Annotated in this window: 95 protein-coding genes, 2 tRNA genes and 1 pseudogene (2 of these 98 running past the window's edge); 64 read left to right on the top strand and 34 right to left on the bottom strand. The window is 43.7% G+C overall.

Annotated features, from left to right (window positions below; all coding sequences use genetic code 11):
• Window positions 1–677, top strand: partial view of an LptF/LptG family permease gene (locus N7E81_RS10545; protein WP_263049556.1) — the 3' portion only. It extends 400 nt beyond the left edge of the window; the window shows 677 of its 1,077 coding nt (coding positions 401–1,077); its start codon lies off the left edge, out of view; its stop codon occupies window positions 675–677.
• A gap of 12 nt (window positions 678–689) precedes the next feature.
• On the top strand, window positions 690–1,613 hold the full coding sequence (locus tag N7E81_RS10550) for a DMT family transporter (protein ID WP_263049557.1): 924 nt from the start codon (window positions 690–692) through the stop codon (window positions 1,611–1,613).
• A gap of 173 nt (window positions 1,614–1,786) precedes the next feature.
• Here the strand turns inward: N7E81_RS10550 and N7E81_RS10555 are convergent, their stop codons facing one another.
• From N7E81_RS10555 to N7E81_RS10570, 4 genes are read right to left on the bottom strand one after another with little or no spacing between them, the layout of a single operon-like run.
• Complete coding sequence (locus N7E81_RS10555; protein WP_263049558.1) at window positions 1,787–3,685, bottom strand: CocE/NonD family hydrolase; 1,899 nt, start codon at window positions 3,683–3,685, stop codon at window positions 1,787–1,789.
• Between the two features lie 5 nt (window positions 3,686–3,690).
• A complete protein-coding gene (gene crcB / locus N7E81_RS10560) occupies window positions 3,691–4,065 on the bottom strand; it encodes a fluoride efflux transporter CrcB (protein WP_263049559.1) in 375 nt (124 codons plus the stop codon).
• Complete coding sequence (locus N7E81_RS10565) at window positions 4,062–4,499, bottom strand: hypothetical protein (protein WP_263049560.1); 438 nt, start codon at window positions 4,497–4,499, stop codon at window positions 4,062–4,064. Before N7E81_RS10565 ends, crcB begins: the two co-directional genes overlap by 4 nt.
• Complete coding sequence (locus tag N7E81_RS10570) at window positions 4,500–5,090, bottom strand: acyl carrier protein phosphodiesterase (protein ID WP_263049561.1); 591 nt, start codon at window positions 5,088–5,090, stop codon at window positions 4,500–4,502.
• A 65-nt stretch (window positions 5,091–5,155) separates the two neighbouring features.
• On the opposite strand from N7E81_RS10570, the gene N7E81_RS10575 reads away from it, so the two are divergent.
• Window positions 5,156–5,551, top strand: a complete 396-nt coding sequence (locus tag N7E81_RS10575; protein ID WP_263049562.1) for a TerB family tellurite resistance protein — start codon at window positions 5,156–5,158, stop codon at window positions 5,549–5,551.
• Here N7E81_RS10575 and N7E81_RS10580 read toward each other — a convergent pair.
• Together N7E81_RS10580 and N7E81_RS10585 are read right to left on the bottom strand one after the other, a co-directional pair.
• Entirely contained in the window at window positions 5,516–7,621 is a 2,106-nt protein-coding gene (locus tag N7E81_RS10580; protein ID WP_263049563.1) for a ComEC/Rec2 family competence protein, read from the bottom strand. The genes N7E81_RS10575 and N7E81_RS10580 overlap by 36 nt on opposite strands.
• 67 nt (window positions 7,622–7,688) lie before the next feature.
• Window positions 7,689–8,630, bottom strand: coding sequence for a PhoH family protein (locus N7E81_RS10585; RefSeq protein WP_263049564.1), 942 nt, complete (start codon window positions 8,628–8,630; stop codon window positions 7,689–7,691).
• A gap of 70 nt (window positions 8,631–8,700) precedes the next feature.
• Here N7E81_RS10585 and N7E81_RS10590 point away from each other — a divergent pair, with 70 nt between their 5' ends.
• From N7E81_RS10590 to N7E81_RS10630, 9 genes are all read left to right on the top strand, one after another.
• Window positions 8,701–9,489: an SAM hydrolase/SAM-dependent halogenase family protein gene (locus tag N7E81_RS10590; RefSeq protein ID WP_263049565.1), complete on the top strand. Its 789-nt coding sequence runs from the start codon at window positions 8,701–8,703 to the stop codon at window positions 9,487–9,489.
• On the top strand, window positions 9,486–9,782 hold the full coding sequence (locus N7E81_RS10595) for a putative quinol monooxygenase (RefSeq protein WP_263049566.1): 297 nt from the start codon (window positions 9,486–9,488) through the stop codon (window positions 9,780–9,782). The genes N7E81_RS10590 and N7E81_RS10595 overlap by 4 nt, the downstream gene beginning before the upstream one ends.
• 108 nt (window positions 9,783–9,890) lie before the next feature.
• Window positions 9,891–9,972, top strand: a tRNA-Leu gene (locus N7E81_RS10600).
• Window positions 9,973–10,192: 220 nt separating this feature from the next.
• Window positions 10,193–11,047, top strand: a complete 855-nt coding sequence (locus tag N7E81_RS10605) for an AraC family transcriptional regulator (protein ID WP_263049567.1) — start codon at window positions 10,193–10,195, stop codon at window positions 11,045–11,047.
• Window positions 11,048–11,230: 183 nt separating this feature from the next.
• Entirely contained in the window at window positions 11,231–12,235 is a 1,005-nt protein-coding gene (locus tag N7E81_RS10610; protein ID WP_263049568.1) for an L-rhamnose/proton symporter RhaT, read from the top strand.
• A gap of 13 nt (window positions 12,236–12,248) precedes the next feature.
• The gene (locus N7E81_RS10615; RefSeq protein ID WP_263049569.1) at window positions 12,249–13,418 is read left to right on the top strand and encodes a mandelate racemase/muconate lactonizing enzyme family protein; all 1,170 of its coding nucleotides are present in this window, start codon (window positions 12,249–12,251) and stop codon (window positions 13,416–13,418) included.
• Window positions 13,390–14,835, top strand: a complete 1,446-nt coding sequence (locus N7E81_RS10620; protein ID WP_263049570.1) for an aldehyde dehydrogenase family protein — start codon at window positions 13,390–13,392, stop codon at window positions 14,833–14,835. Before N7E81_RS10615 ends, N7E81_RS10620 begins: the two co-directional genes overlap by 29 nt.
• A 4-nt stretch (window positions 14,836–14,839) precedes the next feature.
• Complete coding sequence (locus N7E81_RS10625) at window positions 14,840–15,784, top strand: 2-dehydro-3-deoxygalactonokinase (protein WP_263049571.1); 945 nt, start codon at window positions 14,840–14,842, stop codon at window positions 15,782–15,784.
• Window positions 15,777–16,427 carry a bifunctional 4-hydroxy-2-oxoglutarate aldolase/2-dehydro-3-deoxy-phosphogluconate aldolase gene (locus tag N7E81_RS10630; RefSeq protein ID WP_263049572.1) on the top strand — a complete coding sequence of 217 codons (651 nt, stop codon included), beginning with the start codon at window positions 15,777–15,779 and terminating at the stop codon, window positions 16,425–16,427. The genes N7E81_RS10625 and N7E81_RS10630 overlap by 8 nt, the downstream gene beginning before the upstream one ends.
• A 257-nt stretch (window positions 16,428–16,684) precedes the next feature.
• On the opposite strand, the gene N7E81_RS10635 is transcribed toward N7E81_RS10630, so the two are convergent.
• Window positions 16,685–18,163 (bottom strand): Na+/H+ antiporter NhaC family protein, encoded by a 1,479-nt coding sequence (locus tag N7E81_RS10635; protein WP_263049573.1) that lies wholly within the window; start codon window positions 18,161–18,163, stop codon window positions 16,685–16,687.
• Between the two features lies 1 nt (window position 18,164).
• Entirely contained in the window at window positions 18,165–18,668 is a 504-nt protein-coding gene (locus N7E81_RS10640) for a TlpA family protein disulfide reductase (RefSeq protein ID WP_263049574.1), read from the bottom strand.
• Between the two features lie 96 nt (window positions 18,669–18,764).
• Here N7E81_RS10640 and N7E81_RS10645 point away from each other — a divergent pair, with 96 nt between their 5' ends.
• The 4 genes from N7E81_RS10645 to N7E81_RS10655 all read left to right on the top strand — a co-directional run bounded on the left by N7E81_RS10645 (window position 18,765) and on the right by N7E81_RS10655 (window position 21,699).
• Window positions 18,765–19,343 carry a YceI family protein gene (locus N7E81_RS10645; RefSeq protein ID WP_263049575.1) on the top strand — a complete coding sequence of 193 codons (579 nt, stop codon included), beginning with the start codon at window positions 18,765–18,767 and terminating at the stop codon, window positions 19,341–19,343.
• 189 nt (window positions 19,344–19,532) lie between these two features.
• Entirely contained in the window at window positions 19,533–21,032 is a 1,500-nt protein-coding gene (locus tag N7E81_RS10650) for a sodium-dependent transporter (RefSeq protein ID WP_263049576.1), read from the top strand.
• A complete protein-coding gene (locus N7E81_RS19535; protein ID WP_456100563.1) occupies window positions 21,029–21,145 on the top strand; it encodes a MetS family NSS transporter small subunit in 117 nt (38 codons plus the stop codon). Before N7E81_RS10650 ends, N7E81_RS19535 begins: the two co-directional genes overlap by 4 nt.
• Window positions 21,146–21,228: 83 nt before the next feature.
• Window positions 21,229–21,699 (top strand): nucleoside triphosphate pyrophosphohydrolase family protein, encoded by a 471-nt coding sequence (locus tag N7E81_RS10655; RefSeq protein WP_263049577.1) that lies wholly within the window; start codon window positions 21,229–21,231, stop codon window positions 21,697–21,699.
• An 8-nt stretch (window positions 21,700–21,707) separates the two neighbouring features.
• Here N7E81_RS10655 and N7E81_RS10660 read toward each other — a convergent pair whose 3' ends face one another.
• The gene (locus tag N7E81_RS10660) at window positions 21,708–22,844 is read right to left on the bottom strand and encodes a glycosyltransferase family 4 protein (protein WP_263049578.1); all 1,137 of its coding nucleotides are present in this window, start codon (window positions 22,842–22,844) and stop codon (window positions 21,708–21,710) included.
• Between the two features lie 156 nt (window positions 22,845–23,000).
• Here N7E81_RS10660 and N7E81_RS10665 point away from each other — a divergent pair, with 156 nt between their 5' ends.
• The 3 genes from N7E81_RS10665 to N7E81_RS10675 all read left to right on the top strand — a co-directional run bounded on the left by N7E81_RS10665 (window position 23,001) and on the right by N7E81_RS10675 (window position 25,979).
• Window positions 23,001–24,119 carry a phospholipase D-like domain-containing protein gene (locus tag N7E81_RS10665; protein ID WP_263049579.1) on the top strand — a complete coding sequence of 373 codons (1,119 nt, stop codon included), beginning with the start codon at window positions 23,001–23,003 and terminating at the stop codon, window positions 24,117–24,119.
• A gap of 94 nt (window positions 24,120–24,213) precedes the next feature.
• Window positions 24,214–25,167, top strand: coding sequence for a CDP-alcohol phosphatidyltransferase family protein (locus N7E81_RS10670; protein ID WP_263049580.1), 954 nt, complete (start codon window positions 24,214–24,216; stop codon window positions 25,165–25,167).
• A gap of 77 nt (window positions 25,168–25,244) precedes the next feature.
• Window positions 25,245–25,979 carry a phosphocholine cytidylyltransferase family protein gene (locus N7E81_RS10675; protein WP_263049581.1) on the top strand — a complete coding sequence of 245 codons (735 nt, stop codon included), beginning with the start codon at window positions 25,245–25,247 and terminating at the stop codon, window positions 25,977–25,979.
• A 1-nt stretch (window position 25,980) separates the two neighbouring features.
• Here N7E81_RS10675 and dinB read toward each other — a convergent pair whose 3' ends face one another.
• The gene (gene dinB, locus N7E81_RS10680) at window positions 25,981–27,024 is read right to left on the bottom strand and encodes a DNA polymerase IV (protein ID WP_407692715.1); all 1,044 of its coding nucleotides are present in this window, start codon (window positions 27,022–27,024) and stop codon (window positions 25,981–25,983) included.
• A gap of 293 nt (window positions 27,025–27,317) precedes the next feature.
• Between dinB and N7E81_RS10685 the strand changes: the two genes are divergently transcribed.
• From N7E81_RS10685 to bshB1, 6 genes are all read left to right on the top strand, one after another.
• Window positions 27,318–29,051, top strand: coding sequence for an LptF/LptG family permease (locus N7E81_RS10685; RefSeq protein WP_263049583.1), 1,734 nt, complete (start codon window positions 27,318–27,320; stop codon window positions 29,049–29,051).
• A gap of 78 nt (window positions 29,052–29,129) precedes the next feature.
• A complete protein-coding gene (gene rpsO / locus N7E81_RS10690; RefSeq protein WP_263049584.1) occupies window positions 29,130–29,405 on the top strand; it encodes a 30S ribosomal protein S15 in 276 nt (91 codons plus the stop codon).
• A gap of 119 nt (window positions 29,406–29,524) precedes the next feature.
• Window positions 29,525–31,672, top strand: coding sequence for a polyribonucleotide nucleotidyltransferase (pnp, locus tag N7E81_RS10695; RefSeq protein ID WP_263049585.1), 2,148 nt, complete (start codon window positions 29,525–29,527; stop codon window positions 31,670–31,672).
• 261 nt (window positions 31,673–31,933) lie between these two features.
• Complete coding sequence (gene trxB / locus N7E81_RS10700; RefSeq protein WP_263049586.1) at window positions 31,934–32,884, top strand: thioredoxin-disulfide reductase; 951 nt, start codon at window positions 31,934–31,936, stop codon at window positions 32,882–32,884.
• Between the two features lie 6 nt (window positions 32,885–32,890).
• On the top strand, window positions 32,891–33,919 hold the full coding sequence (locus N7E81_RS10705) for a M23 family metallopeptidase (RefSeq protein ID WP_317624036.1): 1,029 nt from the start codon (window positions 32,891–32,893) through the stop codon (window positions 33,917–33,919).
• Window positions 33,920–33,927: 8 nt separating this feature from the next.
• Entirely contained in the window at window positions 33,928–34,644 is a 717-nt protein-coding gene (gene bshB1, locus N7E81_RS10710; protein ID WP_263049587.1) for a bacillithiol biosynthesis deacetylase BshB1, read from the top strand.
• A 395-nt stretch (window positions 34,645–35,039) separates the two neighbouring features.
• On the opposite strand, the pseudogene N7E81_RS10715 reads toward bshB1, so the two are convergent.
• Window positions 35,040–35,909: pseudogene (locus tag N7E81_RS10715) on the bottom strand (site-2 protease family protein); the annotation flags it as partial.
• Window positions 35,902–36,519 (bottom strand): HAD family hydrolase, encoded by a 618-nt coding sequence (locus tag N7E81_RS10720; protein WP_263049588.1) that lies wholly within the window; start codon window positions 36,517–36,519, stop codon window positions 35,902–35,904. The gene N7E81_RS10720 and the pseudogene N7E81_RS10715, both read right to left, overlap by 8 nt.
• A gap of 79 nt (window positions 36,520–36,598) precedes the next feature.
• Between N7E81_RS10720 and N7E81_RS10725 the strand changes: the two genes are divergently transcribed.
• Window positions 36,599–36,672, top strand: a tRNA-Ile gene (locus N7E81_RS10725).
• Between the two features lie 62 nt (window positions 36,673–36,734).
• Here N7E81_RS10725 and N7E81_RS10730 read toward each other — a convergent pair.
• A complete protein-coding gene (locus tag N7E81_RS10730; protein WP_263049589.1) occupies window positions 36,735–37,184 on the bottom strand; it encodes a hypothetical protein in 450 nt (149 codons plus the stop codon).
• A gap of 61 nt (window positions 37,185–37,245) precedes the next feature.
• Complete coding sequence (locus N7E81_RS10735) at window positions 37,246–38,931, bottom strand: tetratricopeptide repeat protein (protein ID WP_263049590.1); 1,686 nt, start codon at window positions 38,929–38,931, stop codon at window positions 37,246–37,248.
• A gap of 215 nt (window positions 38,932–39,146) precedes the next feature.
• On the opposite strand from N7E81_RS10735, the gene N7E81_RS10740 reads away from it, so the two are divergent.
• The 20 genes from N7E81_RS10740 (at window position 39,147) to N7E81_RS10835 (ending at window position 71,810) form a co-directional block, all read left to right on the top strand.
• On the top strand, window positions 39,147–42,278 hold the full coding sequence (locus tag N7E81_RS10740) for a SusC/RagA family TonB-linked outer membrane protein (RefSeq protein WP_263049591.1): 3,132 nt from the start codon (window positions 39,147–39,149) through the stop codon (window positions 42,276–42,278).
• Between the two features lie 17 nt (window positions 42,279–42,295).
• Window positions 42,296–44,023, top strand: a complete 1,728-nt coding sequence (locus N7E81_RS10745) for a RagB/SusD family nutrient uptake outer membrane protein (RefSeq protein WP_263049592.1) — start codon at window positions 42,296–42,298, stop codon at window positions 44,021–44,023.
• 19 nt (window positions 44,024–44,042) lie between these two features.
• Window positions 44,043–45,575, top strand: a complete 1,533-nt coding sequence (locus N7E81_RS10750; RefSeq protein ID WP_263049593.1) for a hypothetical protein — start codon at window positions 44,043–44,045, stop codon at window positions 45,573–45,575.
• 175 nt (window positions 45,576–45,750) lie between these two features.
• Window positions 45,751–47,967 carry a T9SS type A sorting domain-containing protein gene (locus N7E81_RS10755; RefSeq protein ID WP_263049594.1) on the top strand — a complete coding sequence of 739 codons (2,217 nt, stop codon included), beginning with the start codon at window positions 45,751–45,753 and terminating at the stop codon, window positions 47,965–47,967.
• Between the two features lies 1 nt (window position 47,968).
• A complete protein-coding gene (locus N7E81_RS10760) occupies window positions 47,969–50,503 on the top strand; it encodes a sugar-binding domain-containing protein (protein ID WP_263049595.1) in 2,535 nt (844 codons plus the stop codon).
• Window positions 50,496–51,683, top strand: coding sequence for a glycoside hydrolase family 117 protein (locus N7E81_RS10765; RefSeq protein ID WP_263049596.1), 1,188 nt, complete (start codon window positions 50,496–50,498; stop codon window positions 51,681–51,683). Before N7E81_RS10760 ends, N7E81_RS10765 begins: the two co-directional genes overlap by 8 nt.
• A 28-nt stretch (window positions 51,684–51,711) precedes the next feature.
• Window positions 51,712–52,731, top strand: coding sequence for a zinc-dependent alcohol dehydrogenase (locus N7E81_RS10770; protein WP_263049597.1), 1,020 nt, complete (start codon window positions 51,712–51,714; stop codon window positions 52,729–52,731).
• A 24-nt stretch (window positions 52,732–52,755) separates the two neighbouring features.
• Complete coding sequence (locus N7E81_RS10775) at window positions 52,756–53,520, top strand: SDR family NAD(P)-dependent oxidoreductase (protein WP_263053074.1); 765 nt, start codon at window positions 52,756–52,758, stop codon at window positions 53,518–53,520.
• Between the two features lie 79 nt (window positions 53,521–53,599).
• On the top strand, window positions 53,600–55,039 hold the full coding sequence (aldA, locus tag N7E81_RS10780) for an aldehyde dehydrogenase (RefSeq protein WP_263049598.1): 1,440 nt from the start codon (window positions 53,600–53,602) through the stop codon (window positions 55,037–55,039).
• A gap of 85 nt (window positions 55,040–55,124) precedes the next feature.
• The gene (locus N7E81_RS10785) at window positions 55,125–56,213 is read left to right on the top strand and encodes a mandelate racemase/muconate lactonizing enzyme family protein (protein WP_263049599.1); all 1,089 of its coding nucleotides are present in this window, start codon (window positions 55,125–55,127) and stop codon (window positions 56,211–56,213) included.
• An 11-nt stretch (window positions 56,214–56,224) separates the two neighbouring features.
• Window positions 56,225–58,411, top strand: a complete 2,187-nt coding sequence (locus tag N7E81_RS10790) for a glycoside hydrolase family 3 C-terminal domain-containing protein (RefSeq protein WP_263049600.1) — start codon at window positions 56,225–56,227, stop codon at window positions 58,409–58,411.
• 52 nt (window positions 58,412–58,463) lie between these two features.
• On the top strand, window positions 58,464–59,495 hold the full coding sequence (locus N7E81_RS10795) for an aldose epimerase family protein (RefSeq protein WP_263049601.1): 1,032 nt from the start codon (window positions 58,464–58,466) through the stop codon (window positions 59,493–59,495).
• Between the two features lie 164 nt (window positions 59,496–59,659).
• Window positions 59,660–60,661 (top strand): L-rhamnose/proton symporter RhaT, encoded by a 1,002-nt coding sequence (locus N7E81_RS10800; protein WP_263049602.1) that lies wholly within the window; start codon window positions 59,660–59,662, stop codon window positions 60,659–60,661.
• 47 nt (window positions 60,662–60,708) lie between these two features.
• A complete protein-coding gene (locus N7E81_RS10805) occupies window positions 60,709–61,935 on the top strand; it encodes a glycoside hydrolase family 117 protein (RefSeq protein WP_263049603.1) in 1,227 nt (408 codons plus the stop codon).
• Window positions 61,936–62,195: 260 nt separating this feature from the next.
• Window positions 62,196–64,388, top strand: a complete 2,193-nt coding sequence (locus N7E81_RS10810; RefSeq protein ID WP_263049604.1) for a CRTAC1 family protein — start codon at window positions 62,196–62,198, stop codon at window positions 64,386–64,388.
• 10 nt (window positions 64,389–64,398) lie between these two features.
• Complete coding sequence (locus N7E81_RS10815; protein WP_263049605.1) at window positions 64,399–65,244, top strand: LamG domain-containing protein; 846 nt, start codon at window positions 64,399–64,401, stop codon at window positions 65,242–65,244.
• Window positions 65,241–66,629 (top strand): sulfatase, encoded by a 1,389-nt coding sequence (locus tag N7E81_RS10820; RefSeq protein ID WP_263049606.1) that lies wholly within the window; start codon window positions 65,241–65,243, stop codon window positions 66,627–66,629. The genes N7E81_RS10815 and N7E81_RS10820 overlap by 4 nt, the downstream gene beginning before the upstream one ends.
• A 3-nt stretch (window positions 66,630–66,632) precedes the next feature.
• A complete protein-coding gene (locus N7E81_RS10825) occupies window positions 66,633–68,852 on the top strand; it encodes a T9SS type A sorting domain-containing protein (RefSeq protein ID WP_263049607.1) in 2,220 nt (739 codons plus the stop codon).
• A gap of 36 nt (window positions 68,853–68,888) precedes the next feature.
• Window positions 68,889–70,964 carry a hypothetical protein gene (locus N7E81_RS10830; protein ID WP_263049608.1) on the top strand — a complete coding sequence of 692 codons (2,076 nt, stop codon included), beginning with the start codon at window positions 68,889–68,891 and terminating at the stop codon, window positions 70,962–70,964.
• Window positions 70,965–71,042: 78 nt separating this feature from the next.
• On the top strand, window positions 71,043–71,810 hold the full coding sequence (locus N7E81_RS10835) for a c-type cytochrome (protein WP_263049609.1): 768 nt from the start codon (window positions 71,043–71,045) through the stop codon (window positions 71,808–71,810).
• Window positions 71,811–71,847: 37 nt separating this feature from the next.
• On the opposite strand, the gene N7E81_RS10840 is transcribed toward N7E81_RS10835, so the two are convergent.
• Together N7E81_RS10840 and N7E81_RS10845 are read right to left on the bottom strand one after the other, a co-directional pair.
• On the bottom strand, window positions 71,848–73,236 hold the full coding sequence (locus N7E81_RS10840; protein WP_263049610.1) for a T9SS type A sorting domain-containing protein: 1,389 nt from the start codon (window positions 73,234–73,236) through the stop codon (window positions 71,848–71,850).
• Between the two features lie 148 nt (window positions 73,237–73,384).
• Entirely contained in the window at window positions 73,385–74,407 is a 1,023-nt protein-coding gene (locus N7E81_RS10845; protein ID WP_263049611.1) for a LacI family DNA-binding transcriptional regulator, read from the bottom strand.
• 152 nt (window positions 74,408–74,559) lie between these two features.
• Between N7E81_RS10845 and N7E81_RS10850 the strand changes: the two genes are divergently transcribed.
• Genes N7E81_RS10850 through N7E81_RS10870 form a run of 5 tightly spaced genes read left to right on the top strand, consistent with a single transcriptional unit; the run spans window position 74,560 to window position 82,859 of the window.
• Window positions 74,560–76,200: a sodium:solute symporter family protein gene (locus N7E81_RS10850; protein ID WP_263049612.1), complete on the top strand. Its 1,641-nt coding sequence runs from the start codon at window positions 74,560–74,562 to the stop codon at window positions 76,198–76,200.
• A 3-nt stretch (window positions 76,201–76,203) separates the two neighbouring features.
• Window positions 76,204–78,480, top strand: a complete 2,277-nt coding sequence (locus N7E81_RS10855; RefSeq protein ID WP_263049613.1) for an FAD-dependent oxidoreductase — start codon at window positions 76,204–76,206, stop codon at window positions 78,478–78,480.
• On the top strand, window positions 78,477–80,222 hold the full coding sequence (locus tag N7E81_RS10860) for a glycoside hydrolase family 2 protein (RefSeq protein WP_263049614.1): 1,746 nt from the start codon (window positions 78,477–78,479) through the stop codon (window positions 80,220–80,222). Before N7E81_RS10855 ends, N7E81_RS10860 begins: the two co-directional genes overlap by 4 nt.
• Window positions 80,209–81,558: a family 16 glycosylhydrolase gene (locus tag N7E81_RS10865; protein WP_263049615.1), complete on the top strand. Its 1,350-nt coding sequence runs from the start codon at window positions 80,209–80,211 to the stop codon at window positions 81,556–81,558. Before N7E81_RS10860 ends, N7E81_RS10865 begins: the two co-directional genes overlap by 14 nt.
• 8 nt (window positions 81,559–81,566) lie before the next feature.
• Entirely contained in the window at window positions 81,567–82,859 is a 1,293-nt protein-coding gene (locus N7E81_RS10870) for a glycoside hydrolase family 117 protein (RefSeq protein WP_263049616.1), read from the top strand.
• Between the two features lie 60 nt (window positions 82,860–82,919).
• Here N7E81_RS10870 and N7E81_RS10875 read toward each other — a convergent pair whose 3' ends face one another.
• Together N7E81_RS10875 and N7E81_RS10880 are read right to left on the bottom strand one after the other, a co-directional pair.
• A complete protein-coding gene (locus N7E81_RS10875; RefSeq protein WP_263049617.1) occupies window positions 82,920–83,726 on the bottom strand; it encodes an alpha/beta hydrolase in 807 nt (268 codons plus the stop codon).
• Window positions 83,726–84,841, bottom strand: a complete 1,116-nt coding sequence (locus N7E81_RS10880) for a Zn-dependent alcohol dehydrogenase (protein ID WP_263049618.1) — start codon at window positions 84,839–84,841, stop codon at window positions 83,726–83,728. Before N7E81_RS10880 ends, N7E81_RS10875 begins: the two co-directional genes overlap by 1 nt.
• 149 nt (window positions 84,842–84,990) lie before the next feature.
• Here N7E81_RS10880 and N7E81_RS10885 point away from each other — a divergent pair, with 149 nt between their 5' ends.
• The 5 genes from N7E81_RS10885 (at window position 84,991) to N7E81_RS10905 (ending at window position 89,595) form a co-directional block, all read left to right on the top strand.
• Window positions 84,991–85,833: an AraC family transcriptional regulator gene (locus N7E81_RS10885; RefSeq protein ID WP_263049619.1), complete on the top strand. Its 843-nt coding sequence runs from the start codon at window positions 84,991–84,993 to the stop codon at window positions 85,831–85,833.
• A gap of 68 nt (window positions 85,834–85,901) precedes the next feature.
• On the top strand, window positions 85,902–86,603 hold the full coding sequence (locus N7E81_RS10890) for a hypothetical protein (protein WP_263049620.1): 702 nt from the start codon (window positions 85,902–85,904) through the stop codon (window positions 86,601–86,603).
• Window positions 86,604–86,770: 167 nt separating this feature from the next.
• A complete protein-coding gene (locus N7E81_RS10895) occupies window positions 86,771–87,928 on the top strand; it encodes a cytochrome P450 (RefSeq protein ID WP_263049621.1) in 1,158 nt (385 codons plus the stop codon).
• Between the two features lie 47 nt (window positions 87,929–87,975).
• Complete coding sequence (locus N7E81_RS10900; protein ID WP_263049622.1) at window positions 87,976–88,284, top strand: 2Fe-2S iron-sulfur cluster-binding protein; 309 nt, start codon at window positions 87,976–87,978, stop codon at window positions 88,282–88,284.
• 66 nt (window positions 88,285–88,350) lie between these two features.
• A complete protein-coding gene (locus N7E81_RS10905; RefSeq protein ID WP_263049623.1) occupies window positions 88,351–89,595 on the top strand; it encodes an NAD(P)/FAD-dependent oxidoreductase in 1,245 nt (414 codons plus the stop codon).
• Window positions 89,596–89,640: 45 nt separating this feature from the next.
• Here N7E81_RS10905 and N7E81_RS10910 read toward each other — a convergent pair whose 3' ends face one another.
• Window positions 89,641–91,254, bottom strand: a complete 1,614-nt coding sequence (locus tag N7E81_RS10910) for a tetratricopeptide repeat protein (RefSeq protein WP_263049624.1) — start codon at window positions 91,252–91,254, stop codon at window positions 89,641–89,643.
• A gap of 190 nt (window positions 91,255–91,444) precedes the next feature.
• Here N7E81_RS10910 and N7E81_RS10915 point away from each other — a divergent pair, with 190 nt between their 5' ends.
• From N7E81_RS10915 to N7E81_RS10930, 4 genes are read left to right on the top strand one after another with little or no spacing between them, the layout of a single operon-like run.
• Window positions 91,445–94,681: a DUF1553 domain-containing protein gene (locus tag N7E81_RS10915; protein WP_263049625.1), complete on the top strand. Its 3,237-nt coding sequence runs from the start codon at window positions 91,445–91,447 to the stop codon at window positions 94,679–94,681.
• Between the two features lie 4 nt (window positions 94,682–94,685).
• Window positions 94,686–96,173, top strand: coding sequence for a DUF1501 domain-containing protein (locus N7E81_RS10920; RefSeq protein WP_263049626.1), 1,488 nt, complete (start codon window positions 94,686–94,688; stop codon window positions 96,171–96,173).
• A 51-nt stretch (window positions 96,174–96,224) separates the two neighbouring features.
• Window positions 96,225–97,328 carry a twin-arginine translocation signal domain-containing protein gene (locus N7E81_RS10925; protein WP_263049627.1) on the top strand — a complete coding sequence of 368 codons (1,104 nt, stop codon included), beginning with the start codon at window positions 96,225–96,227 and terminating at the stop codon, window positions 97,326–97,328.
• A complete protein-coding gene (locus tag N7E81_RS10930) occupies window positions 97,325–98,656 on the top strand; it encodes a c-type cytochrome domain-containing protein (protein ID WP_263049628.1) in 1,332 nt (443 codons plus the stop codon). Before N7E81_RS10925 ends, N7E81_RS10930 begins: the two co-directional genes overlap by 4 nt.
• 84 nt (window positions 98,657–98,740) lie before the next feature.
• Here the strand turns inward: N7E81_RS10930 and N7E81_RS10935 are convergent, their stop codons facing one another.
• A complete protein-coding gene (locus N7E81_RS10935) occupies window positions 98,741–100,441 on the bottom strand; it encodes an arylsulfatase (RefSeq protein WP_263049629.1) in 1,701 nt (566 codons plus the stop codon).
• A 724-nt stretch (window positions 100,442–101,165) separates the two neighbouring features.
• Here N7E81_RS10935 and N7E81_RS10940 point away from each other — a divergent pair.
• Window positions 101,166–101,486, top strand: a complete 321-nt coding sequence (locus N7E81_RS10940) for a hypothetical protein (RefSeq protein ID WP_263049630.1) — start codon at window positions 101,166–101,168, stop codon at window positions 101,484–101,486.
• Window positions 101,487–101,669, top strand: coding sequence for a hypothetical protein (locus tag N7E81_RS10945; protein WP_263049631.1), 183 nt, complete (start codon window positions 101,487–101,489; stop codon window positions 101,667–101,669).
• Between the two features lie 215 nt (window positions 101,670–101,884).
• Here N7E81_RS10945 and N7E81_RS10950 read toward each other — a convergent pair whose 3' ends face one another.
• Window positions 101,885–102,307, bottom strand: a complete 423-nt coding sequence (locus N7E81_RS10950) for a hypothetical protein (protein ID WP_263049632.1) — start codon at window positions 102,305–102,307, stop codon at window positions 101,885–101,887.
• A gap of 73 nt (window positions 102,308–102,380) precedes the next feature.
• The gene (locus N7E81_RS10955; RefSeq protein ID WP_263049633.1) at window positions 102,381–104,372 is read right to left on the bottom strand and encodes a hypothetical protein; all 1,992 of its coding nucleotides are present in this window, start codon (window positions 104,370–104,372) and stop codon (window positions 102,381–102,383) included.
• Between the two features lie 276 nt (window positions 104,373–104,648).
• Between N7E81_RS10955 and N7E81_RS10960 the strand changes: the two genes are divergently transcribed.
• Window positions 104,649–105,668: an IS110 family RNA-guided transposase gene (locus N7E81_RS10960; RefSeq protein WP_263049634.1), complete on the top strand. Its 1,020-nt coding sequence runs from the start codon at window positions 104,649–104,651 to the stop codon at window positions 105,666–105,668.
• A 194-nt stretch (window positions 105,669–105,862) separates the two neighbouring features.
• Here N7E81_RS10960 and N7E81_RS10965 read toward each other — a convergent pair whose 3' ends face one another.
• The 12 genes from N7E81_RS10965 to N7E81_RS11015 form a co-directional block, all read right to left on the bottom strand.
• Window positions 105,863–106,549, bottom strand: a complete 687-nt coding sequence (locus N7E81_RS10965) for an energy transducer TonB (RefSeq protein WP_263049635.1) — start codon at window positions 106,547–106,549, stop codon at window positions 105,863–105,865.
• A 210-nt stretch (window positions 106,550–106,759) separates the two neighbouring features.
• Complete coding sequence (locus N7E81_RS10970; RefSeq protein WP_263049636.1) at window positions 106,760–107,347, bottom strand: hypothetical protein; 588 nt, start codon at window positions 107,345–107,347, stop codon at window positions 106,760–106,762.
• A 323-nt stretch (window positions 107,348–107,670) separates the two neighbouring features.
• Window positions 107,671–109,134 carry a family 16 glycosylhydrolase gene (locus N7E81_RS10975; RefSeq protein WP_263049637.1) on the bottom strand — a complete coding sequence of 488 codons (1,464 nt, stop codon included), beginning with the start codon at window positions 109,132–109,134 and terminating at the stop codon, window positions 107,671–107,673.
• Window positions 109,135–109,581: 447 nt separating this feature from the next.
• Window positions 109,582–109,905, bottom strand: a complete 324-nt coding sequence (locus tag N7E81_RS10980; protein WP_263049638.1) for a type II toxin-antitoxin system PemK/MazF family toxin — start codon at window positions 109,903–109,905, stop codon at window positions 109,582–109,584.
• Window positions 109,896–110,141 (bottom strand): AbrB/MazE/SpoVT family DNA-binding domain-containing protein, encoded by a 246-nt coding sequence (locus N7E81_RS10985; protein ID WP_263049639.1) that lies wholly within the window; start codon window positions 110,139–110,141, stop codon window positions 109,896–109,898. Before N7E81_RS10985 ends, N7E81_RS10980 begins: the two co-directional genes overlap by 10 nt.
• 75 nt (window positions 110,142–110,216) lie before the next feature.
• Entirely contained in the window at window positions 110,217–110,342 is a 126-nt protein-coding gene (locus N7E81_RS10990) for a hypothetical protein (RefSeq protein WP_263049640.1), read from the bottom strand.
• A 157-nt stretch (window positions 110,343–110,499) separates the two neighbouring features.
• Window positions 110,500–111,027, bottom strand: a complete 528-nt coding sequence (locus tag N7E81_RS10995; protein ID WP_263049641.1) for a hypothetical protein — start codon at window positions 111,025–111,027, stop codon at window positions 110,500–110,502.
• A 249-nt stretch (window positions 111,028–111,276) separates the two neighbouring features.
• Window positions 111,277–111,792, bottom strand: a complete 516-nt coding sequence (locus N7E81_RS11000; RefSeq protein ID WP_263049642.1) for a hypothetical protein — start codon at window positions 111,790–111,792, stop codon at window positions 111,277–111,279.
• Window positions 111,793–111,998: 206 nt separating this feature from the next.
• The gene (locus N7E81_RS11005) at window positions 111,999–112,685 is read right to left on the bottom strand and encodes a hypothetical protein (protein WP_263049643.1); all 687 of its coding nucleotides are present in this window, start codon (window positions 112,683–112,685) and stop codon (window positions 111,999–112,001) included.
• A 258-nt stretch (window positions 112,686–112,943) separates the two neighbouring features.
• Window positions 112,944–113,231, bottom strand: a complete 288-nt coding sequence (locus N7E81_RS19505) for a type II toxin-antitoxin system RelE/ParE family toxin (protein ID WP_407692701.1) — start codon at window positions 113,229–113,231, stop codon at window positions 112,944–112,946.
• On the bottom strand, window positions 113,219–113,401 hold the full coding sequence (locus N7E81_RS11010; protein WP_263049644.1) for a hypothetical protein: 183 nt from the start codon (window positions 113,399–113,401) through the stop codon (window positions 113,219–113,221). The genes N7E81_RS19505 and N7E81_RS11010 overlap by 13 nt, the downstream gene beginning before the upstream one ends.
• Before the next feature lie 247 nt (window positions 113,402–113,648).
• Entirely contained in the window at window positions 113,649–114,419 is a 771-nt protein-coding gene (locus N7E81_RS11015; RefSeq protein WP_263049645.1) for a hypothetical protein, read from the bottom strand.
• Window positions 114,420–114,648: 229 nt separating this feature from the next.
• On the opposite strand from N7E81_RS11015, the gene N7E81_RS11020 reads away from it, so the two are divergent.
• A protein-coding gene (locus N7E81_RS11020; protein WP_263049646.1) for an IS110 family RNA-guided transposase crosses the window boundary here: on the top strand, window positions 114,649–115,343 show its 5' portion. 325 nt of this gene lie beyond the right edge of the window; 695 of the gene's 1,020 nt are visible here — the first part of the coding sequence; it begins with the start codon at window positions 114,649–114,651; its stop codon lies beyond the right edge, outside the window.

Raw genomic sequence — 115,343 nt, forward strand, 5'->3', positions numbered from 1 at the left:
TTGAATACTTAAAAAAGCCTTTCTATTTTAATGAGAGAGATATTCATCTCAAAATAGCTGATGATGATTATATCTACATACAACGCTACAACAATCGAACAGAGTCAGCTTATCGAGTGACACTGGAGAAGATTGTAGACAATGAATTGAAAGCTAAGCTTTTTGCTAAAAAAATGACTTGGGATGATTCGTTGAGCACTTGGCGTTTTCGGGATTGGGAGCTGAGAAACATCAATAAGTTTGGTGAAGTCATCACCAGGGGAGAAGATCTCGATTCGGCGGTTAATATTTCTCCTAGCGATTTTGATACCAAGTATCAGCTCAACGCTACTATGAACATGGGTGAACTGGAAGACTATATTGCGTTGTTGAAATCACGGGGATCGAGCGAAGTGGGGCTCTACGAGATCGAAAAATACATCAGATACATGTTGCCATTTACGGCGATCATACTCACCCTCATGGGGGTGTCTGTGTCGGCAGAAAAGTCCACAAGAGGAGGAGCAGGTTTCAAAATTGCCTTGGGATTTGTTATTGCATTTGTGTTCATCTTACTATTTGTACTGGTCAAAGCCATTGCCGAGGCAGGGTCTATGCACCCTATTTTGGCGATTTGGATTCCTAATATAGTTGGACTGATTGCTGCATTAGTGATGTACCGATTTGTGCCCAAATAAACTTCAAATTCTATGTCGGATAAATCACCCTCGATGCTCAATGCCTATCTTCAGTTGCACTTCATCGTGTTTATCTGGGGATTTACGGCCATACTTGGTAAGCTCATAGAGATACCTCCAGTTGAGATGGTTTTTTATCGTACTTTGATTGCTAGTGCGGGATTGTATCTTTTACTCAAATGGAAGAAGATACCATTCGAAGTGCCAAAAAAACAACTTTTAACGATTTTAGGTACGGGGGTGCTCATTGCTATACATTGGATATTGTTCTTCTTGGCGGCTCGGATTTCCAATGTCTCTGTATGCCTTTCTGGTATTGCTACCGTATCGTTGTGGACTAGTTTTATAGATCCAATTGTAAACAAAAGGAAACTAAAATTTTACGAACCCATAGTGGCGATTATATCTGTAATAGGAATCGTGGTTGTTTTTCAATCTACGCTTGACGAGGCTTTAGGGTTTACTATTGCCATTGTGTCAGCGATCTTGGCGGCTATTTTTACAGTGATCAATGGCAAGTTGGTAGCCAAACAAAATCATTATACCATCACTTTCTATGAGATGGTGGGGGCTTGTGCTACGATCATTCTTTTCTTTCCTATATATAGCTATTGGTTTACCGAAGACGGTTTGGCTTTGTCTTTGACCACTCACGATTTTCTTTATTTACTTCTTTTGGGTTTGGTCTGTACAGTCTATACTTATTCTATTGCAGTGAAATTGATGCAGCGCTTGACAGCCTTTGTGATTAACTTAACAGTGAACCTAGAGCCTGTATATGGGATCACAGTGGCTGTGTTTTTGTTTGGTAGCGAGGAGCAAATGGATGGTAATTTCTACTGGGGTACGATGATAATCGTTTTGTCCGTTGTCATGTATCCTTTTCTCCGAAAGTATTTTGAAGGAAAAAACATCCAACAAGATATTGTGCGTTAAGCACATCATTTGAAAGAGGTTTGAGAAGTGAAATTTCATTTATCGAAGAAAATAGCTAATTCATCGATGAGAAAATTTGATTCCTATGAAAAAAATGATAATTTAGGATCACAAAATTCCAAAAATCAGACTGACTAAATTCAGTTTATGAAACCATCCCACCCAGGATGGTTTTATTTTTCCTCCTTTTCCTGCAATATCCCCAATTCTATATAAGAAGGATTCAGTCCTGATCTACCAATGTAGTGCTGTGCTTTCACAAAATCTTCAGGCTCTGCTTCGAAGATGTTTTCGACATAGGTCTGAGGGTTGATATCTACGAGTGGGAACCAGCTGCTCTGTACTTGTACCATGATGCGATGGCCTTTTTTGAAAGTATGCAGCACGTCTAAAAGTGGCAGGTCGATAGTCTCAGATTTTTTGGGTTCAAATGGTTTGGGGTATTGGTAGCTTTCTCTGAATCGGCCTCTGATAGCCTCACTGCGTACCATTTGATGATACCTACCCATGTCACGCTTAGGCTGGTGGGGAAACGGAGGGTGCTGCATTGGGTATACATCTATGAGTTTGACGATCCAGTCGGCTGCTGTTTGGTTGGTTTTGGCAATGAGGTGTGCGAGTATCGGCCCAGCAATTGTGAGGTCTTCTTCCATCGGTTCAGATAGGTAGTATAGCACGTCAGGCCTATCTAGTAAAAAGCCTTGGTCGTCTGTCATATAAGTCTTAGGCATGCCAGTGTCTTCATAGTCTATAAAGGGGACAGGATTTGCAGGATCGCTTTCAAAAATATCCGTACCGTATTCGTTTTCTTTGGCTGGAGTTCGAGACAAACCTTTTTTGACTTTGAAATAGTACTTCACTTTTTCTATGTTTTTTGGCGGCCATTCCTCAAATTTCTTCCATTCGTTGGTGCCCGTTTGAAACATATAAGCTTCAGGTAGTTTCTCCTCTTCTTTACCTTTGAGGTGGTAAGCAAAGAAGGGGGTAATGATCTGGTCGTTGTAAAAATTTGAGGTTTTAGATCCGAAATGAACATTACCCAGATGGTCACCTGCTGTTCGACGCCACCCGCCATGACTCCAAGGCCCCATGACTATGGTATTGGAGATGTCGGGATTGTTTTGTTCTATGGTTTCATAGATTTTGAGTGGGCCGTAGAGGTCTTCTGCGTCGAACCAACCGCCTACAGTAAGCACTGCGCAGTGGATGTTTTTGAGGTGCGGTAGGAGGTTTCTGTCTTGCCAGAAGCTATCATAGTTAGGGTGAGCGACTATTTCATTCCAAAATGCTATACTGTCGCCTAAATAATATTCTTTAGCCAGAGACAAGGGAGTCATTTCTTTAAAAAAGGCATACCCGTCGTTAGTCCCATGTTGGAATCTAGGGTTTCTTATTTTGGTAGGGCCTTTTTTAGGCTGGCCAAAACTGGCGAAGAAATTGAAAGTGTGTGGCAAGAAGAATGCGCCATGGTGATGAAAGTCATCGAAAAACCAATCTGCGATAGGGGCTTGTGGAGATGCAGCTACCAAGGATGGGTGAGAATTGATCATACCTGCAGCTGTATAAAAGCCTGGGTATGAGATGCCCCATTGGCCTACTTTTCCATTGTGATTTTTTACGTTGGTCAATAGCCATTCTATTGTGTCAAAGGTGTCTGTGCTTTCGTTGATGCGTCGGTTTTGAGGTGTCATGTTTACGAAATGGCCTTCAGACATGTAGGCACCTCTTACATCTTGATAGATAAATATATACTTGTCGCGTGTCATGCGCATATTAGGTCCCAGATCAATTTTATAATTATCCTCTCCATATGGTTGGACAGAGTAAGGCGTGCGATACATGATGATGGGGTATTGTTCTCTCTGATCTTTTGGCGTGTAGATCGCAGTGAAGAGTTTGGTTCCATCTCGCATAGGGATATAGACTTCTTGCTTGGTATAATTTTGATATACAAAAGTGGAGTCTTCTGCTTTCGAAAATGGTACGTAAGCTTCTTTTTCAGAACTGCAACTGGCTGTGATGAAAAATAAAGTAGCCCAAATGGCGAAGTGTTTTTTAAATAAATGGATCATAATCATTAGGCTAAATATATTTTACCGAGATACCAGCCTAAGCCTGCTGCGGCTAAACCTAGTACTAAACTGAGTGATATGTACAGTATGGCGGATGAAAAATTGTTGGTTAGAATAAGGTTGATGTTTTCTACACTGAAAGTAGAGAAGGTGGTAAAACCACCACAAAACCCAGAGGTAATGAATACATAGTATGAGCGATCCATTTTACCAACGGAGTGAAAGAGAAACCCTAGTAAAAATGAGCCCACGATATTAACAAAGAGTGTGCCCAGAGGGGCAATGCCAGGTGTGATTTTGAGTAACCATTGTGAAAGTAAAAACCTCAATATACTGCCTATCATGCCTCCCATTCCTACAAAAAGCGCAAGTCGAATCATTTCTGTAGTCGTTTAAATTTCTTTTTCATGTAGTTGAGCATTTTATCATACTCGGTGTTTTCTTGTTTGCTGAGTGCCAACTGCTTGCCAGAAGTGAGCTTGATAGTGAGTTCTTCGTACAGTCCACCGTAAGTTTTTATAGAGGTGTGAAACCAGTGGTCGATCTCTTTTCCTCCGAAAGCATATCTGGAGAGTTTGAAGGGAAATTTCACCTCAAATTTTTCTTTAGATACTTTTACTGTTTTGATAGAGAAAAGAATTTTGACCAAGACGACAAACCCGATGGGGCCAGAGGTGTATACAAGTAGATACCACCAAGAGCGATCTGTGGCTGATTGGATTTGGGTAAGGCCGTAAATGAATGCGGCAAAGGCTATAGTGATAAAAAGCCCGACAGAAAACAGTGTGCCTATTTTGGGTTTGGAAACGATCATTTACTTTTTGATTTGAGCCGTAAAATTATGGATATGACTCAATATTTCTTTAAAAAACAGCTGAAATTCCCTTTCAAATCTTTCATAGTCGTCTGTGAGGTTTTTGACGGCTCTTTCCATACCAGAGGTAAAGGATGTGCGACGTGACATACCACTTAGGGCAAACTGGATTCCTTCTATAAATTGATAATTGTAGAGCCAATCTCCAGATTCCATGTATCCAAGGAGATAATTGCACTTGTCGGGTAGTAGGGTTTGATGTCTGTGGAGTAGCTGGTATTGCCTGTTGCAGAAATCTTTAAGGTTCTCATTTGAATAGTCAGACCAGTTTTTTGCTAAAAAATGGTCATAGTAGATGTCCATAATGACGCCAGCATAATGCCTGTAATCTACTGCCAGTCTTCTTTTTCCATCAAGGAAAATGGGGTGATTGTCTGCGTAATGGTCTATCTCACGATGAATCAAAATGCCCTGTTGTACACCTTCAGGGTAGTCGAGATATTTCTTGCCTTTTACGAAATCAGCAATGAAATTTCCAATGGTAATGGGTTCGTTTTCAAACGATAGAAATAAGTGAGATAGATAGTTCATCTAGGGAATAAGATAGGGCTTTTCTTCTGATTTCTTATATTTGTTAAAATCAAAACCAGCTAATCATGTCAAAGTCTCATCTTAATATTCTTGTTCAGCTTGCAAAGGTTGACGGTATGGTAGTTCAAGAAGAATTGGATCTGATCCAAGAAGTAGGAAAAGCCAATGGCATGACGGAAGAAGAAATTGCCTCTTGTTTTGAGGAAGAATTTCCCATTGGAGATTTGACCAATCTGACAGCCGACCAAAAGTATGATTTGATTTATTCGATAGTGCAGTTGATGAAAATCGATGGCAAACTTTACAATGAAGAGATCAAGTTTTGTGCAAAAATGTCTGCCAAGCTAGGGTATGAAGAAGATGTGCTTTTTGAGCTTATGCTCAAAATCTACGCAGATCCAGATTTGTGTGCCGATAAAGAAACTTTAAAACAGCATATCCAAGAATTTCTTATTCCCTGATAGGGAAATCATATGTGCCTGTTGGTTGAGGTCGATTACGTCCATGTCTAGCTGATTGGCTTCCTTTTTTATTCTGCTTGTATATTTATGGCTGTTGGTATTATCTAGTATCACCTGTTGGCAGTCCACGATTTGATCTAAAATACGCAGTGAGTCAATAGACTGATTTGAAACCACCACTATATCGGCTTTTAATCTGAGTTGAATTTCGTTTGGGTCAAATGGTTTTGTAAGGAAAAGTACTTTCGTATTGTTGAATGTCTGTAAGAGAGCAAAGTCGGTGAGGAGGGTGTTTATCTTTTTTATACTATTTGGAGGAGGAAGTAGATGGTGTATTCGGTATGGAGCAATGTGATAGTTGATTTTTTCTTGAGATAGAAGGCTATCTAATGTATACAATTGAGCATTAAAACGATTGATCTGATCCATGGTTCTGCTATGGTTGATTGCATAAAACACCATTTTATGATTGTTGGATTGAGAGATGACTTGGTGAGTTTGATCAATACTGAAACCAACAACCGCCAGACAGGTCAGCCATAGATAGGACGTCTTTTTGAAATGAAAAAGAGCAATGCATCCGGCCATGGCTATGTAGATAAAAAGGGTTTGACTTTCTGAAAGATGAATCCAATCTATCACGCTGCTGTCTGTTTGCTGTACCCAGCTCACAAAAATATTGAGATAATATACCAGCTGTTCTAAAAGCCATCCAATCCAGTTTGTCAGTGAGCCAAAGATCAACATGGTGATGCCAAGAATCATGACGCCATAAGCAGCTGGTATCACAAAGAGATTTGTCAATAAAAAGTAGGATGGAAACTGATGAAAGTAGTATAGACTAAGTGGGAACGTAGCAATTTGTGCAGCCACTGATACGCAGGTGAGCTGCCAGATTTTATTGCCGATCCAGGTGGGTATAGTTATGTGCTGGTAGCACCGGGGGTATAGGTAGACGATACCAGCTACGGCTAAAAAGGAAAGTTGAAACCCGATATCAAATAGAAAAGAAGGATCGTACAGGAGTAAGATGAAGGCAGAAAAGGCTAGCGAGTTGAAAATGTGACTTTTTCGATCTAGTATTTTAGCAAAAATGATAATAGAGAACATAGAAACTGCCCTGAGAATCGAAGGAGAAAAACCTGTCAATAAAGCGAAAGCCCAGAGAGCTATTATACTAATGGTAGGTACGATCAGTCGTTTAAAATCACCAGCGGGGATAGTTTTGAAAGCCCATGTGAGTATGAAATAAATGATTGAAACGTGTAGCCCAGAGACTGCCAGTACATGCATGGCTCCTGCAGCAGCATAGGCCGATTTGATCTCAGGGTCAAGCTGACCTTTGATGCCGAGTAAGAGCGCAGAGACAATGGCTTGTTCGTTTTTGCCATGTATTTGAGTGGTGATCAGTGTATTGAAGTAATCGCGAATGCGATAAATGGCACTCATTAATCCATTGGCCTGATGCTGTGCGAGTCGTTCGATTTGATCAGGTTCGGCAAACAGCTGTATGTAGATATCTTGCTCGGCCATGTATCGACTGTAATCAAATTCGTGTGGATTTTTTGCGGATGAGATAGCTGTAGGAGTACCTGTGATTCTTATTTTGTCGCCATAGTTTAAAGTAGAGGTGTGATAGGGTGCCTTTTTTTCGTAAAGCAACAGTAGCGCTTTGGTATGGATAGTAGTTGAATCTTGTAGGCCAGTACTTAGCGTTACTTGGTGAATGATGTGTTTTTCTTTTTCTATAGGAAATGAAGTGATGGTACCAATGCTTACTTGACAGTTAGTCCACGCTGTTTTGATCAGATGACTTTGGTACTCTAGATTAGACGATGTATATCGATAAGCGCCTAGCAGGCATACGGCCGCTAGAAGCAGATTGCCCCAAATGGCATGTGGCAATTTTTTGAAGATACTTTTGCCTAAAAGGGCAAAAAGAAAAATGCCAACTGCTCCAAGTAAACTGGCATGGAGTATTGCCTCGGAATGCGTGTGCCGTGCGATGAATATACCTAGCACGAAGGTTAGAATAATTCTTAAAAAAGGGTAGTTGGTCCAATGAGACATTCCTGTGATAAACTAGAAATGCTGCTGGGATAAATCTAATTAAATAGTATAAAAATTATGTTACTAATCAACTGTTTTCTTCCTTGTCGTAAGCTTCTATGATTGAGCGAACGAGCTTGTGACGGATTACATCTTTCCCATCTAGTTCGATAAAGCCAATGCCTTTGACGTCTTTTAGGATTTTTAGAGATTCAGCCAATCCCGATTTCTGTTTGGTAGGCAAATCTATTTGCGACATATCTCCTGTTACGATCACCTTAGAATGTGGCCCCATTCGAGTCAAAAACATTTTGATCTGCATAGGAGTGGTGTTTTGTGCCTCGTCGAGTAGAATAAAGGCTTCGTTGAGTGTTCGTCCTCTCATATAGGCCAGTGGGGCTATTTCGATAACGCCATTTTCCATATAATACCGAAGTTTTTCGCTAGGTACCATGTCGTGTAGCGCATCGTAGATGGGTCTTAGATAAGGGTCAATCTTCTCCTTGAGATCTCCAGGTAAAAAACCTAAATTTTCCCCTGCTTCTACGGCTGGGCGTGTAATGATTATTTTTTCGACATCGCGATCTTTGAGTGCTTTTACAGCCAAGGCTACAGAGATATAGGTCTTGCCTGTACCTGCTGGCCCGATGGCGAATACCAAATCTTTTTTAGCGACAGCTTCTACTAGCCTTTTCTGATTCTTGGATTTGGGACTTATTTTGTGGCCTCTGGTGCCGTAGACTAAGACGTCGCTTTCGTTGTTCAGAAATTTATCTTCTTCTTTATCGAGATAGGTTTTGACATGCTCACTGGTGATAGCACCAAACTTATGATAGTGATCTACCAGCGCATTTAGAATTTCATTGATTTTTATAATCTCAGGAGAGGTGCCTTGGATTCTAATTTCGTTGCCGCGTGAGATGACTTTCGACTTAGGGAAAGCCGAAGCAATTTCGTTGATATTCTGGTTTTCTACACCCAAAAATTCAATGAGTGGAATGTTCTCTAGGGTAATAATTTTTTCTACCAAATGAAGTATCTAATTTGCGGTCAAATTATATTTTTGCTAGACAAAATAAACAGATTTTTCAATAGCTTGTATGGCCATCGTTACATTTCTTTCTGATTTTGGACAATCCGATCATTACGTGGCTGCGGTGAAAGCAAGCATCTTGAAAGAAAACCCTAATATCAAGATTGTTGACCTTTCTCATCAGATTTCGGTGGGAGATATAGGGCATGCTGCCTATGTGTTGGGAGCCGTTTTTCGTGATTTCCCAGAAGGTACTGTGCATGTTTTTGCTGTATCCAATACGACGAAACGCATTGTTAAAAATGTGGCGGTCAAACTGGAGAATCATATATTTATAGGAGAGGACTCGGGATTGATCTCGCTGCTAAGTGAAGATCGCCCTGCAGCTGTAGTAGATATCAATGGGGTGAAGCCAGTACGATCGCCATTTATAGCTAAAACTTTATTTGGCCCCTTGGCAGGAAAAATAGCTAGTGGCAAGGATATTCAGGATTTTGGGAAGCGTTTAGATGACATCGAGCGTTTGATGCCTTCACGAGCTAAAGCAACCAAGAAACAAATCGCAGGCAATGTGATTCGAATAGATCATTATGGGAATTTGATTACCAATATTTTGAAAACGGACTTTGATGCCATATGGAAAATCAACGATCATTTCCCGTATGTGATTAATTTTAGACGGGAGAAAGTATTGCAATTGCATAATCATTATTCGGATGTGACTTCGGGCGAATGTTTTGTCTTATTCAACTCTATGGGACGATTACAAATTGGTATCAATCAAGGTAGGGGAGCAGAGTTGCTAGGATTGATGATAGGAGATCAGGTATTTATTGACTTTACTATAGACTCATGATCATACGCATCGTCAGGATGACATTTGAGGATCAATACGTAGATCGATTTCTAGAGATTTTTGACATGAGCAAAGAGAAAATTAGATCGTTTCCTGGGTGTCGGCATTTAGAGCTCTTGGTAGACGTTCAACATCCAAATATTTTTAGCACTTACAGTATGTGGGAAAATGAATCTGATTTGAATAAATATCGTGATTCTGAGCTTTTTGGGCAGGTATGGCCAGATACTAAGAAGCTTTTTGCTGCACCTGCTGTAGCAAATTCATACTATCAGAAAATAAAATTAGGCTGATTTCATTCGAGCTATTGACTTCTTGAAATTCTTTAGATATGTTTGCATCCCTTTTGAAAGAGAGGATACCAGAGTGCAACTTTTATAATACTAAAAGTGCCGTATAATGCCCAGGTGGCGGAACTGGTAGACGCGCTAGACTCAAACTCTAGTGGCTTCGGCCGTGCCGGTTCGATTCCGGCCCTGGGTACTAAAACCCCTGATAATCCATTGATTGTCAGGGGTTTTGTTTTTTAATGGTGGCAAGTTTGGTGGCAACAATTTTTGAAATATTTGTTTTTTGCTTTTAAATGGCTCAGAATTCATTCGAATAACACACCTTCGTGATCATTTTTTCATCAGATTGGATTCAGTTAAATCCTTTAAAGTCGTATTTATGATATTGTACAAATCGATTATTTTTGTGAGCTATGAAGTTGGTCCTAAAGGAAGAAGACAATTTTTTAAATGATAGATTAAACATCGTCAAGAAGGAAATCCCTTGTTTAGATTCTTCATGGCATTATCATTCACAGTATGAGCTGCTGTACATCTCAAAAAGCTCGGGTATTCGTTTTGTAGGAGATAGTGTGTCTCAGTTTTCTGCTGGAGATTTGGTGTTGGTAGGGCCATATTTGCCGCACTTGTGGCGAAACGATGCGACCTACTATCAAGACAAGACCAATAAGGTGAATACCATCATTTTTAAGTTTACTAAAAATTTCTTGGGAGAGGGCACCTTTGAGCAGCCAGAATTTTCCGACATCAATTCCATCTTGGAACAGTCCAAATTCGGTGTCTGTTTCGATGCCTCTATCAGCTCAGTGTTGCACGACGAGTTGATTAATATAGTTGATTTATCACCAGTAGAGAAGTCTATAAAATTGCTCAATATCCTGCATCGATTATCTATATCGGATAAGAAAATCGTATTGTCCTCTTCGGATATGCGTCAATATACGTCCGAAAACTCAGATCGTCTGGACTCGGTATTGAAGCATATATCCGATCACTATGCAAGCAATATTACACTCAACGATGTCGCAGATATTGCCTGTATGACGACCAATTCTTTTTGTAGGTTTTTTAAGAAAATGACTAATAAGTCGTTTACCCAATTTTTGAATGAAGTAAGAATAAGAAACGCTTCGCGTATTCTTGTGCAAGAGGATCAGGCCGTGACCGAAATTTGCTACATGGTAGGGTACAATTCAGTTACTAATTTTAATAAGCAGTTTAAGCAAATCATGGGGACTACCCCTCAGAATTACCGAAAAACACTATAAGTAAGCTTCAATAGAAGTATGATAAGCTTTAAAACAGCTGGCTTTGAGCTGGTTAACGAGTTTGTTGTGAATGGTGGAGGATAATTAAGGGAAGGTTTAGGGGTAAAATAGGGCAGACAACGGGTAAATTAAACCAACCTCTTTGCCTCCTGATTCAGTTTTTTTGTAAAAAAGAAAATTGAAATGGAATTTGTTTTACCCTTTATCCTCGTCTTGTTCGCCAGTTTCTTCCAAGGTACATTTGGCCTAGGTATGAAGCATATCGCTCCTCTGAAATGGGAGGCATGGTGGCTCCTTCACTCATTTGTCGCTATGATCTTCGTGCCCATGGTATGGGCGTCTATCGTAGTGCCAGACCTATTTGATGTCATAGCACAGACGGACAATGCTGCGCTTTCATCTGCCATGCTCTATGGTTTTTTGTGGGGTATTGGGGGTATCCTTTTTGGAGTCAGTGTAGAGTATACAGGTATTTCCATTACATACGGTATCGTGATGGGGCTAGCAGCCTCTATGGGTTGTGTCATTCCATTGATTCAGATCGATGGAGCCATGAATCAACCAGCTTTCCCTATTATACTTATTGGTGTTACACTCTTGTTAGTAGGTGTTGCCATTACAGCTATAGCAGGTGTACAGCGAGATAAAAAGCAAACAGATGTAGATCAAACAGGGAAGTCGATCAAAGTAGGTATCCTGATCGCAGTTGCTAGTGGAGTCTTGTCTGCATTTCTAAATGTAGGTTTTTCTAATGCAGCACCTGTAGCAGACATAGCAATTAACCAATTTGGAGCAGGCCCTCGGGATGCTAGTTTGGCGGCTTGGGTAGTTGTACTCATCGGAGCGTTTGCTATGAATGGCGGTTACGCTTTATTCTTATTGGTTAAAAATAATTCGTGGAGTTCTTACCGAGTATCCAATAGTGGCAAGGCTTATAAGTGGGCTATTCTTGCAGGTGTATTTTGGTTTGCCGCGCTTGGCGTATATGGACAAGGAGCTGCCCTTATGGGGAGTCTAGGTCCTGTGATCGGTTGGCCTATTCTTCTAGGGCTGGCACTAGTCATTAGTAATATATGGGCGTACAGAGGGGGAGAATGGCAGAATGCCCAAAAGCCATTCAAAATTTTATTAGCAGGACTAATAGTGTTGATCATTGCTATTTGTATTCTGGGATACGCCAATTATTAAGAAAGATAGTACCATGAAAATAGCTAAAATTGAACCATTCGTCATTTTTCATCAACTAGATACGCCGTTCTATTTTTCTCAATGGCAATACGATACACGTAAAATTTGCATCGTCAAGATTACCTTAGAAGATGGAACCTACGGCTGGGGGGAAGGGTATGGGCCTGCTAGTGTGATCAAGTCAGGGGTAGAGTTTTTCTCCTCATTTATCATAGGTATGTCGGCACTTGAACACGAAAATGTGTGGCAAGAGATGTATCTACGATCGATGGATTATGCCAGAAGTGGCATCTTGCAAGCGGCCATCAGTGCCATCGATATCGCATTGTGGGATATCAAAGGTAAGCTGCTGGATCAGCCAGTATCTGTTTTGCTAGGAGGCGTAAAAAACCCAAAAATAGAGCCCTATGCTACGGGATTGTATTTCGAGAGAGTAGCAGATTTAGAAAAAAAATTGGTAGACGAAGCTTTGCTATACAAGCGGCAGGGATTCAAAGCCACTAAAATGAAAGTGGGTTTGAGTATCGAGGAGGACTTGAGGTACATCAAAGCCATTCGAGAAGCGATAGGGCCAGAGATGAGGTTGATGATAGACGCGAACCATGCATATTCATACCAAGAGGCACTCAAACTTTCGCTTGCGGCAGAACAGTACGACATCAGCTGGTTCGAAGAGCCAGTGTCTCCTGAGGATTACGAAGGCTATCGAAAGCTCAGAGAAAAAACAAAAATCCCGATTGCAGGAGGGGAATGTGAATATCTTAAATTTGGTTTTAAGCGCTTGTTGGAAAATGAATGTGTGGATATCGTACAGCCTGATATATGCGCGGCTGGTGGACTGACAGAAGCCAAGCGTATCGCCACGCTGGCACAGGTATATAGCAAGGATGTGGTGCCGCACTCATGGGGCACATGGATTGCGATCAGTGCTGCGGCACATTTTGTGGCCAATTTGGACAAAAACCCTGGCAGGATGTATGGAGACCTACCAACAATGGAACTAGACCGCACAGAAAACGCACTCAGAGACGAAGTAACGAAACATGAATTGCTGATCGAAAAAGGAATTTTGCACGTGCCTAATACACCTGGTTTAGGCGTGGAAGTGTGTGATCAAGCATTAGAGAAATATTTATTTAAAGAAGAAATTAAAGATGAATCAGTCGTTGAAATTCGGGAATAAAAAACTTTACATAAACGGAGAATTGAGAGATGCTTCTAATGGAAAAACCTTTGAAGTAATCTGCCCTGCGGACGAAACAGCTATCGCCACCATCGCATGGGCGAGCAAAGAAGATACTGAATTGGCACTGAAAAGTGCAAAGCAAGGATTTGACTATTGGTCAAAACTGCCTTTGGCTGAGCGCCAGGAATGGATTGGCAAACTCAGAGATAAGTTATTAGAAAACAGTGATTTGCTTCGTGAAAGTATCATGTACGAAATGGGCAAAACTTGGGAAGGGTCTGAAGAGGATTTGACCAGTATTACCAATTCGCTACAGTACTATTCGGACGAGATGAATAATCGTCAGGATATTCCGATTGCAGACAAAGAAGGAACCCATGAGCACCGTATTGTGCAGCAGCCTTTGGGAGTGTCGGTTGCCTTTTTGGCATACAATTTCCCTCTGCTCAACTTAGGATTCAAATTAGGTCCAGCACTCGCAGCGGGATGTAGTGTGATCTTAAAACCTTCAGAATTTTCGCCAGTATCAGCCTATATCATAGGCGAAATTTGTGCGGAAATCGGTTTCCCGAAAGGGGTAATCACCGTGATATGTGGGGACCTGCCAAACGTAGGGATACCGCTTTGTGAAAGCAAAATACCTAGCCTGATCACCATGATCGGGTCTACAGAGACGGCACAAAAGCTGATCGAGCAGAGCAGTAAAACATCGATCAAGCGCTATAGCATGGAGTGCGGTGGCAATGCCCCTTTCATCGTGTTTGATGATGCGGACTTGGACTTGGCGATCACCCATGGTGCGGCCTTGAAAATGGGTAACTCAGGTCAAATCTGCGTGGCACCTAATCGCTTTTTCATTCACGAGTCGGTAATCGATGCTTTTACAGCTGGTGTGGCTGAGAAATTCGAAAACGCAAAAGTGGGATTTGGTAGAGAAAATAAGCCAGATATGGGGCCGCTGACCAACCAACGGTCTGTGGAGAAAGTATCACACATCGTGAAAGAAGCTCAGAATCAAGGGGGAAAACTAGTGACTGGCGGCAAGCCGAAAGAAGGTCCAGGTTATTACTTTGAACCCACAGCGATCCGCTTGGACAACCAAGAGGCAGCGATTTTGCAAGAAGAAATTTTCGGGCCAGTAGCCATCATTGTGCCTTTCAAAACCAAGGAAGAAGTGATCGAGTTGGCCAACAACACAGATGCAGGATTGGCGTCTTATGTGTATTCTAAAAAGGAAGAGAATTTGAACTATTTCATCGAACATTTGGCTTTTGGTGAAGTCCACCTCAATGGCTTGAAATTCGATATTTATTTGCCACACGGCGGAATCAAAAACAGTGGTATTGGTGTAGATTGCTCAAACTATGCACTTGATGATTACCTAATCAGAAAGCGAGTAACCAAAGCACTATAAACGCATGAGCGTATCAGAATACTTTATCAGCTGTGACTGGGGTACTTCCAATTTTAGACTTAGATTGGTAGAGAGCCAAACTTTAAAGGTTTGTTATGAACATCGTACGTCTGTAGGAGTGAAGTCGCTTCATGAGCAATATATAGCACAAGGAGGAGGAGACCAATTGCAGTTTTTTGCTGATTATCTAAGTAGGGAATTGACTCATTTTCCAGAAGGAAGTCGAGCATATCAAATCGTAGCATGTGGTATGGCATCGGCAAACATTGGACTCAAAAATTTAGCGTACGCTTCTTTGCCTATAACGGCTGACGGGCAGAGCCTTTTGGCAGAGTCCTTAACTTTGAATGGTTTACAGATATTGTTGGTGTCTGGTGTGAAAGCTCAAGACAGCATGATGCGGGGGGAGGAAATTCAAGCCGTTGGGTTAGCGGGTCATTTGCAGCATTATGAACAAGCTATCTTGCTGCTGCCTGGTACGCATAGCAAACATATTCACTACGCGGATGGAGCGTACCATGCGTTTAGTACCTATATGACTGGCGAATTATTTGACATCCTGACTAAGCAGAGTTTGCTGGCCAGTTCGGTAGCGGCCAGTGTATGGACTGCCGACCGTCAAGGAGCCTTTGAAGAAGGCGTGAAGTTGGGACTACAAGGTCAGATGAATAGTAGTTTGTTTAAGATCAGAGCCAAGGAAATACTTGATGGACAAGACAAAAAAGACAATTATTATCTACTTAGCGGCCTGCTGATTGGAGACGAATTGGCTTCGCTGCAAGGTACGAACCAGCAGGTGGTCATGGCTGCGGCTAGTCCTATATTCGACTTGTATCGTCTAGCTTTGAATACTTTTTTACCGTCGGGTCAATTGGTTTTGCTCGGAGAAAAAGTGCAGGAAGAAGCCTTATTGGCAGGACAAAGGAAAATATTGACATATCATGAATAGTAAGGATGAATTTTCGTGGGAAGCTTTCCACAAAGCACCTATTGTAGGGATTATACGTGGAATGGATATAGATTCGGTGAGAGGGATCGCGCAGGCGTATCTGGATGCTGGTCTATATACCTTGGAAGTGACTATGAATACTGCAGGGGCAAGTGAAATCATCGCAGCGATTCGTAGTGAGTTTCCTGCGCTCAATGTAGGTGCTGGTACAGTTTGCACCGTTTCAGATTTTAAAAAAGCCATCGATGCGGGTTCGCAGTTTATCGTGACGCCGATCATCGATGAAGAGGTGATCAAAAGTGCCGTTGCGCAGCAAATACCCATATTTCCAGGGGCGTATTCACCCACAGAGATATATAAGGCTTGGTCGTTGGGTGCTTCGGCAGTCAAGGTATTTCCAGCCACGCAATTGGGTGTCCAGTATATCAAGGATGTATCGGCTCCACTCAACGACATTAAGTTATTGCCTACGGGCGGTGTGTCTCAAGACAATATCAAATCATTTTTTGAGGCAGGCGCTGTAGGTGTGGGTATGGGCAGTTCTTTGCTTCACAAGGAACTGATCAAAGCCAAAGACTTCGAAGGGTTGGCAGCACATTTCTCAAGTATTAAAGCCGAGATACAGCTTTTTATTTCCAACTAAAGTCCAATTCTACAGCAACAGTTGAAAAGTCTCTATAGCTACTGTGGTGTTTTTTAAAACCACTCTTTGTTGCTTCTAACTCTGTAGTTTAAAATGTTTTCAGGTGTTTCGTGTCGGCTTCTACCAACTCAGTGACCAGCCAAATTTTTAATGACTTTAAACCTTGATTTTTTAGCTTCGGATTCTTTTGTAATTGACATTTCGTTTCTTAGTTACTTACATTAACGTGGAGTTGGGTGGTGATTTGATAGGGTGATTTATATCAAAAAACCTAAGATTAGATATAGTACAAAGGTCGCACCACCGGCAGTAAGGGCGTAGGGCAGTTGGGTGTTGACATGGTCTACATGGTCGCTGGCTGAAGCCATAGATGAGATGATAGTGGTGTCTGATATGGGCGAACAGTGATCGCCAAATACCCCACCGCCTATAGCGGCTGCTATGGCCAAATGAGGGTCGGTGCCCATCGACTGTGCCATGGGCACAGCGATAGAGATCATGATCGCAAAAGTGCCCCAAGAGGTACCTGTACTAAAGGCAATAAAGCAGCTCACCAAAAATACGATGGCAGGCACAAGGTTTGGCGAAAGCCAAGCCTTAGAAATTTCAGCTACGTACAAGCCCGTTTTCAGCTCTTTGCACAGACTTCCTAATGCAAACGCGAATACCATCAGAATGGCCAATGAGACCATGCCCGACATGCCTTTGAGAGAGAGATCTACCATTTCTTTGATGCCCAATAGTCCTTGCGCCTTGTATATGCCCATGGCTACCAAGATTGCCGTAGCGACGGAGGTAAGCACAGAGGTAGAACCCGAGCCCTGACCCATGGCGCGCAAGGCCAGGTTGAGGAAATCGCCTTGGTTAGTGTCTAGCTCACTCCATCCCGTATAGATCAGCATGAGGGGCATCATTACGATCATGGTCGTGATGGGCAAGATCATATTGATGCTGCGGTGTGCGATGTTTGCCTTGGCATCGAGCATAGACACTTCGTCTGAGATCATAGGAGTAGCGCCATCAGCGATCAGCTTGCCCTCTTCTTTGGCACGGCATTCGGCTTTTTTCATGGGGCCGTAGTCCTTACCTGTGAAGATTACATAGGCTACGAGACTCAAGGCGAGAAAGGGGTAGAAATTATAGGGCAAGGCACGCATCATTGTGGCAAATGGCTTGTCAAATCCTTGCATCACGAGTAGCCCCATGATGTAGGCGCCCCAGGCGTTGAACGGGAAGATGATGCAGGAAGGAGCCGAACTAGAATCTGCCAAGTAGGCGAGTTTTTCTCTAGGTATTTTGAGGTTGTCGAATATCGGACGATAGAGCGTGCCTACGGTGAGGATAGAGATGTTGGATTCTACAAAAATGATGATGCCCGTGAGTGAGGCAAAAATCTGTACCAGTCGGCGGTTGCTTTGGTGTTTGGTTTCTTGGTGTTCGAGCTTACTTTTGACTACTTCGATAAATCCTGCCACACCACCAGATCGTTGGATCAGAGCGATGAGTGCACCTATGAGCAGGGTGAAAATAATGGTGCGGGTGTTGCCAGCGTCTTCGAATACAGCTACGAAGGCATTGAGTGTAGCAAAGGAACCAGAGAGTGGATTGCCACCATTGATGATAACCCAGCCGATCCAAATGCCTAGGGTGAGGGATAGAAATACCTGCTTGGTGCGTAGAGCCAGGCCTATGGCTACCAGAGGAGGAACTAACGACCAAAATCCGTATTCGCTCATGTTATTGTACGTCTCTTAAACTGGTCAACATGTCCTCGCTGTCCCACTTCACTGCGCCAGTGATTTTGCGAATTTGTTCGCCCTTGGTGTTGTAGATCATAGTAGTGGGTAGCGATTGGATACCGAGGTCTTGGATTTTTCCATTGAGTTTAGCAAAAGTTAGGTTGAAACCTCTTTCTTTTTCAAAGGTTTTGATCTTGTCTATGTCTTGGTCTGAGACCAAAAAGAAAACGTAGTTTTCGTCCTTGAGTCTATCGGCTGCTACTTGTATGTCAGGCATTTCGGCGATGCATGGCTTGCACCAAGTCGCCCAGTAGTTGATAAATACACGCTTGCCTATTAGGTCAGCCAGTTGGTAATAAGTGCCATCTGTGGCTTGGAAAAAGTGCTCGGGTTGCGGGGCGGTTGTTTCTATGGCTTCAGTATTGATTTCTCCGTTGGATTTGGGTGAAGAGCAACCAAAAACAAGGAAGGATAGCAGGCAAACGTATAGAGTTGTTTTCATGTGGGAGTCGTATTTATCAAATTCCAAACATAGCATATTTTTCATAGGATATGTTTTTAAAAATGATTATATTCAGACAAACAACTCTACGTCAAAATGAAAAATACTTTAGCACTCCTGTTCTCTGTTTTTATAGTGAGTTCTGCACAGGCACAAACTCGCTGGAAAGCAGACCCTGCACACTCCTCTATACAGTTCGAAGTTTCACATTTAGCTATATCTACCGTGTCAGGTAAGTTTACGGAATTTAGTTGTGAGCTACAATCTAAAAAGCACTCATTCGAAGGTGCGAAAATCGATGCCAAAGTCGAAGTAGGGAGTGTGACCACCGACAACCTGACGAGAGACAAGCACCTGAAAGAAGATGATTTTTTCAATGCTTCCAAATATCCACAGATGACTTTTGTAAGTGAGTCGTTTAAAAAAATGGAGAATGATCAGTATGAAATATCAGGCACACTCACGATCCGAGATGTGAGTAAAAAAATAACATTTCCAGCTACCTATAGTGGTATGATCAATATGGGTAATCGGACGATTAGCGCATTCAAAGCCAATTTTAAGATCAATAGATTTGATTACAAATTGACGTGGGATGATACTTTGGATACAGGCAGCCTCGTAGTGGGTGAGGACGTAAATGTTCAGCTGAATTTAGAACTCGTAAAGATTTAACGAGTAAATTAATTATATAAATGGGAAGAGGTTTTCGAAAGGAGACCTCTTTTTTTGATGCGATTTAGATCCATCTGCCGCAGATATAACTATTCTTTTTTCCTGTCAATTTTTTCCATAATATTGACGGGCGTTACAAAAAACAACGGCATAGCGTCGGTTGGTCTGTAGCGCAACAACAACCAAAATATGAGTCAGACAGATACAGATCAGTTTAGTAGTCGATGGGGAATCATTTTAGCGTCGCTAGGAATGGCCATTGGTGCGGGCAACCTTTGGCGCTTCCCCAGATTAGCTGGGCAATACGGCGGCACCTTCATCCTCTTATGGATTTTATTTTTGTTTATCTGGTCGATACCACTGCTTTTGGCAGAATTCGCCATTGGCAAGAAATTTAAAAAAGGAGTGATAGGCTCTTACGCCCAGCTGGCAGGCAAAAAGTATACGTGGATGGGTTTTTTCATTACCATCTGTACTTTGGGGATTGCTTTTTATTACTCAATCGTGACTGCGTGGGCTTTGCGCTATTTTGGATTTTCACTTGCTAATTTATTTTCAAGTCAATCGCTCAGTGAAAAACTCGTAGAGAATCCAGAGTATCTCAATCAGTTTTGGACCTCCATTTCTAATGCCAACTGGATCACTGTAGGGTTATATATCATGAATATATTCCTTGGTGTATTTGTACTATCTAAAGGCATACAAAAAGGTCTGGAAAAAGCCAATCGTATATTGATTCCCAGCTTGTTCGTTCTATTGCTGATCATAGCTGCGCTGGCGCTCAATATGGATAATGGCATTCGAGGATTGGAGTACATGTTTTCTATCCATTGGGCGGATTTTTCTAATGCTAAAATCTGGATAGAGGCCTTGACCCAATCGGCCTGGTCTACAGGTGCAGGCTGGGGACTGATGATGACCATATCCTCATACTCTAGAAAAAATGAAGAGATCACCCTCAATACTTTTATTAGTGCTTTTGGAAACAATACCGCTTCGCTAGTAGCAGGCATGGCGATACTGCCCGCAGTATTTGCGCTGGCACCGTCTTACGAAGGGGCTGTGTCTTATCTGCAGTCTGGCAATCAGGCCTTGACATTCACGATTATACCCAAATTGTTTGCGACGTTCCAAGGTGGAGATATCTTGTCGTTGATCTTTTTTGCGGCGTTGTTTTTGGCTGCTTTTAGTTCGCTGTTACCCATGATAGAACTCTTTGCCAGAAACATGAATGACTTAGGGTTTACCCGAAAAAAAGCTATGACGCGAGTGGTCATTTTCTTTATCATTTTTGGATTTCCTTCTGCCTATTCTTTGGATTTTTTTTCCAATCAAGATTGGGTGTGGGGGGTAGGGTTGATCGTTACGGGGTTGTTTATCCTGTTTGCGGTAGTGAAAGCTGGCGCTAAAAAATTTAAAGAAGAGCTGATGGATGAAAATTCAGATTTTAAAGTCTCTACACGTTATTTTGTGATTTGTATGAGTGGCAATATGGTCTTGGCTATATTTCTAATCTACTGGTGGCTATCGCAAGGTTATAGTGCTTATCCGTGGTTTGATGCGGATGGCCATTGGAATGTATTCGATGTATATAGTAATGCAACCACTTTGACGCAATGGGCCGCGGTGATGCTTGTTGGGATAGTGATGAATAAATTTTTGTACAACAAATTCGCAGCAAAAAAATGAGTGCTTCAGCAATTTTTGGAATGATCTTGATTTTAAGTATAGTGATCGGCGGGTTTGTATATTTCCTGTCTATGGCTATTCGCAATGAATCTAAGAAAAAAGAAGATTCGTAATTTTTAGTGTCCTACATCTTTGTGTTTTAAAGCCCGAATGAAGAATTTCGAGCTTCCAATTTTCAATTTCAAAAAACAAGTCCATGGAGAAGATCGATTCACTCAATCAGGTTGCCGAATTTCATAAAACATTCAAACACCCCATAGTGGATACACCAGCGATACCTGATGCTAAGCGTTGTGCCCTTCGGGTAGAGTTGATCTCTGAGGAATTGAAAGAGTTACAGGAAGCCATCGAAAACAACGACTTGGTGGAAGTAGCCGATGCCTTGTGTGATATTCAGTACGTACTGTCAGGGGCGGTACTAGAGTTTGGACTAGGTAGTAAGTTCGTGGAGCTATTCAACGAAGTGCAGCGCTCCAATATGAGCAAAGCCTGTAAAACCATGGCAGAAGCGGAAGCAACTGTGAAGCATTACAAAGAAAACAAAGGCACCGATAGCTACATCAAAGAAGCGGATGGATTGTATCTCGTATACCGCAAGGAAGATGACAAGACCTTGAAATCTGTGGATTACTCACCAGCAGACTTGAAGGGGATATTGGGGGAATAAAAGTTCATCTATTTCCTTTTCATCACCTCTTCATACACCTCATACACCTGATGGGTGATGTGTTCCCATTCGTAGGCTTTGGCCTCAGCGATACCCCAGTCCGACATTTCCTTTCGGATATCTTCGTGTAGATATAGCTTTTCTATTTTGTCGGTCAGGGCTTGTAGGTCTCTAGGTTTGGGGAAGTACTCGTCCCATGGCGATTTGATTACGTTGAGATATCCTTCATTACCAAACCCGGCCACTGGCGTGCCACAGGCCATGGCTTCTAATAGTACAATACCGAAACTCTCTCCATAGATGGCTGTCGCCAAAAGTACATCTGCCGTGCGAATCAAGTTGGCTTTGATCTCTTCGTCGATAAAACCCAAAAAGATCACATCGTCCAAGTTGTTGTCTTTCACAAAATCCAGAGCCTCTTGTTTTTGTTCGCCGTCTCCTGCGATCAACAAGCGGATGTCGGGGTATTTGGCCTTCAGTGTTCTAAAGGCTTTGAGTGTGTAAAATAGCCCTTTTCGTTCTTCGAATCTGCCTAAAAACAGTAGATTGAATTTACCATCCTTGTACTCAGCCAAGGGCTCGAATGAGGTGTTGAACTGCTCAGGGTTGATCCCATTGGGGATGATGGTGGGATCTTTGGATAGGAAAGATTTCACGTACTTGGATTGCGATTCAGATACCGAAATCATATGATCGGCCACTTTCCATACTAGGCTTGCCGCCAAAGGCATCAGAATAGGGCCTACGAATTTCTGCATCAAAAAAGTGTCTGCAGGGGTGTCGTGAAACGTGCCCACATGTTTGGCTTTGGAGTAGTACCGCACCTGATAGGTCATAAATGGTGTCCATCCATTGTGAAAATGGAGAAGATCAAATTGCTCCTCGGCTAAATACTTTTTTAGTTCTTCTACTTCTTCGCCTTTAGCGATGTTGATGTCGATCTCAGTACCACCCCATAGATTGGTGCTGCGGCCTTTGCCGATGAGTTTTACGTTTGGATCCGTGATGGATTCTGCATTTACGTTTGGGGCTATAATCTTAACCTCGTGCCCCATTTTTCTTAAATAAATAGCTAGGTTTTCGATATGGGCTTTTACACCACCTGGTCTGGACCAGTCGTACGGACATACTTGAGCTATCTTCATAGAAAGGGATACTTGATTAAAGACGCAAAAAAACAATATTTTGAAGAGTGTCAAGCATTACTTGTCATTTTTTAGCAATACTGGATGTGTAGCCTTCGGTAATTGCGCTTTTCAACTAATTTTGCTGTTTTCTTTTTCTAACCCATCAAAAATAAAATGACAGGACAGGTATTGGTAGACTCAGAGGCGTTTAAGATTCGCTTTGAGGCATTAGCCGCTAAGGCGCAAAAAAGTATATACATCCAAGCCATGTCTTTTGAAGGAGATACCGTGGGTGAGTGGCTCATAGATACCCTGGTGGCTTCTCCCGCAAAGGATATTCAGTTGTGCCTCGATTCTTATTCTAAGTTTGTGATCAATGACCGTTTTATCTATAGTCTGGGCTATTTCAAAGATGAAGCATTTCGGGAGGAGGTGAAAAACACAGCGGCTATCATCGCCAAGGCAAGGGCGCACGGTATCCAGGTGAAATACACCAATCCATTAGGCTTTTTGTTTTTGAAATACCCACACCGCAACCATAAAAAAATGGTAGTGATCGACGAAGAGGTTTCCTTTATTGGTGGGCTCAACTTCTGCGAGCACAATTTTGAATGGCACGACATGATGGTGGAGATGCATAGTGTGGACATGGTGAAGTCGCTGTCCAACGACTTTCACCGCTCAGTTGCTGAAGACGATCAATCCACGGTAGACGAATTAGGAGATACCAAAATGTACTACCTCGATGGCTACAGAAGCAAAGAGATTTATAAAGAAGTCTTTCGTCATATCGACGAAGCGAAGACGTCCATTCAGATTTTTTCTCCCTATGTTTCAGATCCGCTACTCAGCTACGCAAGAAATCATAAGCAAGATGGTGTGCAGTTGGATATTGTGTCGCCAGGGATCAATAACAAGAATATATTCAAAGCCATTCTGACCAATGAATTGATGAAAGGGTATTTCAATTTCTATGAATATCAGGGTAGAATGTCGCACCTTAAAGCCATTTTGATCGATGGTAAGCAGCTGATTTGTGGAAGTAGCAATTTTGACTTTATCAGCTATTATTTTGAAGAAGAAGTAGTGATGATTACAACTAATCAGGAAATAGTACAAGATTTTATCAGCAAAATATCAAAGCCAGACCTTGCAAACAGTATTTTGAAAAAAAGTTTGGGGGATAAACGGAGCATCGTTGTCCCACTATTGTTCGCTGGCATCAGTAGGCTTTGTCATCTAGTGGCGACAGTTATCAATTTGAAATATATCTTTCAAAAGTCATCACACTAGGACGAAAGCTTGAAGTGCAATATTTAGTTTAAATTTGCAGCCGCATAAGAGCTAGCGTTCGATTGACCAAAATTGAAACAATAATACGCATCGCATGTTACGTAGCATAAGAAATCACTTCCATAATCATAATGAAGAAGTAAAGGCCACCATCAAATTGATGGATATCGAAGAAAGATTTGATATGGCATTTAGCCGGTTCTTTGGATTGTATTTTGCTAAAATGGGCAAATTCTTTAATATGACGCCTACTCAGGTATCCATTATTAGTTTAATTATTGGTGTGGCTGGCGGTTATATGCTCTTTTATCAAGACAGTTGGGTGATTACGGTTTGGGCCTCAGTGCTCATTACACTCGCAGGTGTACTGGATAGCGCAGATGGTCAGTTGGCAAGAATGACTGGTCAATCTACGGAATTGGGGAGGTTTATAGATGGTTTTATTGATAGTGCGATATTTATCGCTTGTTACTTGTCTGCTTGTGCATACTATGTGCAAGGGGAGATGGGATGGTCGATCTTTTTATTAGCGATTCCTGCGGGAATGGTATCGCATATCTTTGCTTCTCAGGTGTATGATTTTTATAAGAGCGAATTTCTTTACTACATAGCAGGATCTGAAGGATCCAAAGTAAAAAAAGTGGAAGAGCTAACAAGTACAGCTGAAGAGACTGGGTTTTGGGATAAGTTTTTTCGAGCGATAGAAATCGATTATACCAAGAGACAATGGATGCTAGTGACTCGTACGGAGGAAATGAGAGACGTCTACGAAGAAGTGGCATTCAACGACGATACCCGAGAGCAGTTTGTAGAAAGATATAGAGCTACTTTCCATCCAATTATGTTTTGGTGGGCGCTCGTAGGAGGTACAAATACACACCGTACCTTGATCATGCTATTTAGTGTTATGGGGAGGTTCGATTTGTATTTAATTGTGTGTTTGATCAAATTGATTCCTATTGCCATAGTGATGCTAGCGCAAAAATTCCTAGATGAAGACTTCTTGAAACAACTGAAATACCAGTTTGTAACTCAGAAATCTGCCTAATTTCATTATCTATTCGGTAATATATCGTTGATAATTCGCTAACATTGCGCTCCTTATCAACTGATTACAATCTTTATATGGTCTGTGTAATACTCGCCGCTGGCAAAAATCTACGTTTGAATTTGGGACTACCGAAATCTGCTTTGACAGTAGGAGGGCAAAGCCTAATGGAACGTCACATTGACCAATTTCAAAAGATAGGTGTTACAGATTTTGCGGTAATTACTGGTTTTCATAGACCAGCTTTAGAAGAAATTTGTGACGATATTCGCTCAAAGTATAACGCGAACATTACGACGATATACAACGACAAATACGAGTTGGAAAACGGCTATTCGTTGTATGCAGCCAAAGATTGGGTGCGAGAGCTGGGAGAAGAAGAATTTTTCTTTACGATGGCTGATCATTATTACGAGGAGGCGTTTCTTGAAGATCTCAAAGGCAAGTTAATTTTTGATCAGGGGGCTTATTTGAAGCTGGCTGTGGATGTGCCTGGTGAGCACAATGGACACATTGACCTCGAAGATGTGACTAAGGTTGATGCCGATGACTACATTAGCCGTATAGGCAAAGAGATAGAAGGCTACAATTATTATGATACAGGTTTGTTCTATGTGAAGAAAAATGTATTTGATGTATTGGACCACATTGCCACTAATCAAAAGTTGTCTATTTCTAATTTGGTGACTCATTTGGCGGCTGAGAAAAAAGCTCGGGTGATCGAAGTGGTTGGCTACTACTGGAACGATATCGATACGCCAGAGGACTTTAAAAGTTCACAAGATCACTTGGCGTTGAGGGCTGCGAAATAAATTAAAACTCAAGGGTTAGTTGCCAGCCTTTGTCTTCCTTATCTTCTGTATTCAAATTAGACAACCCTAACCCAAGTAGGCGAATGGGGCGATTCATTAAGTCTTTGTCTTTTGTGATTTCGAGCCAAATGGGAGCGTACTCTTCATGTTTTCCAAGCCATTGTTGGATGGTTTTGCTACGAGTTACTTGTTCAAAATCGGCATATTTGATTTTGATATTTACCGTTTTTCCTAAGATGGAATTAGTCGAAAGGCGTTTTTCCAGTTCGTGAGATAATACATGCAATTCGGTATGCACTTCAGCGATGTCTGTTAGGTCGTGATCGTAGGTGTTTTCAATACTCACAGATTTTCGAATACGGTTAGGGTTTACAGGTCTGTTGTCTATCCCTCTACAGATATTGAAATAGTAGGCACCACTTTTCCCAAAATTTTTGGTAAGAAACCCAAGTGATTTGCGTTTGAGATCAAGTCCATTGTGAATACCCATACGTTTCATTTTTTCAGTAGTCACTTTGCCCACTCCAAAAAAATCTTTGATATTGAGTGTTTCAATAAAAGCTACGGCCTCTTCAGGTTTGATTAGTTTCATGCCGTTGGGTTTGTTTATATCGGAGGCGGTTTTAGCTAGAAATTTATTGATTGAAATACCCGCTGAGCAGGTAAGCTGAGTCGCATCGAAAATTTTTTGTCGGATTTCTTGGGCAATTAGTGTGGCAGAAGGTAGACCTAGTTTGTTGTTGGTCACGTCGAGGTAAGCTTCGTCTAATGAAAGGGGTTCTACCAAATCTGTATAGTTCAGAAAGATACTTCGAATCACCTGAGAAACTTCTTTGTATACATCAAATCTTGGTTTGACGAAAGTCAATTGAGGGCATTTTCGGTAGGCGATTACAGATGGCATTGCAGATCGCACACCATACTTTCGGGCTTCATAAGATGCCGCAGCCACTACTCCTCTCGATCGGCTGCCACCCACGGCTACAGGTTTGCCTCTGAGTTCGGGGTGATCCCTCTGCTCTACCGAGGCATAAAAGGCATCCATATCGATGTGTATGATTTTCCGTATGGCTAAATTGTCAGACAATCTTGATTTGGCTTTATATTATCATTTATTAATGTGAAATTTGCTCCACTCACTACCGATAGTAATACGAATATAGAGGTCGATGAATAAGTCTAAAAAGATATTTTTTGTGGCAGTATTTTTGTTTTTGATGCTTTTGTTGTGGATAGTGGTCGATTTTGCCAAACACACCAAGTTTCGTGGCGCTACAAATATGATTAATATTATTCAGGTACTTTGAACACTCCATTTTCTTATATCAGCAGGCCAGCATGAAAAAACTCGATAAACTTCTTCTCAAATCCTTTATCGGGCCATTTGTGATCACCTTTCTCGTAGCAGTATTTATCCTATTGCTAGTCTATATGATGAAATACTTCGACGATTTCATTGGTAAGAATTTAGGTTTTATGGTTTTGGGGGAGTTGATGGGATATTTCAGTATCAATCAAATGCCCATGGCTTTGCCGTTGGCCGTGCTGATTTCATCTCTGATGACTTATGGTAAATTAGGCGAGCATTTTGAACTCACAGCAATCAAAGGGTCGGGTATCTCTTTGCTGCGGATCATTTTGCCCACTTTTGTGTTTTGCGTCCTATTGGCCATTGGTGCATTCTTGCTCAATAACTATATTGTGCCTAAGGCCAACCTACGAGCATTTAGCTTACTATATGATATCAAGCAAACCAAGCCATCGATGGACTTGCGCGAAGGTCAGTTTTATAATGGGATTCCTAAATACAGTATTAAAATTGAAAAAAAATACCCTGATGGTATCTCTATCAAGAATATTGTGATTTATGATCACACAGAGGGAGATGGAAACAAACGCGTGATTATAGCAGATTCTTGTCGAATGTATTCTTTCATGGGAGATCGTTATCTCAAAATGGATTTGTATAATGGCAATCATTATATAGAAGAGGAAGAAAAGTCAGGAAGAAAAAATAAGGATGAAGTGGCTCAGTTTGTCAGAACTAAATTTGCTAATATGGATTTGGTATTTAGTTTGGCCTCGTTCGATTTGAATGATACCGACGAAAGTCTATTTGCAGACAATAGGTATATGAAAGGGATCAAGGAACTCAATAGCAGTATCGACTCTATGAGCCATTCGATGATGGATTCGAAATACAAAGTATATGGCAGTGTGGCTGGAGCTTATCGATTGCATATGGCAGGTTATTTAGAACCACCCATGGGTTTGGTTGAGAAAAAACATGAAGTAGATTCGATAAGAGAGGCAAAGAAAGTGTTGCAGGATTCGTTGAAACGAATGGAGGAATTGGCTCTTGTGGCGGATTCGCTAGAGCAGCTAGGGGAGGCGAAAATTGATTCTTCGGCTAAGAAAAAAGCAAAACGGAAAACCTATCAAAAACCTGGCCTTGTAACGAGCAAAGGTGTGGTTAAGTCAAAGAGCAATCCATTGGCTGTCAAGAAGAAGAAAAAAGTAAAGTTTGATAGTCTTTACATTTCTAGTGATTCGCTGATTGCGGTGGTGAAATTGAAAATGGATAGTGTATACCAAGAGCAAGGAGTAAGAGACCAAGTGCTGTCTCGGGCTGTAGGCAATGCGCGAAACATCAAGTCCACGCTCAATAGTACAGTGCTCAGAATGAAGAGCCTAAAAACCTCTTTGGATTCTCACGTAGTAGAGAAATATAAAAAGTATGCGCAGGCATTTTCATGTATCGTGATGTTTTTGATAGGAGCGCCATTGGGTGCTATTATCAAAAGAGGAGGGCTGGGTTTTCCGGTGATTATCTCCATTTTCTTCTTTATTATCTTTTATGTACTGACTAGTGTAGGCGATAAGTGGGCAAAAAGTGGTGTGGTAGATGGGTTTTATGCGGCTTGGATGGCCAATTTTGTGCTGTTTCCAGTTGGGGTATTTTTCCTGAAGCAGGCGCGTAAGGATGCCAAGATTTTTGATGCAGACTTTTACAGTGTTTGGATAGATAAAATTAAAAACTGGTGGGTCGCAAGGGTAAACAAAAAGCAATAGTCTAGAGCTTTGTTTTTAATGAATTGTATGCCTATTTTTGCCGTTCGAAAAAATATATAATTAAACTTTTTACTAAGCATGTATTTAGCAACAGATAAGAAAGAGGAAGTCTTCGAAAATCATGGTCGGTTAAAGTCTAAGAAGGATACAGGTTCTGCGGAATCTCAAATCGCTCTCTTTACTTACCGAATTAATCACTTGACTGCTCATTTAAAAGGGCATAAAAAAGATCACTCAACGAGATTGGGTCTTTTGAAATTGGTAGGAAAGAGAAGAAGTCTTCTCGATTACCTATACAAAAAAGATATCGAGAGATATAGAGCGATTATCGCTGAATTAGGATTAAGAAAATAAAAATATGCGCAAAAGGAAGTCTCTCACGGGCTTCCTTTTTTGTTCTTTCTCACTCGTTAATTTCAAATTTTGACATTACTCACACTCAATTTTATTAGTCAAAATTTAAAAAATTACTTATGTCATTAAACGTAGTAACTAAAACCATCAAGTTAAAAGATGGTAGAGAGATTACTATAGAAACCGGAAAATTGGCCAAGCAGGCTGATGGTTCTGTAGTAGTTAAAATGGGTAAAACCATGTTATTGGCCACAGTAGTGTCAAACAAAGACGCTCGTGAAGGAGTGGATTTCCTTCCTATGTCTGTTGATTATCAGGAAAAATTCGCAGCCGCGGGAAAAATCCCTGGAGGATTTTTGAAAAGAGAAGGTAGACTATCTGACAACGAAGTATTGGTTTGTCGATTAGTAGACAGAGCATTGAGACCTTTGTTTCCTAGCGATTACCATGCAGAGACTCAAGTTCAGATTTCTCTAATTTCATTAGGCGAAGATGATCTTCCAGATGCACTTGCTGCTTTGGCTGCTTCAGCTGCTATCGCAGTGTCGGACATTCCTTTCGGAGGTCCTATCGCAGAAGTGAGGGTTGCTCATAAAGACGGTCAATTCTTAATCAATCCTACCAAAACTCAATTGGAAGGGTCTGATTTGGATATGATCATTGCTGGTACCAAAGATGATATCATGATGGTAGAAGGCGAAATGTTGGAAGTGTCTGAAGATATCATGATTGCTGCTATCAAAGAAGCACATACCGCTATTATCGATATGTGTAATACTCAGATCGAATTGACTGAAGCAGTTGGAAAAACTGAGAAAAGAGAATACTGCCACGAAGAAGCACCTGATGAAGAATTGAGAGCAGACATCAAGGCGAAAACTTTTGACGCTGTGTACGCAGTAGCAAAAGAAGGTAATCCAAACAAAAACATCCGTAAGGAGAAATTTGCAGCGATTATCGAAGAATATAAAGCGGCATTGCCTGAGTTGCCAGAAGGTGAATCATACAATGAAGCTCTAATTGCTACCTACTATCACGATGTAGAAAAAGAAGCAATCAGACAATGTGTCTTGGATACAAGAAAAAGATTGGACGGACGTGCTTTAGACGAAATTAGACCTATCTGGTCTGAGGTTGACTATTTGCCATCTGCTCACGGATCAGCCATATTTACTAGAGGTGAAACCCAATCGTTGACTAGTGTAACACTAGGAACCAAGCTTGACGAACAAATGGTAGACGGTGCTGTGCACTCAGGGTACAACAAGTTCTTCTTGCACTACAACTTCCCTGCATTCTCTACTGGAGAAGCAAGACCCAACAGAGGTCCGGGACGTAGAGAAGTAGGGCATGGTAACTTGGCATGGAGAGCGATCAAACCGATGCTCCCAGCTAATGATGAAAACCCTTATACCATTCGTGTAGTGTCTGATATTTTGGAATCAAACGGTTCGTCTTCTATGGCAACTGTATGTGCTGGTTCGCTAGCCTTGATGGATGCGGGTATTCCGTTGAAATCTCCAGTTTCAGGTATCGCTATGGGTATGATCTCAGATCCTGAAACAGGAAAATATGCGATCTTGTCTGACATCTTGGGAGACGAAGATCATTTGGGAGACATGGACTTCAAAGTAACTGGAAACGACAATGGTATCACTGCTTGTCAGATGGATATCAAAGTAGACGGGTTGTCTTACGAAGTATTGGCTGAGGCATTGATGCAGGCTAATGCAGGTAGAGCTCACATCCTTGGGGAAATGAGAAAGACCATGACTGAGTCTAGAGCGGATATGAAATCTCATGCACCAAGGTCTACGATGATCAGAATTGAAAAAGAAATGATCGGGCCATTAATCGGACCAGGAGGTAAAATTATTCAGGAGATTCAGAAAGAGTCTGGCGCAACAGTGACAGTAACTGAAGATGATAAAAACGGTATCGTAAACGTCTTTACTGCTGATGGAGATGCCATGAAAGAAGCACTAAGAAGAATCAATAACATCGTGGCTACGCCAGATGTAGGAGAGACTTACGAAGGCAAAGTAAAGTCGATCATGCCATTTGGTGCATTCATCGAATTCATGCCAGGCAAAGACGGTTTGCTACACATCTCTGAGATCAAATGGGAGAGAGTAGAAAACATGGATGGTGTGCTAGAAGTAGGCGAAGAGATCAAAGTGAAATTGATCGAAATCGACAAGAAAACGGGTAAGTTTAGATTGTCTAGAAAAGCACTTTTGCCAAAACCGGAGAAAGCAGAAGGGTAATAATCCCTTTTTAAAATTATAAATAAAAACCACGCCCTTGAGCGTGGTTTTTTTGCTTTAGAAAGAGCGAGAGAAAACATGACCTTCTTGAGCATAGAACAGGGTGCGTGAAAAGGCCTCTGATTAATAGAAAGGAAGAGCTATTCGGTTGTAGATAAATATTATCTATCCAACGTAAACTTTTTTTGATATCAAATGTTTTATAGTGGATTAGCTTCATGCTAAATTGCAAAATCATTTTTAAGTAGAAGGATTGAAATAATGACTCAAGAAAACGTAAAAGTATTGATTATAGGCTCTGGACCTGCGGGGTATACAGCTGCTATATATGCCTCTAGGGCAGGATTGAAGCCAGTATTGTACACGGGCGGAGAGCCAGGTGGACAGCTGACTACCACCAATGATGTGGAAAACTTTCCGGGTTATCCTGAAGGAGTGAACGGTCCTCAGATGATGACAGATTTGCAAAAGCAAGCAGAAAGATTCGAAACTGACATCCGTTTTGGAATGGCTACTTCGGTTGATTTTTCTGGTTATCCTCACAAAGTAATTGTAGATGAAAAACACGAGATCACAGCAGAGGCCGTTATTATTTCTACAGGTGCAAGTGCCAAGTACTTGGGACTTGATTCTGAAAAGAGGTTATTAAACTTAGGTGTATCTGCTTGTGCGGTATGTGATGGGTTCTTTTATAGAGGCAAAGATGTAGCTGTAGTAGGAGGTGGAGACACCGCAGCAGAAGAAGCTACTTATTTAGCAAACATCTGTCCTAAGGTTTATCTTTTGGTAAGAAGAGACGAGATGCGTGCTTCGAAAATCATGCAACAACGAGTGCTCAATACGCCAAACATCGAGGTGCTTTGGAATACGTCTACAGAAGAGGTGCTGGGCGAAGAAGAAGTGGAAGCGATGAGAGTAGTAGACACAGTGACTGGAGAAAAAAGAGATATTCCGATCAAAGGATTCTTTGTAGCCATTGGTCACAAACCAAATACAGATATCTTTAAGGATTATTTAGAAAGAGACGAAGCGGGCTATTTGATAGTAGAACCAGGTACATCAAAGACCAAAGTAGAAGGTGTGTTTGTGACTGGAGATGCTGCAGACCGTGTATATCGTCAGGCAGTCACTGCTGCTGGTACTGGTTGTATGGGTGCCTTGGATGCTGAGAGGTTTTTGGCAGCCAAAGAATTTGAGAATGTTGAATTGTAGAGTTACATGTTAAGAATTATACTAATCCTATCGATACTATCGGTAGGCATAGTCACAGAATCCTTCAGCCAAACCAAGCTGAAGGATTTTTTTAAGTTTAAAAATAAAGAGATTGTAGCGATTAATCCTGAAGACACGATTGTTCAGATTGATGAGTCTTTTTTTGAAATAGCAGATGCCTACTGGGACAGTCTAGCTATGGAAGAAGCGCAAGAAATTTCGCTTCAGCGCGAATTGAGTATCGTGCACGAAGATACTGCTGAGATTATATTGGCTTACGAAATTCCCATACAGGTCACTGAGCAGTTGATGATCGACTCGGTATGGGTAACACTTAGAGATTATTATAGCTTGTGGAGTACTACCAAAATCAACCCCTACGAAATTGATGGCGAAAAATTTGCCGATACACTAGCTTTATCGCTTACCTTCAATAATCCTTCTTTAGATTGGTCTCTGCCCATTCCCAATACAGAAGTGACCTCTCCATTTGGTTTAAGGCGTTGGCGTTGGCATTATGGTGATGATTTGAGACTCCGCACGGGTGACTCTGTGAGAGTTGCTTTCGATGGCATTGTTCGATTAGCTCGGTACGACCGCTATGGTTATGGTAATTATATTTTGGTTAGACATTATAATGGACTAGAGACGCTCTATGGGCATCTAAGCAAAAGACTGCTAGAGCCTGGAGATGTGGTGAAAGCAGGTGATGTGATCGGCTTGGGTGGTAGCACAGGTAGAAGTAGTGGTCCTCATTTGCATTTTGAGATTCGCTATGCAGGCAATGCTATTGATCCTAAAGAAGTTTTTGATTTTGATAATGATACCATTCGCACGACGACCATGATCGTGACGCCAGAGACCTTTTCTTACCTCACAGAAGCACGAAAAATCCGTTATCATCGTGTTCGCAGCGGAGATACACTTAGTCATATCAGTTATCGTTATGGCGTATCTATTAATACCATTTGCCGTTTGAATGGCATTAGAAGAAGTACTATCTTGAGGGTAGGCCAGCGCTTACGTATTACCTAATTGAGACTATGAAACTAGATGTCCTTGTATTTGCTGCCCATCCAGACGATGCCGAATTGTCTTGCGGAGGCACTATTCTTTCCCTTATTGCTCAAAGTAAAAAGGTGGGTATTGTAGACTTTACTCGGGGAGAAATGGGAACAAGAGGTACGCCTGAAATCAGAGACAAAGAGGCTGCTGCGTCGAGTAAGATACTAGGACTTGCTGTTCGAGATAATTTGAGATTCCAAGATGTGTTTTTCAAAAATGATGATGCGCATGTGCTCGAAGTGGTAAAAAAAATCAGACAATACCAGCCAGAGGTGATTTTGGCGAATGCGCTTGCAGATCGGCACCCCGATCATGCTAAAGCAGCTCAAGTAGTGAAAAAGGCCATATTTCTAGCGGGTTTGAAAAATTTAAAATCGGAATGGGGTGGCAAAGCACAGGAAAATTGGTACATCAAGAATCTTTACCACTACATCCAGACCGACTTCATGAAGCCTGATTTTGTAGTAGACGTATCTGATCACTGGGCTACTCGCATGGAGGCGGTACGAGCCTTCAAGTCTCAGTTTTTCGATCCCAATGGCGAATCTTCTAATACACTGATTTCTACACCTGAATTTATGGAGCTTATAGAAGCCAGAGGTCGTGAGTTGGGTCTGTCTATTCGTGTGAAATATGGTGAAGGATTTGTGTCTGACAGAGCACTTGGTGTCTCTGATTTGACTTCCTTGCTCTGAGGTTGAATCTCAATCACGTTGAATGGCTTGGGACTAAATGAAATAATAAATACGCCCAAAGCAATCCATCCTAATGCTTTTCTGTTTATATCCAATGGTTGATCGATCAACACAGGTGGGTGATAAATCCCTAACACACGCCCCAGAAGGAATGAAAATAGCAACCAACCAGAATACCCTTCTATGGTAGGGTAAAAAAAGTTGACCGTCATTTGCGCAGAAAACACGCCCAAGGCATACATGATTTTGTCTCTGTTTTTGTTGGTGAATTTTGTGAAACACAAAAATAAGAATCCTAAATAAATCAACTCATTGAGCATGCCATCGGATAATCGATGAGGGTTGGCCATGCCTAGTCCTGCATAGAAAAGCAAGCTGATAAATAACACCTGAGAGACTACTTTGTGTTGTTTGTGCCCGATGATTCCATATAAGATATGTCCGCCATCCAGTTGGCCAATAGGTAGGAGATTGAGTGAAGTAAAAAACAAAGCTAGAAACCCTGCAAATAGCAGTGGATAATGAGCCAGTTCGTATTGGTTGGGTACTTGCTTGGGATCAGACACAAACAAGTACTCGAAAAGGCTAAAGAGCAGATTGCCTCCCAAGTAGGTGCTAGAGTATGCTGGCCAAGGTTCGAATGCAGGATACTCCCAGTTTTGAGCAGATCCATGGTCTTTTACGTAGGCTAGAGAATCGCTGGCTCGATCGCTCAGGTAGAATCCGTGATGCTGCTGGAGGTTGTATTCGTAGGAATACACATGATCAGCATAGTCTAGTCCAAAAGCCTCGTAGTCAGGGTGTATTTTGTAGATGCTTTCCCGTTCGGGTAAGTGCGTAAACGCATAGATCAGTACCAACAGCGCTACTGCAAAGCCTGCCAATGGTCCCGCAATGCCTATATCGAAGTATTTTTTTCGACTGTCTATGATGTCCTTGATTTTGATAAATGCCCCCATAGACCCGAGCGATGGAAACCCTGGCATGAAACCCAGCCAAAGCGGGATGTAGAAGGGGAGGGTCACTTTGACTTTGTGATACTGCGCCATGAAATAATGACCGAACTCATGTACGGTGAGTATGAGTAGGAAGGGGATGGAAAACTGTAGACCATCAAGTAATTCTGATGATGTGATGGTATCCTCGCCGTAAAAAAGCGAACGACCAGTCATCCACTCTGCTCCCGATATGGTTGTGACGATCAGTGTCACGATAAACAATCCGATCTGAATGATTTTTACTCTTTGTTCCTTGTCTCTAAACATATGCGGTCAAGTTAAATATATTATCAGGTTCGGTAATGTGTAGGGTATGGATGCCTAGACTGGCAGCAGCTTCTAGGTTGGCGAGTGTGTCGTCTAGAAACAGACACTCATCTGCTCGGTTGTCAGATCTTTTAAGCACCTCTTGGTAAATATCAAGGTCAGGCTTTCTCATGTGGAGTTCGTGAGAAAAATAGACCTCGTCTGCAAAGGCGTGAAGTGATTGCTCCCCAGAGGAAGCTTGAATGATTTGGTTGAATGCTTTTTCGTGGATGCCATTGGTATTGCTCAAGACTAGGACTTTGTAGTCTTTTCGTAAGCTACACATAAAATCGAGGCGAGCTTTGGGTACATTGCCTAGCATGGCATTCCAAGCTTGGTCTATTTGCAGGTCTGAGAGTTGGGTTTTAAACAACTGGTTGATGCCTAGTCGTAAGTCCTGATCAGAGATCAGTCCTTTTTCATGGTCTTGAAATAACCCCGGTTCCCAATAGCGTTGATAGATATCATCTGCAGGCCATCCTGAGAGTAATGCAAGAGCCTCAGGCGTCTTTTTAAAATCCAGATCGATGATTACTCCCCCGAGGTCAAAAATTATTGTTTTGATATTCACCCTTTTTGTTTGTGTAATTTTGAGCAAATATGTAACATTGCACCTCCAAATTCAAGGCAGTCTCTCAGACTATTTTGAAGGGCCTATAACTCAGTTGGTTAGAGTATCTGACTCATAATCAGAAAGTCCCTGGTTCGAGCCCAGGTGGGCCCACATATTACCCCTATATAACAAGTATAGGGGTTTTTTTATGTTTGATGATTAAGTACTTATGTTTAGTCGGTTTCATTGTTGAAGTCAATTAGTTCCTTGTGTTGAAGCTTAATTTCCTTAAAAGCGTCAAATAAACCATCTATCATAGAAGAGTGCTGATTAAATGAAGATCTCAATTCTTGAGCTTTTGAGATGCTCAGAGAATGATTGCTTTGAAGTTTATTAAATCTTTTTTCAAAGCTTTCATTTAATTCCTCTAGTGTTTCAATCATGGATAGGATCTTCTTTCGGTCCACAGGTATTTTAGAATCTTCTGTTTCTTCAAGTAGCGTCTTTGTGTCAATTTTCATATTGTAGACTCTTGATTCTAAATCTCGAAGCTTTTCCGTACATTCAAATACTAATAACCTTAAAGTATTTTTTCTATTAGAAAGGTGTTGGAAAAAAGCCAAGCCCAGAGCTATACATGATATCAGTAATGCAATGATTGAAATATAATCTGAAGTGGTCATGATTTCTGTTAAGTAGATATTACATGATTGATTTTTTTGAATTATACTAGTTTTTAGATACCTACTCAAACTTTCCAATAAAATCCTCCAAGTTGTCGCTGCGGTCTAAGTTTAATTTCTTTCTGAGCCTATACCTTGTCGTGTGTACGCTTTCTATCGAAATACCTAGGAGTTTAGCCATGTCTTTACTCGTGAAGTTCAACTTTATCAATGCACAGATTTTTTGGTCGCCTTGGCTCAGCCCTGGATACACCGAGTTCAATTCTTTATAAAAGCTTTTATTTACCGAAATGAACCTAGACTCAAATTCCTTCCAGTTGTTAGACGAACTGATATCAATGCTTTTGACCAGCTTGGTCAGTTTTTTAGTGTCAGGATTGTCTTTTTGTTCATTGATTTGGTTTTTCAGATCGGTCAATACTTCGTCTCGTTGGATCACCTGTAGGGCAGAGGCTGTTAGTTCCTTATTTTTGACTTCTAGTACCTCCTTGGTCTTGAGTAGTTCAAGCCTCTGTTTTTCTTTCAATAGTTTCTTTTCGGCCTTATATCTTGTTCTGAAGTACCTATACACCAGAAAGATCACGATGATCAGAAAAATAATCGTGCCGTACAGAATCAACGATTGTAAATACCACACTTTATCTTCCTGTTCCAGTCTCGCTAGTTTTTCTTTGTTTAGTTTTTTATCCTGATTTTCTTTTTCTAACCTAAACTCGTCTTTGATTTCTAAAATAAACTTATTGTTTTCGCTTCTGCTACCAAATAGCTGCTCGTTCAACCTCATCGACTCCGTGAGCATCGCATAAGCTTCATTCATTTCGCCCATTTCTACCAGTAGAAGAGAAAGGGCTTCGTAGAGGTCAGGCATCAGATCCATATGGCTTTTGTGATATAAGCCAGAGGCAATAGCACTTTCGAAATAAGATTTGGCCTTGGGTAGATCTCCAAGTGCTTGATAGATCTGTCCCAAAAAGGAATGATATATGACGAAATAGTCGGGATAATTAGCGGTAAAAAACGGTTCCAGCGGGAGTAGTAGTTTTAAGGCCTCCTGGTACTTGCCTTCAATGTAGAGATTGTATCCCAGTTCTGCACTCACAAAAGATCTACTGGTAGGAAGCAATTCTTGTATGTTTTGAACCAACCTACAGCTATCCAGATAGAGTCGCGCGGTTTTATAATCTTTGTTTTTTCTGTACAGTGTGGCTAATGCATAATAGTCTTTGAGTAAAATATGTTTGTTCAAATTCATCTGTTGAATACGAACTTTGTTTATTTTTAAAGACGTAGTAAAGTATTTGATGGCCTGATTGTCTCTCTTATACAAACTATATAGCCAGCCCAGCCCACTATAAACCTTTGCTCTTGCACCGCTGTGATCCATCTGGTCTGCTAAAAACAATGCCTCCCAGTAACTGTCATAGGCAAGGTCAAAATCAGCATTATTAGCGTATAAATCTGAAAGATTTACCAAACAATCGATGGCCTGCAAGGTGTCGGCCGTCTGCATACTCTGAACATAACTGAGTTTGAAAAGTAGGATGGCGCTATCGGCATTTTGAAACATCAATTCAGTTGCTTTTTCTAGGTGCCCGAGAGATGAATTCTCTACCGCCGCTGAGTCTTCTTGACAGAATACTGGACATCCTACCCCTAAACTTGCGATTAAAAATAGTGCAAACTGTCTAGTTTTATAATATTTATTAATCAGAGACTTGAAGTTGTTAAATAATTGATAGTCAGTCATTTTAATATATTAAAATTTGCTATTTGTCTAGTTGATAAAGGCAGGAATATAGTTTTTGTCGTGTTTTGATCTAGTAGCAAAAGAAGGTTTTTTTTCTGATAAAAAACATATTTGGTTGAGCGAATCAGAATACTCCCTACGATCGAGGGCTATTTGAAAAGCAATTCTGAAGCGTTCAATTGAAAGTTTAAATACACAAGCAAAACACTATTTGAATGGAAAAATATTTTACATTATCTAAAAGGTGGATTGTCCTCTTTATGCTCCCATTGTCTAGCATAGTATATGCACAGACTAGCGTGAGTGGAAAAGTGACAGATTCAGATGATGGTTCCGGAATTCCTGGAGCCAATGTGTTGGTGAAAGGTACCACACAGGGTACTATTACAGATTTGGACGGCAACTTCAAACTGGAAGTGTCGGATAGCAATACCACTTTGGTATTCAGCTACATTGGTTATTTATCACAAGAAGCTACTGTAGGAGAACGCTCCGTGATCGATGTACAGTTAATGCCAGACGTACAGCAGCTAGATGAGATTGTTGTGGTAGGGTACGGTACTCAAAAGAAGAAAGAGGTCACAGGTGCAGTAGGTTCAATCAAATCTGAAGAATTACTGAAAAATGCAACTTCGGATATTGGTGATGCCATGCAAGGTCAGATCGCTGGGGTAAATGTTCAAGCCTCTAGTGGAAGACCAGGGTCAAAATCAAATGTACAAATTAGAGGTATTGGCTCTGTAAGTGACGGAGCATTGGGTCCTTTGTATGTAGTAGATGGTGTTCCTTTTCAGAATGACCCAAACATCTCGCCTGAGCAAATCGAATCTATGGAAGTATTGAAGGATGGAGCGGCAGCGGCGATTTACGGTGTGCGTGCATCCAACGGTGTAATTCTGATTACTACCAAAAGAGGTAAAGAGGGTGTCATGCAAGTTGACTTTTCTACCTATGTAGGAGTCCAAGACATCTACTCAGGTACTCCACTCATGAATACGCAACAGCAGCTGTATGTTGAAAAAGTAAAGCTAGCAGCTGTGGGCAGAGAGCCTTTGGTATTGGTGACCAATCCAAACGCAATGGACTATGATACGGATTTTGTAGATGAAGTACAGAATGACAATGCAATCATGCAGAACTACAACATCAACGTATCTGGTGGTCAGGAGAATTTGACATTGAGTTTGAATGCCAACTACTTCGAGCAGGATGGAGTATTGATCAATTCGGGTTACGATCGTTTGACGACTCGCCTCAATGGAGAATATAAGCTTGGTAAATTCAGGGCCTTTGCTTCTATGGCAATGACTCAGCAAAATACAACACAAGAGCCTTGGGCATTATACGAATATGCCATCGTTCAAAAACCATGGCAAAAAGGTTTGAATGACTTGGAATCGCTAGGTACCAACAAAGTGGTAGTGCCCGATGACAACCCCATCCAATATGGGTATTTGTCTCGTCAGCTCAACAACGAAGATACCAGAACAGAGAGAAGCAATAACATGGCTATCAATCTTGAGTATGAGATTATCGACGGGTTGAGTTTTCAGGTCAACGCTGGTAGAAACGAATATTCCTATCAGAGAAAATTCTTCCGTCCTCAGTACCTCGCATATAATAGCGATGGTGACTTGCAGCCAGGAGGGTCTAATCTAGATGCTTTGCTGAATGAAGATTATACATTCACAACTAAAAACACGCTAGAAAACATTTTGAAGTTTCAGAGACAATTCGGGAAACACAATGTAGGTGCTACATTGGTGTTGTCTTATGAAAACTATGAGTATAAGACCACAGGTGTAGGAGTAATTGGACTATTGAGCAACGATACAGATGTATTGAGTGCTGGTGTAGGTGCTTCGGCTCCTACAGGGACACGTAATACTCAAAACATAGCGGGTAAAATGGCTAGAGTACAGTATGGATATGACCAGAGATATCTGTTCTCTGCGAGTATTCGATATGATGGCTCATCGATATTTGGTGAAGAAAACCGATACAACCCATTCTATGGTTTGTCTGCTGGCTGGAACATCAGTGAAGAAGGGTTCTTCAAAAATGCAGGTGGTTTAGGGTTCATTAGCAATATGAAATTGAGAGGTAGCTATGCACAGTTGGGCAACCAGAATGTAGCACCCTATCAGTATGCCGCTAGTATCGAAAGTGGTGTGAACTATCCGTTTGGCGCAGAAGGTAGCGAATACCTTGGTGTAGGATATATCCAGAGAAGATATGCCAATCCATTGATCCAATGGGAAACTACTATTTCTAGAAACATTGGTTTGGATTTGACCATGTTCGATGGCAGATTGAATTTCACAGCAGATGTTTATCGCAATACCAAAGAAGACATGCTTTTATCTGAAAGATTGGCACCTTCTTCTGGTACATGGCAAACTAGAGCGACCAACGTCTACAACTCTAGAACCATCAATGCGGGTAACATGCAGAACCAAGGGATTGAGCTTGCACTTGGCTACAGAAATGAGACGGATTTTGGCCTAGTGTGGAGTGTCAATGGCACATTCACTAAAAACGTAAACGAAGTAACAGATCTCAATGGAGTAGAAGGCATCGCCTATGCGGGCGGTAGACCGATCACATCTAGAGGGGAAAACACAGATTTTACAACCTATTTGTCTGAAGGATACGAAGGCGGCGCATTTTTTCTTTTGAAAAGCGACGGAGTCATCAAGACCGCAGAGCAATTGGCTGATTACAAGTTGATCGATGCCAGTGCACTGATGGGAGACATGATGTACGTAGATCAGTTGACTGTAGATACAGATGGTGATGGTGTTCCTGATGCAGGAGATGGCCAGATCAATGACGATGATCGGATATATGCAGGTTCTGGTCAGCCAGAGTTTGAAGCAGGTCTGATGCTGAACGGAGCATACAAAGGCTTCGACCTTTTTATACAGTTGTATGGTTCGTATGGCGCAGAGATCTACAATGGATCTAAACTGTACGCTTACGGAGCAGCTCGTCACGAAGACATGTACTACGCATGGTCTCCACAAAATCCTGATTCGGATATACCAGCCGCTCGTGTCTCGCAAGAGCACAACAACACGAGAGCAAGGTCAGACTTCTTTCTAGAAGACGGTTCTTACCTCAGAATCCGAAACATCACCTTGGGTTACACAGTGCCTAGAAGTGTGTTCAATAACAAGTTGAACAAATTGAGATTCTATGTGACTGCTCAAAACCTGTTCACATTTACTAAGTATGAAGGCTATGATCCAGAAGTAGGTGGAAATGGTTTGTCTACTCGTGGAGTAGATCAAGGAAACTATCCTGTGACTCGTAAGTTCTTGGCTGGTTTGCAACTTCAGTTTTAATTCTAAAACAGAGAAAGATGAAAAAATATATAATATACATATTAATGATGCCTGTCTTTATGCTTGCAACTAGTTGTAACGAAGACGAGTTTTTGACACAGGTCAATCCTAATTCCATTACTACGGATGTATTTTGGAAAACTAGCGATGATTTCGAAAATGCCCTTTATACCGTATATGGTGCTTTGCAGTTTCCTTCGGTTACAGGGCCACAAGCGGCAAATGAATGGGCACTTGGTGACATAGGAGGTTCTGAAACTTGGATGGGCCCATATGTTTTCAAGAACTTGGCGATGAACGATGCTTCAGACCATGTAAAGAACAAGTGGAACGAACTGTATGTGGGTATTTTCAGAGCCAATCAGGTAATCGAAAACATTCAAAATGCAGAGATAGGGGATAGTGAGAAGACACTCATTGTCGCACAAGCTAGATTTTTGAGAGCATTCTATTATTTCGAATTAGTAAACACCTATGGAGGTGCAGTGGTTCATACAGTAGTGCCTATACTCGACGAGGACTTCAAAAAGCCATTCGAATCTTTAGACGTAGTGAACACCAACGTGATCATTCCTGATTTGGAATTCGCTAAAGCTAACTTGGATGGTGTGGTTTGGACTGGTAATGACGTAGGACGTGCTACTTGGGGAGCAGCTACTGCGCTCTTGGGCAAAGTCTACCTCTATGACAATGACTGGACCAAAGCGGCTACAGAATTCAAGGAAATTATTGATTCTGGTATCTATAGCCTGACGCCTAAATTCATGGACAATTTCACAGATCAAAATGAGTTCAACAAAGAATCGATTTTTGAAGCGGCTTATTCTGCTGTAGCTGGAGACACTGGTGCTAATGGTGCCACTATCGATACCACGCCAAGTGAAATTGGTTCTGAAGCCTATACGCTGGATGCATTCATTGGTCAGTTAAACTCTGGTGGGTACAATTCTGTTTTAGCTTCATACTATCTACATGAGTTGTTTTACAACGACGAAATGGATCCGTCCAATAGTATCAACAACGGCTTCAACGAATCGCAAAGAACACATGCGACACTTTTGACCAAAGAAAGCGACGGAACCTACTACAGCGTGGAAGCCGACGTAATGAAAGGCTTTGGCTATGCACAGTCAGCGTATATCAAGAAAAATACAAACTGGTATCAGTGGGAATTGATCAATACGACCAATGCACGTTCGGGAATCAATAAGAGACTCATCAGATATGCAGATGTATTGTTGATGTATGCAGAAGCAATACTCAATGCTAATGGAGCTGCTGCTACCGCAGAAGCGATCACTTACATAGACATGATCCGTAGCAGAGCAGGTGTGATCACGATTCAGGGCTACCTAGACAACAACTCCAATACTTTCCCTGCGATGAACGTGAGCAAAGTAGTGAATGGTACGTACAATATGGTGGCGCCTTCTGCTGACAACTTGCTTACCCACATCAGAATGGTGGAAAGACCGCTAGAGCTATGTTTCGAAGGACACAGATGGAGAGATCTCAGAAGATGGGGGATCACCAAAACGGTACTTACCGATCGTCTAGCCGATGAACAATGGTTTTTGGCCAACTGGGATGCCATTAGAAATACACCTCCTTTCTACTTTGTAGACGAAGCGCAGCGCGTAAGAACGGATTATGCTGTATGTGCCAATAGCTATAGCCCTGCAACACATGACTACTTCCCATTACCTACAGATGAGGTGCAGGTCAATTCAGGGTTGAGTAATTAATCATTAAAAACAGAAAGAGATGAAAAATATTCTAAAAAATATAATGGCAGCAACCTTATTGATATGGGTTGTAAGCGCATGTGACGACGAATATGAAGCACCAAATGCTGGAGCTAAGCATAGCGTGGTCTACAGTGCGGAGCAAAGCACAGGGAATCAAGTTCAGGTATATGGAACTATTTCTTTTGGCGATGCTTCGGCAGGTATCCTTTCACGTGAGTGGAGTGTGGAAGAGGGAGTTGGATATATTATTTCTGACGATAGCGCCTCTACTTCTGATATGAGCAACATCAAAGTGATCTTCACTGAAGGAGGCACGCAAGAAGTAAAGCTGCATCAGGAGTTTGATGGGGATTTCTATGTGGGAACTAACGTGCTCAACTCATCATACGACACCATCATTTCAGTAACCGTTCTTGATTATATTAAAGCAAGTATAAAAGCGAACCTTCTCAATGATGATGGATCGCTTGGGGCTGAGTTGACACTGTCTAATGGAGCTAAAAACCAAGTAACAGCGAGTAAGTCAGTTCGCTTTACATATGTATCTGAGGGAGGACCTCAGCAGCTCGATTGGGCATTCGACGGAGGTACTCCGGCTACAGTCACCTATACTTCTGCTCAGATAGTAGATGGCACAGCCGACAATACTGACGTGCAGTATAAACGGATGGGAACTTACGGCGTGCAGTTTATTGCCTCTAGACCAAGACCATTTGGTGCTGACACAGTGAGTTTCACAGACTTTATCGAAGTGATAGGTTCTACGGAGCCTGTGACCTTAGATGCAGTCACTGAAGCGGACGATGTTATTGCATTAGACTTCAGTAGAGAAATGGATGCTTCTACTATCGTGACAACGGATTTCTCTGTGGTCATTGTAAATGGGGCAACTACAATCAATCCTGTAGTAGCGTCAGCTGCTTTAGACCCTGATCAAGGCAATGTGATCTTGGTGACACTCGAAGATGAAATGCTTTACAACTCTGATGATGTAACAGTCACTTATACACCAGGGGCATTATCTACCTTGGACGGAGTAGCTGCTTCAGCCTTTAGCGAAAAAGTTGATTTCGGTGCGTCAAACGTTTTGGCATTAGGTGGTGGAATGGAAACAGGCAACTGGTCTCAAGTAAATTGGAATGGGCCTGCCATAACGACTCAGGTAGCAGAGATAGTTACGGATTTTTCTCGTACTGGAGATGCCAGCTTGCATTTCAAAGCAGCTGATGGCCAATTTGCAGAAGCCATAAACAATACAGATGCTTTCGCAGCCATAGAAGATGGAAAAACATATCGTTTGTCGTATTGGATATATGTTACCTCAGCTACAGGTACAGGAGCCAATAATCAAGTAGGGCTATTCCTTCCTAACAACTGGGCGGATCAAGCGCAAACAGCTCCTTACACTGTCACCATGAATCAATGGGTATACGTTTCACTTGAATTTTCAGGCAAATCAACATCTACGTATATGTATGCGAGAGTGCTAGATGGAGCGGAGCTCTGGGTGGATGATATCGAACTAGTGGCTATAGAAGCCAGACCATAATTCATACACAATAGAATAATTAAACCCGGGGCGGCACATCATACCGCCTCGAGTTTATCCAAAACTGTGCCTTTACAAGGCACTAGATAGGATTACTCTGATTTTATTTTATCAGCGTTCTCCTTTTTTGATCAAAAAAGTATTCCCCAGTTAGGAAAAATATAACCGTACATCTATGAATGTAATCAGAATCATATCATCCATTTTATTGCTTCTCTGCATAGAAGTGACCTGCCACCACAGCTTGGCTCAAGTAGCTGTAGATGTCAATTTGGATATCAAACATGAAGTAGGTGGCGTTTTTGAATTCGACCGAAACAAGTTTGTGGCCATCCATGCCAACATAGGTGAGCAAGAATGGGACGGCAACAATTTTACCGCTGACCTCAGAGATGATTTCCTCAATGGGTACGACGTGTACCTCGGCCGAGATACTGGCGGCATCACCTGGAACCTCAATGCCAATACCACCGAAGATCCCGCCCGATCTGGATATGCTAACCCAGCAGATATCCAGTCCAACGGCACTACTATAAAAAACAACTATGCAATCAAGACCAACTGGCACGGATACGAGCATCGCAATGATCAGATACTAGCCGCTCAGTTGCACCCCTTCTGGCCCGATGGCCAGCAGACCAATAAAGGTTGGGCTTTCTCAGAAGCCGATACCCCCACCGAGCCATTCGGTACCGCTACTGGCGAATACATGGGTCGATTCATTCACGACTCATACGGCACAGGAGGAGCCACAGGCCCCAATAAACCTAAGTATGTAGAAGTCATCAACGAGCCCCTCTGGCACTTGGTAGACTTTGGCAGTGATACCCCTGAGAAAATCTTCAAGTTCCACAATGCCGTAGCGGACGAAATCAGAAAATACGACAGCGACATCCTCATCGGCGGTTTTTGTACCGCTTTTCCAGATCACGAAAAACGTGATTTTGCACAGTGGAATGAGCGATGGAAGCTATTCATGGACCTGGCGGGCGATAAGATGGACTACTGGACCATCCACCTCTATGATTTCCCCGCTATCGGGGGAAAACAAAAGTACCGAAAGGGCAGCAACATGGAGGCCACCTTCGACCTCATGGAGCAGTACAGTTATATGAAATTCGGAACAGTAAAACCTTTTATGGTCTCCGAGTATGGTGCGCAAATGCACGACTACAAGGGCGCCTGGTCCCCTTACAGAGATTGGCTGCACAACAAGTCAGTAAGCGCCATGATGATGCAATTTATGGAGCGTGCCAATATCATTAACAAAACATTGAACTTCTTGCCTGTCAAGGCAGAATGGGGAACCTCTGGCGTAGACAATACCTACGACCACCGACTATTGCGCAAAGAAAACGAGCCAACAGCCTATACAGGACAATGGGTCTACTCTGATATGGTACAAATCTACCAGCTCTGGTCAGAGGTGAATGGCGACAGAGTAGACAGCTATTCGACAGATCAAGATGTGATGGTAGATGCCTATGTAGATGGAGACGCAGCGTACGTCATCCTCACTAATCTAAAGTTCGAAAGTGTAGACATCGACCTCACTTTGATGGGATTCTCTGAGGATAAGTTTCAAAGCGTAGAGATCAAACACCTGCACTTAGATGACCAAGCGGGCGTGCTAGAGGAGTCTACCCAAAATGACCTCCCTGCTTCAGTGAGCTTGGATAGTGAGGCCACCATGATATTGAAGTACATCTTTACTGAAGACCTAACTATCGATCAGTCTTCGGAAGAAATCAAGTACTACGCGACTACCTACATGAAAGAGATCGTGGAAAACCAAGCAGCCACCTTTACGATTGCTGGAGTGACTACTACCGACAAGTATGGTGAGGCAGTGTTGAGGTTAGGTGTAGGAAGAGCTCACGACAAGTCACTAAGACCTACTGTGCTATTCAACAACACGAAAATATCGATACCCATAAATTATAGAGGAGATGATCAGGCACAGAGAGATACATTTTTTGGCGTGCTGGAGATACCAGTGCCCTACGAATTGATCAAGGAATCCAACGAGGTATCTGTCAGCTTTGCTGACGCCGGAGGGCACATCAGTAGCGTAGCCATGCAGGTATTTAACTTTTCTCGCACGGTATCGCGAAGCATCCGAGAAGAGATCCTATCTGTAGACGAAAAAGAAGCGCAGACAGGCCTGAACTTTTATCCTAATCCAGCCACAGACACTATCCATTTAAATTTTGGAGCCCAATGGTTGGGCGGGCATTTGATCATCAGAAGCCTCGACGGAAAAGAGCAACAAAAGAGACTTATTAGTGAGCGAAGTATGACCTACGATCTATCTGATCTAAAGGCAGGTATATACTTCATTACCATCAGTCATCAAGGGGAATTAGTGACCAAGAAAATAGTGATAGAATAGAATGAAAAAAATTATATACATATACTGTGTAGTAGCCATAATGAGCTTGAGCTTCAGTCAAGCGCAAGAAAACACACAAGATTTTAATTTTAACTGGGAGTTTAAACTTAGCCAAGATTCGGTTGCGACCAAAGAACTCATGCTGTCTGGCGGCGACTGGGAGGCTGTGCGCCTGCCACACGATTGGGTGATCAAAGGATCGTTCGACTCTGCCAACTACGACACCGCGCCAGCCACTGGCTACATCTACGGCGGAGGCATTGGCTGGTACAAAAAGAAATTTGATTTAGATCTTTCTGATGCCGAAGAGGCATTCATTCTATTCGATGGAGTGTACAACAACTCAGAAGTCTGGATCAACGGCCAGTATTTGGGATTCCACCCATATGGCTACTCTCCATTCTTCTACGATCTGTCCGAGCACCTCCATGCCGATGGCAAAGCCAATGAGATCGTAGTCAAAGTAGACCATACGCGATATGCAGACAGTCGCTGGTACACCGGAGCTGGCATTTATCGCAACGTCTCCTTGATTGTGAAAAACAAATTGGATGTACCCATTTGGGGCACATTTGTGACCACACCAAAAGTGACCGCAGCATCTGCAGAGGTAGCGGCTCAGATTCAAGTGGCTAACCATTTTGGCAAAACACATAAAGGCACATTGACCACTCAGATTCTTTCGCCTGCTGGCGAAATAGTGGCTACTGCCAGTGTAGATTTTGTACTCAAGGCAGGAGAGGAGCAAACTATCAATCAATCATTTGAGGTGGCCTCACCCGAGCTATGGGATATCTATCAGCCCAACCTGTATCGTGCGGTGACCACCCTTGAATCTAAAAAACTTAGCAGTTCTACTACCACTACTTTTGGTATACGTCAATTCAAATTCGATCCCAATACAGGATTTACTCTCAATGGGACTAATCATAAAATTAAAGGCGTATGTCTCCACCACGATGCAGGCTTAGTAGGCGCTGCAGTGCCCAAGGGGGTGTGGAGAAGGAGATTACAAATCTTAAAAGATGGGGGATGCAATGCCATCCGTATCGCACATAATCCAGGTTCGAACGAATTTTTGGATCTATGCGACGAAATGGGCTTCCTAGTCCAAGATGAGTTTTTTGACGAATGGGACAACCCCAAGGACAAGCGATGGAACCAAAACGAGCGAAGTGTAGATTATGTAACCAGAGGATATGGAGAGCATTTTCAAGAATGGGCAGAAAAGGATCTGAAAGCCGTGATGCTGTCTCACCGAAACCACCCGTCGATCATCCAGTGGAGTATCGGCAATGAGATCGAATGGACTTACCCTAGAAATGCCGACGCCACAGGTTTTTTCAACAACATGGATTGGAGTGGCAACTACTTCTGGTCCGAATCTCCATACAGTCCTGAGAAAATCAAAGAACAGCTAGAGGTATTGCCCAAAGGCAAATACGACATGGGAGAAACAGCTCAAAAACTGTCTGACTGGACCAAAGAAATGGATACGACCAGACCTGTAGTGGCCAACTGCATCTTGCCATCGGCTAGTCATCTTTCGGGAGTGGGCGATGCATTAGATATCATTGGCTATAGCTATAGAAGAGTACTCTACGACTATGGGCACAAAAACTACCCAAACAAAGTCATCATGGGTACCGAAAACCTACCACAGTATCACGAATGGAAAGCGATCATGGATCGTCCTTTTATCTCAGGTACATTTTTATGGACGGGTATCGATTATATGGGTGAAATCAGAAAGCCGTGGCCTACCAAGGGTACGCTGAGCGGAATGCTCGACTTTGCAGGATTCACTAAACCATCTTATCATATGATGAAGACCCTATGGAATAGTGAGCCGCACATTTACTTAGCGACCAAAGAACTGAACAAATCCATCAATAGAATAGATGAGCAAAGTGGTCAACTGGTAGCTAAAAACCCCAAAGCTTGGGAAACAGCCCTCTGGGTATGGCACGATGTAAACAACCACTGGAACTATGTACCAGGTGAGATCGTGAGCGTAGAGTTGTATTCCAATTGCGAATCTATCGAGCTCTTTCTTAACGGCGAGAGTCGAGGCAAGCGCACACTCGACGAGTTCGAAGATCATATTTACAAATGGGGCGTGCCATTCGAAGCAGGAGAGCTCAAAGCCGTAGGCCAGCTCAACGGACAAACCGTGGAGCAAGTGCTTCGCACGGCTTCGCAGCCAGTGGCTATTCAGCTGACTATAGATGAGACTACACTGCAAGCCGACGGATACGATGTTGCCCACGTGGTAGCACAGTTGGTAGACGAAGATGGCCATCCAGTCAAATCTGAGGAGGCCAAAATCACCTTCGATATAGACGGCGACTTGCGCATGCTGGGAGTGGACAATGGATCGGGCACCAGTACGCAAGACTTTTATGCCAATGAGGTAGTTACCAATCAGGGCAAAGCCTTGTTTATCGTACAGTCATTGAAAACCAAAGGAGATGCTACCATCAAAGCATCAGGAAAGGATCTTACATCAGCACAAGTAAAACTAGAAGTTGAATAACCTGTCTAGATATATCGCCCTTGCTTTACTCATAGGATTGTCGTCATGTATTTCCGATAGTTCGTCACATGGCTTGTCAGAGGAGGCACTTGAGCAGCTGCCACAGGAGGTTTATAAGCGCAATGCCATTATGAACAGGTCGCACCTGAGTGCGGCCTCTATTCGTGCCCTGTCCAACAACTACAGCGAAGCTTCCACTTGGTATTTGGAGTTTCGATTGCATGACCTCAAAGGTGATTTGGCCTTTGAGCCAGGCGTAGTACGTAGAGATCCTAGCGACATCATCACGGTCAAGGACACCATGTATGTTTACTACACCAAGTCACTGGGCAAATCACATGGCTTTGGTACTGGAGATCCATCCAACAAAGTATTTCCTTGGGACAAGTCTGATATATGGATGGCTATGTCTGTCGATGGTTGGAATTGGGAAGAGTTGGGTGCGGTCATCAAACGTGGCAATGAAGGAAGCTTCGACGATCGATCGGTTTTCACACCACAAATCTTGGTACATGAAAACAGGTATATTCTGGTGTACCAAACTGTACGATCTCCATATTCTAATCGGGTGAAAAATCAAGTGGCCATGGCTTGGTCGGATCACCCCAGAGGCCCCTTCAATAAGCTCACGGAGCCTATTCTTTCGCCCGCCGACGATGGTGTGTGGGATGGCAACGAAGACAATAGGTACAATGTGAAAGTACAAGGCTCCTTTGACAGTCACAAGGTACATGACCCTACACTCGTGCCGTATCAAGGCAAGTATTACCTCTACTACAAAGGGGAACGCATGGGCGAAAAACTCACCAACGCGGGGCGCGAAATTAGGTGGGGCGTGGCCATCGCCGATCAGCTCGAAGGCCCCTACACCAAGTCGCCTTACAATCCCATCACCAATAGCGGGCATCAGCTTTGCGTATGGCCCTACCAAGGTGGAATAGCTGGGTTACTCGTATCCGACGGCCCCGAAAAAAACACCATACAGTGGGCGCCCGACGGTATTAATTTCCATATCAAGTCTTACTTGAAATGGGGGCCAGAAGCTGTGGGCTTAGACCAGACTACAGATTTTGAGCATAGCGGTGTAGCAGCCTTGAGGTGGGGGGTGTGTCACCAGGTCACCATGCCCGACCAACAGTACATCAGAAGATTTGAAGGGTTCAAACCCATGATACCATAGTATTAAAAAAATTAATAACAATAAAGAGATGAAAGCAGCTTATTACAAAGAGAAGGGTGTATTTGAAATTGGCGAAGGCCAGCAAATAGCACCTCAAGCAGGAGAAGTGAGATTGGACGTAGCATACTGTGGAGTATGTGGCACCGATGTACACATCTATCATGGCGTGATGGACGCTAGAGTAAAACCACCCATGACGGTAGGCCACGAGGCGTCAGCTACAGTAGCCGCACTAGGCGAAGGAGTAACGAATGTAAAGGTAGGCGATAAAGTAGCGGTTCGTCCACTCCATTTTGGGTCTGCACATCCGTTCGACAAAGGGTATGCTCACGTAGGCAAAAACCTAAAGTTTATCGGAATCGATAGCCAAGGAGCCTTCCAAAATAGTTGGACCGTACCCGCTTATACGTTGCACAAACTACCAGAGAATCTATCGCTCAAGCATGGTGCTTTTGTAGAGCCACTAGCTGTGGCTTGCCATGATGTGAAAATAGGTAGGGTAGCTGCAGGAGAAAATACGCTCGTGATCGGAGGAGGCCCTATTGGTACTTTGATCGCCTATGTGCTCAAAGAAAAAGGAGCCCATGTTATCATCTCTGAGGTCAACGAAAACAGACTCAAGATGCTCAACGACCTAGGGTTCACCACCATCAACCCAGCCAAGGAAAACTTAGTAGATCGTATCAGTGAATTGACCGACGAAAAAATGATCGACTGTGCATTTGAAGTATCAGGCTCAGCACCTGGCGTAGATGCCATGACGCAGGTAGTCAATGTGAGAGGCCGTATCGTGATGGTAGCCATCCACGGTGGAGAGAAAAAACCAGTGGATCTATTCAAATTTTTCTGGTCAGAGATCGAGCTGCTTGGCGCAAGATTGTACGAAGAGGATGATTATGAAGAGGCCATCAGAATAGCAGCTTCGGGTCAGATCCCATTCGAGCAATTGATTACTAAAATAGACACGCTGGACAACATCCAGTCGATCTTCGAAACCATAGACAACAACCCCGCTGGGATGAAATACCTCATCGACTGCCAGCAGTAAACAGTTAATAGTAAAAAAATGAGCATATTAAATACATTCAAATTAGAAGGAAAAGTAGCCCTGGTGACTGGCTGCAAGAGAGGGATTGGCAAAGCCATGGCAATTGGACTGGCAGAAGCTGGCGCCGATATCATAGGCGTGAGTGCTAGTTTGGAACTAGAAGGTTCGGCTGTAGAAAAAGAAGTCAAAGCACTTGGCCGAAATTTCAAAGCCTATCAGTGTGACTTTTCCAACAGAGCCAATCTCTATGAGTTTATCAAAGCCGTAAAGGGAGACTACCCAGTGATCGATATATTGGTCAACAATGCCGGTACGATACTCAGAACACCTGCCGCCGAGCATCCAGACGAGATGTGGGATCAGGTGATCGAAGTCAATCAAAACGCACAGTTTATCCTCACTAGAGAAATAGGCAAAGAGATGGTCGCCAGAGGCAGCGGCAAAGTCATTTTTACCGCATCACTACTCACCTTCCAAGGCGGGATCACCGTGCCAGGCTACGCAGCCAGCAAGGGTGCCGTAGGGCAGCTCACCATGGCTTTCGCCAACGAATGGGCTAGCAAAGGGGTAAACGTGAACGCAATCGCGCCGGGCTACATCAGCACCGACAACACCGAAGCACTCAGAAACGATCCCGAAAGATCAACCTCTATTTTGAGCAGAATCCCAGCGGGACGTTGGGGCGAAGCCAGAGACTTTGCAGGACCTACCGTCTTCTTAGCATCAGAGGCAGCCAGCTATATGCACGGCAGCATCATGCTAGTAGATGGCGGCTGGATGGGTCGATAAAATTGACATGTGATTTGAGTGTTGAGTATGGTGACAAATAGTCTTACTACTCAATACTCACTACTAAATACTATCAAAAATGAAAGACTACAAATTATTCATAAACGGCGAGTGGGTAGAATCTACCACAGGAGAGCGAGACACCATCTATAGTCCTATCGACGAAAGTGGCGTGGGCACCACAGCCATGGGTGTAGAAGCCGATGCCAATCTGGCTCTCAAAGCAGCCGAAGCCGCACAAAAGGAATGGAAAAAATGGCCCGCACGTAAGCGCGCAGATCTACTCAGAAAGTTTGCCGCCGAGATCAGAGCCAATAGAGATCGCTTGGGCGAATTGCTCACCAGAGAGCAAGGCAAACTGCTGTCGCTAGCCAAGTTTGAAGTGGACGTGACCGCCAGCTTTATCGAATACGCTTGCGACGGCGCTCGTGCCATCGAAGGAGATATTTTACAGTCCGACAACGAAGACGAGCACATCTGGATTCACAAAATCCCAAGAGGTGTAGTGGTAGCCATCACCGCTTGGAACTTTCCATTGGCACTAGCCGGAAGAAAAATAGGCCCCGCTCTAGTAGCAGGAAACGCCATCGTGGTAAAACCCACTCAAGAAACGCCACTAGCGACTTTGGAGCTTGGCGACATTGCCAACAAAGTAGGTTTGCCCAAAGGACTGCTCAACATCGTGACAGGGTCGGGCAGAGTACTCGGCGAGGCGCTAGTAGCCAACCCAATCACTAAGATGGTGACCATGACGGGCAGCACGCCAGCCGGTCAGTCGATTTTCAAAACGGCTGCGCAAAATTTGACCCACGTACAGCTGGAGCTAGGAGGCAAAGCCCCTTCGATCGTATTTGCAGATGCAGACATCGATCAGGCTGTAGAGGCGACCTTCCACTCGCGCTGGGACAACTGCGGTCAGGTATGTACTTGCAATGAGCGCATGTACGTGCATGAGGATATCTACGACGTATTTATGGAAAAATTCTTGGCGAAAACCAAAGCCCTCAAAGTAGGTAATCCGATGGATGCCGACGTAGACATGGGTCCCAAGGTCAACGCCAACGAGCTCAAAAACATGGAGCATTTGGTAGCGAAAAGTATCGAAGAAGGTGCCACCATCGCCACTGGAGGCAAAAGACCAGAAGGCGCTCAGTTTGAAAAAGGCCATTGGTTTGAGCCAACGGTGATTACCAACGTGGCGCAAGAGATGACGATCGTGCACGAAGAAGCATTTGGTCCCATCTTACCTGTCATCAAATTCAAGGATTTTGATCAAGTAGTGGCTTGGGCCAACGACTGTGAGTACGGCCTCGCAGCCATGGTTTTCACCAAAGACATGCAGAAGATCCTCAGACTCAACAGTGAGCTGGAGTTTGGCGAAATCTATGTAAACCGCGGACACGGCGAGCAGCACCAAGGCTTTCACAACGGGTACAAACTTAGCGGAAGCGGAGGAGAAGACGGCAAGTACGGATTCGAGCAATACATGGAGAAGAAGACCTTCTACGTCAAATTTTAAGCGATACCAAGTCCCGGCTGAGCCTCCTCTGAAGAGGCTCAGTCGGGACTCTCATTGTCGAAAGACAAGTATGATAAAGAAAGCTATGAGTAAAATAAAAGACATAAAAGTACGCCTGTTCAACGTGCCATTACCCGAGGTACTCAGCGATGCCAAGCATGGCGACCATACGCACTTCGAGCTGGTCACCAGCACCATCACCCTCGAAGACGGCAGCGAAGGCACAGGCTACACCTATACGGGAGGCAAAGGCGGTCACGCCATCAAAGCCATGCTCGTGCATGACATCGCGCCTGTGCTCATTGGAAAGGACGGCACCCAAATCGACGAGATCTACGATTTTCTAGAGTGGCACATACATTATGTGGGGCGTGGTGGTATTGCATCATTTGCTATTTCTACGATCGATATTGCCCTATGGGACATCAAGTGTAAAAAGGCAGGCCAGCCACTTTGGAAACTGGCGGGCGGTGCAGACCATACCTGCAAAGCCTACTGCGGAGGCATCGATCTCATGTTTCCACTCGACAAGCTACTCAGCAACATGAAGGGCTATCTGGCGGCAGGATTCAATGCAGTCAAAATTAAGATCGGTAGAGAAAACCTCGACGAAGACATCGAGCGCATCCAGGCAGTGCGCGACTATATCGGGCCAGACGTCACCTTCATGGTAGATGCCAACTACTCCATGTCTGTAGAAAAGGCCATCGAATGTGCCAAGCGCATAGAGCATCTGGACATTACCTGGTTCGAGGAGCCTACGATACCCGACAACTATAAAGGCTACGCCGAGATTGCCAAGGCGACCTCAGTGCCTTTGGCTATGGGCGAAAACCTGCACACCATCCATGAGTTTGAATATGCCATGGCGGATGCCAATCTCTCATTTGTACAGCCCGATGCATCCAACTGTGGAGGCGTGACTGGCTGGCTCAAAGCAGCGAAACTAGCCAAAGAAAACAATATTCCGGTATGCTCACACGGCATGCAAGAGCTGCACGTGAGTCTGGTCTCTGCGCAAGAAAACAGCGGATGGCTCGAAGTACACAGCTTTCCGATCGACCAATATACCACCCGACCTTTGGTAGTCGAAAACCACCGAGCAGTGGCTTCGGATGAGCCAGGTACAGGGGTCACATTCGATTGGGGAAAACTGACACCATACGAAGTTTAATGCATATGAAAATGAGATCAACATATATAATCATGCTGTTTTGCCTTGCTGGTTTTGGTACTTGGGGGCAGACCCAGGATTTCTCTTGGTACCAGTCGGATCAGCCATTCGAAACCAGAGCGAACCAGTTGGTATCGGCCATGACTACCGAGGAAAAAATCTCACAGCTCAGCAGTGATTCTCCAGCGATACCCAGGCTCGGTATCCCCGAATACAACTGGTGGAACGAAGCCCTGCATGGGATCGCCCGAAATGGGAAAGCTACCATCTTTCCACAGGCGATTGGCCTTGCGGCCACCTTCGACCCCGTACTGGCCGAGCGAGTGGCTACTGCCATTTCTACTGAGGCTAGAGCCAAATTCAACGTGTCTCAGTCGATAGACAATCGAGGCAAATATGCAGGATTGACTTTTTGGACGCCCAATGTGAATATATTCAGAGACCCAAGGTGGGGCAGGGGACAAGAGACCTATGGCGAAGACCCGTATCTGACGGCCAAAATGGGTGTGGCTTTTGTGCAAGGGCTACAAGGAGACGATCCTAAATACCTCAAAAGTGCGGCCTGTGCCAAGCACTATGCGGTGCACTCAGGACCCGAGGCCTTGCGTCATCACTTCGACGTAAGCCCATCTCCCAAAGATTTGTATGAGACTTACCTTCCAGCATTTGAGGCGCTCGTGAGAGAGGCTGATGTCAAAGGCGTGATGGGGGCTTACAATGCCGTATATGGTGACCCGAGCTGTAGCAGTGAATTTCTACTCAAAGAACTGCTGAGAGATCAGTGGGGTTTTGATGGCTATGTGGTGTCCGACTGTGGCGCGCTGGGCGACATCATGAGAGGACATAAAAAAGTAGCGACTTTGGAAGAGGCAGCCGCTTTGGCACTGAAAGCTGGGGTCAACCTCAACTGTGGCTATACCTACGGATCATTAGCCCAAGCATTGGATCAGGGACTGATCGACGAAAGTCTAATCGATCAACGGTTGAAGCAATTGTATATGATTCGGTTCGAGTTGGGGCTTTTCGATACTGCTGATACCAATCCTTATGCGAATTATTCGGCAGATCATATTCATAGCGATGCACATGTGGCACTAGCCAAAGAAGTGGCGCAGAAGTCGATCGTTTTGTTGAAAAACAAAGAAGAGGTACTGCCACTAGACCGAAACATGAAAAACCTGTATGTGACGGGGCCATTTGCAGCATCTGTAGATGTACTCATGGGCAACTACTACGGGATCAGTTCCAATATGGTCACGGTTTTGGAGGGTGTGGCAGACAAGGTGTCTCCGGGCACGTCGCTCAATTACCGAATGGGGGCTATGGCCTTTCAGCCAGACATCAACCCGCTCAACTGGGCACCTAATGTAGCAGCTCAAACAGAGGCGGTGGTTTGCGTATTGGGGATTTCTGCGGATATGGAAGGCGAGGAAGTAGATGCCATAGCATCGCCAGACAAGGGAGATAGAAAAAACTTGAAGTTGCCACAAAATCAGATTGATTATTTCCTAAAACTCGCAGAGAAAAAAATAGGGCCACTCATTCTGGTGATAGCCAGTGGTAGCCCAGTATCGCTCGAAGGCTTGGAAGAGCATGCAGACGCTATCTTGCAGATGTGGTACCCAGGAGAGCAGGGAGGAAACGCCCTCGCCGATGTGCTATTTGGAGAGGTGTCTCCGTCGGGTCATTTGCCCATTACTTTTCCTAAGAATATCGAGCAGCTGCCAGCTTACGACAGTTATGACATGGCCGGCAGAACCTACAAATACATGACCGCCGAACCCATGTACCCTTTTGGGTTTGGGCTCTCTTATTCGAGTATAGATTTTTCTACTCCAGTAGCGAATCTCAAAAAAATCAAAGAAGGTCAGGAGTTGAAAATCTCGATCGATGTAGCCAATACCGGCGACAGAGACATAGAAGAGGTGATTCAAGTGTATCTCTTGCCCAAAGACAAAACCAAGGGATTGCCCATGTACACTTTGTTGGACTTTCAGCGTGTGGCATTGGCTGCCCAATCCAAGCAGCGATTGACGTTATCGTTCGATTCCGAGGATTTCGATTATGTGGGAGCAGATGGCAAGACCACTTGGGTCAAAGGGCAGTATGAGATCAAGGTAGCCAATGCATTGCCTAGTTCTCGCAGTCTAGCACTCGGAGCCAAAGCCGCGGAAACAGTAAAAATTCAACTACACTAAAACCGACCATGAGTACACTCACACTAGATCAACAAGCTAAATAGAAATCAGCATGAATGTAGAAAAACAAAATTTCGGCCAGGTAGAAGGACAAAACATAGACCAATATGTGCTGTCCAATAAAAATGGGATTACCGTAAAGGTGATGACCTATGGAGCTACGATCACTTCGATCCAAGTACCCGATAAAAACGGAAAACCTGGAGACATTGCTTGTGGCTTCAACAGCATCGAGGGTTACCTGAGCGAAGCCTACCTCAACAACGCCCCATACTTCGGGAGTACAGTAGGCCGATTTGCTTCTCGTATCAAGGACGGCAAATTTGCTGTAGAGGGCAAAGAGTATACACTCGACGTAAACAATGGGTCGAATCATTTGCATGGTGGAGTGGATGCGCTGGATAAGCGAATATGGACTGCTGAGGTGACTAGCTCGGGTGTGGATATGTCGATCGTAAGCGATCACATGGACAATGGATTCCCAGGTCTTGTCAATATCACAGTTTCTTTTTCGATCAACAATGACAACGAGTTGTCGATCAGATACAAGGCAACTACAGATCAGAAAACGCCACTATCGCTGACTAATCATACCTACTTCAATTTGTCTGCTTTCAAGCATACGATCGTAGGGCATCAGGCTACTATTTTGGCAGATCAGTATCTGGTGCCAGACGAAACCAATGTGCCCGTAGGGGACACAGCGAGTGTGGATGGAGATCCAGCAGACTTGCGCCAAGGAAAGAAAATGAATGATGCACTTACTGCTTTGGAAACGGGCTTTGAGCATTATTATGTATTTGATGAGCAAACCAGCTTGCGAAAAGTAGCCGCTTTTAGCGAAGAAGAAAGCGGGCGAAGCATGCAAGTATATACCACCGAGCCAGGGATGCTTTTTTACTCAGGATATTTTACTTCGGATGAATTGAAGCGAGAAAGCGGAGAGCAGTTTGGGCGATTCAGAGCCTTCTGTTGCGAAACGCATCGCTACCCCAACGGCCCAAATATCGAAGGTGCACCACGTGTGTGGACTACACCCGACGTGCCCTACGAAAGCCGGACGGTATTCAAGTTTGATTTTTAATCGCAGGGCGATAGCCCATTGGATTTAATTCCCCGTGGGCTTGCTCCGAGGATCATTTAATTAAAAGATGCATGTGACAAGACATAGAACCAAGACTTTAGAATTTAAACCTTCTTAATTCTTGACTCTGAAATCTTGATTCTTAACTACTAAATACTACTAATATGATTGAAGGAATAATATGGGCAATACTTGCCGGACTGATGCTGGGATTATATGCCTTGCCAGAGAAGTTTACCAAAGACTTTGAGTTTGAAAATACATGGAGTTTGTTTTTCGCCATCAACACCTTTTTGGTGCCCAACGTGGCCGCCTTTCTGCTTATTGATGGATTTGGCGAAGTGCTAGCTGCTATTCCTTCGGGCGTACTTATCGGAATGGTAGTCTCCAGTTTGCTTTGGGGTATTGGTGTCATGATGTGGGGCAAAGCCATCAATCACATCGGCTTGTCTCTAGGCTTTTCGCTTTTTATAGGCACCATTATATTGGTAGGTTCTTTGATCCCATTTGTGATCAATGGCTTGCCAAAAATACCCGTATTTGCCACCATCATGGCAGGGATATTTGTGGTGCTGATCGGCGTAGTGGCCAACGGCCGTGCGGGTATTTTGCGCCAAGCGAGCGAAAATGAAGCAGATCAAAAGAGCGGCTCTATGGCTACAGGCATTCTGATCGCTGTGATTGGCGGCTTGCTCGCCACGGGCTTTAGCTATGCTAATACAGTCGGCGGTGCAGTGATACACGAAGCGGTGATCGCCCAAGGCAATCCCGAATGGATGAGCGCCGTAGCCGTGATGTACGTGATCTATATGGCAGGCGGATTGGCTATCGCCGTGTACTTCGTACAGCAATTGACGGCCAAGAAACTCTGGTCTAAATTTAATACACCAAGTTTTGGTAAAAATGCACTGCTAGCCAGCATCATGGGCGTTTTTAACTTTGCAGCGTCAGCAGGGTTTGCTTATGCGGCCTTCAAGTTGGGGAGCACTGGAGGCACTGTGGGCTACGCCATTTTCAACACCGTAGCTGTGGCGGTAGCCATCGTGAGTGGCCTGATCACCAAGGAGTGGGTCAATGCTTCCGCTAAATCAAAAAATGCCTTGTACATGGGATTAGGATGTATGATATTAGGTATCGTGATCGTGGCCATTGGCAATGGGTTGTAAAGTATGGAGTGAGATTAAGAAATGATATAAAATAATTTGAGATGAGTATGAAAAACAAAATACAAAACATAGGACTAGCCTTGATGCTAGCAGCAGGACTCAATGCCTGTCAAGCACCAGCAGTAGAAAAGGATTGTGACAAACTAGTCATCACGCCTGAGAAAGTAGACTTTTTGGGCATCACAGATACCACGCACCTGAGTGCCGCATCTAAGCGTGCCTTGAAGTGGCCTGATAATCTGACCAACGAGTGGTTTGGTGAGTTTGAGCAGTTTTATCTCAAAGGAGACTTAGCCTATGAAGAAGGCGTGGTGCGTAGAGATCCGAGTGCTTTGATCAAAGTGGATGGCAAGTATTTCGTATGGTATAGCAAAAGCGTAGGACCTACCGATGGGTTTGCTGGAGACATCGAAAACGAGAAAGTATTCCCTTGGGATAGATGCGATATCTGGTATGCTACTTCCGAAGACGGTATCACCTGGAAAGAAGAAGGAATGGCGGTAGCACGTGGCGAAAAAGGTGCGTACGACGACCGTTCGGTATTTACCGTGGAGATCATGGAGTGGGAAGGCATGTACTACCTGAGCTACCAGACCGTAAAATCACCTTACAATGTAAGAGTGAAAAACCAAGTAGGACTGGCATGGTCTGATTCTCCTCACGGCCCTTGGACAAAGAGCGCAGAGCCGATCCTGAGCCCCGCCGACAATGGCGTATGGGCAGGTACTGCCGACAACAGATTCAACGTAGAAAAGAAAGGCGATTTCGACAGTCACAAAGTACACGACCCATGTATCCTGCCGTATAAGGGTAAGTTTTATCTCTATTACAAAGGAGAGCAAATGGGCGAAGAAGTGACTTTTGGCGGACGCCAAATTCGTCATGGAGTAGCCATAGCCGACCATCCTAAAGGCCCATATGTGAAGTCTCCATACAACCCCATCTCCAACAGTGGACATGAGATCTGCGTATGGCCGCACAAAGGCGGAATCGCTTCTTTGATCACGACCGATGGCCCAGAAAAAAACACAGTGCAATGGTCGCCTGATGGAATCAACTTCGACATCATCGCTTCTATACCTGCGCCACCGCATGCCATCGGTTTGGACAGAACCAAAGACACCGAAGAGCCATTTGCCATTTTTGGTTTTGGACTGACCCACGAGTACGTTTCATACAACTATCAATGTATCAAAGGATTTCGTGGCAAAAGAAAAACAACCCATGTAGCCAAGGGTGAGGCCGGCACAAAGAAGGCTAGCGACGATAAATAGGTTTAGTAATAGTTTAATAAAGTAAGAATGGTCATATAGCCCTTATGGCCATTCTTTTTTAACCTCTTAGGGCTCAATACCCCGATGCTGGCCTCGTGTTTTCCTTTTTTGGAATTTGATCCTCGAAGGCGCTGCCTTGCGGCAGTTCATTTCGATCACTCATAGCTTTTGCTATGTATAGCGCCACTTAGCAGACCCCACCTGATCCTAAAATGCCTTTTTATGATCGATCTAAAGTCGGTCGTTAGACCATATATCCTATGAAAAATTTAATACAGCTTACCCTCATTCTGAATCTTTTTTTGGTGGGATGCCAGTCTGGTGCTCCTGAGACCAGCCAGGCGATAGATCTAAAGGACGACATGACTCCACTGGCTCCTGTGATGGTAGATACGGATGGGGTTTATGTCGCGGTATTTGATATTTCTTCCCTAAATGGGAATGCCCGTATGAGTTTGTTCTCAAACAAAAAACTTCTGCTCGATCATTTGAGTATCCCTGATTCAGGGTCATTTCACTATGAGGTTATACTCGGAGTGTTATCTGCCGGCCAGTACCAGTTTGAGGTACAAAAGATAGGAGGCAACCTCCGCTTGGAAGGGTTTCAATTGAAAAAGTACGAGGGATTAATCTTGCCACATTTTACAGACATTTCCGCGAAAGCGGGCTTCGAGACACCCGATACTTGGAAATATGGTGGCCCCAGTATCGCCGATGTGAATAACGATGGGTATTATGATTTTATCCTCAACAATCACGACAAGGTGCCTGCCCAGCTGTTTTGGAACTTGGGAAATGGTCAGGTGAGGGAAAATGACGAGCCGCTCAGACAGTGGGATGTGCACGGCACAGCCGCGGGCGACTACGACGGAGATGGCGATTTGGACATCGTGATTGCACAGGGCGGCGGCAACGGCAATGACCCCCAACCACCACACTTACTCAGAAACGACAATGGGGTGTTCACCCGAGTGTCAGAAGAAGTGGGGATCACGGATGGTGCCCGTGGCAGATCGGTACGGTGGATCGATATGGACTTGGATGGTGATTTAGACTTTCTGATGATCAATGCACAGGGCATCAGCGGAGAAACCGGCCCAAAGAACTTTGTTTATCAAAACATGGGTGATGGAACATTTCAATATCAACCTAGCCCTAAGATAGAGCAAGCCGAAGGCGAGCGCCTGGTGGTGACCGATCTCAACAACGATCGAATCGATGACCTGATCCTATATACGACTCATACAGCATTGTCGGTTTGGCTGGGGCAAGGAGATTTTAATTTTACCAATGTCAGTGAAAGCTGGCTGCCCGAAGACCTTCGAGACATCAAGTCCGTGGCAGGAGCTACCAACATAGACTACGACAACGACGGCGACTTGGATCTTTACCTCGCCAGAGGAAAAGTGTACTATGATCTAGCGAATCGTTCGCTAGATTTTGACCCGATTGCCCAGCGGGTAGACTTGCGAGAAGAGGGCAACAAGGGCACCAGAAGCATGACAATGACTGCCCAAGGAGCACTCACGCTTTCGGATTTTTTCCATTGGTCTCGCGGCTACAAAGGAGATTTCCCTGTTTTCCTTGGGGAGCAAAAAACAGCGATACCTACACCTACAGATGATGCGGTGAGTATCACTAGAGACATGGCTGTGGGCTGGCCTGCAGATCGCACAGAAAATGGTTGGTATCTGGGCTATCTGGGAGACGATAAATGGCAAATGGAATGGGTGAAAAATGATCCCATCTTCTGGGGCATTCGAGCTTCGGTGACAGGAGCCTCTAGTGTATCTACAGATTGGACTCCACAAAACCACCATGTACAAGACATCCTCCTGAGAAATGATGGCGATCGATTGGTAGATGTGACAGAAGAGGCGCACTTGCCGCTTGGTGGCAATCATCAGGGCGCTACTATTGCTGATTTCAACAACGATGGGTACATGGACCTGTTTGTCTACCGATTTGGGATGTTGAGGAAGCGCGTGGAGGACTTGTTGCTATTGAATACTGGCGAAGGCACATTCATACAAGTGGCCAATCATGGCGCCCATGATCTGAATGATCAAGGACATGGAGACATGGGGCAGGCATTCGATTTCGACCTAGATGGAAGAGTAGATTTGCTCAACGGCAGCGACAACCCTGGTCGCTGGTATCTCTATCAAAACAACACGAAAGAAGGCTTGGGACACTTTGCACTGGTGCAAGTAGGATATAGTCCTGAGTCTAATGTAGACCCCATTTCGGCAGAAGTAGAAATCGTAATTGCGTCAGGGAAACAAAAAAGACGGGTAGGATCTGCCGGAGAAATCCATTCGCAGAGCCTACTCAATACCATTCATTTTGGCTTAGGCCAAGAGCAGGTCATAGACCAGATCACAGTGACTTGGAGAAATGGGGAACAAAAAACAATAACAAACACACTTGCTGACGAGCTTGTGAAATTCTAGTACTCATATTATGTCCAACTATTTGTTTTACATCATATATTTTGCTTGGCTCGTCTTAGCGCCGCTTGCGATCAGCGCACAGCCTCAGGGGGGTGGCCAGTGGGTAGCTGTAGCTGAGCTCACGGATGAGTTCGATGGACTATCGCTGGACAGTAGCAAGTGGGATAGCTACCATCCGCACTGGCAGGGGCGGCCTCCCAGCAAGTTTATTCCAGACAATACCGTAGTCAAAGATGGTTATTTGCAACTCCGAGCCAGCGTGCTGCAGAATCCTAGTACTGTGGCCAATCCGAGTCAAGACCTATGGGTAGGTGCAGCTGCTTGCGTGTCGAAAGGCTGGTCCGCCAAGCCAGGCTATTACTACGAAGCTCGGATCAAAGCCTCAGACCTTTCTATGACTTCTTCGTTTTGGTTTAGGGTGGGCCAGTATTCAGAGATAGACGTACTGGAGCACATCGGACATGCTTCCAACGACCGCTCCAAAACCTTGGGCAAAGACTTGTCCTACCAGTATCATTCCAATACTTTCTACTATGGCTCTCATCAAGGCTTAAAACTGAAAAACGCAGAAAGTCCTCTAAAGGAGCGGGGCAGAGAGGTATTTCATGTATTTGGATTTTGGTGGAAAGATGCCGAAACCTTGCTGTTTTACCTTGATGGAAAATTGGTTCATGAGATTGCACCTAGAGTGCCCTTTGCGGAAAACCTCAAAATGATTTTTGATACTGAAGTGTTTGCAGAATACTCAGGGGAGTTTGGTATGCCCGGTTTACCCAGAGTAGAAAACCTCACCGACAGCACGAAAAACACTATGTATGTAGATTATGTCCGAACGTATAAAATGATTAAAAAATGAAAAGTAAAAACATTGTAAGCGCGATATGTTTGATGTTAATCTTAGCCTTGGTCGCGCAGGCCCAGCCTAAGCCTAATATTTTGCTCATTTTATCCGACGATGCTGGATATGCAGATTTTGGATTTCAGGGTAGTCAGATCATGAAGACACCGCACTTGGATCGGTTGGCCAAACAAGGCATGCGTTTCGAGCAGGCTTATGTTTCTGCCGCGGTTTGTGGTCCTTCTAGAGCAGGGCTGCTTACGGGCAAATACCAGCAGCGGTTCGGATTTGAGGAAAACAATGTGCCAGGCTATATGAGCGCTTCTGGCACTACTGGCGACGACATGGGATTGCCGTTAGATCAGCTTACAGTAGCCAATTATTTGCAAAATTTAGGCTATCGCACGGCTTTGTTTGGCAAATGGCATATGGGCAATGCAGATCGATTTCACCCACTGCAACGCGGGTTTGATGAGTTTTATGGATTTAGAGGAGGAGCCAGAAGCTATTTTGAATACGACGACGAGCATCCCAATCATAGACAAGAGGATTATCTCGAAAGAGGGTTTGGACAATTTGAAGAAACGGAAGTGTACCTCACCGATGCGCTGGCAGACGAGACCAATGCTTTTATAGAAAGAAATCAAGACCAACCATTTTTTGCCTTTTTGGCATTCAATGCCGTACATACCCCGATGGAAGCCAAGCCCGAAGACCTGGCCAAGTTTCCTGACCTAGAGGGCAAAAGACAGCAGTTGGCCGCTATGACGCTGGCACTGGATCGTGCCATAGGACAGGTACTCGACAAGCTAAAGGAGCTGGATTTGGATGAAAACACGCTGGTGGTTTTTACCAACGACAATGGTGGACCATCCGACACCAATGCCTCTGTGAATGATCCCCTCAGTGGCACCAAAGCCAATCACCTCGAAGGAGGCATCCGCGTTCCTTTTCTCATGAGATGGACGGGCGTGATCGACAAAAAATCGACCTATGCCTACCCCATCAGTACCTTGGATCTGTTGCCCACTTTCGTTAAAGCAGCTGGTGGCCATCCCGATACGATTGCCTCGTTGGACGGTGTAGATCTTATGCCCTATGTTTTGGGCAATAACTCGGATAGACCACACCAAACGCTGTATTGGAAGAAAGAAAACCGTGGAGCCATCCGAGAAGGAGATTGGAAGCTGTTGCGTTTTCCAGATCGGCCAGCCGAGCTGTACTATCTGCCTACAGACGCATCCGAAACCAACAATTTGGCTACAGCTAACCCAGAAAAAGTGAAAGCCATGTACAAAAATCTCTTTGCATGGGAGCTCACACTAGAGCGGCCAAAGTGGCAACTCCAGCGCAAGTACGAAGGCGCCGCTATGAAGAGAATGGATGATTATAAAAAGAAGTAGATAATGAGAAATAAAGGTTTTATTGAATCAGTAGGGTTGATTGTTGGATTGCTGCTATCGCCAGCTATCCTATTTGCGCAAACAGTAGTGGATGTTCATGTCAATCTAGTTCATAAGGTAGGTGATGTCACCACTTTCGACCGAAGCAAGTTTGTTGTGATTCATGCCAATTTCACAGACAATGACTGGACAGGATCGGAGGAAGTTTTTAAATACTTGGCCGATGACTTAGATGTTTATTTTGGGAGAGACAATGGCAGCCTTGGCTGGTATATGAATCAGGCGACTGAGGATGCCGATAGGTCTGGATATGTGAATCCTAGTTATTATGACCAGCAGGGCTCGTATGTAAAAAAAACAGTATATGGGCAGCAAAAAGCTAGTTTTCACCCTTACGAATCAAAATCAGATGTATTGGTAGGAGGGCAGACACATGTTTTTTGGGAGGGCAATAGCACCCACCCGTGCTGTGGAGGCACAGGATGGGAAATAGCAAGTCCAGAAGCCATGGGTGAGTTCATGGGAAATTATTTCAATAAATTTTATAGAGACGCAGATGAGTCTTCGACTATGGGGGCTCTTCGCCCTCGTTTTATGGAGATACTAAACGAGCCCCTCTATGAATTGATTGATGGTGTGCCAGAGAGCACGGTCACTCCTCTTGATGTATTTACTTTTCATAATCAGGTGGCGGATGAGATTCGTTTGCACAACGACCAGATCCTGATCGGGGGATATACGGCAGCTTTTCCATATTATGATGAAAACAATTTTCAACGATGGAATGATAGAATGAAGTTGTTTTATGACACATCGGGTGATAAAATGGACTTTGTATCGATCCACCTTTATGATTTCAATAAGCACCATTACAACAATGGTTCGGCCTTTCATGGACCGATAAACTATAAGGGGAGTAGAATAGAAGCCACGCTGGACATGATGCAGCAATATAGCTACATGAGTCTAGGAGAGGTGAAGCCCTTGCTGATCTCAGAGTATGGCGGCAGAGACCATTCTATTGAGTGGAAAACTTGGTCAGCGATCAGGGATTGGCAGTTTATGAAATCCATTAGCCCCATGCTGATGCAATTTATGAGACGTCCCGATGAAATTCTAAAAACGATTCCATTCATCACAGCCAAAGCGGATTGGGGTTATAAAAATGTGCCTTACCCTTGGCGACTCCTGCGCAAGGCCAACGAACCTGAAGCCTATGAGGGAGCGTGGGTATATACCGAGATGATCAAGTTTTATGAACTTTGGTCTGATGTGAAAGGCACCCGAGTGTTTACACAATCTTCCAACCCCGATGTACTAGTAGATAGCTATGTAGATGGCCAGACGCTTTATGTGATTTTGAGCAATCTGAATTTTGAGAATGAGCAAGTTCAGATTGCATTAGAAGACCTGACGTCCAACGTAGAAAGCATCAATATCAAGCAGCTATACCTTAGCGGTCAGGCACCCGTGTTGGACAAAGACGAGCTGTCAGCATCCGCTAATATAGCTGTAGAGCTTGCCCCTGAGGCTACGGCCATTTTGGCGATAGCTTTGGGTGAGACGCCAGCCCTGAGCGAACAAGTGAAAGAGGTGAAGTACTATGCAGACGCCTACCTAAAGCCTATAGAGGCAGGAAAATCACAAAACTTCACGTTCAGTAACGTATCCACTTCAGCAGTGAGTCGTGCGCTGCTACGTATTGGAATCGGGCGTACCCATGAGTTGTCTAAGCAGCCCGTGGTGTCGGTCAATGGGACGCCACTTGTTGTCCCCACCAATTATGCAGGTGACTCGCAAGCACTGCGCAATCAATTTTTTGGATTGTTGGAGGTCGAAGTACCAGCGGCGTTGTTGAAAACGGAGAACAATGTGGAGGTGTCTTTTGCAGATGCGGGAGGGCACATAAGTAGTGTGACCATGCAGGTTTTCGAAAGCACCCGTGACTTGGGGGCAGACGATGATCTAATCTTGGGTACCTCTGCCGGAGGTCAAAACTTTGAATTGTTTCCAAATCCAGCAGCCTCTCAGTTGCAAGTATCACTTCCTCAAGAGGCACACATGATCATGATCTATCGCTTAGATGGAGTGGTGAAATGGCAGTCTAGTGTATCAACCCACCACCTGGTCATATCAACAGAAAGCTGGCCTCGTGGCTTGTATGTAGCTGAAGTATATGATCGGTCTGGAAAAAGAAGTGTGAAGAAATTGGTGCTGAAGTGAGTCTGAACTTAGCCTAAAACAAGAATGAATAACCAAATGATGAAAACATTGTACGCGTTGTGCTTAGGATTTTTGATGCTTGATTGCACCGCACCTCAGAGCGATACCTATACACTGATAGATTTTGACACGGATTATGATAGTCTGCAGATCCGTTCGGGAGGAGAGTTTGTCCAATACATAAATGGAGAAAATGGGCGAGCCATAGTTTATCAAACACGATATGGCCAGACGCCCGGGCTAGTATTGGGAGATACGAAAGCCAACCCCTGGCAACTCACGGGGTATCATACCGTGAAGGCCGATGTGACCAATACGGGCGACGTGCCTCTACAAGCCGAGATGTTTGTGGGCAACGACCCCGACGGACTGGTGCGCTGGTACTGTTCGGACTATGTAGATCTAGCACCAGGAGAGTCCAAGACCATCACCGTGCCCTTGGCATGGACACCTTGGGTGTTTGAGCCACAGCTCCATATCGTGGGAATGAGAGGGGCACCCGGTCAGCTCAAAACCGATGTGACCAAGATTCATTCGATCACTTTCGTGTCTCGATATGCTACAGTACCTACTTCGTTTTCTATAGACAATATCAGAGCCGAAGGCAGGCTAGAAGTACGAGATACCACGGGCTTTTTTCCTTTTGTAGATGCCTATGGACAATACAAACATCGTGACTGGCCAGGCAAGACGCTGAGCGATTCTGCTTTGCGCCAAGACATCGCCCTAGAGGATCTCGATTTACAGACTCAACCCCAAAATCTTGATGCATTTGGAGGCTGGACGGCAGGCCCTCAGTTGGCTGCCACAGGTTTTTTCCGTACGGAAAAGTATCAAGGCAAATGGTGGATGGTAGACCCTGAAGGCTACCTGTTTTGGAGCAATGGGCTCAACTGTGTGAATAGTCGCATGACCTTGACAGGAATAGCGGGGAGAGAAAAGTATTTTGAAAACTTACCCGCTCAGGATTCGCCATTGGTGGCATTTTATCGAGAGGGGCAGTGGGCGTCGCACGGCTTTTACCAAGGCAAGACACCGTTTGAAGCCTATAGCTTCTATGAAGCCAATCTGTATAGAAAATTTGGTGATGCTTGGCAGGCATCTTTTCGCGACCTTACGCACAGACGATTTAGAAGTTGGGGTATGAATACCTTCGGCAATGTGTCTGACAATACGCTTCGTCAAGAACAAAGAACGCCGTATGTGGGTACTGTCTGGATCAGAGACACTCCAAAAATCGAAGGTTCCGAAGGCTTTTGGGGCAAGTTTCACGACGTGTTTGATCCGGCTTTCAGACTAGCGGTTCGCCAGTCTATGGAGGGGCAAAAGATAGGAGCGAACGATCCGTGGTGCATTGGTTTTTTCGTGGACAACGAACTCTCTTGGGGCGTGCTCGGATCGCTCACTATAGGTGTGATCAAAAGCCCCGCCACGCAGCCCGCCAAGGTCGAGTGGGTCAATGACCTCAAGGCCAAATACAACACCACTGAGCACATCAACGAGGCCTGGAAGATCGACTATCAGAATTGGGAAGAGGTGCTCCGTAGCCAGGAGGTGCCTGATTTGGAATGGGCGCAAGCCGATCTGAATGCCTTCTATGCCAAAATCGCTCAGACGTATTTTAGAATCATCAGCGAAGAACTGGCGCAAGTAGCACCCAATCATTTGTATCTCGGCTGTCGATTTGCCTGGGCCAACAATGAAGCGACTGTGCGTGCAGCTGCCCAGTATTGCGACGTGGTCAGTTTCAACAAATACGAATACAGTATTGCCGACTTGTCTCTGCCTAGTGGAGTAGACAAGCCCGTAATGATCGGGGAGTATCACTTTGGAGCTACAGATAGAGGGCACATCCACCCAGGAGTAAAAGTAGCCCAAGATCAAGCCGAGCGAGGCAAGAGGTACGAATCCTATATCCAAGGCGCTTTGCGCAATCCGCAGATCGTAGGCGCACACTGGTTTCAGTACACCGATCAGGCCATGACGGGGCGAGAAGATGGTGAAAACTACAACGTGGGATTTGTAGATATCTGCGATAAGCCCTATTCCGAACTGATCGAAAAAGTCCGTGAGACCAACTATCAAATGTACGAATGGAGGTTAGGCGGATAGCCTTGTCTATAGAGAGTCTATAGAAAAAGCAGGGTTTTCTGAAATGGCAATGTCAGTTTTGTGAAAAACCTAAAAGGTATGGATTGGAAAGGAAAAATAATAGTGTTGTGTGTTGTTCTGGGAGCCTGTAGTCAAGCGACACACGAATCGAAAATAGTTTCAAAACCTATTGCAGTACAGCTTATGCTGAAAGATGATTGCTTTTCGTGTCATGCCACTTATGAGCAAAACATAGCACCTCCATACATGGATATATCCAAGAGATATGCGGAGTATAGCGAAGTGGTGAAACCCAAATTGATACAGAAGGTCATCAATGGAGGAGGAGGATTGTGGTACGGAGGCAATATGTCGCCGCATCCTTTTTTAAAACCAGAAGAGGTGTCTGGTATGGTAGAATGGGTATTGTCTTTAGATGAGCGAGATAGTACTGATTTGAAGAAATCTGAAAGTTTGAAAAACACAAGCGCTGAAGGAGTGTTTGCAGTGGAAATTGTGCAAGCTGATTTATCATTCATACATGGGTATGTGGATCAGATCCATTTAGAAACGGATCAATTTCTTGAATGGCAGTCAGCTGGTAAAACGCTCCGCTTTTCTGCCAACGTAGAGCTGAAAATACCTGGTCGGTATATGTTTCACTTGCACAAAACAGGACAAGGCAGTCTGACGATAGATGGGCAAGTAGTAATCTCCAATCGGGCTAAAGATATGGAAGCCATTAGAACATTAACAGCAGGTTTACATAAAATAGAGGTAACGTACATACCTTTAGGGAAATCGGATGCACTCAAGTTGAGTTGGCTTACTCCAACTATGAGCCATTATCATGTGATGAAATTTTGAAGCGCAGATGAATTTCCTGCTTTCATTTAGCCAAATGCTATCGCACTACTATCCTTTTAGTTTCTAGCTGACCATTAGAATAGTTGATGTTCAACAGATAAGTGCCTGCATTTAGCAGTGAGATATTGAGTGTCTTGTTTTTACTATTGATCTGCTCCATTCCTATTTTTTTGCCATCGATTTGCAAGATGGTAATATTTCGGATCAAGAGACTAGATTGAACATGTAAAGTGTCATTGGCAGGGTTTGGATATATTCGAATAGATGAGGCAGGGTCATCAGCAGATAACACAAATTCGTTATTCTCCTCATTCACTTCTTTGTCCACATAATTAGGATCTACCACTGGTTTGTACACTCTAATCCAATCCACCTTCATGGTGTTTTTATTAGGGTCATTGAGCTCTGCGTCTGTAGGCGTACGGTCAGCTTCTACATGCCAATCCTGAGACTCTACATTGATGATGATATCCAGTTCTTTGGTATATCCATTTCCGTTTTGATAATTATACGGGTCGATCACACTTGTACTCGAAGCATTGCTGGCTGTTTCTAAAGTTTGAAAAGAGTACGTGTTGCCCGTAGCATGCTGGGTTATTTTCTGATACCCATTTTCAAAGTCTAGTTGGCCATTGGTCATGCTTGGGTAGGTATAAAACCAAGTATTTCCTTTCTTAGTGGCAAAGGCTTTGTCGTACATCACACGCACACGCTCGCCATCGATATAATACTCGAAGTGGATAGGGCTGATCCAATTTACCCCTATTCTGATATATTTTCTTTCTCCATTGTTCCACGCATACTCGCCCCAGCTGCTTACACCAGATCGCTCCCACCAGCTATTAAGATCTCTTGGTTGATAATCTTGAAAAGGGTTTCTGATAAAGGAGTGATGACTGAGGTGGATGAATTTGGCGAAAAAAGCGTTGCCATTGTCTGCTCCGCCGTAGCACTCTATGATATCGATCTCTTGGGTATCGTCTGGGCTGAGTAGCCACACATCCGAAGCCAGAGTGATGTTGGCCACACTCACGCTAGATTCTACAAACACTGGATATTTTACTTTGTTGTTGGAGGTGATGCAGCCGGCATTTACACCCGGTACACCCATTTTGGAAGTACTAGGGTTTCTTGAAGACTTGATCACTAGATCACTACCATCTACCGATACATGGTCGTATTGCCAGTAGGTAGTGCCAGGGCCATTCCATCCGTTGTGGTAAAAATTGTACCATTTGTCTTCGCCAAAATTGCTTTTGGACTTCACCGCAGTAAAAGTATAATTGAAGTCATCAGAAGGAGCGGGTTGCAACTCCCATTTGTAGCCCTGAGCAGCCTCGGCAGGTACGGCGACGTCTTTCCAGTCTTGTGCTTGGACGGACGAACTAAGGTAGGTGACAATTAAAATGAATATGATCTTTCTCATGCTGATTCTTTACTAATATTAGCCTGTCAGTAAAACTAGAGGCTCAAATTAAACGAGCCAAAAATGAGCTTAAATTAGGACTAGACATGAACTAGACAAAAAGGCGTTTTATGGAGATATGGACAGGTCATGAAGTCTGTATTGGAGGCTATGAATTTACGATGGGGCGTGTGGAAGATTCACGGATATTTAGCAGGCCATCGAAGGTGATGGTTTGAGGTGTGTTGAAACCATGCTCTATCTGTCGAAGCAAAAGCTCTGCTGCACTGGCTCCCATTTCTACGGCGGGTTGTGTAATGCTCGTGAGTGGAGGGTAAGCCAGCGGAGCCATGGGGGTTTCGGTACAGCCCACGATGGCGATATCTTGAGGGATATTGATATGGTACGTACGGAGCGCTTTCATGGCACCTAGGGCCACAGGATCGTTGATGCAAAAAAGCGCTTCGGGTACATCTTCTTTTTGGATAAGCTGTGTGGTAGCCAGTTCGCCAGCTTCTGCGGTGAGCCCAGCCGCTATTATTTTATAATTACTTTCAGGGATTTTATGTTTTTCCATGGCTTTGAGAAACCCCGCCTTGCGTTTTTTGCTTACCGAAAACTGTGGGTCGCCCGACAGATGATAGATCGTTTGGTAGCCTTGATTGATGAGATGCTCCGTGGCAAATAGACTCCACTTGTAGTCGTCGAAGATGATCTTAGACCCGATAAATCCTGCACTGATACGACCCAGAAATACGATGGGTACCCCTTGGCTTATTTGTTTTTTGAAATACAAGATATTGTCATGCTCATTGATGGGACACACGATCAGACCGTCTACAAAATTATCGAGGAGGGTTTTTGTGTTGTTTCGTTCAAGATCAGGATTTTCGTCGGATTGCATGATCAGTACTTGATAGCCTTTGGCAATCAAAACCTGCTGTACACCGATAATGACCCGAGCGTAAAAATCATTGATAAACTCAGGAACAATGATGCCTATATTGAGGGATTGCTGTTTGATGAGTTTTTTGGCGATCGGGTTCGGGCGATAACCCAGCTCGTCAGCTACGCTAAGGATGCGAGCTTTGGTTTCGGGCTTGATGTCGTATTTGTCATTGAAAGCTCTAGATACTGAAGAGATAGACACACCCAGTTTTCGAGCTACATCTTTGATCGTTACATGTTTCATGTGTCAAAAGTAGAGCGAAGCAGATAGTTTTCGGAAACGTTTCCGGAAATAAAAAGGCTGTTTTAGAAGTGTTTTGAGAAATAAATTGAAGTCAATGATTTATTTTTTATTGGACAGATCAATTTGCAAAACGATTAGACACAAATGATACAATGGGTATTCTGGATTTAGGAGTTGTTTTTGTATTCGCCATATTGGTTTTTGCCTGTGGTATGAGTTTTTCCCGTTCGGGCAAAAGCGTAAAATCTTTTTTTGCTGCAGGTGGTGCTTTGCCGTGGTGGATGAGCGGGTTGTCTTTGTTTATGAGTTTTTTCTCCGCCGGCACATTCGTGGTGTGGGGTTCTATTGCTTATACGAGTGGGTGGGTGGCTGTGACTATCCAATGGACCATGTGTTTGGCCGGTGTGTTGGTCGCTGTATTTGTAGCGCCACGCTGGCAGCGTACAAAGGTGCTTACTGCTGCTTCCTACATCACGAAGCGTTTTGGTGAGCAGGTGCAAAAAGTCTATACTTACCTTTTTCTTCTTATCAGTATGTTTACTACAGGGGCGTTTTTGTATCCTGTGGCTAAGATCGTAGAGGTGTCTACAGGCCTTCCTATTTGGATTAGCATCATATTCCTTGGAGTATTGATATTGATATATACCGCTGTGGGTGGTCTGTGGGCAGTGATTGTCACGGATGTATTGCAGTTTGTTGTATTGTCGGCAGTAGTTATTATTATGGTGCCGCTCTCATTAGATCAAGTAGGTGGTTTGCAGGGTTTTATCGATGGCGTGCCAGATGGTTTTTTTGCCTTGGCAAGTGGCGAATACACCTGGGGTTTTTTGTTGGCCTTCGGTCTATACAATCTTTTCTTTATTGCGGGCAACTGGGCCTATGTACAACGCTACGTCAGTGTGTCGAGTCCTAAAGAAGCCAAAAAAGTTGGTTGGCTTTTTTCAGCGTTATACTTAGTCAGTCCCATCATATGGATGCTGCCACCCATGATATTTAGAGTGCTCAACCCAAGCCTAGATGGCCTAGCCGACGAAGGAGCCTATATGCTTATCAGCAAGGCCGTGATGCCTGCTGGCATGCTAGGTCTCATGCTCGGTGGGATGGTTTTTGCCACGTCGAGTTCGGTCAATACCACACTCAATGTATCGGCGAGTGTGATTGTCAATGATCTGTACAAGTTGTTTTTTCCTGAGGCCGACAACCCACGACTGGTATGGGTAGGGCGTGTGTCTACCGTGCTACTGGGGTTGGTCACTATAGTAGTGGCACTGCTGATTCCCTACATGGGGGGCATTGTCGAAGTGGTGATGGGTTTGGCAGCCATCACTGGCGGAGCTATGTTTTTGCCGCCTTTATGGTCTCTGTTTTCAAAAAGGATCAACGGCCGTTCCGCTTTGGTCGTCACCATGGTCTCGCTCTTGGTCAATACATTATTGAAATTCATCATGCCTTTGATACTAGATATACAACTAGACCGAACGATGGAAATGGGCGTTGGGGTAGGCTTGCCGATCGCCCTCCTTTTGATCCATGAGATAGTAGCGCATTGGCTTGGAAAAACCAATGAACCTAGCTTTCTGGATTTAGAAAGTGAAATTGAAGAAACAGAAATAATAGAAAAAGCAGGGGATAATCGATACGGCAAGCGAGTGATTGGAATTGGCATTGCGGCTATAGGCTTATTGATCGTGTTGCTAAGCGCACAGGCGCATATAGCAATATTGTTGATCGGAGGCACAGGCTTTTGCGTGTTGGCCATAGGTACCGCTATTGTAGTCAAAAATTTAGATTAAGGGATGATACAAAAGGGTTTTAATAAGGGAGTACGAGTTTCGCATGAAGAGCGGATAGAGACAGATTTGGTGATCATAGGTGGTGGTATTGCGGGCGTGTGTGCTGCCATTACTGCTGCCCGAAAAGGCACGAAGGTAGCCTTGGTGCAAGACCGACCAGTACTAGGGGGCAATGCCTCTTCGGAGGTAAGGTTGTGGATATTAGGTGCTACCTCGCACATGGGCAACAACAACCGCTGGTCTCGCGAAGGTGGCGTGATGGACGAGATATTGGTGGAAAACATGTACAAAAACAAGGAAGGTAATGCGATTGTTTTCGATACCATTCTGTTAGACAAAGTGTACCTAGAGCCCAATATCCAACTCTTTCTCAATACAGCAGTTTACGAAGTTGCTAAAAAAGAGGAAAGAAAAATTCAATCCGTCCGTGCATTCAACCCACAAAACTCCACCCAATATTTGTTTGTCGCACCTTTGTTTTGTGATGCTTCAGGCGATGGGATTGTCGCTTTTCAGGCCGGTGCTGCCTTTAGGATGGGTGCCGAAACAGAAGAAGAATTTGGTGAGTTGTTTACGCCAGACGAGTCTTATGGAGAGTTGTTGGGGCATTCTATGTACTTCTACAGCAAGAGTACAGACCAGCCTGTGAAGTATCGTCGGCCATCTTATGCCCTCAAAGACATCAAGGAAATCCCACGCTACAAGTTGATCAGCAAGACCGACATGGGCTGCCGTTTTTGGTGGTTTGAATATGGCGGACGTGCCGACACCATTCACCAGACCGAAGAGATCAAATGGGAACTTTGGAAGGTGATCTACGGCGTGTGGGATTACATCAAAAACTCTGGTGAGTTTGAGGATGTGGATCACTTGACGCTAGAGTGGGTGGCCACCGTGCCCGGCAAGCGCGAGAGTCGCAGATTCGAAGGGCTGTACATGATCAAGCAGCAGGACGTGATCGAGCAACGAAATTTTCCGGATGCAGTAGCTCATGGTGGATGGGCATTGGACTTGCATCCTTCAGACGGCATTTACAGCGACCAGTCCGGCTGTACCCAGTGGCACGCCAAGGGCGTGTATGAAATCCCCTATCGCAGTTTCGTTAGCAAGGATATCGACAATCTGTTTTTGGCTGGTCGCATCATCAGTGCCACGCATGTCGCATTTGGCTCTACCCGAGTGATGGCTACCTGTGGCAATGGAGGACAGGCCGTAGGCATGGCAGCAGCGCTTTGTATTCGCGAGGGCTTATTGCCAAAAGACATGCAAGAGGAACCACGCATGACGATGCTACAAAATGAACTAAACCTTGTAGGACAGTCCATCCCTCACGTACCGATTCGATCTGAACAAAATTTGATCAATGACGCCGTACTGAAAGCCTCTTCGGTATTGAAGCTGGGTCAAATGCCAGCAGGAGATACTTGGATCAATCTGGCTACTTCTCTGGCACAGTTGCTTCCGCTGTCTGTAGGTCAGGCTTATCACTTTCGTGTAAATGTAAAAGCAAAAGAAAAAACAACGCTGACAGTCCAATTGCGGATTTCCGAAAAGCCAGCCAACTATACACCCGAGATCATTTGGGAAGAATTGACTTTTGAATTGGCACCAGGCCAACAATCCTTGGAGATTGCCTTTAGCAAACCCTTAGAAAATTCACAATATGCTTTTCTAACCTTCCTATCCAACGAAAAAGTGGAGATGGAAGAAAGTGACCACCAGTACTCCGGAATTCTAACGGTATATAACGGTGAAAACAAAGCCGTGTCCAATACCGGCAAGCAGTCTCCTCCAGATGGAATAGGCATAGACACCTTTGAATTTTGGACACCCAAAAGACGCCCAGAAGGCAAAAACCTAGCCCTTCAAAGCACTCCCGAAATTGTCTTTGATTCGAAAAATCTAGGCAATGGACTGACACGGCCTTGGCTCAAGCCGAATGCTTGGGTAGCAGAACTCAAGGATGAAAAACCTAAGCTGCATATCGAATGGGAGCAAACGCAGAAGATTTCAGAGATACGTTTGTTTTGGGATACAGACTACGACCATGCGATGGAGTCTACCCTGATGGGTCACCCCGAGGAGGTCATGCCTTTTTGTGTACGCAATTATAAGATCACAACGCTAACAGGCGAAGTGCTAGCAGCTGTAGAAGACAACTATCAAACACTACATGTGATCTCATTGGAGAAGAAAGTTAATACCAAAGGTATCGTGTTGGAAATGGAACATCCTTCGCAACATGTGCCTGCCGCTTTATTTGAAATAATAGTGAGATGAAAAAAATACACTTCATACCCTACTTGCTGTTAGGCATTTTCTTGGCTAGTTGCCAAGAAAGCAAAGAGCCAAAGGAGCAATCACTCAATGGTACTTGGCAGTTTGTAGCTGCCCATTCGCTCAGCGAGGAGGAGGTCTTGTCTGGAGGAGTGCACTGGGATACGCTCGCCGTACCAGGCAACTGGGATACCCGAGAGCGCTACACCTCCTATGTAGGCAAAGGGTACTATCAACGAACATTTGAGATATCAAAAAAGTGGTCAGAAAAACAAATCCGCCTGCGTTTTGGAGCCGTGTATCAGCAGGCTAAAGTGTGGCTCAACGGCCAGCTGCTAGGCCAGCACGTGGGTGGCTACACACCTTTCGAGTTCAACATTACGGATCAGGTCAACTGGAATCAACCCAATACGCTTACCGTCATGGCGGACAATAGCTATCAGCGGGGTGCTTGGCTGGCTTGGGGAGGCATCAGCCGCCGTGTGACTTTGCACGCAGATGCACCGCGCCGCATGGTGTACCAGCATATCAGTGCGATACCAGATTTCGAAAACGAAAAAATCCGCTTTGCCATCAGCTATCAAATTGAAAACAATAGTACTGAAGACACTCAGGTGCAAATACAACCCCGTATTTCATCAGGAACACAACCTGATCCTGTGAAGGTGACTGTTTTGGCGGGACAATCGGCACAAGCCAGTGTGCAGTGGGAGACTGGATTGTTGAATTACCAATTATGGGATTTGGACGACCCCACACTTTACGAACTGACCAGTGAATTAACTGTAGCAGGCCAACTGGAAGATGTGATCTCTCATCGATTTGGTATCCGCCGAATTGAGGCACGGGGCGAGCAGCTTTTGCTCAACAACCGCCCCCTTCGTGCCAACGGACTCAATCGGGTACACGATCATCCTGCCTACGGCAACACCGAGCCAGATCATTTGGTCGAGTCGGATATGTCGGATATCATGGCCTTGGGTGGGCGTTTTTCACGACTGATGCATGCGCCCCTGTCAGAAAATCTACTCGACTTATGCGATAGCTTGGGCTTTCTGCTGATCGAAGAAATCCCCGTCTGGGGCAACGACGATCCGCAATCCTTTGCCAGCAATCCTCAGACACAGCAATGGCTTAGGGAGTTGATCCAGCGGGACTACAACCACCCGTCGGTGGTGGGTTGGAGCGTGGGCAATGAGTTGCGGGATTCGATTCCCGACTGGGGGCACAAGACCCTCACACCTGATCAACTAGCCTATGTCAACTCCATGCTGGCCTACGTGGGTACGCTCGATAGCACCCGACTCAAAACTTACGTGTCCCTGACCGCCTATGGCAGTCACACAACCATGGGAAATGAGCCCTACGAACTATTGGATTTGATTTGCATCAATAGCTATGGAGATGCTCAAAAGGCCGTGAGGCAGACGCATGAGCATTTTCCGGGAAAGCCAATTTTCATGTCCGAAATTGGTCGGACACAAATTGGCACTGCTCCCGATGGGGCGCTGAGTGAGGCACTTATTACGGATTTAGAAGCGCTAAAGGAGCTGCCCTATCTGGTCGGCGTATCCATCTGGAGCTACAACGATTATCGCAGCCGTTACCCTGGTACACCTGCATCAGGCTTTCGCGAATGGGGAGTAGTGGATGAAAGAAGAAATAAAAAGAAGGCATACAGACAACTGAAAGAAGTTTACGGAAAGTGGAATAAGAATAAAAAATATAGTGATGAAATTAAATAGATTGAAAACGATTTTTTTGGGAGCCTCGGTCTTGTTGATGGCCGTTCAATGTGAGAATGAATCAGAGACTCCAACGCCAGAACAGGAGCAAGAAGAACAAAAGCAAGAGGAGACCGAAACGGAAACATCCGAGGGGAGATCTCAGACATGCGATGACTCGATTTACAAACAGGCGACTGATGAGGCGCAAAAAACGATGGACTTGACTGGATGGGAAGTGGTGTGGGAAGATGATTTTGACTACCCTGATGCGCAGTTGGATGACAACTGGGAATCCCAGAATGGGGCAAGTGGAGGAGAAGTACTTTCAAGCCGATGGAGAGAAAATGCCGTGGTCAAGGACGGCGTACTAGAGCTGCTGGCCAAGAAAGAATCTCGCGGTGGGCAAGATTGGACTGCTGGCAATATATGGACACGCGACCTGTTTGGGTATGGCTATTTCGAATGCAAATACAAATATGCAGGAGCCAAGGGTACCAACAATTCTTTTTGGTTGTACCCCCGGTATAGCCCCTCGTCACAGGTCAACTGTGAGTTGGATGTCAATGAAGGACATTTTCCAAATGAAATCAATACCAACCGACACCATTGGTTGAATGGTACAACTGAAAACGCCCAATTGCCATACACAGAAGGAATACAGCCTTACTATGGGCATTCCTTGGAGCAGACCGTTACCACCACTAAAATTCGTTTTTCTTCCAATAATGCCTCCCACTTTCATATTCGAGAGTTTAGGATATACGAAGCCAATGAAGATTGCTACCCAGCCAATGTGTTGTCTTCTTCTGCCGACACAGAACTGACCGGTTTGAATAATTTGGCCAAAGACCCTGAAGTTAGCATCACTGCAAGTGGAGTGTATCGGGACGAGTTTAAAGTATCGCAAGTAGCAGATGGTAGTGTGAGCACTAGCTGGGTGTCTCAAGCCACTGGGAAAAAATGGTTGGAATTTTCATGGCCTGAGGCCCAGGAGGTTGGTCATGTCCAGTTTGTCAACGGTTGGCAAAGTGGCAGCGAATGGCTGGCTTTGATTTCTGATTATAAAATCGAGGCCTGGGTAGATGATGCTTGGGTGACTTTGGTCGATTTTGATGTGGTCGATACGCATAATTATGCAGAAGAATACCATGTCTATGGAATGGATTGGAATGAAGACAAGATTGACTTTTATTTTGATAATCAGCTTATCCGAACGATCGACAACACCCAATGCAACAATGAACTCAATATATATTTGAGTCTGGCCATTCTCGAATACGCAGGAGAAGTCACAGATGCCATAGATGGTACCAGTATGAAAGTCGATTGGGTCAAGTACTATCAAAAGAAATAAACACGAATATGAAAAGCTATAAAAACCCATTAAGGTGCGGGAATGGTTTGGTTGCCTTGGGGATGTGTCTATTGTTCGCTTGCCAGCCCCCAAAAAAGGAAGGCGCTCCATTAGAAAATGACACGACGGGCTTTCCCTGGGATATCCCGCAGACCCGCCCGGATCGACCGCTCAGTGAAGCTATGGATCGACTCTATAGTGACTATCGGACGCCACGTCCAGAGGACAACGAGCTCTACTCCAGTTTTGCCTATACACCACTAGAGGGGTTCGATTATCACGATGGAGATGGCACCGTTTCCCGAAGAGACCCTTCTAAGGTGATTTTTGAAAATGGCCAATACTACGTGTGGTATACCAAGCGTGATACTCAAACGCCACCTGTTGGTTGGGGCAATGCCGACCAGTCTACCGAGGTGATCCCGTCTACCGATTGGGATTTGGCAGAGATATGGTATGCCACCAGCAAGGATGGTTTTCGTTGGGAGGAGCGAGGAGTAGCTGTATCGCGGCCTGACAAACCAGCCGTGGGTTGGCGGTCTGTTTCCACACCTGATGTTTTGAAATTCGGAGGTAAATATTACTTGTACTATCAGGGTTTTATGGAAGCCAGTGGCAAAAAAGGAGACCATTGTCCTGTCACCGCTTCTTATGCAGACTCGCCCGATGGGCCATGGACACCTGTTGGTAAAATAGTGGTTGAAAATGGTGAGCCAGGTACGTGGGATCAATATTCCATTCATGATCCTTACCCACTGGTTTACAAAGGAAAAATATATTTGTATTATAAAGCCGCCTTTGGAGATCGTCCAGATTACTTGGTGGCCAATGGGCTAGCCATAGCCGATAATCCCCTGGGGCCATTCGAAAAGCATCCGCTCAATCCAGTGCTCAACTCTAGTCATGAGACGGCCTATTTCCCCTTTGAGGAAGGCATCGCCACGCTCGTTACACGCAATGGCAACGAGAGCAACACCATCCAGTATGCGCCTGATGGGGTCAACTTCAAAATCGCTGCGGTATCGGCATTGCTGCCTTTGGCCGCTGGTCCGTATGTGCCCGATGCTTTCGATAGCCAGGCCAATGGCCGAGGGATCACTTGGGGGCTTTGTCATTTTACGAACTACGGCAATGATTGGGGTAAAGATTATAGCGTGCTTGCACGTTTTGATTGTGATCTGAGTTTGGACTTGGATGACAAAAAATTGAAGCAAACACAAACCAAGCTGCGACCAGAGGTGTATTTTTCTAAAGAGCTTACGAAGGAGCAAAAAGTAGCAAGACAAAGCATACGCCCCTAAAATAACGCCTACTTACGCTAGGCGGATCAGCTCGGTCAAGAGGCTATGATTCTTTTACACCTAGCGTGTGGTTTTATCGAAAAATAGCAGCGTGTCTACCAGATGGGTTTGCCAGTATTCCCATTGGTGGCCGCCTTCGAATTCTTCGTAGATGTGCTTGATGTTGTGTTGGGTGAGCAGGGCAGACAGTTCGCGGTTGTGCTCGATGAGTAGATCATCGGCACCGCAGTCGAAGCGCAGCGGAGGGAGCGAGGCTTGGTTGTCCTTGAGGGTGAAAAATACAGATTCGTCCCTTTCTTCAGTTTGAAAATAGGCCGAAAGTGGTTCTTCTACGAATAGCGCCATCTGATTGAGCTCGGTAATGGAGCTGTGCCCCGAGATGCCGCGATAGCGGTTGGCATATTTGGCACCTATCCGCAGCGCACCATAGCCGCCCATGGACAGTCCGCCGATGAAGCGTGGTGAGTCGGCCGAAGCTTCTGGAATGTTCTCAATAACGGCCGCAGGCACATCTTCGGCAATCCACTTTTCGAAATCCAATCCCGAGTGTGGTAGGTAGCCAGAACCATCACCCCAGAGCCCATCGGAGGGCATCGCCAAGATCATGGGCTTGATTTTTTGCTCGTCGATCAGTCGTTGGGTGGTTTGGTGTGCACCACCCTTCATCGTCCATATCCAGGCACTGCCATACACGCCGTGTAGTAGCGTGACAATCGGCAGGTCTTTGAGGTTTTCCCCTTTGGGTACGAATACGCAGAGGTCTCCACGTCCTTTGAGGTTGGGAGTCTTCACTGTGATGAAACGTAAGCCGTCCATTCCGAATTGCGGATCGGACAGCTCCGTGGTTTTGAATTTTGAATCAGCCATTAGTCAAATACGATTACGCCTTTTGCATTTCTGCCTGCGAGCATGTCGTCGAAGGCCTCTTGCAGCTTGTTGAGCGGGTAGGTGCGGGTGATCATTTCGTCCAGCATCAGGTCGCCCTTGTCATACAAGTTTACCAATTTAGGAAAATCTACCTGAGGTCTACATTTTCCGTAAAGGGGATTGATGTAAATTTTGTCCCATTCGAAGAGCCGCATATCGATAGTTATTTCTTCTTCGATACCGCTTACCTGTATGGCCGTGCCGGCATTACGGATCATGGCTAGTGGTGCCGCGCCTAGTGCTGGGATGGCCGTACACTCAAAAGCATAATCCGCGCCTCGGCCTTCGGTCATGGCTTTTACTTGTTCGGCGGCTTGCATTAAGCCTCGGTCTGCTTGGTCAGCCAATATGGTATGGGTTGCCCCAAATTTTTTGGCCATTTCCAATCGCTCTGGGTTGATATCGATGGCGATGATTTGGGCTGCTCCTGAGATGCGAGCCCCTTGGATCACGTTGAGTCCTACGCCGCCTGTGCCGAGGATCACGGCTGAACTGCCAGCCGCTAGTTTGGCAGAGTTGATCACCGAGCCGTAGCCTGTCATCACACCACAGCTAATGATGCTCGCCGAGGGCATGGGCATGTCGCTAGATAGCTTCACGCAAGCAGATGCTTTTACCAAAGTGTACTCGGAGAGCGTTCCGATATTGAATGAGCGCTCAATCGGTTGGCCATTCCACTGGGTGCCTGCCAGATGTGCGTGCCCTGGCGTATAGCCATTGCCACCAGCCGTGACCGGAGAATTATTTTCGCAAATGTGCTGGTTGCCTTCCTGACACTGGAAGCAAGTCATGCAAGGCGTGGCCCAATTGAGAATGACCTTGTCTCCGACTTGGAAATCGGCTACTTCACTTCCCAATTTCTCGATGATTCCTGCACCTTCGTGCCCCATCACGATGGGTTTGCCCCAAGTGAGCGAATCGTGGTCGGTGTGACAAAGGCCTGCTGCTTTCACTTTTATTAGTATTTCATCGGCTTGGGGGGCGGCGACTGCCACCGTGTCGATGATGAAACTCCCGTCTCCCTTGGCTATTGCTGCTTTGGATTGAATGGCCATATCTCTTATTCCTAAATTGACATAAATAGTACAGATTACAAATCTGAAGAGAATCAGTCAAGCGGGAGTTGCTTATTTTGATTGAAAAATATGCTATTTTGTAATCAATTGATCTATATGTATTGATGAAATAAGAAAATAGAATATAAATGAAAGCTGTATTAGAACAAGTTGCCATTACCGAACAGCAAAGTATTCGCGCCTTTAGGTATTCGAAAAAGGGCTTTGATGCGCCCTGGCATTTTCATCCAGAGTACGAGTTGACTTGGGTGGTGAAGAGTACGGGTATCCGATATGTGGGCAACAATATCTCGGATTTCAGCGAAGGAGATCTGGTGATGCTCGGTAGTAATCTACCACACTGTTGGAAAAACGGTGAAGAGCATACAGGAGAGAGTGAGTCTGTGGTGATCCAATGGCGAAGGGACTTGATCGGTGATTTGCCAGTCTTCAAACACATCCACGAACTGATGGACCGTTGTCAGCGGGGATTGTGCATCCATCTAGCAGATCGTGAGGATATCGTGTCTCGTATACAAAAGGTGCTGGTCGTCGATGGCCTCCATCAGTATTTGCAGTTTGTGGAGTTGTTAGACTATATGGCCAGCCATGCCCGCTACGACTATATCGCTGGTGCATCCTACTCCTACGACGGCACCAGCGCCACCACCAGCAGATTGGAAACGGTGCAGTCCTATGTCAAAGATCACTACAAGGACAAAATCAAGCTATCCGAAGTAGCCGAAAAGCTCAGCATGAGTGAGCAGGCATTCTCGCGTTTTTTCAGCAAGACGATGAGCAAGCCCTTCTTCGTCTTCCTCAACGAATACCGGGTAAATATCTCCAGCCGGCTTATCCTAGAGACCGACCTCCAAATGGCCGAAATCGCCTACCAGTGCGGCTATGAAAGCCTGCCTTTCTTCTACAAGCAGTTCAAAAAATTCAAGGGCTACACGCCACTGGAGTTTAGGAAAATGTATTGGAGGATTTGACTATTAATCAATACTAAAAAGACCATATGATCTACGAATTTTCTGTAAATACTAAGACTTGGTACCTAATGGCCAAGTCCATTTTTCTTCTAAAAGATCTCAGAGAAAGCAAATCAACGCTAGGAGACATTTGTACAATAAATGCATCTATAACCCTAAATTTAGCTGCAACTATAGAAGGAGTACTGGCATCAACCTATACTCAGACACTAAAAAAGGACCCTCGATATAAAAATACTGCTCGGATAAACGATTTTGACTTAAGAAGAACTTTCGATCAAAAAATCAAGAAGATTGAGTCAGAAGGTTTTGAATCAAAATTGCAGCTTTTTAAAGATACCCTTCATATTAATATCAAGACTTTCAACACCTACAAAGCAATTAACGCGCTTTTTCAATACAGAAATGTACTCGCTCACGGAGGTAAGTTTGAGTACAAACGTAATAAGGTTGATGACTGGATTGTCGATGAAGGTAATTGCGAAACAAAACAAGAATTAGAACACTCTGATTACTGGGTAAAAAAGCCACTAATTAGCTATCTGAAAGAAAATAATTTGTTGTATCCGCCAAAAAATAATAAGGGATGGAAAATCCTTTTAGATGATTCTCTCTTTACAAATGACATTGCGGATCATTTTGTTGCCAGATCTAAAACCTTTCTATCAGATCTATTGCTAACTAATTCCCTCGATGTAGATATCCTTGATAAACATTTTATCAAATATCTTGGACTACAACAACCACTATTAAAAGACCTATATAAATAACTTATTGTATCAATAAAACACACAATAAATCATGCATACTAACATAATAACATACAAATCCATCAAAATAAAGGAAGATTAATCAGGTGCCACGCGCGTAATTTGCTAGTAAGATAGAAGGTGTCTAGAAGGCACCGATCTACACAATACAGTAAACAAGAGCTGATATGAAAAAAAGCGCACTGCCCGACCCATTCGCACAAGCCCGAGAAGCCAAAGGCTATGGCACAGTAGAGGATCAAAACGATCCCGTCACTATGCTACTCCGTCTCAAAGACGTCCGCAAGACAGCCAAGGACACGAAGACATTTCAGTCTGGTGCTGTTCCAGGACGGATCGTGGTGCCATCGGAGGTAAGTATCCGAGATACTCGTCAGATTCCCTTCGAGGTAGATCCACCGATGCACGGTGAGTATCGGGCTTTGTTGGAGGACTGGTTCAAGCGACCCGAGCAGCCAACATATCGCGAGAGTTTGGAAGAGATCATCACTGAATTGGTAGATGAAGCGCTGCAAATGGATAGCCTCGAAGTTATGGAGCAATTTGCCCTGAAGTTACAGTCACGTGCACTCACACTGCTACTCAATATCCCCTACGAAGAATCCGAAATCTGGATCGATTGGGGTATGCATGTGTTTAGAAGTGAAGAATCTGCATTGGACGGCAGCAAAGCAGCCATTCTCTATGATTACATAGATGAGCAAATAGACAAAGCCATAGCAAGCCTGGGCGATGATTTGTATTCGACATTACTGCGTTCAGAAATAGAAGGTCGCAAGATGACCAAAGAGGAAGTGAAAGGGGTAATGATCCTCACCTTTGCAGGAGGCCGTGATACGGTTATCAATGCCGTAACCAATTCGATAGCGTATTTTGCAGAACATCCAGAGTCATTGGCTCGTCTCGATGCCGAACCAGAAATGACCACTCATGCGGTAGAAGAATTGGTGCGATACTTTTCGCCTTTGACACACATGGGACGGGTGGTCACTGAGGACACTCAGGTTTGCGAACACGCCGTAAAAGCAGATAGCCGCGTCTCACTTTGTTGGGCTAGCGCCAACCGAGATGCAAGTACCTTCGAAAATCCAAACGAAGTCATATTGGATAGAAAAATGAACCCACATGTGGCCTTTGGGTTTGGGATTCATAAGTGCTTGGGAGCTACGCACGCTCGACAGGTGCTAAGAACTTTGCTAGCAGTACTTGCCGCCAAAGTGAAGAAGATTGAAATATTAGACTACAAAGAAAATATCGAAGACTGGGAAGAATTTCAGCGCAAGGTCGGATATGATAGCATCCGAGTAAGGTTTGAAGGGAAATAAACGATTAACATTAAACCTGACAGGTTTAAATTGAAACAGGAATAACAATGGCAAAAATTACATTCATCACCAGCGACAATGAAGAGATAGTCGCAGAAGCCACATCAGGCACAGTCATGGAATTGGCAAAGGAAAACAACGTAAATGGTATAGACGGAGACTGTGGTGGCGTTTGCTCCTGTGCTACTTGCCATGTGCATGTGGCAGAGGAAGACTTTGAAAAAGTAGGAGCGCCTGGCGAAATAGAAGCCGACATGCTGGAGCTAGAAGATAACTATAATGAACGTAGCCGCCTTTGTTGCCAAATCGATATGAGCGACGCTATCGATGGTGTGACACTATATGTAGCTAATTAAACCTAAGGTTTCTAGAAACCTCCAAGGTCTTTATGTTCTTGGAGGTTTAAAAATGATGATATAATTATGTCCAATATCAATAAAAAGTGCCTGATCATTGGTGCCAGTCATGCCGGGGTAAACTGTGCATTTGCTTTGCGTAAAGAAGGGTGGGAAGGAGAGATTCATCTGTACGACAAAGATCCCGTATTGCCCTATCACCGTCCGCCGTTGTCCAAGGCCTATTTGACTAGCGATGACAAGATTGAAAGACATTCACTCAAATCGATCGAAAGCTACGAAAAGGAGAATATCCAACTCCACTTAGGTATAGGAGTAGAAACCATAGATTGGAAACAGAAAACTATTGAGCTGAACAATGGCGAATCAATGGCTTATGACAAATTGGTGATGGCCACTGGAGCCAGACCTCTTATCCCGCCAATTGCTGGCTTAGATACTGCAAAGCATGTGTACCCATTGCGGACAGCCGCTGATGTGGAGCATATCCGAAAAGCTCTTGGTGCTGGCGTTGGAAAACGAGCTGTCATTATCGGTGGGGGATATATAGGTTTGGAGATCGCAGCATCCTTGAAAAAAATTGGAGCTAAAGTGACAGTGCTGGAGCGAGAAGAAAGAGTGCTGGCACGAGTCACGGCTTCAGAGATGTCGGTGTTTTTTCAACAGTTACATGCCGAAGAAGGAGTAGATGTGCTTACACAAAAAAACGTGGTGTCGATTATTTCAGAAGGCGAATGCAATGTGGTGCAATGTACAGATGGAAGTCAGTTTACAGCAGACCTCATTGTAATTGGCGTAGGAATTAAGGTGAATTTGGAATTGGCGAAAGCCGCTGGGTTAGAGGTTGAAAACGGAATCAAAGTCAATGCTCAAGCGCAAACCAGCGATCCAGATATATATGCTATAGGTGATTGTAGTTATCATCACAATCCGATCTATGACCGATGGATACGCTTAGAGTCTGTACAGCATGCCGTGGATCAATCCAAAGTAGCTGCAGCCTCTATTATGAATAAAACAGTGATTTATAACAGTATACCCTGGTTTTGGAGCGATCAGTACGATGTGAAATTGCAGATGGTGGGATTGTCAGAGGGCTATGACGACCTGCTCATTAGAAGAGAAGAAGGAAAACGGAAGTTTTCAGTTTGGTATTTCAAAGGCGATCGGTTATTGGCCGTAGATGCGGTCAACAATGCCAAGGCTTATGTGATAGGCACTAAGTTTATCAAAGAAGGAATATTGCTAGATAAAGCCAAACTGGTAGACTCAACCGTTCCACTGAAACCCACCGAGTTGATGTCGGCTTAGTGACGTTCTCACCGTTTTGGTTTGTGTCCTCACGAACCATTTAGCCTAAATCTCATTCATAAAATCAACCAAATTATCTTCTTTTTTCAGCCCAAGCTTTTTTCTCAATCTGTATCTGGAAGTCTGCGCGCTCTCGGCCGAGATGCCGAGCAGCGTGGCCATTTCTTTGCCAGTGAAATCTAGCTTGAGCAAAGCACATATTTTCAGATCGTATGGTGTAAGGTCAGGGAATTGGTTTTTTACCTTTTTGTAAAAGTCATTGTTGACGGCAGAGAATCGCTTTTCAAATTCTAGCCAACTTTGATCCTTATTGAGACCAATCTCCTTCATCAATTTTCCTGCTACCTTAGAATCAGTTTCTTTTTGAATTTGCTTCAATCCGTTCTTTAGGTTAGATAGCAATTCATCTTTGGCTATAAGCTGTAGTGTGGAGAGTGTCAGTTCCTTGTTCTTGACTGAGAGAATCTCACGCGACTTTTCAGCTTCCTTTTGCCGTTCTAGTTCTATGGTCCTTTTTTCGGTTTTGTGCTTCGTTCGCCAATATTTGAACAGAAAAAATCCAACGGAAAACAGAAGTCCAATAGACACCACCAAAAGGAAAATTTTCAAATTAGAAATTTGCTGTTCTTGTTCCAATGTGCGTAGTCGACGTTCCTGGGTCACACGTTCATTTCTTTCTTTTTCAAGCCTATACTCATCTTTGATTTCGAGCAGGTATTGGTTGTTTGGGCTTCTGCTGCTATACAAATATTCGTTGATCTGATTGGCTAGTTTCAGATATTCATTGGCCTGCTTGGGGTTGCCCCGAAGACTCATAATCGCAGACAGCTTTTCATAAACATCCGGTACGAAATTGAGATGGGTCAAGTGTTTTTTAGCTGCAGCAATGGATTTTATGTAATAAGCAGTGGCTTGCTCATGCGCTTGCCGCCCAGCATGCAAATCACCTATATAGGAATAAAGAATGGGTGTAAAGTCAGGGCTGTTTTCAGTGATTTGCTTTTCTATTTGGTTAAATATTTTATCCGCTCGATTAAACTTCTTCTCCTGCACAAACAAATGAGCTCTCTCAACTGCTGTAAATAAACCAACGACATCGGTTGGTAGAAGCAACTCACAACTGTCCAGATATTTATGAGCCAATTCGGGATTGTGCTCATACTTATAATGAACGGCTAGCGGAAAATAATTTTCATTCAAGGCGGCTTGATCCAAGGTTCCTCGATTTACTAAATCGCGATTGATATCTAGAGCAAGCAGGTAATATTTGAGAGCTTCTTCTCGTCGCTCATACAGGCTGTATAGAATGGCAAGACCGTTGTAGCTGATGGCTTTTGATGCGGCATCATCACTTTGATCTGCTAAAAGCAATGCCTTCCAATATCCGTCGTAAGATTTTGAGTAATTCACTCGATTGCAATAGATACTTGCGAGCTGATTGAGTGATTTGATGGCAGAAAGTGTATCTCCTGATTCTAGCGAATTGTTCCAATTCTTAGTTAACCTTTCAGTCAATGAATCTTCTTGATTTTGATAGATCCATAGCTCGTTGGATTTGCTGTTTGTCTGTGAAAATCCATTATGGATTAATAAACAAAATAGCATCATCAAATAGGCTTTTTTGAACTTCAGAAGTCTATATACTTTTTTCTCAGTCATGTACATGAAAATGTCTCAATCCTTCTCAAATCTCTACAATTACCGCTTTTTATAATCATATACAATATGAAATTTAGTCATTGTCTATATCAAGTCTATATGAAAAATATGATTTTCATCATATCAATTGACACATTTGAGATTAAGAAAGGGAGAGATAAATCCCTAAGAAATGATTTTAACTAGTCGAATGAAAAACCAATACTTTTATTTTATCCTATTAGGAATATGGGGAGCTGGATTCCTCTCCAGTTGCCGTCCTACGTTGCCAGAAGGAGTGAAAGTAGCTTATGAGCAGCTGCCGCAATCTTTAGATTTCAATATACATGTCAAGCCCATATTATCCGACAAATGTTTTGCCTGTCATGGACCTGACAAGGGGAAGATAGAGGCAGGTCTACAACTGCATGCTGCTGAAACGGCCTATGCAGAATTACCAGAATCTCCTGGTAAACATGCCGTGGTGCCGGGGAGTTTGTCGGCTAGTGAGTTGTTTCATCGCATATTGTCTGACGATCCCAATGCTATCATGCCACCGTCGAAAAGCAATATCTCACTTTCGGATTATGAAAAGGCGGTGTTGACTAAATGGGTTGAAGAAGGAGCAGAATACAAACCACATTGGGCATTTGTAAAACCTGAAAAGCCAGAGGTGCCAACTGTCGAGTCAGAATCAAATGCTCGTAATGCCATTGATCATTTCATATTAAGTCGATTAGAAGAAGAAAACCTGACGCCAGCAAATCGATCGGAGAGATCGTTGTTGCTCAGAAGGCTGTCGCTTGATCTAACAGGACTGCCTCCCTCTGTGGAAGAGATAAAGACCTTCGTTAATGATAATGACGCAGATGCCTACGAAAAACAAGTGGATCGACTATTGGCCTCTCCTCACTATGGGGAGAAAATGGCGGTAGATTGGATGGACTTATCCAGATTCTCTGATACATATGGCTATCAAGTAGATTTTTATCGCGACATGAGTCCTTGGCGAGATTGGGTCATCAAGGCGTTCAATGATAACATGTCTTACGATCAATTTGTGACTTGGCAGTTGGCGGGTGACCTTTTGCCCAATGCCACTAGGGAGCAGATATTGGCCACAGGATTCAACAGGCTCCACGCGCAAAACTCAGAAGACGGTATCATCGAAGAAGAATATCGAGTAGAACAGGTGATCGACAGAACGTCCGTTGTCGGCCAGGGAATCATGGGATTGACCGTAGCTTGTGCCAGATGCCACGACCACAAGTACGATCCTATTTCCCACAAAGAGTTCTATTCGCTGTATAGCTTTTTCAATAATGTAAATGAGTCGGGGCAAATCTCACGTGACCCGATGGATATACCTGTACCTACGCTCCTTATTCCCGATAAGGAACAAAAGGAGGTAATAGCCTATTTGCAAAAGCTAGAGAAGGAACAAGAATCGCAACTTCACGCTACCAAAAATGAATCCGAGGCAGATCAGTGGATAGCGGCAGGAGGCTATAAAGTAGCGTCTTCTAATCTTAACCAAGGCATGGCTGCTCATTTCACCTTGGACGGTCATTTGAAGAATAAGATTACCGGACAGTCTGGTCGCATGGCTCGAATGTACACCGATGCCGAACCTGCAGCATTTAGCCAATCAGATGGAAGAAAAGGATTGCTCGTCAATGGCGATTCGTGGCTCGATCTCAAACCCGTAGGCATCTATGGTAGAGACGAATCTTTCAGTATTGGTCTTTGGGTCAATCTGCCAGATTCGCTCAAAGAAGGCGTGATTTTTCATAAAAATAAGGGCGTGCGACTGCATGGCTACAAAGGCTATCATCTTTACTATAGAGATGGAAAATTGGAAGTGATGCTTGCTCATACCTGGCCGGACAATGCCATAGAAAAAGTCGGAACAACCACGATCCCAACCAATGAATGGGTGCAGCTCACGATGACTTACGATGGATCGAGCAAAGCAGAAGGAGTCAAACTCTACATCAATGGCAAAGAGGAAAGCATGATCGTCAATAATGACAATCTGTATAAAGACATTCTATTTCATGATTATATAGACGAAATCTACCCAGAGCCACTAGAGCCAGGTCTCAAAGTAGGAGGTAGATGGAGAGGATTCGGAATCAAAGATGCTTTGGTAGATGATATCATGGTGTATGACCGATCGCTCACTGCATTCGAAGTATTACAGCTCGCAGGCAGTCCGATGGCTAAAAACATTTTAGAGAAAGCATCTCAACAATTGACAGTATCAGAAAGGGAGTTGCTACGTGAATATTATTGGGAGAATGTTTCTAATAGTTATCGAATCACTTCGGCTGATTTGCAAAAGACACGTGCTGTATTAGCCGATACCCTAGATGCGGTAAAGGAGGTGATGGTGATGAAAGAAATGGACTCCCCTCGACAGGCATATGTACTCAAACGTGGTCTATATGACAATTATGGAGAGGCTGTAGCGCCTGGTACACCGTCTACGGTTCTTCCTATGGACGAAAAATTACCTAAAAACAGGTTAGGCTTAGCGCAATGGTTTTTCGATGAAGATCATCCATTGACTGCCCGCGTGGCGGTGAATCGCTACTGGCAGCATTTGTTTGGACGGGGCATCGTTCGCACCAGCGAAGATTTTGGTAATCAGGGCGAACTCCCGAGTCACCCCGAGCTGCTCGATTGGTTGGCCATTTGGTTTATGGAGCATGATTGGGATGTCAAAGCCCTGCACAAGCTTATGGTCATGTCGGCTACCTACCAGCAAGACTCCTATTGCAGTCCTGAACTCAGAGAGAAAGATCCGGACAATGTGCTTCTCGCTAGAGGGCCACAGATGAGGCTGACCAGTGAGATGATTCGAGACAATGCCCTGGCAGTCAGTGATCTGCTGGTGCCAAAGATTGGCGGGGAAAGTGTTCGCCCTTATCAGCGCGAAGGCCTTTGGGCGATGAATTCGAACACTTATGTGCAAGGTGAAGGGGAAGACTTGTATCGCCGTAGTTTGTACAGCATCTGGAAACGATCCGTGCCCTTACCGACACAAGCGACGTTTGATCAACCGGATCGAAGTGAGTGCACCGTACGCCGTCAGAAGACGAATACGCCACTGCAAGCGCTTGTCCTTCTCAATGATCCCACTTTCGTGGAAACGTCCAGAAAGATTGGAGAACGGATCACCCAAGCCGATGACTCAGCAAAGGCCATCAAAGAGGCTTTCGTGAAACTCACAGGTAGAATGCCGGTGGAAGAAGAAATGAACTTGCTGCATGCGCTGCAGCAAGATGAATATGAAAAGTTTAAAGCGGATGAAAATAGGGCTAAAGGCTGGTTGGAGACTGGTGCTTATCGAGTAGACCCTTCGCTTGATTCTAATCTGGTAGCTGCCAATGCGGTGGTGGCCAGTGTGATCTTAAATACAGACGCTACCATCACTAAAAGATAATAATATGTGCCATCATCACGATATCATTCGGTCTGGAATAAAAGACCTGCAAGAAGAGGAAAAGAAGATCGACCGTAGACAATTTTTGACGAAGACTTCTCTGGGACTCGGCGCCATGGCGCTAGGTTCTTTGCTTGGCGTGGACAAGCTATATGGAGCTACGCCTTCACCCATTACTGGGAATGGTATTCCTGGCCTACCGCACTTCATGCCAAAGGCCAAACGAGTAGTTTACTTATTCCAAAGTGGAGGGCCTTCGCAGTTCGAAACCTTCGATTACAAACCCAAATTGGCTACCATGTTTGGTCAGGATTTGCCGAGTTCTGTTCGCGGCGGACAGCGTCTCACTGGCATGAGCGCCAATCAGTCTTCATTACCCATAGCACCGTCGATGTACAAATTCGATCAATATGGCGAAAGTCGTGCTTGGGTGAGTGAGCTTATGCCCCATACGGCGGAGGTGGTGGACGAACTTTGCTTCATCAAATCCATGCATACCGATCAGATCAATCACGATCCGGCCATTACCTTTTTTCAAACGGGACATCAACTGCCAGGTAGGCCGTCCATCGGTTCTTGGATGAGCTATGGCTTGGGCTCAGACAATAACAACCTCCCGTCGTTTATCGTGCTCAATTCTAAAAATGCCAACGGTCAGCCGCTTTATTCTCGCCTCTGGGGCAATGGCTTTTTACCTACTCAGCACCAAGGGGTACAGTTCAGATCCGGTGCCGATCCGGTTTTGTTTTTGAATAATCCCGAAGGCTATGATGGAAAAGACCGTGGTGAAATGCTGGAATACCTAAAGCAAATGAACGAAGTGCAGCACAGTGCCTACGGCGATCCAGAAATCAACGCACGTATCGCACAATATGAAATGGCCTATCGTATGCAGGCCTCTGTGCCTGAGATTACGGATATGTCGGACGAACCAGACCACATCTACGATATGTATGGTGAAGACAGTCGTGATCCTGGCACCTACGCCGCCAATTGCTTGATGGCCAGAAGGCTCTTAGAGAAGGATGTGAAATTCGTGCAGCTATATCACAGAGGCTGGGATCAGCACCTGCACCTGCCGAGCGGCATCAGTGGGCAGTGCAAAAAAACAGACCAACCAACAGCCGCATTGATCAAAGACCTGAAGCAAAGAGGACTACTGGAAGATACGCTTGTGATTTGGGGAGGAGAGTTCGGACGTACGGTGTACTCGCAAGGTAAATTGTCCGAAACCAATTACGGACGCGATCATCATCCACGATGCTTTACCATGTGGATGGCCGGGGCAGGAGTAAAGCCCGGTTTTACCTATGGTGCCACCGATGATTTCAGTTACAACATCACAGAAAATCCAGTGTCGGTACATGACTTCCATGCTACATTGATGCATCTGATGGGAGTAGATCACGAGCGGTTGACCTTCAAGCATCAGGGAAGACGCTTTCGCTTGACAGATGTGCATGGGCATGTAGTGAAAGATATTTTGAGTTGATCAAACATCGTCACTCGTCCCTCGCAATGACGGAAAAGAATAAAAAAACCAATGAATACAAGAAGAAATTTTTTAAAGAAGACAGGGCTGGCAGCTGGATTAGCAGCGGCTCCTTCCTTCGGATTCAATATTATCAAAAACGTCCAACCCGAAGAAGAAATCCTGGGTCACGGAGATTACCAATACCGCATGGTGCGCGACTGGGCCAAAATGGACCGCATGCGATTCCCTCTGCTCAATTGCCACGAAATGGTGATGGACAGCAAAGGACGTTTGATCATGCTAGGCGATCATCCACGCAACAATATTATCATATTCGACAAGTCAGGCAAAATGCTGGACTACTGGGGTACGGCCTATCCCGGTGGTCATGGGTTGACTTTATCGAAAGAAAACGATGAAGATTTCTTGTTCTTGACAGACTCCGGCTGGTACAAAGACAAGCTAGGCCAGTGGGTTAGTCACAATGGCCGGGTATCCAAAACCACGACTGACGGCCGTGTGGTATTTGACATTGGTCATCCACAAACGATTGGTGTCTACAAGCCCAACGAGTATTTCAGACCTACCGAAGTAGCCGTGGCGCCCAATGGCGACATCTATGTAGCCGACGGATATGGCGCCGACTACATCATTCAGTACGACACCAATGGCCAATACATCCGACACTGGGGAGGTCATGACAATGCAGATCCCAACTACAACCTGAGCAACGCCCATGGAGTGGCGATCGACCTTCGCGACCCGAAAAAACCGATGGTGGTGTGTACTTCGCGTAATGACAATGCCTTTAAATTTTTTACCCTCGAGGGAAAATATATTCGCACGCTGACTTTACCCAATATGTATGTATGTCGGCCAGTATTCGACGGGCCTAATTTGTATGCCGGGGTCTGCTGGTCGAAGCCCAAGGGCGGTATATTCGATTGGCAAGCGCACACTGGATTTGTGACGGTGCTTGAGGGAGATAGGGTGGTCTCAAATCCTGGAGGTACCGCACCCGAATACATCAACGGCGAACTGCAACCCAGCTATCAATTGGCTCACAAGCCTTTCAATCATGGACATGATGTCTGTGTGGACGAAGATAAAAATCTATATGTCTGTCAGTGGAATGCAGATCAGACGCCACCCATCAAACTAGAAAGAATATGAATGCACCAGATATCATCGTGTTTTTAGGAAGGTTTCACCCCTTGGTCGTGCATTTGCCAATAGGCTTCTTGCTTTTGGCTTTTTTGATGTGGATTTATGACCATTGGAAGAAGACAGATACATTTAATCAAGCCATCGCTTTTAGCTTGCTCTTGGGGACGGTCGGTGCTGGTGCTGCTTGCGTGATCGGCTTTATGTTGTCTCTGAGTGGTGGATATGCGGATAGCGCCTTGGACTGGCACATGTGGGCAGGGATTGCCACCACGATCTTGTCGACTTGGGCCTATTTGTCATTCACGCTATCCCTATCTGAAAATAGGGCAAAACATATTCGATGGGTTTCGCTTACGCTAATGGTCATGGTACTGTCTGCTACGGGGCATTTGGGAGGTAATCTCACGCACGGCAGCGACTACCTGACCGAATACGCTCCGATTATTGGCAGCAGAGCCAATCAGTTGCCACCACCCGTCACGATTCAGCAGGCCATGCTCTACGATCATATTGCCAAGCCGATCATTCAAGCCAAATGTATTTCATGTCATAGCGATGAAAAGAAGAAAGGCGGGCTGTCGTTGGTCGATGGAGCTGCGATGAGAAAAGGCGGAGATGCTGGATCTATATTCGCTCAGCCTTTCGGTGAAAATGAATTGTTGCGGCGTATTCATTTGCCTGAGTCTAGCGACGATGTAATGCCACCTAAAGGCAAGACGCAATTGACTGAAAATGAACGAAAGTTGTTGGCCTTTTGGCTCAAACAAGAAGGAGGATTTGGAATGACAATGGATTCGGTTGGTAATGACAGTATCAACCATCTGGCTGCGGTTTATTTGGGATTGGAGAAGAATAGCCATGGAGAAAATAATATAGCCCAGTTGGACAGCGTACCGCAACATGTGATCGAAAACCTGCTGGCTGAGGGCGTAGTGATTCGTGAATTGGTGGCTGGTAGCAACTGCTACGACGTGCGGGTTCCGTCTTCACTCGGTCACGATAAAGGGGCTGAATTGCTGAAAAAACTGGAGCCATTAGCGCAAAACATCATCTGGCTGCATTTATCCGGATTAGGTTTAAAGAATCAAGAATTGGCTCCCCTTGGAGCAATGAACAACCTAGTAAAACTTCGCTTGGATAATAATGATATATCTGACGAGGGTATAAAACCCATCGCAAGCTTGAAACGGTTGGAAGTATTGAACCTTTATGGAAATGCACTTACTGACAATTGTTTGACTGATCTGTCTAGTATCGAAAACCTTAAAACCGTATATGTCTGGGAGACAGAAATAACGGAGAGTCAAGTGGGGAAAACTAAAATCATAAGGTAATCGCACTCAATATGAAAGGAGTAATGCTTTATATTCCAACACAACACAGGCTAGATAATGGGGTATAAATAAGGGTTTCGTTTTTCATTCGTCTACACCATAAGCTTGTTTAAAGAATCCATCAAACAAACCTTGATGATCAAATACTTCGTTTTCTTTTGCGTAAGCTTGATAAGCATCAATGAGTTCCATTCTTTTTTCAGGGTTTGTTGCTGATAAATCGTTTAACTCTGAAGGATCTTCAGCCAAATTGTACAATTGCCAATCACCATTACCGAAAGGAGCTACAAGGCGCAATATTTTCCAATCACCTTCGATGTAGGCTTTCATTTCAAACAATTCATAACCAATACCTTTATTGCGCTGTTTGTGCGTTTCGCCTCCATTCAATACGGTTTTGAAGGATTCGCCAATAGGTGTTTTTACAGGTGTTCCGTTTACTTCCTTTGGATACGCAATACCTGCATAATCAAGAAGCGTGGGCATGATATCTGACACATGAAGTAAGCTGGTGTTTAGGCCTTGTTTTGCGCTTTTACTCAAAGGCTTTACAATCAATGGTGATTTTATTCCGCCTTCCGAAGTAAAGCTTTTAAATAGTCTAAAATTAGCAGAAGATGCCTGTGCCCACCCTGCACCCATATCGATAAAGGAGTTGGGCAAGCCTCTATTTTCTAATTCGTTATTGAATGTAGATAAGTATTGGCCGTCTGCATTTCCGGGATACGCTGTGGCAGGTGCACCATTTGCGCCATTGTCCGAGAAGAACAAAATGATGGTATTGTCATAGAGGTTATTTGCTTTTAAATAATCGGTTAATCGCCCTACGGATGCATCTATATAATCTACCATAGCGGCATACACTTCCATGTCACGGGTCTTTTCTTTTTTCGATTGTTCATCTAAAGTCGCCCAAGGTTGCACCATTACATTTTGACTTAGCTCTTCTTGTGCAACATCTTCCGAGATAATCCCTTTTTCTAATAAGCCTTTCACTCGTTCATTGCGAAGTTCATCCCAACCTTGGTCATAACGTCCTTTGTATTTCGCAATATATTCTGCTGGCGCATGCAACGGGTCGTGTGGCGCGGTGAATGACAAATAGGCCAAAAATGGTTTTTCGTCTGTTTTGTTTTTATCGATGAAATGAATAATGGAATCCGTATAGTTTTTGGTAGAATAGAAATCTTCGGGAAGTGTAGCTACCGGCATGCCATTGCGTCTATAGGTAACAGATGTTTCAGCGCCTAATGCGCGCATGTCGCTCCAATGGCTCGCTGCACCTTCGGCAAAGGAGAAAGTTTCCTGAAATCCTCTGGCAAAAGGACTTTGGTCATCCGTTTCACCCAAATGCCATTTACCTGACATATAGGTATTATAACCTCCTGTAGCTAAAACCTCAGGTAAGGTAGCTACTTGTTTTGAAAGGTGACCTGCATAACCGGGTAAGTCTTTTATTGCTGGGTAAATGGTTTCACTCATAACTCCAAGCCCTGCCACATGGTTGTCGTTACCAGACATTAATGAAGAGCGTGTAGGAGAACAGGTCGGCAAAACATGAAAATTGGTGAATTGAATTCCCTCTTTAGCAAGCGCATTCAATACGGGGGTATTAATTTCTCCGCCAAAAGCCCCCAAATCTGAATAGCCCAAATCATCTGCTACAATGACAATGAAATTTGGAAATTTGCTTACAGGGGTCTCTTTTTGTTCGCTGTTTGGGTTGTTATTGCATGCTACAAGAAACACGAATAGTATACTGAATATTTGAATTTTTGTCTTCATAATATCTTTTCAAAATGTCACATAACCTGCGTATGCGTGTCGTTTGATAATACAGCCAAAGTAGTGAAAATCTACCGAATCTACTAGCGAATCGGTGAGAGCCACGTTCCGCCGATCTTCCGATGCGGCGAACTGACATCACCATAAGCAGAGAAGTCATTTCCGCCGGCAGATGCACGGGTTCGTTCCGCCGAGGCTGGCTAAATGCTCAGTTCGCACATGCACTATGACGCCGTGTGTGTGCCCAGTATGTTGCATGTGTTAACAAAGTTAACACGAAAGTTCCAGCGGGTGAAAGTCCCTTACGAGCGGGTTTGTACCCCGAATCGTTAGCAAGTCGCAAGGTCGGATACCATGAGGTATTGACTGAAGAAAGCGAGACTGCAAAACTCGGTTCCAACGAAGAGGAACTGGATACAGAGGCTGTATAGTTCGGATGAGGTAACACATCATACTGACGTCCAAAGGGTGGGTTTCCATCAAGTACTTGTACCGTAGATCCAGTGGAATTGGGGGAAGGAATATGCTCTTATCTGGGTAGGTCTCAGACTTCACGAGCTGGAGACAGAGAAGTCGGCAGAAGCCATAGTACCAATGGGCTGAGCCATCACCTTCGGGATTAGATGGAGGACTCACGAAGTTGAGAAGGGCTGAACATCAACACGTGTCCAAATTCGGCTAGGAATTGATCGCTAGTTTGAGTTAAACTTCGAACCAGAGAGCTATGGCTTCCGCCCACAGAAGAATGCTCAACAGGCAGTTCGACGTTCCCTACAGCAATGGCTATCAAGACATCGTCGACATAGATCTGAAAGGATTCTTTGACGAAGTACAGCACTACAAACTCCTACAACTGATCTACGAGAAGGTCAAATACCGATTTGTAGCCAGTGAAAGCAGTTGGCAAACGCTTAAGTGTAAGCTCAAGCATCAGACCAAGAAAACCTTGCCCTACAGTTTCGAAGAGCGACTCCAAAAACTCAAAGAAGTATACCGAGGATGGATTAACAACTTCCGTCAAGGAAGTATCTATGAAGCTCGATGAGTGGCTGAGGAATCGCCTCAGGTACTGTATATGGCACGATTGGAAGAAGCCCGAGCGCAAGCGCAAGAACCTGATTCGTTTAGGCGTACCACAGGGTATAGCTTATGCTTGGAGTCGCATTCGGATGGTTGGATGGACAGTAGCCCAAAGTCCTATACTGAGAACGACCATTACCATCCCTAGACTTAAGAAAAGAGGCTATGAAAGTATGGTGGATTACTATTTCAAAGTGAAAGTCTGATTGGATGAACTGGGGCGGAGCGTAAAGAAAATGTCTGTTAGACATTTTTAGCGAGGAGCCGGCCTGTAGGGTAGGGATTGAGAACCGTACGCTGGGTGGTGTGAGAGGCGCACTGGCGGTCATTTGACCGTCAGCCGTCTACTCGATTAGATGCTTTTTATTGTCCTCCTTCATCCAATGCATGTACATCTTCAGACCTAGAATAGTATATTGAGTCTGTGTTAACCCTTATATAATAATGATAGTAAGTCACAGTCATACTATCAATTATTGGATCCTTTGCAGAAATATAGCCTATAAAATTACCGGTTTCAGTATTGTAATCTATCTCAACTCTTCCAACTTGTTCACTTCTACCTATCAAACTTGTAATGCTCAAGGAGTCTACCATTTCGTTTGAGTCGCTGATTTTGAAAAACCATGTTCTTTTTTCATCTTCCATTACGCATGAAACATCAAACACTCTATTGCCTTTTAGTTTGTTCCGTGTAAATATTAATTCACTTCCTTCACTCTGTTTTAGTTTTTCTGTGAATTCATCATAATGTGCATACTCTTTGACCCACGAGGGATTGTTCACAGAGAATGTTGTTGGTATTGATTCGTATTTTATGTCTGAATTCTTGCTTTGACAGCCTAATAGTAGTACTAGATTAAGGACGGCCAGAACCTTTAAAATAGTGAGCATATTCTCCTGTGTCTTCGTCCTTCCATAAGCCTCCATCGGAATCGATTGAGTATTTGGCATTTGAAACACTAACTCTTCCTCCTTCATACTCTTTAGTCTCTTCGTTATAAGCTGCTCCTGATTTTCCTGACTGAGCGAAGTAATATCTTTTCTTTCCATTTGTTTCTTTGATTTTGGTAATTATTACAACGTGACTCACGGATGACAAATCCTTTTGTTTACCTGATCCAGTAAAAACGTAATCACCAATTCTGATGTCCTCTAGTTTTTCGCTGTATGTGCCATGCTCTTTGAGCACTTTTACCATTCGTTGGGTTCCAGACCCACCATGTTTGTTGATTCGCTCTAGAGAAAAAGTTTTGCAATATTTGTTTAACTCTTTTTGAGTGAGATAGCCATTTTTTTCTTTCTGTTTCTTGGCTGCTTCGGAATGGAATACCGCATCAATCTCTCTGATGAAGTGAGAACAATCGACACCTTTACCTGAGTTCTTGTCAGCATCGTTCCAGCGATACTTACGAGTATCTTTTTTGTTATTGGCTGCATCGACGGCTATATCTGCTCTCTTTTCTCCTTCCTTTGCTTTGGATAGGTTTTCGTTTTGATGAACAGCGACAAACTTTTCAATTCGTGTCTTTTCGTCTTCGTATTTGTCAAAAGCCCAATCATACCATCTGTTGAGGGATTCTTGTAATGTGCATAGAATGTCATCATTAGCTCCTGATAGATGAGTATCAGTAAGAGAATCTAACAGCTTAACTGATAATTCATCAGGAACGCTTTCGGAGTTTAGAATGGTAATGACCAGGTTAGGGTTGTGTTCGATATACTCAACTAGAGTCTCAGCGAAAATATCAAGATTCTCATACTGCTCAATGAAGTTTTCTTGAATGTGTTGGTCGGTAGCAGGTTCATCCTTGATACACTGAATTCTCTCAGCTTCTGCTTTTTTCGTTTCTTCTGCCTTGGCGTTTGCTTCTTTCTTTTTGTTATCAGCCTCTACTTGCGCTTTCCTTTTGGCTTCAATGTTTGGAAAGTTATCAACCATTTTCTGTACGTACTCACATGTCACGCCCTCTGCATGCATGGCTTTGAGTGTGCCACTATCTGGACCGCAAATGTTACCGTCATAGCTCTCCCAAAGAAGTACTTCTCTTTGGAATTTCTCTATAGCAGCAATGGTTTTCTTAATGGTATCTTGTTCTACATATGGCGTTGTAGCGTTGTTGACTACTTCACTTTCGTTGATAAGGTCTGTTTCGGTAAGTAATCCAAGGTTATGAAGAGCTTGTTGAATGATTAGGACATCTTCCTTTAGATTCGTAGCTGCTCCTGCACCAACACCTTCTGATATTTGAGTATTGTTAGGAGTTACTTGTTTGGTATGTGCATCGTTTCTAAGTGAAGCTTCGGAAGCAGTGACTTCCTTAACCTCTTCACCTCTGACCATTGCACTCCACTTGAGACCTATGAATTCTTTTTCAAGCGCATTGACAAATCCTCTAGTGCCAACGTCATTGTCTTCGCTACGCATTCTAGATTCGAAGTCTTGAAAGGCTAGCTTGAGTGTTGGCATTTTCTTGCCGTATTTGAAAAGCGTATCTTTCTTGAGTTTGCTGTAATACTTACTAGCGCCTGCTCTTTCTTCTGCTTGTTTAGAAGCTTCTTTTCTAGCAAGTTCTTCGTTCTGAATTTGTTCAGGGGTCTTTTCGTTGGCTTTTCGGATTTGTTCTTCTTTGGCTTTTCTCTCAGCAGTTGCTTGAGATAGACTGTCTCGTGTATGTCCAAACTCAGCTAAAAACTCATCAATTTGCTGTTCAATAGGAGGTTCGTTTTCGCTTCTTCGTTTTTCTGCTTCCGCTACTCTTTTTAGTACTGCTCTTTCTTCGTCGGTTAAGGAAGCTGCGGATCTGTAGCCAGATGATTCGTTTCTTCGTTCTTTATTTGCGTAGCACATAGGTTAATAGCTGGTTAAAATATTGCTCAAATTTATCCGAAATAAATATCATTGAAGACAACCTTTAGCTTTCCTGTCTATAATTAATCAAAGAAATAAAGGTTTTACTTTTAATAGTAAAAGAAAGCAAGCCAGAACTACGCGCTAACCAAGTTACCCAGACTTATCGGGCGATTCAGGGCTTGCTTTCCATTGTTAAATGTTCAGATAGATATTCAGGGATCCCGATCCGTCGAGATGCCCTAACATCAAGGTTTTGAACTTAATATTGAAATTATGGAAAATACCACCCCTAAACAAATCTTCTACCCACATATCGTGGGTATAGACATTAGCAAAATGAGTATTGATGTGGCTTTGATTAACAGCTCATCGATGAAGTGCAACAATGCCTTGTTTAGTAATGATAGCGAAGGCTTCCGGAAAATGAAAAGATGGCTTAAACAACATGGCAATGACTGTGGTGAGGACATCCTTTTCTGCATGGAACATACCGGTATCTATACCAGAAACATTGTCAAGTATTTGCTCAAAAGAGGATGCAAAGTTTGGCTGGAATCCTCCCTGCACATCAAAAGAAGCATGGGACTAATCAGGGGTAAGTCAGACAAAATCGACGCTGAAAGAATTGCCAATTTTGCTTTTGATCATCAACGTGATGCCAAACTGGTCAAACTCTCACATCCTACCTTAAACCGCCTCAAAGATCTAATGAAAACCAGAATGAGGCTTCAAAAAAGTTTACACAGTCAGCAAATTGCTGTAGATGAGTTGACCAAAGTAGACCCAAAAGCAGGACGTGAAATCGAAAGAATCAGTAGGTCAGCTATCAGTGGGTTAAAAAAATCTTTAGATAAAGTTGAAGCCAAAATGGACGAATTGATTCAGATAGATAAACACTTAAAGGCCCTCTACGAATTGGTCACTTCGGTGAAAAGTGTAGGCAAGGTTTTGGCCGTGGATCTGATCGTTTATACAGAAGGATTTACTCGCATGTTGGACAACCGAAAGCTGGCTTGTTATTGCGGTGTAGCTCCTTTCGAATACAGTAGTGGAACCAGCATATTTGCCAGTCCAGGCACATCAAGTTTTGCCAACAAACAACTCAAATTTCATCTACACATGTGTGCGATGAATGCCATCAAATGTCACAAAGAACTTCGAGGATATTACCTTCGGAAAACCGAAGAAGGGAAAAGTAAAATGAGTGCACTCAATGCAGTGAGAAACAAACTACTCCATAGAGTAGTCGCCGTAGTAAAAAGAGGAACTCCTTATCAAGAGAAATTGGATTAAAAAAAGACCAATACGCTTGTTTTTACCATAGATATCGCCCAGCTATGATGAGTGGGGATTAGAAAGCACTAACCTCTCGTCTCGCACATAGCCACGCCTTGATTTAAATTTAAAACTTGTGGCGGATTTTCCAATCCCCACGAAAATGTCCTTACCGATAAAACCCCATTCATTCATAGCGTATGTTAGCGTCTTTATCCGAGCCTAAAACCAATCGGAACAATTGAATACACCTTAGTTGGCTTACCGTCTATTTTGCAAGGGTTCCACTGAGGGAGTTCGTTCAGAAGTCGGAATGCTTCTAAGTCAAGGTATTTATGAGCTCCTTTTAAGATCGATAGAACTTCAGTGTTACCTTGTTCGTCAATGGAAATAAGTACGAGGACGTTTCCTGTTATTCTTTTTTCAACCGCAGGGCCAGGGTAGCGCATATTCTTCACGAAATAGGACGAAAAGCCTTCAGGATATTCAGTTAAAGTCGGAAATGTTAATGTTCCTTGGATTGGAGACTTAGGTTGCTTCGAGTACAAATCAAGATAAGGGGCATCCTTTGGTGTTTCCTCGGAATAATTGAGTTCTTGGTCATAATCTAGTCGAGACATTAGTGTGCCGTTATCATAGTATTGAAACCAAATCCCAGCAGGTTCTCCATTCAAATAGGTTTTTGACCAAATAGTTAAGTTGTCCTTAATCCTTGTATGGTTCGTTTCGATTCGGCCATCAGGATATTTGGTTTTAGTTCTTACAAATTTTGCTTTGGATTCAGAGACCTCTTTTGAGTCTGTGTATCTCGATTTGTAATACTTCGTTTCGATTACTTCTTGAGCAAATGAAATGTTTATGGATACTAAAAGTAATACTGCGGTCAGATATTTATTCATGATTGTTCTGTGTTCGACTTGGATTTATTGACGCTAACGCTCTGGCTATGCACCGTGGCGTGTTTAAGTTCGTATTCTGTTTCGTTTATCTAAGTAGCGAATTCTTTGAATTCGCATAGTAATTTCTTTTTCACACTAGGCGAATTCAGAGAATTCGCGGGGCTTGTAAGTAACCACAAACCTATCGTAATCTACTGACACGACATGGTGTCATAGGTGTTGTTGTGTACTTTTTTCCTCGTATTCAAATTGAAGTCCGTAGAATTTAACTTCTTTAAAGTTGCCAGTTAACCTGATTCTACCGTCCTCAAGTTTCGTTTTTGTTTTAACTAAGTAATCAATAAAAGAGGTGTCGTCTGATTTAACGAGTTTCCACTTTTCGTCAATTGTTAATTCATTACTGAAATCCGTTCTAGATACTATCGATTTCCCTTGTTCTCCAAAGTTTGCAATCGTTGTATTATTAGATAGAAATAAATAGCCTTTTTCGTCTAACCAGTTGTAATGTAGTTCACTTATTCCAGCTATTGGATCTATCTTTTTATCCAAAATTTCGGATATCAATTCAATCAACTGTTGTTTGTGAGCATTTCCAACATCTAATAGAGGAAAGACTAATTCTGTAACTATTTTCCTAATAGACTTATCATTAAAATCTAGAGAAATTAGTTCGGTATAGGTCTCATCTGGCAATTCTTCTTCCAATGATTCTGATTCATAAATCCATTTTTCAAAATCTTGAATTTTAGTTTTCTTTTCTATGAAGCGAAGAAATAATATGGAAGTTGAAGTTTTCAATTTTTCTATTTCAATATTGTACACAACATCCGGATATCACACACTAGTGGTTGATATATCCTTTATGTTATAGTTTTAAAAGTGTTCTTTTTTTCTCAGAAGGGCTGCGGTTAGGCTTGGCCTTAGACAAGAATAAATCAATGTGAAGTAGATCGCAAGTTTTGAGCATGTATATTATCAAGGGAGAGCGCGCTTGATTAGTCATAAGTACATACTAGGCACTAAAAAGTCTTTCAGCGCATCCTTGACCGATGTGCTGAAAGACTTTTCATGAAGTTAAACTACTTAATGGTAAGGCTCGTTTGCGATTAGTTTTTGATATTTTATTCTTTCAAAAACTTGATGGGTGCCTGTCCTGGTATGTGGATCATATAAAGCCCTGTAGCCAAAGTGCTTACATCCACTTGATTTTTGTAGCGTACCGCTTGCTTAAAGATCGAGCCAGTAGTGTTGACGAATGACAGTGAGTCGGGGAGTGTATCTATCCCCGTGATTTGTACCATGCCATTCCCAGGATTTGGGAATATTTGGATGGCGTTTGTTTTTTTATCAAGACTTAGCACCGGACGATCTGGTGCACTTTCTATTTCAAATTTGCTACTGGCTTCACTTACATTGCCTGCCCAGTCTATGGCATAGAGGACGTAGTGGCCAGGAGTCATATCGTAGGTTTTTACTATTGCTCTTCCTTCGTAAGAGACGGTAACCTCGTTGCCCGCCGACACGATGGCATCTTGGTTTGCAGTGGTTCCTACTGGCACTAGGTATAGTTGTGCTTGTTCGCTTATGGTTATCGATACCTCTCCGTCATTGAGGGTCAGCGTCGTGTCTATATTAGACATAATAGGCGCTGTGACATCTTCTATGTGTGCTTCCTTTTGCCATATGCGGATATATTTGATCTGGTATTGTGCATCCAGATCTTCCTCGTTAGGCAGGCCATTCCAAGGGAAGCATTCTTGATCTACCCAAAGCCTTTGAGCTTTAGTAAAAAACCAATCAGTCCCTTCTCCTTCATCAAAATCTGCTGCAGTGTATGTTTCAATGTATTTTCCGTCGATATAGATTTTCATCGAGGTTTCGTCCCAGTCAAATCCATAGACATGATAATCATCTGCCACTCTCCAGTCTGTAGGAATGAACACATCAAACCGAGGCTCAAATCCAGTATTCCATTCGATCATATTGAATTTCAATTCTTTTTCTTTGTGTTTTCTTCCTGCTGGTTCATATTTTCCAAACATTTCGAACATGTCGAACTCACCGCCGTTTCCAATGGTCCAAAAAGAACTGGTAATTTCTGCATCGGCTGCCTTGCTGCATATTTCCATATATCCATAGGTAAACTGCTTCAAAGAATTGACGCCAGCGGTCGTGATAGGCATTGGGTTGTCGTCTAGGTCTTTGCCGTAGCAATACCCCGTGTTGTTTGTGTCGCAATCGTCTAGAAAATCAAAATCGGGCTCCCATCGTGTTTCTAGGATGAGTTTGCCATCTTCTACCCAGGCATTGTCTGGCGAAAACTGCGCTGGCCATCGGCCTTTAAAATTGTTGTAGTATATCCCGTCTCTGCAGGCATCCCCCTCGCATCCTTCTATATATTCGCCTTGAATATGCCACCTCGATCTGTTTAAAGAGTCTCCCTCAAATTCATCACTAAAATCTCCGTTCAAAATCCATTTGCCAATATTGTCTGGGTCGGATAGTGGATAGTCCTGTGCTGTCGTATTAGTGACTGCTGCTAGTGTCAGTAATACTATTATCGTATGTGCTTTCAAATTTCCCATAACTTTAAGTTGCAAATTGCTTATTTAGTTAGGGGAACGGGGAATCAATATTACCCTCCAATAGTCGTCTTTTATCCTTTTTTGGTTTTACATGAGATATGTTAGGAGTTGAAAGAAGGTGATTTGACAGGTAAGTGAGATCCCAAGTTTGATTCTGGTATTTAGAAATTAAAAAATTGAAGACCCCTTTCAATTTTTTGAAAGTTTTGACCTTTCTTGTTAGTAATGTTCACGCAGCATGGGCATTCGCTATGTTCACATCCGTTTTAATTCTTCTCGCAACTTCTGGGCCTTTCTTGTGAGCCCAAACCAATGTAAGGCTGATGTGGTCAGTTTTGAGTTCGTAGTAGAGGGGTACTAGTGAAGGTATCAGAAATTGACGAAATTCTATCTGTTACAAGATAGCCAAATCTCTGATTTGTGCCGCGGCGCGCAGCCTATTCTTTTTTAGTCAACGAATGTTTCTTTGATGACTCTTTTAACCTCAGAGACTTCTTTAGGAGTTAGTATACTGTAGGATTTGATGACTCGTTGTTTATCAATGGTTCTAATTTGATCGAGTATGATCCAGCCCGTTTTCTTATTCTGATTTACTTGAATTCTTGTTGGATAACTATGTGACTTAGTAGTCATCGGAGCTATTGTTATAGTCTTAATGTTGAAGTTCAGTTCGTTAGGTGAAATAATGACGCAAGGTCTTGTTTTTTGAATCTCACTTCCTACTATTGGATCAAGGTTAACCAAGACGATGCGGTATTGATCTAGTTCCATTCGTCAAACTCTTCGTCATCGAACACATCATCTATAAGCATGTTGTCGTCTCCATTTTTAGACATTTGCTTAAATATCTCATTCCATCCTTTTCTAGGTGCTTTGATTGGCTTTAAGATTATTTTATCTTCTTCCAATATTAGTTCAACTTTATCTGTAATGTGATATTGTTCTAGAATCTGCTTGTTTAATCGCAGCCCTTTTGAATTTCCTATTTTGATGATCGACGCTTCCATAATGTGATACCTTAGTAATTACAAAGTTATTACATTGTGCGTACTGATCCAAAAAAAGTTCATGGCGGATGACGTTTAGTATATAGCAAGTAGGGCAGTAAAAAGCACTGAACTTTCGAGTTTGCACTGAGCTTCTCTCAGCCATTCTCGGATTTCGTTGAATGGATCTTCTGTTACTTGATACAATACTTCTGGTTGCATGTTTGAGTGGAGTTAACCAAAAATTGCAGTCATTGTTGATAACGACCAGATATGGCACGTGCCTCTGGACTTTCAAATATCGATAAATTTTCAGTTTTGCATTGCAGTATCAAATAACTCAGTAGAGGCATGTGCTATATCATTTGTTATGGACATATTATTCCGATTCCTTCGTAACCTCAACCCCTTCTCTAGTACCTTTTATATGAAACCTTTTGAGAGTAGAATCAATTATTTCGTTAATTGGACTTCCGTGATTATTCCTTGTATCAAATATCGAAATGGGATTTTTGGAAATGTTAAGGACAGTTAAACTTAATAGCTGTTCGAGCAAATCAGCGTTTATTTCCCTAGCAGCATTTTTATAGCCTTCAAAAGCCATAGATACAGCATACTTATACGAATAGTCTTCTCTGATTCTCGCAGTGAATCCATATTGCTTCGAACTAAACCAACAGAGCCAAACACAAGATGCTAAAATTGGAAGTTTGACAATTATTTCTTCCCAATTCGGATCAGAAATAAGTGGCTTTACCAGAACGAAAGACAAATAGATCAAAAGGCCTAAAGATGCAATTGTGAAGAATTGCCAAAAAACAAGTGTCCACCTTAATTCGTCCTTTCGCTTTTTGAATGATCCAGCCATGCCTGCTCTATTAGCATCCTCGATGGTTTTTTGAATCAAACCTTGTTGTTCAATATTTTTTTCGTTTGCTTCTTTTAAAGATTTTAATTCATCAGTAAACTCTTCGTTAAAGTTTGTGGCATCTTCCTTTAGAGATTCAATATCTTCAACTAATGAGTCATATTTGCCTTTATTTGTTGCTATGGAGGTAGTTGAAGATTTTATTTGTTCCTGCCACTCTACTACTTGCTTTGCTATTATAGTGATTTGCTCTTTGGATGTTTGAATGTCCGTCTCATTAGTATCTATCTATTCAACTTGCTTGTCGTAGTGTTCATCCTTCTTTTGAAGATTATCAAGTAAATCATTGCTCGTGGTTTTTATCTCTTCTAATTTTTCATAGAGATCCGAAAGTTCTTCAATATCAGAGTTCAACTGTTTAAGTTGGTCTTTAGCTTTTTTTAGTTCAGAATCTACTCTGATGGGGTGATCTGTAACCGCAACATAGGTTTCTCTAATTAAATATCTGATTCGTTGAATATTGGTCAAAAAATCGTCAAACTTACTTTCAGCTGATTTTAATATGCTCCCCTTTAAATTTTCTCTACTTTCATCAAATAGTTGAGCAAGGCTTCTTTGAAGAAAAATCACTTCAAATTTTTCAGAATGCTCATCAAGGTTACCCAAGAGGTCGTAGCTCTCTTTAAGGGATTGAACAATTAATTCTCTACTTATTCCATCATAACCATAGACATCTGAACCTTCTGGTACTATCTCAGTAATGTGGTTAATAAGCAGGGTTAGTCTTTGGCGGATTGATTTCATATGAGTATTAGTCGTCCATCGCCTCTGTATCAAGCGTGGCGTGTGATTTAGTTTAAGTTTCGGCTACAAGATAGCCAAATCTCTGATTTGCGCTATCCCTTTTTGATTCTGTAGTGCTAATCTGAGATATGGCGGGGCTTCCAGAAAGCAGAGAACTTTTATGCACCGCTGACGCGCCATGATTTGATCACAGCATGTTAGCGTGATTATTCAACCACGAATTCATCCGTTTTTAAGGAAAATTTTGAGTTGTCGTCAAAGCTAACTTGAATTGTTATTGTTTGATTTGGAATGTTAATATCAGTATTCAATCTGAAGGTCATTGAAGTCCCATATGCTCCAAACAAATACGGACTTTCGTTTTGTTGGATAATGAAGTTTTCAATAGTTGAATCTTCTTCATCAGAATATCTGTTCACGATTGAGAAAAAGTCAGATAAATTATCACCACTTTCATAAGTAATATCTCCAACTGTAATTGGTTGGTTTGAAGAGATAGTTATTGAAGTTAGATTTTGTGTGGGTTCAGGTTCAGGCGGTGAACATGCATACGCTTGGTTAATAAGTGAAAAGTTGAAATTTGATTGGTGACTTTCATAAAGTTTTGCCAACCAAGTGAGTTCATATATCTCTATATTAATAGCAGCGTCATTAAATGATGTTGATTTGTTTGTACTGAAATCGTTTCTTTGGTAGCCGTTTCCTTGAAATATTTCTATGCTTCCAACAGTTAGAGTTAGAGAATCAATTTCAGTATATTCTTGTTCAAAAGTTTCTCCACAACAAGAATCTGAGCAATTATATTTACTGTCTTCACATGAAAATGGAACTACAAGGTAAATACAAAGTAATATCTTAAAGTATGATTGGAAATGATGGGCTTTGCTTCTCATGGTTATGGTAGGTTCTTCACGCTAACCTGCGTATGGTGCGTGTGCGTATCGTTTGATAATACAGCCAAAGTAGTGAAAATCTGCCGAACCTGCTAGTGAATCGGTGAGAGCTGCGTTCCGCCAATCTTCCGGTGCGGCGAACTGATATCGCTATAAGCAGAGATGTAATTTCCGCCGGCAGATGCACGGGTTCGTTCCGCCGAAGCTGGCTAAATGCTCAGTTCGCACATGCACTATGACGCCATGTTGTGGGGCGTTTTATACGTCAAGTAGTTTAGCTGAATGATGAACTGTCAAAATATCAATACGTTCATCAGTTGCGGTAAAGTATATGATACGGTAGTTGCCTAAAATCACTTCACGGATTCTTGGGTTTTCTAGTTCAGGTACAATTCTGCCTGAGTTGGGAAAGGTTGCTAGTTGTCTTACTCGTTCACGAATTCGTTGAACCTGAATTCTTGCGTACTTCCTAGAACCTTGAGCAATGTATTCAGCGATCGAAATTAAGTCGTTTTTGGATTGAGGAGTCCAATTTATCTTAACCATTCTGGCAATTCTTTGTCGAGTTCTTCGTCTGGAATTACGTCATTAGCTTCAGATTGAGCCAGTCCTCTGTCAATCTTCTCTAAAAGTATGAGTTCATCTATGGCCTGATCAACCGAGAATTCTCCTGGGAGTTGACTTATTGCGTTTATTACTTTTTCTTTTGTAAGCATGTTCAAATATACAGGAAGTTGGACTGATGATCAAGAGCCTTTCATGCCCCACAACGCCTGTCTATATCATCGTGGCGTTGGTGTAAGATAAAGTGTCGGATTCAAAGTAGGAAAAATCTCCGATTTTTCATCATACCTTTTTCATCCAATGTGAAAAATCGGAGATTTTTCCGGTGCTGCCAGAAAGCAGAAAAGCTAGACTCTACTACTAAGCCGCCATGGGATATCAGACCATGTTACCCACCTTTTAGTCGTTCCCAAAAAATGGAATTTCTCCTCCCAAGTCAGGCAGCTCGAAACTTGGCAGTTCGAAAGAGGGCATATCAAAGTCTGGCAGTTCAAAGTCGTTAATGGATTCCATTGCAATTGGATTGAACATAAAAGGCATTCCAGAATCGAAGAATCCTTCATTTGCCCAAATTTGAAGTTCTCTTGCTATAATTTCAATATTGTAGGCTAGCAGTATGTTTGGCCCTAATTCGTTAAGAATCGACTTGATTTTATCAGGTTCATTCTCCTTATAATATGCGTAGTAGCGTTCAAGTTCAGTTAGAAGATCTCTTAATTTTTGTTGTAGAGCTTTCCCTTCTTTTGTTAATATAACTTTGAGATAATAGAATGGAAATGTTCTTCTGAATAAATCGTGCACTTCTAAATTCCACATTATCTGACTTTTTTTGAAGTAGAAGTAATTAAAATGCATTTTGCTGTACACATCTCTTACAAGTCTATCAGGAGAAAGTAGTGAATCTCTGTCTATTGGTTTAGAATAGTATGAATAGTGCTCTCTTGCACAATTTAAGATCGCCCTATGATAATCCTTTAACTTGGAGCTGTTTGATTCACTGCCTAGCTCAACAAATTGATAAGTAGCTGATTCCAATTCGCATGTACCGATCTTTAGCAGCTTAAAAAATATCAATTCACTTATCGCACTGATGATCAATTCTTTTCCGCCTAATTTATAAGGCTCTAAAAGCAATCTTGCTTCAGTCGGTTTTAGTTCAGATATTTTCATTTCATGGTGGGTAACCTTTAGCTTTCCTGTCTATAATTAATCAAAGAAATAAAGGTTTTACTTTTAATAGTAAAAGAAAGCAAGCCAGAACTACGCGCTAACCAAGTTACCCAGACTTATCGGGCGATTCAGGGCTTGCTTTCCATTGTTAAATGTTCAGATAGATATTCAGGGATCCCGATCCGTCGAGATGCCCTAACATCAAGGTTTTGAACTTAATATTGAAATTATGGAAAATACCACCCCTAAACAAATCTTCTACCCACATATCGTGGGTATAGACATCAGCAAAATGAGTATTGATGTGGCTTTGATTAACAGCTCATCGATGAAGTGCAACAATGCCTTGTTTAGTAATGATAGCGAAGGCTTCCAGAAAATGAAAAGATGGCTTAAACAACATGGCAATGACTGTGGTGAGGACATCCTTTTCTGCATGGAACATACCGGTATCTATACCAGAAACATTGTCAAGTATTTGCTCAAAAGAGGATGCAAAGTTTGGCTGGAATCCTCCCTGCACATCAAAAGAAGCATGGGACTAATCAGGGGTAAGTCAGACAAAATCGACGCTGAAAGAATTGCCAATTTTGCTTTTGATCATCAACGTGATGCCAAACTGGTCAAACTCTCACATCCTACCTTAAACCGCCTCAAAGATCTAATGAAAACCAGAATGAGGCTTCAAAAAAGTTTACACAGTCAGCAAATTGCTGTAGATGAGTTGACCAAAGTAGACCCAAAAGCAGGACGTGAAATCGAAAGAATCAGTAGGTCAGCTATCAGTGGGTTAAAAAAATCTTTAGATAAAGTTGAAGCCAAAATGGACGAATTGATTCAGATAGATAAACACTTAAAGGCCCTCTACGAATGGGTCACTTCGGTGAAAAGTGTAGGCAAGGTTTTGGCCGTGGATCTGATCGT

Source organism: Reichenbachiella carrageenanivorans (assembly GCF_025639805.1).
GTDB classification, from domain to species: Bacteria; Bacteroidota; Bacteroidia; order Cytophagales; family Cyclobacteriaceae; genus Reichenbachiella; species Reichenbachiella carrageenanivorans.

Coding starts and splice junctions, on each gene's coding strand:
- N7E81_RS10635 (WP_263049573.1), bottom strand. CDS start 18,163: ATGAGCGAATACGGATTTTGGTCGTTAGTTCCTCCTCTGGTAGCCATA.
- N7E81_RS10820 (WP_263049606.1), top strand. CDS start 65,241: ATGAAAAGTAAAAACATTGTAAGCGCGATATGTTTGATGTTAATCTTA.
- crcB (WP_263049559.1), bottom strand. CDS start 4,065: ATGATTCGACTTGCGCTTTTTGTAGGAATGGGAGGCATGATAGGCAGT.
- N7E81_RS10610 (WP_263049568.1), top strand. CDS start 11,231: ATGGAATTTGTTTTACCCTTTATCCTCGTCTTGTTCGCCAGTTTCTTC.
- N7E81_RS10570 (WP_263049561.1), bottom strand. CDS start 5,090: ATGAACTATCTATCTCACTTATTTCTATCGTTTGAAAACGAACCCATT.
- N7E81_RS19535 (WP_456100563.1), top strand. CDS start 21,029: ATGAGTGCTTCAGCAATTTTTGGAATGATCTTGATTTTAAGTATAGTG.
- rpsO (WP_263049584.1), top strand. CDS start 29,130: ATGTATTTAGCAACAGATAAGAAAGAGGAAGTCTTCGAAAATCATGGT.
- N7E81_RS10665 (WP_263049579.1), top strand. CDS start 23,001: ATGACAGGACAGGTATTGGTAGACTCAGAGGCGTTTAAGATTCGCTTT.
- N7E81_RS10915 (WP_263049625.1), top strand. CDS start 91,445: ATGAAAAACCAATACTTTTATTTTATCCTATTAGGAATATGGGGAGCT.
- N7E81_RS10785 (WP_263049599.1), top strand. CDS start 55,125: ATGAGTAAAATAAAAGACATAAAAGTACGCCTGTTCAACGTGCCATTA.
- N7E81_RS10900 (WP_263049622.1), top strand. CDS start 87,976: ATGGCAAAAATTACATTCATCACCAGCGACAATGAAGAGATAGTCGCA.
- N7E81_RS10685 (WP_263049583.1), top strand. CDS start 27,318: ATGAAAAAACTCGATAAACTTCTTCTCAAATCCTTTATCGGGCCATTT.
- N7E81_RS10925 (WP_263049627.1), top strand. CDS start 96,225: ATGAATACAAGAAGAAATTTTTTAAAGAAGACAGGGCTGGCAGCTGGA.
- N7E81_RS10745 (WP_263049592.1), top strand. CDS start 42,296: ATGAAAAAATATATAATATACATATTAATGATGCCTGTCTTTATGCTT.
- N7E81_RS10670 (WP_263049580.1), top strand. CDS start 24,214: ATGTTACGTAGCATAAGAAATCACTTCCATAATCATAATGAAGAAGTA.
- N7E81_RS10660 (WP_263049578.1), bottom strand. CDS start 22,844: ATGAAGATAGCTCAAGTATGTCCGTACGACTGGTCCAGACCAGGTGGT.
- N7E81_RS10565 (WP_263049560.1), bottom strand. CDS start 4,499: ATGATCGTTTCCAAACCCAAAATAGGCACACTGTTTTCTGTCGGGCTT.
- dinB (WP_407692715.1), bottom strand. CDS start 27,024: ATGGATGCCTTTTATGCCTCGGTAGAGCAGAGGGATCACCCCGAACTC.
- N7E81_RS10960 (WP_263049634.1), top strand. CDS start 104,649: ATGGAAAATACCACCCCTAAACAAATCTTCTACCCACATATCGTGGGT.
- N7E81_RS10595 (WP_263049566.1), top strand. CDS start 9,486: ATGATCATACGCATCGTCAGGATGACATTTGAGGATCAATACGTAGAT.
- N7E81_RS19505 (WP_407692701.1), bottom strand. CDS start 113,231: ATGGTTAAGATAAATTGGACTCCTCAATCCAAAAACGACTTAATTTCG.
- N7E81_RS10920 (WP_263049626.1), top strand. CDS start 94,686: ATGTGCCATCATCACGATATCATTCGGTCTGGAATAAAAGACCTGCAA.
- N7E81_RS10630 (WP_263049572.1), top strand. CDS start 15,777: ATGAATAGTAAGGATGAATTTTCGTGGGAAGCTTTCCACAAAGCACCT.
- N7E81_RS10815 (WP_263049605.1), top strand. CDS start 64,399: ATGTCCAACTATTTGTTTTACATCATATATTTTGCTTGGCTCGTCTTA.
- N7E81_RS10605 (WP_263049567.1), top strand. CDS start 10,193: ATGAAGTTGGTCCTAAAGGAAGAAGACAATTTTTTAAATGATAGATTA.
- N7E81_RS10755 (WP_263049594.1), top strand. CDS start 45,751: ATGAATGTAATCAGAATCATATCATCCATTTTATTGCTTCTCTGCATA.
- N7E81_RS10580 (WP_263049563.1), bottom strand. CDS start 7,621: ATGTCTCATTGGACCAACTACCCTTTTTTAAGAATTATTCTAACCTTC.
- pnp (WP_263049585.1), top strand. CDS start 29,525: ATGTCATTAAACGTAGTAACTAAAACCATCAAGTTAAAAGATGGTAGA.
- N7E81_RS10905 (WP_263049623.1), top strand. CDS start 88,351: ATGTCCAATATCAATAAAAAGTGCCTGATCATTGGTGCCAGTCATGCC.
- N7E81_RS11000 (WP_263049642.1), bottom strand. CDS start 111,792: ATGAAATCAATCCGCCAAAGACTAACCCTGCTTATTAACCACATTACT.
- N7E81_RS10870 (WP_263049616.1), top strand. CDS start 81,567: ATGAAAAGCTATAAAAACCCATTAAGGTGCGGGAATGGTTTGGTTGCC.
- N7E81_RS10650 (WP_263049576.1), top strand. CDS start 19,533: ATGAGTCAGACAGATACAGATCAGTTTAGTAGTCGATGGGGAATCATT.
- N7E81_RS11005 (WP_263049643.1), bottom strand. CDS start 112,685: ATGAGAAGCAAAGCCCATCATTTCCAATCATACTTTAAGATATTACTT.
- N7E81_RS10910 (WP_263049624.1), bottom strand. CDS start 91,254: ATGACTGAGAAAAAAGTATATAGACTTCTGAAGTTCAAAAAAGCCTAT.
- N7E81_RS10790 (WP_263049600.1), top strand. CDS start 56,225: ATGAGATCAACATATATAATCATGCTGTTTTGCCTTGCTGGTTTTGGT.
- N7E81_RS10750 (WP_263049593.1), top strand. CDS start 44,043: ATGAAAAATATTCTAAAAAATATAATGGCAGCAACCTTATTGATATGG.
- N7E81_RS10895 (WP_263049621.1), top strand. CDS start 86,771: ATGAAAAAAAGCGCACTGCCCGACCCATTCGCACAAGCCCGAGAAGCC.
- N7E81_RS10555 (WP_263049558.1), bottom strand. CDS start 3,685: ATGATCCATTTATTTAAAAAACACTTCGCCATTTGGGCTACTTTATTT.
- N7E81_RS10930 (WP_263049628.1), top strand. CDS start 97,325: ATGAATGCACCAGATATCATCGTGTTTTTAGGAAGGTTTCACCCCTTG.
- N7E81_RS10810 (WP_263049604.1), top strand. CDS start 62,196: ATGAAAAATTTAATACAGCTTACCCTCATTCTGAATCTTTTTTTGGTG.
- N7E81_RS10740 (WP_263049591.1), top strand. CDS start 39,147: ATGGAAAAATATTTTACATTATCTAAAAGGTGGATTGTCCTCTTTATG.
- N7E81_RS10575 (WP_263049562.1), top strand. CDS start 5,156: ATGTCAAAGTCTCATCTTAATATTCTTGTTCAGCTTGCAAAGGTTGAC.
- N7E81_RS10620 (WP_263049570.1), top strand. CDS start 13,390: ATGAATCAGTCGTTGAAATTCGGGAATAAAAAACTTTACATAAACGGA.
- N7E81_RS10760 (WP_263049595.1), top strand. CDS start 47,969: ATGAAAAAAATTATATACATATACTGTGTAGTAGCCATAATGAGCTTG.
- N7E81_RS11015 (WP_263049645.1), bottom strand. CDS start 114,419: ATGAAAATATCTGAACTAAAACCGACTGAAGCAAGATTGCTTTTAGAG.
- bshB1 (WP_263049587.1), top strand. CDS start 33,928: ATGAAACTAGATGTCCTTGTATTTGCTGCCCATCCAGACGATGCCGAA.
- N7E81_RS10735 (WP_263049590.1), bottom strand. CDS start 38,931: ATGACTGACTATCAATTATTTAACAACTTCAAGTCTCTGATTAATAAA.
- N7E81_RS10645 (WP_263049575.1), top strand. CDS start 18,765: ATGAAAAATACTTTAGCACTCCTGTTCTCTGTTTTTATAGTGAGTTCT.
- N7E81_RS10640 (WP_263049574.1), bottom strand. CDS start 18,668: ATGAAAACAACTCTATACGTTTGCCTGCTATCCTTCCTTGTTTTTGGT.
- N7E81_RS10875 (WP_263049617.1), bottom strand. CDS start 83,726: ATGGCTGATTCAAAATTCAAAACCACGGAGCTGTCCGATCCGCAATTC.
- N7E81_RS10825 (WP_263049607.1), top strand. CDS start 66,633: ATGAGAAATAAAGGTTTTATTGAATCAGTAGGGTTGATTGTTGGATTG.
- trxB (WP_263049586.1), top strand. CDS start 31,934: ATGACTCAAGAAAACGTAAAAGTATTGATTATAGGCTCTGGACCTGCG.
- N7E81_RS10730 (WP_263049589.1), bottom strand. CDS start 37,184: ATGACCACTTCAGATTATATTTCAATCATTGCATTACTGATATCATGT.
- N7E81_RS10985 (WP_263049639.1), bottom strand. CDS start 110,141: ATGGAAGCGTCGATCATCAAAATAGGAAATTCAAAAGGGCTGCGATTA.
- N7E81_RS11010 (WP_263049644.1), bottom strand. CDS start 113,401: ATGCTTACAAAAGAAAAAGTAATAAACGCAATAAGTCAACTCCCAGGA.
- N7E81_RS10770 (WP_263049597.1), top strand. CDS start 51,712: ATGAAAGCAGCTTATTACAAAGAGAAGGGTGTATTTGAAATTGGCGAA.
- N7E81_RS10655 (WP_263049577.1), top strand. CDS start 21,229: ATGGAGAAGATCGATTCACTCAATCAGGTTGCCGAATTTCATAAAACA.
- N7E81_RS10705 (WP_317624036.1), top strand. CDS start 32,891: ATGTTAAGAATTATACTAATCCTATCGATACTATCGGTAGGCATAGTC.
- N7E81_RS10845 (WP_263049611.1), bottom strand. CDS start 74,407: ATGAAACATGTAACGATCAAAGATGTAGCTCGAAAACTGGGTGTGTCT.
- N7E81_RS10965 (WP_263049635.1), bottom strand. CDS start 106,549: ATGAATAAATATCTGACCGCAGTATTACTTTTAGTATCCATAAACATT.
- N7E81_RS10795 (WP_263049601.1), top strand. CDS start 58,464: ATGAATGTAGAAAAACAAAATTTCGGCCAGGTAGAAGGACAAAACATA.
- N7E81_RS10990 (WP_263049640.1), bottom strand. CDS start 110,342: ATGCAACCAGAAGTATTGTATCAAGTAACAGAAGATCCATTCAACGAA.
- N7E81_RS10550 (WP_263049557.1), top strand. CDS start 690: ATGTCGGATAAATCACCCTCGATGCTCAATGCCTATCTTCAGTTGCAC.
- N7E81_RS10850 (WP_263049612.1), top strand. CDS start 74,560: ATGGGTATTCTGGATTTAGGAGTTGTTTTTGTATTCGCCATATTGGTT.
- N7E81_RS10935 (WP_263049629.1), bottom strand. CDS start 100,441: ATGAAGACAAAAATTCAAATATTCAGTATACTATTCGTGTTTCTTGTA.
- N7E81_RS10835 (WP_263049609.1), top strand. CDS start 71,043: ATGGATTGGAAAGGAAAAATAATAGTGTTGTGTGTTGTTCTGGGAGCC.
- N7E81_RS10855 (WP_263049613.1), top strand. CDS start 76,204: ATGATACAAAAGGGTTTTAATAAGGGAGTACGAGTTTCGCATGAAGAG.
- N7E81_RS10940 (WP_263049630.1), top strand. CDS start 101,166: ATGGCTTCCGCCCACAGAAGAATGCTCAACAGGCAGTTCGACGTTCCC.
- N7E81_RS10800 (WP_263049602.1), top strand. CDS start 59,660: ATGATTGAAGGAATAATATGGGCAATACTTGCCGGACTGATGCTGGGA.
- N7E81_RS10865 (WP_263049615.1), top strand. CDS start 80,209: ATGAAATTAAATAGATTGAAAACGATTTTTTTGGGAGCCTCGGTCTTG.
- N7E81_RS10955 (WP_263049633.1), bottom strand. CDS start 104,372: ATGTGCTACGCAAATAAAGAACGAAGAAACGAATCATCTGGCTACAGA.
- N7E81_RS10860 (WP_263049614.1), top strand. CDS start 78,477: ATGAAAAAAATACACTTCATACCCTACTTGCTGTTAGGCATTTTCTTG.
- N7E81_RS10980 (WP_263049638.1), bottom strand. CDS start 109,905: ATGGAACTAGATCAATACCGCATCGTCTTGGTTAACCTTGATCCAATA.
- aldA (WP_263049598.1), top strand. CDS start 53,600: ATGAAAGACTACAAATTATTCATAAACGGCGAGTGGGTAGAATCTACC.
- N7E81_RS10675 (WP_263049581.1), top strand. CDS start 25,245: ATGGTCTGTGTAATACTCGCCGCTGGCAAAAATCTACGTTTGAATTTG.
- N7E81_RS10805 (WP_263049603.1), top strand. CDS start 60,709: ATGAAAAACAAAATACAAAACATAGGACTAGCCTTGATGCTAGCAGCA.
- N7E81_RS10615 (WP_263049569.1), top strand. CDS start 12,249: ATGAAAATAGCTAAAATTGAACCATTCGTCATTTTTCATCAACTAGAT.
- N7E81_RS10880 (WP_263049618.1), bottom strand. CDS start 84,841: ATGGCCATTCAATCCAAAGCAGCAATAGCCAAGGGAGACGGGAGTTTC.
- N7E81_RS10590 (WP_263049565.1), top strand. CDS start 8,701: ATGGCCATCGTTACATTTCTTTCTGATTTTGGACAATCCGATCATTAC.
- N7E81_RS10890 (WP_263049620.1), top strand. CDS start 85,902: ATGGCCAAGTCCATTTTTCTTCTAAAAGATCTCAGAGAAAGCAAATCA.
- N7E81_RS10830 (WP_263049608.1), top strand. CDS start 68,889: ATGATGAAAACATTGTACGCGTTGTGCTTAGGATTTTTGATGCTTGAT.
- N7E81_RS10840 (WP_263049610.1), bottom strand. CDS start 73,236: ATGAGAAAGATCATATTCATTTTAATTGTCACCTACCTTAGTTCGTCC.
- N7E81_RS10625 (WP_263049571.1), top strand. CDS start 14,840: ATGAGCGTATCAGAATACTTTATCAGCTGTGACTGGGGTACTTCCAAT.
- N7E81_RS10975 (WP_263049637.1), bottom strand. CDS start 109,134: ATGGGAAATTTGAAAGCACATACGATAATAGTATTACTGACACTAGCA.
- N7E81_RS10885 (WP_263049619.1), top strand. CDS start 84,991: ATGAAAGCTGTATTAGAACAAGTTGCCATTACCGAACAGCAAAGTATT.